Origin of the sequence: Vibrio sp. 10N.222.55.A1 (assembly GCF_041473835.1) — a bacterium.
GTDB lineage: Bacteria > Pseudomonadota > Gammaproteobacteria > Enterobacterales > Vibrionaceae > Vibrio > Vibrio crassostreae_C.
The window spans coordinates 57,672-139,217 of the sequence record NZ_JBFRSX010000008.1; the positions used below are offsets into that span (position 1 = coordinate 57,672).

78 protein-coding genes are annotated in these 81,546 nt (G+C 45.8%); 49 read left to right on the forward strand and 29 right to left on the reverse strand.

Going from position 1 to position 81,546, the window contains the following annotated elements; translation table 11 throughout:
- Positions 1–85: 85 nt before the first annotated feature.
- Both fieF and pfkA read left to right on the forward strand, forming a co-directional pair.
- Complete coding sequence (gene fieF / locus AB4493_RS01845) at positions 86–994, forward strand: CDF family cation-efflux transporter FieF (protein ID WP_029235400.1); 909 nt, start codon at positions 86–88, stop codon at positions 992–994.
- A 317-nt stretch (positions 995–1,311) separates the two neighbouring features.
- The gene (pfkA, locus tag AB4493_RS01850) at positions 1,312–2,274 is read left to right on the forward strand and encodes a 6-phosphofructokinase (RefSeq protein ID WP_017061160.1); all 963 of its coding nucleotides are present in this window, start codon (positions 1,312–1,314) and stop codon (positions 2,272–2,274) included.
- Positions 2,275–2,644: 370 nt separating this feature from the next.
- Here the strand turns inward: pfkA and AB4493_RS01855 are convergent, their stop codons facing one another.
- Both AB4493_RS01855 and tpiA read right to left on the reverse strand, forming a co-directional pair.
- Positions 2,645–2,998, reverse strand: a complete 354-nt coding sequence (locus AB4493_RS01855; protein WP_017061159.1) for an endonuclease domain-containing protein — start codon at positions 2,996–2,998, stop codon at positions 2,645–2,647.
- A gap of 142 nt (positions 2,999–3,140) precedes the next feature.
- Positions 3,141–3,911 (reverse strand): triose-phosphate isomerase, encoded by a 771-nt coding sequence (gene tpiA, locus AB4493_RS01860; protein WP_017061158.1) that lies wholly within the window; start codon positions 3,909–3,911, stop codon positions 3,141–3,143.
- Between the two features lie 249 nt (positions 3,912–4,160).
- On the opposite strand from tpiA, the gene AB4493_RS01865 reads away from it, so the two are divergent.
- Positions 4,161–4,508, forward strand: a complete 348-nt coding sequence (locus AB4493_RS01865) for a 5-carboxymethyl-2-hydroxymuconate Delta-isomerase (protein ID WP_017061157.1) — start codon at positions 4,161–4,163, stop codon at positions 4,506–4,508.
- A 45-nt stretch (positions 4,509–4,553) separates the two neighbouring features.
- Positions 4,554–4,982: a DUF805 domain-containing protein gene (locus tag AB4493_RS01870; protein ID WP_372154430.1), complete on the forward strand. Its 429-nt coding sequence runs from the start codon at positions 4,554–4,556 to the stop codon at positions 4,980–4,982.
- A 61-nt stretch (positions 4,983–5,043) separates the two neighbouring features.
- Here the strand turns inward: AB4493_RS01870 and AB4493_RS01875 are convergent, their stop codons facing one another.
- From AB4493_RS01875 to glpX, 3 genes are all read right to left on the reverse strand, one after another.
- The gene (locus AB4493_RS01875; protein ID WP_017061155.1) at positions 5,044–5,391 is read right to left on the reverse strand and encodes a DUF3135 domain-containing protein; all 348 of its coding nucleotides are present in this window, start codon (positions 5,389–5,391) and stop codon (positions 5,044–5,046) included.
- 122 nt (positions 5,392–5,513) lie between these two features.
- Positions 5,514–6,134, reverse strand: a complete 621-nt coding sequence (locus tag AB4493_RS01880) for a metalloregulator ArsR/SmtB family transcription factor (RefSeq protein WP_017063674.1) — start codon at positions 6,132–6,134, stop codon at positions 5,514–5,516.
- Positions 6,135–6,332: 198 nt separating this feature from the next.
- Positions 6,333–7,340: a class II fructose-bisphosphatase gene (gene glpX / locus AB4493_RS01885; RefSeq protein ID WP_372154431.1), complete on the reverse strand. Its 1,008-nt coding sequence runs from the start codon at positions 7,338–7,340 to the stop codon at positions 6,333–6,335.
- Between the two features lie 324 nt (positions 7,341–7,664).
- On the opposite strand from glpX, the gene zapB reads away from it, so the two are divergent.
- On the forward strand, positions 7,665–7,907 hold the full coding sequence (gene zapB, locus AB4493_RS01890) for a cell division protein ZapB (protein ID WP_008219652.1): 243 nt from the start codon (positions 7,665–7,667) through the stop codon (positions 7,905–7,907).
- A gap of 97 nt (positions 7,908–8,004) precedes the next feature.
- Here the strand turns inward: zapB and rraA are convergent, their stop codons facing one another.
- From rraA to hslV, 4 genes are all read right to left on the reverse strand, one after another.
- Positions 8,005–8,523 carry a ribonuclease E activity regulator RraA gene (rraA, locus tag AB4493_RS01895; protein WP_017061152.1) on the reverse strand — a complete coding sequence of 173 codons (519 nt, stop codon included), beginning with the start codon at positions 8,521–8,523 and terminating at the stop codon, positions 8,005–8,007.
- A 73-nt stretch (positions 8,524–8,596) separates the two neighbouring features.
- Entirely contained in the window at positions 8,597–9,514 is a 918-nt protein-coding gene (locus tag AB4493_RS01900) for a 1,4-dihydroxy-2-naphthoate polyprenyltransferase (RefSeq protein WP_017061151.1), read from the reverse strand.
- Between the two features lie 155 nt (positions 9,515–9,669).
- Complete coding sequence (gene hslU / locus AB4493_RS01905) at positions 9,670–11,010, reverse strand: HslU--HslV peptidase ATPase subunit (protein ID WP_017061150.1); 1,341 nt, start codon at positions 11,008–11,010, stop codon at positions 9,670–9,672.
- 58 nt (positions 11,011–11,068) lie between these two features.
- The gene (hslV, locus tag AB4493_RS01910; protein ID WP_004729692.1) at positions 11,069–11,617 is read right to left on the reverse strand and encodes an ATP-dependent protease subunit HslV; all 549 of its coding nucleotides are present in this window, start codon (positions 11,615–11,617) and stop codon (positions 11,069–11,071) included.
- A gap of 298 nt (positions 11,618–11,915) precedes the next feature.
- On the opposite strand from hslV, the gene AB4493_RS01915 reads away from it, so the two are divergent.
- Complete coding sequence (locus tag AB4493_RS01915) at positions 11,916–12,176, forward strand: hypothetical protein (protein ID WP_017061149.1); 261 nt, start codon at positions 11,916–11,918, stop codon at positions 12,174–12,176.
- Between the two features lie 108 nt (positions 12,177–12,284).
- Here the strand turns inward: AB4493_RS01915 and AB4493_RS01920 are convergent, their stop codons facing one another.
- The 3 genes from AB4493_RS01920 to priA form a co-directional block, all read right to left on the reverse strand.
- A complete protein-coding gene (locus AB4493_RS01920; protein ID WP_017061148.1) occupies positions 12,285–12,824 on the reverse strand; it encodes an SPOR domain-containing protein in 540 nt (179 codons plus the stop codon).
- Between the two features lie 122 nt (positions 12,825–12,946).
- Positions 12,947–13,951, reverse strand: a complete 1,005-nt coding sequence (cytR, locus tag AB4493_RS01925) for a DNA-binding transcriptional regulator CytR (RefSeq protein ID WP_017061147.1) — start codon at positions 13,949–13,951, stop codon at positions 12,947–12,949.
- Between the two features lie 240 nt (positions 13,952–14,191).
- A complete protein-coding gene (priA, locus tag AB4493_RS01930; protein WP_372154432.1) occupies positions 14,192–16,393 on the reverse strand; it encodes a primosomal protein N' in 2,202 nt (733 codons plus the stop codon).
- A gap of 331 nt (positions 16,394–16,724) precedes the next feature.
- On the opposite strand from priA, the gene rpmE reads away from it, so the two are divergent.
- A complete protein-coding gene (gene rpmE / locus AB4493_RS01935; RefSeq protein ID WP_004737142.1) occupies positions 16,725–16,943 on the forward strand; it encodes a 50S ribosomal protein L31 in 219 nt (72 codons plus the stop codon).
- A gap of 333 nt (positions 16,944–17,276) precedes the next feature.
- A complete protein-coding gene (locus AB4493_RS01940; RefSeq protein ID WP_017061144.1) occupies positions 17,277–18,566 on the forward strand; it encodes a malic enzyme-like NAD(P)-binding protein in 1,290 nt (429 codons plus the stop codon).
- A gap of 166 nt (positions 18,567–18,732) precedes the next feature.
- Here the strand turns inward: AB4493_RS01940 and metJ are convergent, their stop codons facing one another.
- The gene (metJ, locus tag AB4493_RS01945) at positions 18,733–19,053 is read right to left on the reverse strand and encodes a met regulon transcriptional regulator MetJ (RefSeq protein WP_004415993.1); all 321 of its coding nucleotides are present in this window, start codon (positions 19,051–19,053) and stop codon (positions 18,733–18,735) included.
- Positions 19,054–19,261: 208 nt separating this feature from the next.
- Here metJ and AB4493_RS01950 point away from each other — a divergent pair, with 208 nt between their 5' ends.
- From AB4493_RS01950 to metF, 3 genes are all read left to right on the forward strand, one after another.
- Positions 19,262–20,443 carry an O-succinylhomoserine (thiol)-lyase gene (locus AB4493_RS01950; RefSeq protein WP_017063681.1) on the forward strand — a complete coding sequence of 394 codons (1,182 nt, stop codon included), beginning with the start codon at positions 19,262–19,264 and terminating at the stop codon, positions 20,441–20,443.
- A gap of 2 nt (positions 20,444–20,445) precedes the next feature.
- Entirely contained in the window at positions 20,446–22,857 is a 2,412-nt protein-coding gene (locus AB4493_RS01955) for a bifunctional aspartate kinase/homoserine dehydrogenase II (protein WP_017063682.1), read from the forward strand.
- A gap of 276 nt (positions 22,858–23,133) precedes the next feature.
- A complete protein-coding gene (gene metF, locus AB4493_RS01960; protein ID WP_004729683.1) occupies positions 23,134–24,033 on the forward strand; it encodes a methylenetetrahydrofolate reductase in 900 nt (299 codons plus the stop codon).
- Between the two features lie 124 nt (positions 24,034–24,157).
- On the opposite strand, the gene AB4493_RS01965 is transcribed toward metF, so the two are convergent.
- From AB4493_RS01965 to argE, 3 genes are all read right to left on the reverse strand, one after another.
- The gene (locus tag AB4493_RS01965; RefSeq protein WP_017061141.1) at positions 24,158–24,697 is read right to left on the reverse strand and encodes a PadR family transcriptional regulator; all 540 of its coding nucleotides are present in this window, start codon (positions 24,695–24,697) and stop codon (positions 24,158–24,160) included.
- Between the two features lie 348 nt (positions 24,698–25,045).
- Positions 25,046–27,682: a phosphoenolpyruvate carboxylase gene (ppc, locus tag AB4493_RS01970; protein WP_372154433.1), complete on the reverse strand. Its 2,637-nt coding sequence runs from the start codon at positions 27,680–27,682 to the stop codon at positions 25,046–25,048.
- 252 nt (positions 27,683–27,934) lie between these two features.
- Positions 27,935–29,071, reverse strand: a complete 1,137-nt coding sequence (gene argE, locus AB4493_RS01975; RefSeq protein ID WP_372154434.1) for an acetylornithine deacetylase — start codon at positions 29,069–29,071, stop codon at positions 27,935–27,937.
- Between the two features lie 153 nt (positions 29,072–29,224).
- On the opposite strand from argE, the gene argC reads away from it, so the two are divergent.
- From argC to argH, 4 genes are all read left to right on the forward strand, one after another.
- Positions 29,225–30,229: an N-acetyl-gamma-glutamyl-phosphate reductase gene (argC, locus tag AB4493_RS01980; protein ID WP_017061139.1), complete on the forward strand. Its 1,005-nt coding sequence runs from the start codon at positions 29,225–29,227 to the stop codon at positions 30,227–30,229.
- A gap of 12 nt (positions 30,230–30,241) precedes the next feature.
- On the forward strand, positions 30,242–31,030 hold the full coding sequence (gene argB, locus AB4493_RS01985) for an acetylglutamate kinase (protein ID WP_017061138.1): 789 nt from the start codon (positions 30,242–30,244) through the stop codon (positions 31,028–31,030).
- A gap of 113 nt (positions 31,031–31,143) precedes the next feature.
- Entirely contained in the window at positions 31,144–32,355 is a 1,212-nt protein-coding gene (locus AB4493_RS01990; protein WP_017061137.1) for an argininosuccinate synthase, read from the forward strand.
- Between the two features lie 347 nt (positions 32,356–32,702).
- A complete protein-coding gene (argH, locus tag AB4493_RS01995; RefSeq protein ID WP_017061136.1) occupies positions 32,703–34,577 on the forward strand; it encodes an argininosuccinate lyase in 1,875 nt (624 codons plus the stop codon).
- 243 nt (positions 34,578–34,820) lie between these two features.
- Here the strand turns inward: argH and AB4493_RS02000 are convergent, their stop codons facing one another.
- Complete coding sequence (locus tag AB4493_RS02000) at positions 34,821–35,069, reverse strand: DUF3624 domain-containing protein (protein ID WP_050642919.1); 249 nt, start codon at positions 35,067–35,069, stop codon at positions 34,821–34,823.
- A gap of 87 nt (positions 35,070–35,156) precedes the next feature.
- On the opposite strand from AB4493_RS02000, the gene AB4493_RS02005 reads away from it, so the two are divergent.
- The gene (locus AB4493_RS02005) at positions 35,157–35,504 is read left to right on the forward strand and encodes a RidA family protein (RefSeq protein WP_004729674.1); all 348 of its coding nucleotides are present in this window, start codon (positions 35,157–35,159) and stop codon (positions 35,502–35,504) included.
- A 323-nt stretch (positions 35,505–35,827) separates the two neighbouring features.
- On the opposite strand, the gene AB4493_RS02010 is transcribed toward AB4493_RS02005, so the two are convergent.
- From AB4493_RS02010 to AB4493_RS02020, 3 genes are all read right to left on the reverse strand, one after another.
- Positions 35,828–37,294: a dihydrolipoyl dehydrogenase gene (locus tag AB4493_RS02010; RefSeq protein ID WP_372154435.1), complete on the reverse strand. Its 1,467-nt coding sequence runs from the start codon at positions 37,292–37,294 to the stop codon at positions 35,828–35,830.
- Between the two features lie 274 nt (positions 37,295–37,568).
- Positions 37,569–38,297 (reverse strand): glutathione peroxidase, encoded by a 729-nt coding sequence (locus tag AB4493_RS02015; RefSeq protein WP_017061133.1) that lies wholly within the window; start codon positions 38,295–38,297, stop codon positions 37,569–37,571.
- Between the two features lie 44 nt (positions 38,298–38,341).
- The gene (locus AB4493_RS02020) at positions 38,342–38,521 is read right to left on the reverse strand and encodes a hypothetical protein (protein WP_017068839.1); all 180 of its coding nucleotides are present in this window, start codon (positions 38,519–38,521) and stop codon (positions 38,342–38,344) included.
- Here AB4493_RS02020 and oxyR point away from each other — a divergent pair.
- Positions 38,520–39,413 (forward strand): DNA-binding transcriptional regulator OxyR, encoded by an 894-nt coding sequence (gene oxyR, locus AB4493_RS02025; RefSeq protein WP_017061132.1) that lies wholly within the window; start codon positions 38,520–38,522, stop codon positions 39,411–39,413. The genes AB4493_RS02020 and oxyR overlap by 2 nt on opposite strands.
- 111 nt (positions 39,414–39,524) lie before the next feature.
- Here oxyR and AB4493_RS02030 read toward each other — a convergent pair whose 3' ends face one another.
- Positions 39,525–42,086, reverse strand: a complete 2,562-nt coding sequence (locus tag AB4493_RS02030; RefSeq protein WP_372154436.1) for a penicillin-binding protein 1A — start codon at positions 42,084–42,086, stop codon at positions 39,525–39,527.
- 151 nt (positions 42,087–42,237) lie between these two features.
- Here AB4493_RS02030 and pilM point away from each other — a divergent pair, with 151 nt between their 5' ends.
- The 18 genes from pilM to AB4493_RS02120 all read left to right on the forward strand — a co-directional run bounded on the left by pilM (position 42,238) and on the right by AB4493_RS02120 (position 62,944).
- Positions 42,238–43,263 (forward strand): type IV pilus assembly protein PilM, encoded by a 1,026-nt coding sequence (gene pilM / locus AB4493_RS02035; RefSeq protein WP_017061130.1) that lies wholly within the window; start codon positions 42,238–42,240, stop codon positions 43,261–43,263.
- The gene (locus tag AB4493_RS02040; protein WP_372154437.1) at positions 43,247–43,846 is read left to right on the forward strand and encodes a PilN domain-containing protein; all 600 of its coding nucleotides are present in this window, start codon (positions 43,247–43,249) and stop codon (positions 43,844–43,846) included. Before pilM ends, AB4493_RS02040 begins: the two co-directional genes overlap by 17 nt.
- Entirely contained in the window at positions 43,839–44,468 is a 630-nt protein-coding gene (locus tag AB4493_RS02045; RefSeq protein ID WP_372154438.1) for a type 4a pilus biogenesis protein PilO, read from the forward strand. Before AB4493_RS02040 ends, AB4493_RS02045 begins: the two co-directional genes overlap by 8 nt.
- On the forward strand, positions 44,455–44,973 hold the full coding sequence (locus AB4493_RS02050; RefSeq protein ID WP_371724729.1) for a pilus assembly protein PilP: 519 nt from the start codon (positions 44,455–44,457) through the stop codon (positions 44,971–44,973). The genes AB4493_RS02045 and AB4493_RS02050 overlap by 14 nt, the downstream gene beginning before the upstream one ends.
- Before the next feature lie 35 nt (positions 44,974–45,008).
- The gene (locus AB4493_RS02055; RefSeq protein WP_137001068.1) at positions 45,009–46,727 is read left to right on the forward strand and encodes a type IV pilus secretin PilQ; all 1,719 of its coding nucleotides are present in this window, start codon (positions 45,009–45,011) and stop codon (positions 46,725–46,727) included.
- A gap of 176 nt (positions 46,728–46,903) precedes the next feature.
- The gene (aroK, locus tag AB4493_RS02060; RefSeq protein ID WP_017061125.1) at positions 46,904–47,422 is read left to right on the forward strand and encodes a shikimate kinase AroK; all 519 of its coding nucleotides are present in this window, start codon (positions 46,904–46,906) and stop codon (positions 47,420–47,422) included.
- Positions 47,423–47,447: 25 nt separating this feature from the next.
- On the forward strand, positions 47,448–48,536 hold the full coding sequence (gene aroB / locus AB4493_RS02065) for a 3-dehydroquinate synthase (protein WP_017061124.1): 1,089 nt from the start codon (positions 47,448–47,450) through the stop codon (positions 48,534–48,536).
- Between the two features lie 79 nt (positions 48,537–48,615).
- Complete coding sequence (locus tag AB4493_RS02070; protein WP_017068836.1) at positions 48,616–50,133, forward strand: AAA family ATPase; 1,518 nt, start codon at positions 48,616–48,618, stop codon at positions 50,131–50,133.
- Positions 50,134–50,202: 69 nt separating this feature from the next.
- Positions 50,203–51,051 carry a Dam family site-specific DNA-(adenine-N6)-methyltransferase gene (locus tag AB4493_RS02075; protein ID WP_017061122.1) on the forward strand — a complete coding sequence of 283 codons (849 nt, stop codon included), beginning with the start codon at positions 50,203–50,205 and terminating at the stop codon, positions 51,049–51,051.
- A gap of 200 nt (positions 51,052–51,251) precedes the next feature.
- Positions 51,252–51,926 carry a ribulose-phosphate 3-epimerase gene (rpe, locus tag AB4493_RS02080; RefSeq protein WP_010435263.1) on the forward strand — a complete coding sequence of 225 codons (675 nt, stop codon included), beginning with the start codon at positions 51,252–51,254 and terminating at the stop codon, positions 51,924–51,926.
- A 102-nt stretch (positions 51,927–52,028) separates the two neighbouring features.
- Positions 52,029–52,715, forward strand: coding sequence for a phosphoglycolate phosphatase (locus AB4493_RS02085; protein WP_017061120.1), 687 nt, complete (start codon positions 52,029–52,031; stop codon positions 52,713–52,715).
- A gap of 150 nt (positions 52,716–52,865) precedes the next feature.
- Positions 52,866–53,882: a tryptophan--tRNA ligase gene (gene trpS, locus AB4493_RS02090; RefSeq protein ID WP_016796005.1), complete on the forward strand. Its 1,017-nt coding sequence runs from the start codon at positions 52,866–52,868 to the stop codon at positions 53,880–53,882.
- 385 nt (positions 53,883–54,267) lie between these two features.
- Positions 54,268–56,862 (forward strand): ExeM/NucH family extracellular endonuclease, encoded by a 2,595-nt coding sequence (locus AB4493_RS02095; RefSeq protein ID WP_017061118.1) that lies wholly within the window; start codon positions 54,268–54,270, stop codon positions 56,860–56,862.
- A 200-nt stretch (positions 56,863–57,062) separates the two neighbouring features.
- Entirely contained in the window at positions 57,063–57,641 is a 579-nt protein-coding gene (locus AB4493_RS02100) for an aminodeoxychorismate/anthranilate synthase component II (protein ID WP_009848915.1), read from the forward strand.
- A gap of 464 nt (positions 57,642–58,105) precedes the next feature.
- Positions 58,106–59,317 carry an aspartate aminotransferase family protein gene (locus tag AB4493_RS02105; RefSeq protein WP_008222315.1) on the forward strand — a complete coding sequence of 404 codons (1,212 nt, stop codon included), beginning with the start codon at positions 58,106–58,108 and terminating at the stop codon, positions 59,315–59,317.
- Between the two features lie 107 nt (positions 59,318–59,424).
- Positions 59,425–60,444: an arginine N-succinyltransferase gene (gene astA, locus AB4493_RS02110; protein ID WP_017061116.1), complete on the forward strand. Its 1,020-nt coding sequence runs from the start codon at positions 59,425–59,427 to the stop codon at positions 60,442–60,444.
- A gap of 39 nt (positions 60,445–60,483) precedes the next feature.
- Entirely contained in the window at positions 60,484–61,941 is a 1,458-nt protein-coding gene (gene astD, locus AB4493_RS02115; RefSeq protein ID WP_017071310.1) for a succinylglutamate-semialdehyde dehydrogenase, read from the forward strand.
- Between the two features lie 211 nt (positions 61,942–62,152).
- On the forward strand, positions 62,153–62,944 hold the full coding sequence (locus tag AB4493_RS02120) for a DUF1338 domain-containing protein (RefSeq protein WP_010435216.1): 792 nt from the start codon (positions 62,153–62,155) through the stop codon (positions 62,942–62,944).
- 177 nt (positions 62,945–63,121) lie between these two features.
- Here AB4493_RS02120 and crp read toward each other — a convergent pair whose 3' ends face one another.
- The 6 genes from crp to AB4493_RS02150 all read right to left on the reverse strand — a co-directional run bounded on the left by crp (position 63,122) and on the right by AB4493_RS02150 (position 68,842).
- Positions 63,122–63,754: a cAMP-activated global transcriptional regulator CRP gene (crp, locus tag AB4493_RS02125; RefSeq protein WP_004729651.1), complete on the reverse strand. Its 633-nt coding sequence runs from the start codon at positions 63,752–63,754 to the stop codon at positions 63,122–63,124.
- Between the two features lie 239 nt (positions 63,755–63,993).
- A complete protein-coding gene (locus AB4493_RS02130; protein ID WP_010435210.1) occupies positions 63,994–64,863 on the reverse strand; it encodes a phosphoribulokinase in 870 nt (289 codons plus the stop codon).
- Positions 64,864–64,940: 77 nt separating this feature from the next.
- The gene (locus AB4493_RS02135) at positions 64,941–65,153 is read right to left on the reverse strand and encodes a YheU family protein (protein WP_004729649.1); all 213 of its coding nucleotides are present in this window, start codon (positions 65,151–65,153) and stop codon (positions 64,941–64,943) included.
- Positions 65,154–65,252: 99 nt separating this feature from the next.
- Positions 65,253–66,245 carry a hydrolase gene (locus tag AB4493_RS02140; protein WP_372154439.1) on the reverse strand — a complete coding sequence of 331 codons (993 nt, stop codon included), beginning with the start codon at positions 66,243–66,245 and terminating at the stop codon, positions 65,253–65,255.
- Between the two features lie 207 nt (positions 66,246–66,452).
- Entirely contained in the window at positions 66,453–66,923 is a 471-nt protein-coding gene (locus AB4493_RS02145) for a TIGR02444 family protein (RefSeq protein ID WP_017066206.1), read from the reverse strand.
- Positions 66,920–68,842: an ABC transporter ATP-binding protein gene (locus AB4493_RS02150; protein ID WP_017061112.1), complete on the reverse strand. Its 1,923-nt coding sequence runs from the start codon at positions 68,840–68,842 to the stop codon at positions 66,920–66,922. The genes AB4493_RS02145 and AB4493_RS02150 overlap by 4 nt, the downstream gene beginning before the upstream one ends.
- A 174-nt stretch (positions 68,843–69,016) precedes the next feature.
- On the opposite strand from AB4493_RS02150, the gene kefG reads away from it, so the two are divergent.
- From kefG to AB4493_RS02175, 5 genes are all read left to right on the forward strand, one after another.
- On the forward strand, positions 69,017–69,601 hold the full coding sequence (kefG, locus tag AB4493_RS02155) for a glutathione-regulated potassium-efflux system ancillary protein KefG (protein ID WP_050711690.1): 585 nt from the start codon (positions 69,017–69,019) through the stop codon (positions 69,599–69,601).
- Positions 69,588–71,384 carry a glutathione-regulated potassium-efflux system protein KefB gene (gene kefB, locus AB4493_RS02160; protein WP_372154440.1) on the forward strand — a complete coding sequence of 599 codons (1,797 nt, stop codon included), beginning with the start codon at positions 69,588–69,590 and terminating at the stop codon, positions 71,382–71,384. The genes kefG and kefB overlap by 14 nt, the downstream gene beginning before the upstream one ends.
- A 156-nt stretch (positions 71,385–71,540) precedes the next feature.
- A complete protein-coding gene (locus tag AB4493_RS02165; RefSeq protein WP_029235422.1) occupies positions 71,541–71,741 on the forward strand; it encodes a YheV family putative zinc ribbon protein in 201 nt (66 codons plus the stop codon).
- 94 nt (positions 71,742–71,835) lie between these two features.
- Positions 71,836–72,426, forward strand: coding sequence for a peptidylprolyl isomerase (gene slyD / locus AB4493_RS02170; protein WP_017061108.1), 591 nt, complete (start codon positions 71,836–71,838; stop codon positions 72,424–72,426).
- 217 nt (positions 72,427–72,643) lie between these two features.
- The gene (locus tag AB4493_RS02175) at positions 72,644–73,609 is read left to right on the forward strand and encodes an isoaspartyl peptidase/L-asparaginase family protein (protein WP_017061107.1); all 966 of its coding nucleotides are present in this window, start codon (positions 72,644–72,646) and stop codon (positions 73,607–73,609) included.
- Positions 73,610–73,789: 180 nt separating this feature from the next.
- On the opposite strand, the gene AB4493_RS02180 is transcribed toward AB4493_RS02175, so the two are convergent.
- Entirely contained in the window at positions 73,790–74,017 is a 228-nt protein-coding gene (locus AB4493_RS02180; protein ID WP_009848930.1) for a SlyX family protein, read from the reverse strand.
- Positions 74,018–74,022: 5 nt separating this feature from the next.
- Positions 74,023–75,000, reverse strand: a complete 978-nt coding sequence (locus AB4493_RS02185) for a WD40 repeat domain-containing protein (protein ID WP_017063707.1) — start codon at positions 74,998–75,000, stop codon at positions 74,023–74,025.
- A 131-nt stretch (positions 75,001–75,131) separates the two neighbouring features.
- On the opposite strand from AB4493_RS02185, the gene fkpA reads away from it, so the two are divergent.
- The 9 genes from fkpA to AB4493_RS02230 form a co-directional block, all read left to right on the forward strand.
- On the forward strand, positions 75,132–75,908 hold the full coding sequence (gene fkpA / locus AB4493_RS02190) for an FKBP-type peptidyl-prolyl cis-trans isomerase (RefSeq protein WP_372154441.1): 777 nt from the start codon (positions 75,132–75,134) through the stop codon (positions 75,906–75,908).
- Between the two features lie 205 nt (positions 75,909–76,113).
- Entirely contained in the window at positions 76,114–76,839 is a 726-nt protein-coding gene (locus AB4493_RS02195; protein ID WP_004729851.1) for a transcriptional regulator, read from the forward strand.
- Complete coding sequence (gene tusD, locus AB4493_RS02200; protein ID WP_017063709.1) at positions 76,833–77,222, forward strand: sulfurtransferase complex subunit TusD; 390 nt, start codon at positions 76,833–76,835, stop codon at positions 77,220–77,222. The genes AB4493_RS02195 and tusD overlap by 7 nt, the downstream gene beginning before the upstream one ends.
- Complete coding sequence (tusC, locus tag AB4493_RS02205) at positions 77,219–77,575, forward strand: sulfurtransferase complex subunit TusC (RefSeq protein WP_017063710.1); 357 nt, start codon at positions 77,219–77,221, stop codon at positions 77,573–77,575. The genes tusD and tusC overlap by 4 nt, the downstream gene beginning before the upstream one ends.
- A gap of 8 nt (positions 77,576–77,583) precedes the next feature.
- On the forward strand, positions 77,584–77,859 hold the full coding sequence (gene tusB, locus AB4493_RS02210) for a sulfurtransferase complex subunit TusB (protein WP_017063711.1): 276 nt from the start codon (positions 77,584–77,586) through the stop codon (positions 77,857–77,859).
- Between the two features lie 182 nt (positions 77,860–78,041).
- Entirely contained in the window at positions 78,042–78,416 is a 375-nt protein-coding gene (gene rpsL, locus AB4493_RS02215) for a 30S ribosomal protein S12 (protein WP_004737194.1), read from the forward strand.
- Positions 78,417–78,523: 107 nt separating this feature from the next.
- Positions 78,524–78,994, forward strand: coding sequence for a 30S ribosomal protein S7 (gene rpsG, locus AB4493_RS02220; RefSeq protein ID WP_010435163.1), 471 nt, complete (start codon positions 78,524–78,526; stop codon positions 78,992–78,994).
- A gap of 166 nt (positions 78,995–79,160) precedes the next feature.
- Positions 79,161–81,257: an elongation factor G gene (gene fusA, locus AB4493_RS02225; protein WP_017061101.1), complete on the forward strand. Its 2,097-nt coding sequence runs from the start codon at positions 79,161–79,163 to the stop codon at positions 81,255–81,257.
- A gap of 147 nt (positions 81,258–81,404) precedes the next feature.
- Positions 81,405–81,546 (forward strand): GTP-binding protein (locus tag AB4493_RS02230; RefSeq protein WP_242456805.1); only part of this gene is annotated, 142 nt, incomplete at its 3' end.

An 81,546-nucleotide genomic window follows, 5' to 3' on the forward strand; every position in this document is an offset into this window, starting at 1 on the left:
ATGAATGTTTTACATCATGGCTGTCATATTCAATTGGTGGTTTGCAGGTTATACTTTGTGCTATCAGTCACTTTATAGCCAAGTTATGAAACAAGAATACGCACGTTTAGTTACGCTCGCCGCTTGGGCAGCCACAACCATCGCCACTATTTTATTGATAGTGAAAGTCGCAGCTTGGTGGGTGACAGGTTCCGTGAGTCTGTTGGCTTCCGTCGTGGATTCAATGCTGGATATCGCGGCCTCTGTCGTTAACCTTATCGTGGTTCGTTACTCTCTGCAGCCTGCCGACAAAGAGCACACCTTTGGTCATGGTAAGGCTGAATCTCTAGCTGCATTAGCGCAGGCAATGTTTATTTCAGGCTCTGCATGTTTCCTTATTCTCAATGGTATTGAGCGCTTCTTCCGACCTCATGAACTGAATTCTCCAGAGATTGGTATCTATGTCAGCTTATTTGCGATGGTGATGACCTTCGGTTTGGTTCGATTCCAAAAGCATGTGGTCAACAAAACAGGCAGCCAAGCTATTGCGGCCGACTCTCTGCACTATCAATCAGACCTTTATATGAACGCTGCGATCATGCTGGCACTGGCATTGAGCTGGTTTGGGATTGGTCAGGCGGACTCAGTATTCGCGGTCGGTATCGGTATCTACATTCTGTACAGCGCTTATCAAATGGCGATGGAAGCGGTTCAGTCTCTGCTTGATCATAAGCTGCCAGATGATGAGCTGAAACAGATTAAAGAGACATCATTGAGCGTGGAAGGCGTGTTGGGTGTGCATCAATTACGAACGCGTCGCTCGGGGCCAATACGCTTCATCCAACTGCATCTAGAATTGGAAGATAATATCCCACTTATTGAAGCGCATCGCATTTCTGACGAAGTAGAGGCTAAGCTTATCTCCGTGTTCCCTGATGCTGATGTATTAATTCACCAAGACCCGTATTCGGTCGTATTTGGACCAGAGAAGCAGCAGAAATTCCACTCGTGGTAATGCGTGCTAAAAATCAGCGGGCAAATGGTAAGTGAGTGGCTTTTGAACTAAAGTGAGTAAAAATTATTAACTGTTAGGTGATTCAAAAACCACCTTAGTAACAATTAATGTTGATTCTGATGTGAATCAACAAAGTTATTGAGTAAAACTGTAATACTCTTACAGAAGTAGAAATGTTACATAATTTTACGCGATTTGAGTGCTATTCCTGTTGAGGAAATGTAACATAACGCACAAATATAGATTTAAAATCTTGTTGATATACAATCAGCAAGAACAAGAATTGAATAATAGATTCCCAAAAATCGAGGGTGAGCATGATTAAGAAGATCGGTGTTTTGACCAGTGGTGGTGACGCTCCAGGTATGAACGCAGCAGTTCGCGGCGTTGTTCGTACTGCGTTATCAGTTGGCATTGAAGTTTACGGTATTTACGATGGCTACCAAGGCCTTGTTGAAGACCGTATCGAAAAGCTTGACCGTTCAAGCGTATCTGACGTGATCAACCGTGGTGGTACTTTCTTAGGTTCTGCACGTTTCCCTGAATTTAAAGACGTTGCTGTTCGTGAGAAAGGCATTGAGAACCTTAAGAAGCACGGTATCGAAGCACTTGTTGTTATCGGTGGTGACGGTTCTTACATGGGTGCTAAGAAGCTGACTGAAATGGGTTACCCATGTATCGGTCTTCCAGGCACAATCGATAACGATATCGCGGGTACTGACTACACAATCGGTTACCTAACAGCGCTTAACACTGTTATTGATTCAATTGACCGTCTACGTGACACGTCTTCTTCTCACCAACGTATTTCTATTGTTGAAATCATGGGCCGTCACTGTGGTGATCTTACGCTTATGTCAGCAATCGCGGGTGGTTGTGAGTACATCATTACTCCAGAGACTGGCCTAGATAAAGAACAGCTTATCAGCAACATCCAAGATGGCATTGCGAAAGGTAAGAAGCACGCAATCATCGCTCTAACTGAGCTAATGATGGATGCTAACGAACTGGCTAAAGAGATTGAATCTTCAACAGGTCGTGAAACTCGTGCAACGGTTCTTGGTCACATCCAACGTGGTGGTCGTCCTACTGCATTTGACCGTGTATTGGCTTCTCGCATGGGTAACTACGCTGTTCACCTTCTTCAAGAAGGTCACGGTGGTCGTTGTGTGGGTATCGAGAAAGAAGAACTTGTTCACCACGACATCATCGATTGTATCGAGAACATGCAGAACCCAGACCGTTCTGAGCTGTTCCGCGTTGCAGAAGAGTTGTTCTAAGCCACGCTTAGCGTTCGCTTAAAGAATTTAAAAACCGCTGATTATTCAGCGGTTTTTTTGTGCCTGCCGTTCTTTAGATTCATTGTAAAATCCCCTCCTAGCCTCCCCTTATGTCAGGTTTCTAGATCCCTTTAGCTTTCATTGGAAAGGGGAGGAACCGTTCCGTAGTTGTTGGAGCATATACCGACTACAACAAATTTTAGCGATTAACGTAAGCTTTCCTATTAGCGATTTATTGAACATTTTATGGTTTCAGTAAGCCTAGGAACCTAAGTGAACAAAGAAAGTTCTCCCCCTTTACCTTAGATCGGCAGGGTAATCGAAAATGTTGAAATAAGGGGGAGTTAGAGGGGGATGTGTACACAGAAGTTTATTTGGGGATTGAATTCATGATTTTCACCAAAACTTCTTCAAGATTCTGATTAACTTCATTATTGGTAAAGCGAAGCACCTTGATTCCAATCTTGTTTAAGTCTCGTGTACGCTGATGATCGTAAGCCTGTGCTTGTTCTGAAAAGTGGCTATTACCATCTATCTCAATGGCCAGTTTTAGTTCACAGCTGAAGAAATCCACGACGTACTTTCCGATGCTATGTTGTCTGCGAAACTTAATACCAAGCTGCTTGTTCCGTATATAAAACCATAGCTTGCGTTCTGGTTGAGGCATGTTGTTTCGGAGCTGTTTTCGAAATGTGTTTAGATGAGCTTGTGTATAAATCTTCATAACGCAGTCTAATAAACCGGAATGTTATTAAGTTACAAAGAGCTCAGTGCAAAAAAGAGGTTGGGAGTGGCGGTTTTCGAGCGAGATCAAAAAAGGCCAACCTAAGTTGACCTTTCATTTAATTTAAACGGTGAAGTTTAAATTAAGCTTTTGCTTCAGCTGCTGCTTTAGCGATAGCTGCGAAGCTTTTCGCGTCTAGAGCTGCGCCGCCAACTAGAGCACCGTCGATGTCTGGTTGTGCGAAGTAAGCTGCTGCGTTTTCTGGCTTAACAGAACCGCCGTATTGGATAACAACTTTCTTAGCAACTTCTTCAGATTTCTCTGCGATGTGTGCACGGATTTGAGCGTGGATGCGCTGTGCATCTTCAGCTGTAGCTGCTTTACCAGTACCGATAGCCCAGATTGGTTCGTAAGCGATGATAGCGCCTTCAAGAGCTTCAACACCTTGAGTGTTGATAACAGCGTCAAGTTGACGAGCACATACTGCAACAGTTTCGCCTGCTTCGTTTTGTGCTTCAGATTCACCGATACAAAGAACTGGAGTTAGGCCGTTCTCTTTTAGGAATGCGAATTTCTTAGCTACGAACTCATCTGATTCGTTGTGGTATTCACGACGCTCAGAGTGACCGATGATGATGTGAGATGCGCCGAACTCTTTAAGCATTGCTGGAGACATGTCGCCAGTGAATGCACCGCTGTTGTTTAGGTCAGAGTTTTGAGCACCTAGGATGATCGCGCTGCCCGCTTCAGTAAGCGTACGCTCAGCAAGATCAACGAAAAGTGCTGGTGGAGCAACTGCTACGTCTACGCCTGTTACGCCTTCAAGTTCAGCGTTAAGACCGTTTAGTAGATCAACAACCATTTCTTTGCTGCCGTTTAGTTTCCAGTTACCCATAACTACAGGATGACGCATAGGAATATCTCCAAAGTATTTAAATAAATCGAATGTAAAAAAGTAAACTTTATTACGAAATAATATAACAGATTAATATCAACAGATCATGACTGTGGTCATGACTTTCTTGGATCTTACTCAATGGTCAGAGTAGATTTTGAGCATATATCAGTGATCCGGCAGACAGAATAATAGCTAACTTCTCGGATTTTTCATCGTTAGTTGTTATTAAGGGACAAACGATTGCGTTAACAACAGGAAGTAACAATGCCGAATCTAGTTCTAGAGTACTCCAATTCAGTGGATGAGCGAGTAAATATCCAAGGCTTACTGGAAGATCTCCACCAAGTCGCTCTCACATGTGGCTTGTTTGATGTGCCATCAGTGAAATCTCGTTCACTGCGTTGCCATAATTGGTTGGTCGGTGATGAGGAAGATAGTGTAGACTTTATTCATATCAGCTTTGAGTTACTTTCGGGACGAACGGAAGAGCAAAAGCGAGAATTGTCACGATCGTTAATGCAGATCCTGCAAGAACAAGCAAGTCATGTAAGAAGCTTAACGGTGAATATTCGTGATATGGATAAAAGTTGCTTTCAAAAAGTAATAAACTAACCATTGCTGCTGACTTTTAGCGGCGTATAAATTTGAGTATTTAAGATGTCGATGAAAGAATTACTGCTCTCTTTCAAGGGGAGAATTGGTCGTAAGACTTACTGGATTTGGAATGTTTTCTACTACATAGCGATTACCGGTTTTGCTTCAGGTATCTCTGTGTTGTTCCCTGCTTACTCTTATATCCTGCTACCAATCATCCTATTGATGCTTGTGATCCCAGACCTTGCGGTAACCGCTAAGCGCTGGCACGACCGCAATAAGTCTAATTACTGGCTACTATTGAATGTGCCATTAGTATTGGGTCGTTTAGCTTCGCCAATGGTTGCAACGACGACAGAGCCGGTATCGGCAATTCATATGGCGGCAACCGTCGCGGCATTAGTGTGTGGTTTCTGGATTCTGATTGAGTGTGGTTTGTTGAAAGGTACAGAAGGCCGTAATGACTACGGCGAAGACCCATGTAAATATTGAACAGCGAACCAATAAGAAGGGGGCATTACGCTCCCTTTTTCTTTTTAGTGCTTTGCTAATTTCAGTACATTTTAGGTTCGGTATTCGGCTTAAAAGGCACGACATTTTCAGGCAGAGATTCTTCAAAGCCGCAGCGCCCTTCGAGTGCATCTTGGAACTTACAGACCTGACAGCGCAGCTCTTGCATGAGTACGACATTGGCGTGGTGTGGGTTTTTACAACGGCTAACCACTAAGTCGATGTGACTTTGCTGCGCACGAAGTCGGTCTTGCATCACGTCTGAAGCCGAACAAATCATCTGTTCGCACATCTCGTGTTTGAATTGATTGAATGCTTTCGGGTCGCTTTTCGCGAGTTGGACAAGTTCATCAAAGGGTGGCAGTTTTTGAGCGGGTTGTGGATGCGCCATCATTCCTTCCTTAGCATTAAGCGTGTTTCATATGCTCTAAGCTTAAGAAAGAAATCTGTACAAATTTTAATCTATTTGTATTTTCTCAATATTGAGACGGTATTAGCCGATTACCTTTGCAATCAAAGGGCGGGTGTTAAGGTGTAAGTGCAGCGTCGTTCGCCAGCAATGATGTGCTCTGTACGGCTCACGTGACACTCATCTTTTAGTAACTCAGTAAACACGTTGAGCTCAGATTGGCACAGGCTAGGGCAGCGAGTTGCAGCCTTACAGATAGGGCAGTGGTTCTCAATCAAGATGTAGTGATCATCATGCTCTTGAAGCTCAGCCATGTAGCCTTCGTCTTCACGAAGCTGGGTGAGTTTTTTAAGCTTGCTGATGAGTGAATCACAGCCAGACAGCGCAGTTTGATACTGCTTAAGAGTGTGTTGTTCACGCTCGGCAGCAACCTTAGCCAGCCCTTCTTTACCAAATAGATTCTCGACAGCATCAATCACTTGAATGGTGAGTTCACCATGTCGGTCTGAAAATTGGTTATGACCTTGTTGAGTCAGGGACCAGTGGCGAGTCGGGCGACCCACTTTCACTTTCACATCATGAAACGCAAGAATACCGTCATCTTCCAGGCTTTGCAGATGTTGCCTTGCCCCCATTGTCGTCATGCCAAATTCTTCTGACAGTTGTTTCGCGGTTACCGCGCCTTGACGCTTAATGGTCTGTAAGATTCTGTCGCTTGTTTTCATACTATCCCTACCTAATGAACCTTACTATTATGAGGCAAGGTGTTTATAAAGCAAACCATTTACTATATTGATGATAATTTACTCTATAGATAGCGTTTTACTCTATTGGCTGCCATGGTCAGATTCTGGTGCGCTAATAAAACAAAAGGCTGATACTAGGTATCAGCCTTGGAATATTCTGTTTCACCGAATTTAGGCTTACAGGATATGACCTACTACTTCTGGATCTTTACGCTCTAGGTAGTGGATAGATTTGATGCGGCGAATTGTACGGCAGCGGCCACGGATCAGCAGGGTTTCTGTGGTTGCGATATTACCTTGACGAGAAATACCTTCTAGCAAGTCACCCTTAGTGATGCCTGTTGCTGAGAATACAACGTTGTCGCTGCGTGCCATGTCTTCCATCTTCAACACGATATCCGCCGTTACGCCCATTTCTGCGCAGCGCTCAAGTTCAAGTTCACCGTGCTTGCGGTTCTCTTCTGTGTCGCCTTTCACTTCGTGGCGAGGTAGAAGACGACCGTGCATGTCGCCGTCGAGTGCGCGAATTACCGCCGCCGAGACCACACCTTCAGGTGCGCCGCCGATGCAGTACATGACGTCTACTTCACTGTCTGGCATACAGGTTAAGATAGAAGCCGCAACATCACCGTCTGGCACAGCAAATACACGAACGCCCATTGCTTGCATGTCGGCGATGACTTGATCATGACGAGGCTTAGCAAGCGTGGTTACGACTAGAGTATCAAGTGTTTTACCTAGTGCTTTAGCGATGTTTTCTAGGTTTTCTGTTAGTGGCAGTTCTAGGTCAATCACGCCTTTAGCGCCAGGGCCAACAACCAACTTTTCCATGTACATATCAGGCGCTTTAAGGAAGCTGCCTTTTTCGCCCGCAGCCAATACAGCCAATGCATTTGATTGGCCCATTGCTGTCATGCGTGTCCCTTCAATTGGGTCAACTGCGATGTCGACAGCGTCGCCGCCCACACCTACGTTTTCGCCGATGTATAGCATAGGTGCATCATCGATTTCACCTTCGCCGATAACAATCTCACCGCTAATTTCGGTTTTGTTTAATAGGCTACGCATTACTTCTACAGCAGCGCCATCTGCAGCGTTTTTATCGCCACGGCCAAGCCACTTGTAACCAGCTAGTGCTGCACCTTCTGTGACACGAGAGAATGACATTGCTAAATCGCGTTTCATGCGGACTCCAAAATTTTCAAAGGGGGAATAGAAATTTCGCGGCGAATTTTACCATATCCCAAAGGAAACGTTTGCCTTTTTGTTTTTTGGAGATTGCTCTCGATCAATTCGCAGTGGAAAACAGTTATTATTCATCAAAATAATCGGTTTGCCGTTGTGGCGGTAATCGTTCACGTCAATATTCGGTAAAAAGTGCTGTTTTTTTCATCGAATGGCGCAAAATATCGAATATATTGAGTGTTTATCCTTGCTCTGCTGAGTAGAATGGGGAAATAAGTGGAGTGAACCTTCACCATCAAACGGATAACTTAAAGGTAGGCCAGAATGTCTTTTGAAGTACTAGAGCAGCTAGAAGCAAAAATTCAAACAGCAGTAGATACAATTGCACTTCTTCAAATGGAAGTGGAAGAGCTTAAAGAAGAGAAACAAGCACTAGCAACAGAAGCTGGTGAGCTTAAAGCAAGCCGTCACGAGCTAGAGCAAAAAACTCAGCAAATGCAGGAAGAGCATTCAGCATGGCAAGATCGCATCCGTAACCTTCTTGGTAAAATGGATGAAGTAGAGTAATCGACTCTTCAGATTTAAAAAAACGCCCGCTACTCAGTAGCGGGCGTTTTTGTTTGTGTTCTTATGATTTGTTTTATTATTTGAAGCTGAGTGAGAGTTACTCGACGTCTTCTTCCTCGACATCCAAATCGAGTTCTACATCTAGAGGTTCGGCAGAAAGAATGATGCCAGTGTTGTCTGCGTAGAGGTAATCTTCAGGTAAGAAGGTCACGCTGCCAAAGTTCACTGGAACGTCTAATTCACCGACACCTTCTTGGCTCGCACCAACAGGGATAGAAGCCAAGGCTTGGATACCTAGGTTCATGTCTTCAAGCTCATCGACTTCACGAACGCACCCGTAAACCACAATCCCTTCCCACTCATTGTCTTCGGCAAGTAGGGCTATCTCAGCATCGATCAGCGCTTTACGTAGTGAGCCGCCCCCATCGATTAACAACACACGCCCCAGACCGTCTTGCTCTAGTACAGAGCGAATCAAAGCGTTGTCTTCAAAACACTTTAATGTCGTGATCTGTCCTGCGAAGGATGCACGTCCACCGAAGTTGCTGAACATTGGCTCCACGACATCAACTTGATCCAAATATATGTCGCACAGTGCTGAAGTGTTGTATTCCATTAGTATACCTTTTGAACAATGAGCTTACTTTGAGTATATCGGCGCTTGATCCCTTTGCAATGATTAGTCTCATTTAACTCAATAGAGTTTGAGCTACGACAACCCCTGCAAACAATAGGTTAGTGACCAGTGAGCATTTCACAATCACGGGCATCATTGGTGCAATTTGCGCTGGCTTTTCGGTTTCCCAAACGGCTTTGCCATGCTTGTAAACAATAATAATGCTCAGCAAAAACGGCAGGCTGATCCAGACCGGCTTTTCTTGAATAAGCAGGTAGATAGCGAAAGACGCAAGGGCGAGGCCAAGCAGAGCAAAATGATAGTGTTTGGCTTTGCGTTGTCCTAGGCGAACCGCCATGGTGCGCTTACCACATTCGCTGTCGTTTTCGATATCACGCATGTTGTTGATATTGAGTACCGCAACCGCCATCAAGCCACAGCCCAATGCCGGAAGGAATAGGCTTGGTTCAACATGGCCAGTGTGCAAGAAGTAAGTCCCTGAAACACCTAATAAACCGAAGAAGATAAATACCGATAAGTCGCCAAGGCCAATATAGCCATAAGGCTTATTACCGACGGTATAAGCGATGGCAGCAACAATGGCTAATATGCCTAACGCAATGAAAGATAAGATACTTTCAATCGAGGTTAAGGCATGAAAAATAAGAATCAGCCCAGCGACCATAGTAAACACGATGTTGAGGATGATCGCTTGCTTCATGGTTTTCGCTGTTACCGCGCCAGATTGCATGGCACGTGTTGGCCCCAGACGATTTTCGTTGTCTGTGCCTTTTACGGCGTCGCCATAGTCATTGGCTAGGTTCGATAAAATCTGTAATAGGGTGGCGGTTAAAAATGCCAGTAGGGCTATCGATAAAGAAAACTGACCACCGGCGAACGCTAAACTACTTCCTGTAAGAATAGAGACAAGTGCGAGAGGCAGAGTTTTTGGTCGTGCGGCATCAAGCCAGATCAGTAGAGATTGTTTCATCGTAGGTCTAATTCTTTGTAAGTCTTCGTTTCATACTGTGATTTGAGTATACGCCCATTTTTCGGGTAATAAAAAGCCCACTCGAAAGTGGGCCTTGAATTCGCTTATTAGCTGCTATTTCTTTGAGATAGAGCAATAAGTTAGAGTTTGGTGTGCTACAGGATGAAGCGGCTTAGGTCTTCGTCTTCAACGAATTCGCCAAGTTTCGATGTTACGTAAGCTTCATCAATCACTAGCTTGCTGCCAGCTTTGTCTGTTGCTTCGAATGAAATCTCATCCATTAGACGCTCCATCACTGTGTGTAGACGACGCGCACCGATGTTCTCAGTGGTTTCGTTTACGCGCCATGCTGCGTCCGCAATCTGGTTGATGCCATCTTCAGTGAACTCAATGTTGACATCTTCTGTTTTCATTAGGGCAATGTATTGCTCTGTTAGAGATGCTTTTGGCTCAGTTAGGATGCGTTTGAAGTCATGTGCTGATAGTGCTTCAAGTTCTACGCGGATTGGTAGACGACCTTGTAGCTCAGGGATCAGGTCAGATGGCTTAGCCACTTGGAATGCGCCTGATGTGATAAACAAGATGTGGTCAGTTTTAACCATACCGTGCTTGGTTGATACTGTGCTGCCTTCGATAAGAGGCAGTAGGTCACGCTGAACACCTTCGCGAGATACATCTGGGCCTGAACTGTCGCCACGCTTACAGATTTTGTCGATCTCATCGATGAATACGATGCCGTTGTTTTCAGCGTTGAAGATCGCGTTCTCTTTCAGCTCTTCTTGGTTCACAAGCTTCGCAGCTTCTTCTTCCGTCAGTGCTTTGAATGCGTCTTTGATTTTCATCTTACGCTTTTTCTTGGTGTCGCCCGCTAGGTTTTGGAACATGCCTTGCAGCTGGTTTGTCATCTCTTCCATGCCTGGAGGTGACATGATTTCAACGCCCATTTGCGGTGCGGCTACATCAACTTCAATCTCTTTGTCATCTAGCTTACCTTCACGCAGTTTCTTGCGGAAAATCTGACGAGTGTTTGAAGAGGTTGTGTCTTCAGTTGATTGCTCGTTCTGACCCCAAGCATCACGCGCTGGTGGTAGAAGGGCATCAAGAATGCGTTCTTCAGCTTGTTCTTCAGCGCGGTATTGTACTTTTTCCATCGCTTGTTGGTGCGTCATCTTGATCGCAACGTCCGTTAGATCACGGATGATGGTTTCAACTTCTTTACCAACGTAACCCACTTCGGTGAACTTAGTCGCTTCTACCTTGATGAAAGGCGCGTTTGCTAATTTCGCTAGGCGGCGAGCGATTTCAGTTTTACCTACACCCGTTGGGCCAATCATCAGGATGTTTTTTGGTGATACTTCAACACGTAGGCTTTCTTCAAGCTGCATACGGCGCCAGCGGTTACGAAGAGCGATAGCCACTGAGCGCTTAGCGTTGTCTTGGCCGATAATGTGGCGATTGAGTTCGTGAACAATTTCGCGAGGAGTCATCTCAGACATGGTTTTTCCTTAATTCTTTAATCACTGTTGAATACAACGTTATTGATGGAAGCGGTCGTTACTCTGGCTTTGGCAGCTCAACGGTGCTTTCTAGTTCTTCAATAGTGTGGTGATGGTTGGTGAAGACACAGATGTCGCCTGCAATGTTCAGCGACTTCTCTGCGATTTCACGCGCATCTAAATCAGTATTTTCTAATAGTGCAGTAGCGGCTGCTTGAGCGAAGTTTCCGCCCGAACCGATCGCAATCAGGTCGTTCTCAGGTTGAACTACGTCACCGTTACCTGTGATGATCAGTGAAGCGGTCTCATCCGCTACTGCTAACAGTGCTTCTAACTTACGTAGAGCACGGTCGCTTCGCCAATCCTTCGCTAGCTCAACTGCCGCTTTGGTGAGATGGCCTTGGTGCATTTGCAGCTTGCTTTCAAATTTTTCGAATAGCGTGAAAGCATCAGCCGTACCGCCAGCAAAACCGGCCAGTACTTTGTTGTTGTATAGGCGACGTACTTTACGGGCGTTGCCCTTCATTACTGTATTGCCCAGAGATACTTGTCCATCACCCGCGATGACGACTTTATTATTACGACGTACAGATACAATGGTAGTCACGAGTCGACCTCTTTTGATTATTATTTATGGTTACTACTTATATGTGGCTCCACTATCATGAATTCAAGTGCCACTTTTAATAGTATGTCATATCAAAAAAACTAAATGTTACCAGTTATTTCAAATATCCATTACCTGTTGAGCCTATGTGTGGCAAGGGTTGGTGGGTTAATAGTTTGTGATAAATATAAAAAAAGATAAAACAAATTTCTAACGTGAAATGGTTAACACTTTTTGTTTGATTTATAAGGAATGATGTTCACTAATCAGTGGTATTCACTGCATAAGGAGTAGTGTGATGAATAGTGACAATATCAGTTTTTTTAATAGAGATATGGATCTGGATGAGCTGTCTATACTGCATCATCTGATGTATCAGGAGGCGGGCGAGTGTTCAACAGAACATCTAAAAAACTCGGTTAACGTTTTTCTTAAACGTCCATTTCCTAACGTTTTAGCGCACTTGGATTTTTTTGGTTACATCGAGATAAATAAGGAGCAGGTCTACCTGACTGACTTTGGGCTTGAGTACTACGAACAAGTACCTCAGTTTCGTTAAAACGCACTCTTTTGATTAACATACTGGTATTGCTTGTGCGATGAACTATTGAACGCTTTCAAACAGCAATAGGGGGAATCCTCTTCCCCCTATTATATATTGAGTTGATTAAGACCCGTCTTTCCAAATAGCGCAAGGTTCAATTTTCGCTCGTTGCAGCTTATGGCGATCGCGTTCTGCGTCACGCTTCAACTTGTATGGCCCTAAAACCACACGGTACCAGCTACTGCCATCTTTCTTGCGGATCTCACTTGAGATACCTTGGAAGGCAATATCCAACTTACGTGCTTCTGCCTGCGACGAGGTTTTGTAAGCGCCACACTGCATGATGTAAGGGATCTTAGAGATCTGTTGCTCTTTGGCTTTTACTTCAATCTCGCGGCTTGGCAGCGTTTCAACGTAGTCCCACTTCTCTTCAGGAGGCGGCGGAATCACTTTCGCTGGTTTTGGCTTAGGTTTTGGTTTGGTTGCCACAGGCGTTGGTGCAGGCGGCTCAGGATCATTACTCAATAGGTAAAGTCCGTAACCAAAACCACCGGCAAGGAGGATCGCCAAAAGACCACTGCGCCAAGGTTTACGGCGAGGGGCTTGTTTTTTGGTCGGTTTTTTCGTGCCACGACCGCGCTTTACATAATCTCTATTAGCCACAAGACAATTCAATAGTTGCTGATTCTGCCCTCATGGTAATCCAGATTGCGCGAGGATAATAGTGCAGAAATGGAAGCGGCACATCAAAATGTGCCGCAGATTTATAAGGGTATTTCTAAGGGTTATATTCGAGGTGGCGCTGTACTGCCTCGAACCACTAATTTAGCTTCAAGCAGACGCGAACCTGCTTGCACATCGTTGCCTTTTAATAGATCAAGCATCATCAACATCGCTTGGCGTCCAATCTCATAACGAGGCTGAGAAATGGTGGTTAGCGGTGGATCGCAGTATTGAGCGAATTGGATGTCATCGAAGCCGACAATCGATAGGTCTTGAGGAACGCGCAAGCCCAGCTTCTTCGTTTCTTGAATCGCACCAATCGCCATCGCATCGTTGTGACAGAAGATAGCTGTAGGTTGTTCAGGAAGTGCCAGTAATTGACGAACCGCTTGAGCGCCCGCTTCAAAGGTGAAGTCACCGACCGTGCTATAGGCTGGATTCATTGAGACTCCGGCGCGACGCAGCGCTTGCTGGTAGCCTTGTTGGCGGAACTTACACAGTGTTGCCGATACTGGTCCTGAAATTTGAGCAATACGCTTATGACCTAACTGAGCTAGGTAGTTCACCGCTTCAAAGGCAGAGGTCAGGTTATCGATGTGTACCGTAGGCAGTTCAAGCTCAGGGGCAAACTCACACGCCATTACCATCGGCGGTAAATTCTTTTGTTCAGGTTTGCTGACATCAAACGGATGGTCAGTACCCAGCAGCAACATGCCGTCGGCTTGTTTGGTGAAAACTAAGTTAACAAACGAAGACTCGCGCTTCTTTTGCTGGCCGCTATCACCCAGTAGAACAAGGTAATCATTTTCTACTGCGGCATCTTCGATACCACGAATGATCTCGGCGAAATAAGGGTCACAGATATCAGGAACAATAGTGATGATGGTTTTTGATTCGTTGCGACGTAAGTTTCTAGCTAATGTATTGGGTGAGTATCCAGCTTCAAGTACTGCTGTTTCCACTCGTTTGCGAGTCGAAACTGAGACTTTCTCAGGGTTCATCAATGCACGTGATACCGTGGCTGTTGAGACGCCTGCTAGCTGGGCAACATCCTTCATTGTCGCCATAAATTAAACCCTCTTTTAAGTTCCTTTGCCGCCTAAGCATCTAAGGCGTGAATAATAAATGTAATCGAATAGATATTATGAAAGTGTTGCTAACACTTTTTTTATTGCAATATTTTATTCGTTTAATCCGTGTAAAGTTACGGCTAGATTAACAAAAATCACATGACTAGTGTGAAGTTGCTCACGAGAAATATGAAATATTTGTGAACAAACTTATCATTAGTTTTAACCCAAGTGGGTTTAACTCAAATCTTGCGGCTCAATATCGAGTGACCAGCGAACTTTTTTCGCAGCGGGTAACATATTGATGGCCGGCTTGGCACTCATTAATAGCTTCTGCATTAACGAGCGGGTCTGAGTTTGTAAGATTAACTGCCAGCGCGATTTGCCCGCTCGCTTAGCCAGCGGAGCCGGAGTTGGTCCTAACACCATGCAATATTGATCAAACAGCGGGTGCGATTCCAATGTGTGACGAACCTGACGCAAGAACTCTTCCACCAAGCGTGTGTCATTGGTTTCTGCTCTAAACAGTGTCATAAAGGTATAAGGCGGTAACATTGCCTGCTTACGTTCTGCCAGCGCCGTCTGAGCAAAATGGTTGTAGTCTTTGTGTAGCAAGGCTTGCAGCAACCCATGTTCTGGGTGGTGAGTCTGTAAGATCACCTCACCGGGTTTGCTTGCTCGTCCTGCTCGTCCCGCGACTTGGATGAATAGCTGGGCAAGACGTTCAGACGCTCGGAAGTCACTGCTATATAAAGAGCCATCCACATCTAATAACGCCACAAGTGTCACGTCAGGGAAATGGTGACCCTTAGCGAGCATCTGCGTGCCGATAAGAATTTGGAATTCACCCTTACGAATCGACTCGAGTGCGCTTTCTAAGCTGCCTTTACGGCGGGTGCTGTCGCGGTCAATACGAATGGTTTTGTATTCAGGGAATAGTTGACCAAGTTGAGCTTCTAACTGCTCGGTCCCTACACCCACTGTCACTAAGTTTGCAGATCCACAGCCTTGGCAATTGTGCACGATATGCTGCTGAGAACCACAGTGGTGGCAGCGCATCTCATTGCTGTATTGGTGATAGGTGTAGTAAGCATCGCAACGTTTACACTCGGCTGTCCAACCACAATCGTGACACATCAATGCGGGAGAAAAACCTCGGCGATTGAGGAATAGCATCACTTGGTTGCCAGCTTTGAGGTGTCTTTGCATCTCTGCAATTAACGACGCAGACAAACCACTTTCTAGATATTCACCTTTAACGTCCAACACCTTATTGGTGGTCGGCAGTGCGACACCCGCACGTGAAGTCAGGGTGAGATAACTGTATTTGCCGATCTGAGCGTTGTGCAGCGTCTCAAAGGCCGGAGTCGCCGAGCCTAACACAACTGGAATCTGCGCTTTGTGCGCACGCATGATCGCCACATCACGAGCGTGGTAGCGCAGGCTATCTTGCTGTTTATAAGACGCGTCGTGTTCTTCATCGACAATGATAATACCTAGGTCAGCAAACGGCGTGAACAGAGCCGAACGGGTACCAATCACGATGCCCGCTATTTTATCGCGCGCCGATAACCAAGCATTCAGTCGCTCAGAATCGTTTAAACCTGAGTGGATAACCTCAACAGGTACATTAAAGCGTCGCTTAAAGCGGTTAATCGTTTGAGGGGTGAGGCCAATCTCGGGCACGAGCACTAACGCTTGTTTACCTTGGTCGAGAATCGGCTTAATCATATTAAGGTAAACCTCGGTCTTACCTGAGCCAGTAACGCCCTCTAACAGGAAGCAACCAAAGTCGGTTTGGCTATTTACGGTCGCAATCGCGATGGCTTGTTCGGCATTGAGCTTAGGCTTGTCTTGGTCGTTTTCAAGATCAACTGGCCACGGCTGACGCGTTGGCTTTTTCTCTACCGATTCAATCCAGCCTTTCTCTTCTAGCGTTTTGAGTACGGCGCTGCCAACTTCTTCATCAATGAACTCTTGATGAGGAACCGGGCCGTGTTCAAGCATGTGCATCACTTTGGCTTGCTTGACCGCGCGACCAAAACCTTGCATCAGTTGGTCTTTGCCTGATGGCGTTAACTGCCACTCAACCAGCGTCGCGAAGTCGGCGGCTTTGCCTTTTCTTAGAGCGCTCGGAAGGGCGTTAACAAAGGTTTCGCCAAGAGGGTACTGATAAAACTGACTGCACCACATTAATAGTGAATAGACAGATTCCGGCCAAACAGGCTGATTATCTAACAAGGCTTTAATCGGTTTGAGCTTGTCTAGCTCGAATTCAGATTCGTTAACCAGAGCCGTGACAATGCCGGTTAAGGTTTGTCGTCCAAAAGGCACAGAGACTCGTCCACCAATAATCGGAAATAGGTGGTTTGGAATCTTGTAATCGAACTGCTTGTCGAGTGGAACCGGCAGTGCCACACGGGCAATCATTGGACGCATAAAGGGACGGCTTTATCTGAGTTGACGAGAGCGAACAGTCTAAAGGATAAGGCGGTTAAATTCGAGAAGCAGTTTGGATGAAGGTGGCGAGTTAGCGTATACCGACAACGACAGCCCGAAATCTCAGGCCGATAAAGGAAATAAAGAGAGAATTGGTGAAAAATGTATCAAATCGGTTGATCCTGCTTTATAGATTCATTACTATACTGCGCCTTAAAGGTATGGCTTCATCACTCTTTTGTGTCGATGCGGTGTCTTTATTTCTTTTTTAAACTACGTGTGGTGTGCGGCTTAGAATCGTATAGCGACACGGCCTACTTGAGGTTATCCCATGAAAGCTGGAATCCACCCAGAATACAAAGCAGTTACTGCAACTTGTTCTTGCGGCAACACATTTGAGTTCAACTCAACGCTAGCAAAAGAATCAATCCACCTAGACGTATGTGACAAATGTCACCCGTTCTACACTGGTAAGCAACGTATCGTAGATACTGGCGGCCGTGTTGATCGCTTCAACAAGCGTTTCGGTGCTCTTTCTAGCAAGAAGTAATTCTCGCTATTTAGACATGAAAAAGGACACTTCGGTGTCCTTTTTTGTTGCCTGCAATTTGAGAAAGCACTGACTTTCATTCAAGCTTCAATCCCGTCTAACGATAAGTTGCCTACCTTTTTATTGCAGGGTAATTCCTTGCGTATCTCTCTGCACCAAAATTCAGCACGAAAGTTCAACAAGCGATAGTAATTTCAACTGCTCACTGGTCTTATTAGTAGTGAAATCTCGTTTTTTAATGAGACAGAGGCTTCAACCACCTAGGAACTTTGAAGTACATCCATTAACATGAACAAGATCCCCCAAATAATAATATCCTAGGAACCTACACCTATGTCTGAAGACAGCAGCCAAGCTCAATCCTCTCAAGAATTATCACCTCAAGAACAATTCCGTCAGCAAGCTCTTGATTACCATGAGTTCCCAATTCCAGGCAAAATTGCCGTAGAACTGACGAAGCCTGCAAACTCTGCAGAAGACCTAGCACTTGCATACAGCCCAGGCGTGGCTGAGCCTGTTCGCGAGATCGCACAGAACGTTGATAACGTTTATAAGTACACAGGTAAAGGCAACATGGTTGCAGTTATCTCTAACGGTACAGCGATTCTTGGCCTAGGTAACCTTGGCCCTATTGCTTCTAAACCTGTTATGGAAGGCAAAGCGCTCCTGTTTAAGCGTTTTGCTGGTTTAGATTCTATCGATATTGAAGTAAAACACCGCACAATCGATGAGTTCGTTGATACAGTTGCGAATATCGCAGATACATTCGGCGGTATTAACCTGGAAGACATCAAAGCACCAGACTGTTTTGAGATTGAACGTCGCCTGATTGAACGTTGTGATGTTCCGGTATTCCACGATGACCAACACGGTACTGCGATTGTAACGGCAGCGGGTATGCTGAATGCGATCGAGCTTCAAGGTAAGAAACTTGAAGAGTGTAAGATCGTTTGTTTAGGTGCTGGCGCAGCGGCGGTTGCTTGTATGGAACTACTGATTAAGTGTGGCGCTCAGCGTGAAAAAATCTACATGCTTGACCGTAAAGGTGTGATCCATACTCGTCGTGATGACCTAAACGAATACAAAGAGCTGTTCGCAAATAACACTGATAAGCGTACGCTTGAAGATGTTATCGAAGGCGCTGACCTGTTCTTGGGTGTATCGGGGCCGAATCTACTGCCTGCTGAAGCACTAACGCTGATGGCTGATAAGCCTGTTGTGTTTGCATGTTCAAACCCAGATCCAGAGATCAAGCCTGAGCTTGCACACGAAGTTCGTTCTGACCTAATCATGGGTACAGGCCGCAGTGATTACCCTAACCAAGTAAACAACGTACTTTGTTTCCCATTCATTTTCCGTGGTGCACTAGACGTGCGTGCGAGCGAAATTAATGACGAAATGAAGCTAGCGGCGGTTAAAGCGATTCGTGAACTGGCGAAAGAAGAAGTTCCAGCTGAAGTACTAGCAGCTGCGGGCGAGACTGCACTGGAGTTCGGTAAGGGTTACATCATTCCTAAGCCAATGGACCCACGTCTACTTCCTCGCGTAGCACGAGCAGTTGCGGAAGCGGCTGTTGAATCTGGCGTAGCTCGTATCGAGATGCCTGCTAACTATATGGCTTAATAGCTGTTGCTCTATTGAGCCAAAAAGAATAATAAAAAACCGACTCATCTGGAGTCGGTTTTTTTATGTCTATCATTCACAGCGCAATCATAAAAAGCTATGCGCGATGTGATAAATAAGGTTCAGCTAGAGCGAATCAATAATGAAGGCAGTGACTGAGTTGTTTTTATTCTTCGTCAAACGCTTCGAACTCGATACCCATCTCTGTCATCAGCTTTTTCACTTCAGCAGGAATATCGTCTGGGCGGTCTTTACGAAGGTCTTCATCCGTTGGTAGTGGTTGGCCTGTGTACGCATGTAGAAAGGCTTCGCACAGTAGCTCACTGTTTGTTGCATGGCGTAGGTTATTAATCTGGCGGCGAGTACGCTCGTCAGTAAGAACCTTTAACACTTTTAGAGGGATAGAAACTGTAATTTTCTTTACTTGTTCGCTTTTCTTTCCATGCTCAGCATATGGGCTTATGTATTCACCATTCCAGTCGGCCATTGCGTACCTTCATCACTTTAGTTGTTAGAATAAATTAATAGTGGTGATTTTAGCGGGATTTACTGCCATAAGCAAAGACATATAGACGTCTAGAAGTGTTGACGTCTCACGTTTATGAAAGTAAAGTGAATAACATATATCTAACACAGCCGTAAAATGCCGACAAGCCGCTGTGATTCTCAGACGCAAAACTTGTAAGGAAGCACCTATGAGCAGCCGGAAGCCAGCAACAATCGCAGTACGTACTGGTATCGAGTCAGACACGCAACACCATGCCGTTGTCCCACCCATTTATCTTTCGACTAACTATGGGTTTCCCGCTTTTGGTGAAGTGCCAAAGTACGATTACACCCGTTCTGGTAACCCAAACCGCGGTTTATTAGAGACGGCACTGTTTGAGCTTGAATCAGGCAAAGGCGCGGTTGTGACTAACTGTGGTACTTCGGCGCTTAACTTATGGGTTTCGGCTTTCTTAGGCGGCGATGATCTTATTATTGCACCGCACGATTGCTACGGCGGTACTTACCGTCTGTTTAACACTCGCTCGCTAAAAGGTGACTTCAAAGTTCTGTTCGTTGATCAATCGGATCAAGCAGCGCTGGATGCGGCGCTCGCGCTTAAGCCAAAGTTGATCTTAATTGAAACCCCATCGAATCCACTGGTTCGCGTGGTTGATATTGCAGAAACTTGCCGTAAAGCGAAAGAGGTTGGTGCTCTGGTTGCTGTCGACAACACGTTTTTGACACCTGTGTTCCAAAAGCCTTTAGAGCTGGGTGCTGATTTTGTTATCCACTCAACCACTAAGTACATCAATGGACACTCAGATGTTATTGGTGGCGTTGTGGTCACTAAGACAGAAGAACACGCTGAAGAGTTAGCATGGTGGGGCAACTGTATTGGTGCGACCGGCACACCATTTGATAGCTACATGACTTTACGTGGTATTCGTACGCTAGGTGCGCGTATGCGAGTTCACGAAGAAAGCTCACGTGAAATTCTAGCGTCTCTGCAGCAACAAGATCTTGTTGGCACTATTTACCACCCAAGCCTTCCTGAACATCCGGGTCATGATATCGCGAAGAAACAGCAATCGGGCTTTGGTTCCATGCTCAGTTTTGAGTTTGCGGGCTCATTCGAGGCGCTTAAATACTTTGTTGATAAGTTAGAGCTGTTTTCTTTGGCAGAATCATTGGGCGGTGTTGAAAGCCTGATTTGTCACCCTGCGTCGATGACTCACCGCGCGATGGGTGAAGAAGCCTTAGCAGAAGCGGGTGTTTCTCAGCAACTACTGCGTCTATCTGTTGGCCTTGAAGATGCAGAAGACCTAATCGATGACCTCAAGCAAGCGTTTGAAAGAACACAGCGCTTTATCGCTGAAGGGGAGGGTTAATAATGGCAACCTTTCGCCAGCTACATAAATTTGGTGGCAGCAGTTTAGCGAATCCTGAATGTTACCAACGCGTGGTCAACATTCTTAGAGAATACTCATCAGCATCTGATTTGGTGGTGGTATCGGCAGCAGGCAAAACAACCAACCGTTTGATTGAATTTGTTGAAGCGCTCGACAAAGATGGTCGTATTGCCCATGAATGCCTACAAGCACTTCGTCAGTTCCAACTCGATCTGATTGAAGCACTGCTTGAGGGTGAATCAGCCGCACAACTTACTTCAACCATTCAACAAGAATTTACCGCTTTGGGTGAGCTAACGGCTCCCTTGAGCGAAGCACAAAAAGCAAAAGTGCTTGGACACGGTGAGGTTTGGTCTTCACGTCTACTCGCGGCTTTGTTGTGCCAGCATGATTTACAAGCCGTTGCTCAAGATGCGCGTGCTTTTTTACGTGCAGAAGTGGGCGCTCAGCCTGAAGTCGACCGCGCACGTTCTTACCCTCTGATCAAAGAAGCCTTGGCGCAGCATGCACATTGCCGCGTGGTGATTACGGGCTTTATGGCTCAGAACTGCGAGGGTGAAACGGTATTGCTTGGCCGTAACGGTTCGGATTACTCAGCAACCGTGATTGGTGCTTTGGCTGAAGTTGAACGCGTGACGATTTGGAGTGATGTGGCAGGCGTTTACAGCGCTGACCCTCGTCTGGTTTCAGATGCGTGTCTATTGCCTCTACTTCGCCTTGATGAAGCCAGCGAATTGGCTCGTCTTGCCGCTCCAGTGCTTCACAGCCGAACGCTACAGCCTGTGGCTCAAAGTGCGATGGATCTCAGCTTACGCTGCAGCTATCAGCCGGAGGCGGGCTCTACACAGATCGAGCGTGTACTGGCATCGGGTCGTGGCGCAAAAATCATTACCTCTTTGGATGAAGTGCTTATCGTGCAACTGACCTTTGGTCACGGCCATGATTTCGACCGTCTAGAGAGTGAAGTGCTTGAAGGGCTTAAGCGTGCTCAACTTGAGCCGCTTGCTTATGAGCTTGAACCGGATCAACACTGTTTGCGTCTTGCCTACACAGAAGAGATCGCTGGTGGTGCATTAGAATATCTCCAAGACCATGCGATTGAAGCTGAGATTAAGCTAAAAGAAGGTTTCTCTCTGATTGCTGCAGTGGGTGCGGGTGTGACTAAGAACCCTAATCATTGCTACGGTTTCTACCAGCAGCTTAAGAGCTCGCCGGTTGAGTTCATCTCAGAAGCGAACTCAGGCTTAAGCTTGGTGGCTGTGATTCGTAAGAGTGAAACATCAAGTCTAGTGAAAGGCATTCATTCTCAACTGTTCCAAGCGCAGAAGCGTGTTGCGATTGCCTTGTGTGGTAAGGGCAATATTGGTTCAAGCTGGTTAAGCCTGTTTGCTGAGCAAAAAGCGGAACTTGAAAAGCGCCGTGGAATGAACTTTGAATTGGTTGCCGTGGTTGATAGCCAAACCTATTGGTTCGACGATCAAGGCATTGATGCGACTTCGGTAGGTAAGCGCTTTGACGACGAAGCTATTGCTAACAATGGTAACGACTGGTTAGAGCGTTTGGGCTCTATTCAAGGTTATGACGAAGCAGTGGTTCTGGATGTGACTGCGAGCCCAGTGCTTGCAGCAAAGTATCTGCAAATCGCACAACAAGGTATTCACCTAATCTCGGCGAACAAGGTGGCAGGTTCTGCATCGAGCGAGTATTACCATCAAGTACAAGATGCTTTCGCTAAGATCAGCCGTCATTGGTTGTACAACGCGACAGTGGGTGCTGGATTGCCGATTAACCACACGGTACGTGACCTACGTGAAAGTGGCGATGACATCATTGCGTTGTCTGGCATTTTCTCGGGCACGTTGTCTTGGTTGTTCCAACAGTTTGATGGCACCGTGCCGTTCAGCGAGTTGGTTGACTTAGCATGGCAACAAGGCCTTACGGAACCTGACCCTCGTGCTGACCTAGATGGCTCAGACGTGATGCGTAAGCTGGTGATTCTGGCGCGTGAATCTGGTTTGGATATCGAACCTGAAAACGTAAAAGTGGAATCGCTCGTACCTGCAGAGCTGCAAGATCTATCTGTGGATGACTTCTTCGACAAAGCTTCTGTACTGAGCGAAGAGCTGGCTGAGCGTTTAGAGAAAGCGCACTCTCAACAGAAAGTTCTGCGTTACGTAGCGCGTTTGGAGAAGAACGGTAAGGCAACCGTAGGCGTTGAAGCACTGTCTAAAGAACATGCTCTGGCGAACTTGTTGCCTTGCGACAACATCTTTGCGATTGAGAGCAAATGGTACAAAGATAATCCATTGGTTATTCGTGGCCCAGGTGCCGGTCGTGAAGTAACGGCAGGTGCAATTCAATCTGATTTAAACAGAATGTCTAGCCTGTTCTGATACTCAGATCGGTTGGTTTAGTGTCTAAATGGCATACTATTCACTAAGATAAATAAGGCTGAAAGCACGATGTGTTTTTCAGCCTTTTTTCTACATTATTTCTGCTTTGCGACCCATCTAACGACTTGAGTTTTACTCACGATCTACTTGAGAAAAATTCATAATGGATCTGTTGACATTAAATCGTATTCAATACATTCTACAGACATATAGACGTCTAAACGTCGTTTAAGGATTTGAGTTTTTAGTGGTTGCTTTTGCCACAGGGAGAGTAAAATGGGATACACACACGCTAGTCATATCGACGCTTTAAATCAGAATATCGCTGAGCTTTCTGACAACATCAATGTGTCATTTGAGTTTTTTCCACCGAGCAGTGAGAAGATGGAAGAGACCCTGTGGAACTCTGTTCACCGCCTTAAAACACTTCAACCAAAATTTGTATCGGTAACTTACGGTGCAAACTCGGGTGAACGTGACCGTACCCACTCAATCATTAAAGAAATTAAAAACCAAACCGGCCTAGTGGCTGCACCGCACCTAACGTGTATTGATGCAAGCCGTGAAGAGCTGATTCAAATTGCCGACGATTACTGGGCAAATGGTATCGAGAGTATTGTTGCGCTACGTGGTGATATTCCAGCAGGCGGCGGCGCGCCAGAGATGTACGCATCTGACCTAGTCGAGCTACTTAAATCTCGCCACGATTTTGATATCTCAGTAGCGGCATTCCCTGAGGTTCACCCTGAAGCAAAAAGCGCTCAATCTGATCTTATTAACCTAAAGCGTAAAGTGGATGCGGGTGCCAACCGTGCCATCACTCAGTTCTTCTTTGATGTAGAGAGCTACCTACGCTTTCGTGACCGCTGTGTAGCGGCTGGCGTTGATGTTGAGATTGTACCGGGCATTCTGCCGGTTTCTAACTTCAAGCAAGCATCTCGCTTTGCTGCGATGAACAACGTAAAAGTACCGGGCTGGATGGCGAAGCAGTTTGAAGGTTTGGATGATGATCCAACGACTCGTCAGCTTGTTGGTGCTAGCCAAGCAATTGATATGGTTCGTACACTGAGCCGTGAAGGTGTGAAAGATTTCCACTTCTACACGCTAAACCGTGCAGAAATGACTTATGCACTTTGCCATACGCTAGGTGTTCGTCCGCAAGTCGCTGCGCTGTAAGAAAAGTCTAAGAAGTAAAGCCTAAGCACTTGTAAAAAGCCTCTGGCAGTAACATTTCAAATCCTATAGATACAAAAAAGGCTTGGACTCATAGAGTTCAAGCCTTTTGCTTTTCTAGCTTAACTTAAGCTAGAGCGCCAAGTTCAAGCAGTACTTCTTCAGCCCATACAATCCATGCTTCACGGATAAGTAGGTTACGACGAAGTGTTAGACGCTCAAGGCGTGCTTGCTTGTCTAGTGTCGATGGCGTTGCGTAGTAAGCTGCTTCGATTTCACGGTAGTGAGAAACCAGTTTGCGAGACTCTTCTACTAGCTCAGCAAGTTGTACACGGTAAGCGTCAGAAGGTTGTACAGCACAAGCCATTAGCTTAGCTGAGAACTCGTCACGAACGGTTGGGTGTGCAGTTGGTTGTTCAAACCATTCACCTAGCGCGCCACGGCCAGCATCAGTGATAGAGTAAACTTTACGATCAGGTTTGCCTTCTTGAGGCTCAAGCACGCAAGTTACCTGGTCGTTCTGAGCCATTTTATTTAGCTCGCGGTAAACTTGTTGATGGCTAGCTTTCCAGAAGTAACCAATGCTTGCGGAGAATTCTTTTGTGATATCGTAACCAGTAGCATCGCGTGTACTTAAAACGGTTAGAATTACGTGTGGTAATGACATGTCTGAAATCCAAATGGTAAACAGTAAACAAATACTTAAACAACAAGTGTGCTTCTAATGGCACGTTATATTGGTTATGTCTAAGTAGCACCAACTCATCGGTTGGTTATGTCACCTTACAAAGCCGTTTATCACCTAGGTTGACCAGTTTATTGGTCAAGATGCTGCAGATTATTTTTTGGAGTGTTTCCGCAGCGGAGCAGTAGTATATCTAAATAATAAGCATAAAGTAGAATACATGGACAAAATAACCCAAAAAACTGACAAAAAACTCAGTATTGCTTGTTTTGTGAAATAAAAAGGTCGCACTAGGCGACCTTTTGTCTGTTGAATGGTAGGAATCACTAATTAACCAGTGTTTCGCATGCCTGCTGCAATGCCTGCAATCGTCACCATTAGCGCTTCTTCAAGCTCTGCTGGTGGTGTTTCACACTTACGAGTACGGTAAAGCAGTTCAGCTTGAAGCATGTTTAGTGGCTCAACGTAGATGTTACGTAGGCGGATTGACTCAAATCCCCAAGGGTCGCTCTGCATTAGGTTCTCGTTGTTCTCAACATTTAGCACGGCTTTGATGTCTTTTTGCAGCTGTTCACGCAGTAACTCACCTAATGGTAATAGCTCTTCGTCAACAAGGCGTTGGTCGTAGTACTTAGCGATTTCCATGTTGCACTTCGAGTACACCATTTCCAACATACCGAGACGGGTAGAGAAGAACGGCCACTCGCGACACATCTCTTCGAGCAGGGCTTGATGGCCTTGATCTACAGAGTACTGAATCGCTTCACCAGCGCCTAACCATGCAGGCAGTACCAAACGGTTTTGGCTCCAAGAGAAGATCCATGGAATCGCACGTAGGCTTTCTACGCCGCCGTTCGGGTTACGTTTCGCAGGGCGAGAGCCAAGAGGCAGTTTACCTAGCTCCAGTTCAGGTGTCGCTTGACGGAAGTAAGGTACGAATTTCTCTTCGCCACGAACCACGTTGCGGTAAGCCTCACAAGATACTTGAGATAGCACTTCCATTAGGTCGCGCCACTCTTGTTTTGGCTCAGGTGGCGGCAGAAGGTTCGCCTCTAGAATCGCGCTTGCGTAAAGGTTGAAGCTGTTTACAGCAACGTCTGGTAAGCCAAGTTTAAAGCGGATCATTTCGCCTTGCTCTGTTACACGTAAACCGCCTTTCAAGCTCTTAGGTGGCTGAGAAAGAAGAGCAGCGTGCGCCGGAGCACCACCACGACCAACCGTACCGCCACGACCGTGGAATAGAGTCAGTTCAATGCCTTCTTCATCACAAACCTTAACCAGTTTGTCCATTGCATCATATTGAGCCCAACCTGCAGACATTACGCCCGCATCTTTCGCTGAGTCAGAGTATCCGATCATCACCATTTGGTGGTTCTGGATAAAGCCACGGTACAAGTCGATGCTCATTAGCTGTTTCATTACTGCTTCTGAGTTGTTCAAGTCGTCTAGCGTTTCGAACAGCGGACATACGTCCATGCGGTATGGGCAGCCACATTCTTGCAGTAGTAAGTGAACAGCCAGTACATCTGATGCAGTACGAGCCATAGAAATTACGTAAGCACCGAAGGCTTCACGAGGTTGAGCAGCAATAACCTTGCAGGTGTCTAAAACCTCTTTAACCTGTTCAGATGGCTCCCAATCACGAGGAAGTAGTGGGCGCTTAGAGCTTAATTCATTGGTTAAGAAAGCAATCTTGTCTTGCTCGCTCCACTGGTCGTAGTCGCCAATGCCTAGGTAGCGAGTCAGTTCAGACAGCACATCTGAGTGACGTGTACTTTCTTGACGAACATCGAGACGCACTAGGTGTACACCGAATGCTTTTAGGCGGCGCAAGGTATCAAGTAGAGAACCGTCTGCGATTACGCCCATGCCACATTCGTGCAGCGATTGGTAACACGCGTAAAGCGGTGTCCAAAGTTGGTCGATGTTCTGTAGTGTTTCTTTCTTCGGTACTTCAGCATCATGCAGTTTTGCATCCAGCACTTCTAACGTGTTGTTCAGCAGAGTACGTAGGCTCTTTAGGATTGCTCGGTAAGCTTCATGCTCATCACCCGCTAGTTCACGAACGGCATCATTACACTTAGTCATCGATAGTTCGGTAATCAGCTCGTTTACGTCACCTAGGTAAAGGTCAGCGGCTTTCCAGCGAGATAGGCGCAGTACTTCTTTGGTGATGGTGTGCGTTACGAATGGGTTACCATCGCGATCACCGCCCATCCAAGATGAGAAGTGTACCGGGCGCGCATCAATTGGTAGACCTTCACCAAGGTAGCCTTTTAGTCGGCCGTCCATTTCACGTAGGAAATCTGGTACAGCTTCCCAAAGTGAGTTTTCAACAACCGCAAAGCCCCATTTCGCTTCATCAAGTGGCGTAGGGCGTTGCTGACGAATCACATCTGAGTGCCAACCTTGAGCGATAAGTTGCTCTAGGCGACGTTCTGTTTTCACGCGCTCTTTGTGTGATAGGTCGCTTAATTCTAATTTAGACAGACACTCGTTGATCTTAACCAATTTGTTGATCATGGTGCGACGAGTGATTTCTGTTGGGTGTGCAGTCAGAACGAGTTCAATGTTCAGGTCGCGAACGGCTTGAGCCGCATCTAGCTTGCTGATGTCATTCTGGTTTAATTTGGAAAATAGAGATTGCAGCACGTCTGGTTCGCAAACATGCTCCTCACAGTGGCGAGAGATGGTGTGGTACTGCTCTGCCATGTTGGTGAGGTTGAGAAATTGGTTAAATGCACGAGCAACAGGAGTGAGTTGTTCGTTCGGCAGGTTTTTGATTTCTTCAACTAGGCTGTCACGGTCAGCTTTGTTGCCTGCGCGGGCGGATTTGGAAAGTTTACGGATAGTCTCCACTTTCTCTAAGATAACGTCACCATGTGCATCTTGGATTGTGTTACCTAGCAAGCGTCCCAGCATGCTTACGTTACTCTTGAGAGCGGCGTATTTCTCGTTCATTGTCATCCTGCCTCGTAAAAAAATTACATCCATTGTTCCTTGTTAAGTACACAATCTAGCGAAAAGTGCTGTATCTAGTCAAATAAAGCATTCTAAGTTTGCAATTATTAGTTTTCGAAATGCGGGAGAAGTAAATTTCCCAATAGTTCGGAATTAAAGTGAAATTTAATTACAAGATCAGGCTGTGTCTGGGATAACAGAATAAAAGCCACCTTTTCGGGTAGCTTTTATACGAAAATATTGGAAGAAAAGTAATAACTAGAAACAATATTTGCGGATCGACTTACTCAGAACATCAATCGTTGGATCGATAAAATCGAAGCTTAGGAACTCATCTGGTTGGTGAGCTTGGTCGATTGAGCCTGGACCCAGCACTAAGGTTGGGCAAAGTTCTTGAAGGAAAGGTGCTTCTGTACAGTAGTTCACGGTTTGTGATTCAGTTTCGCAAACTGATTCCATGCCACCGATAAATGGATGGTCATGTTGGCACTCGTAACCCGGGATAGGTTCGTGCAGTGGCGTAATCTCAATTCTGCCCGGCCATTTTGCTTCTACTTCTTTGAGTGCGCTGCGCAGCATGTTATCCAAACCATCTAAGCTGATACCCGGTAAAGGACGTACATCGTAGTGCAGCTCACAGCAACCACAGATACGGTTCGCGCTGTCGCCACCGTGAATATGGCCAAGGTTTAGAGTGGGGCTTGGAATTGCGAAACCCGGGTGGTGATACTCTTTGACTAGCTTGTCACGCAGTTGCATTAAAGCGAACAACACTTCATGCATGATCTCGATGGCGTTGACACCTAATGCAGGATCAGAAGAGTGACCTGATTTACCCGTTACTCGCACAGCGTTAGCAACATGGCCTTTATGGCCACGAATCGGCACAAGGCTGGTTGGCTCACCAATAATGCAGTAATCCGGTTTAAACGGTGCATTTTCAGTGAAATGACGCGCACCCAGCATGGTGGTCTCTTCGTCACAGGTTGCCAATACATATAGCGGCTTGGTCTGTTTGCTCCAATCCATCTTCTTTGCCGCTTCATAAACGAAAGCGAAAAAGCCTTTCATATCGGCTGTGCCTAATCCATAGAAGCGATTGTTGTGTTCTGTTAGTGCGTGAGGGTCGAAGTTCCAACGTCCTTCATCAAATGGCACTGTGTCGCTGTGTCCTGCGAGTAGCAAGCCACCTTCGCCCGATCCCATCTTAGCGACCATATTATGCTTGCCGGGTTCGACTTCCATGACTTCAACGCTAAAGCCTACGTCTTTAAACCATTGAGCCATTTTTTCGATCACTTTCTCGTTGCCATGATCCCAGCTTGGATCGGTCGAGCTAATAGAGTCTGTGGAAATTAGGCCTTTGTAGACCTCAAGAAAACTCGGTAATTGCATAATAACTTCACTTCTACTATTGACAGGAAAACCATAAGTCGGTAAAACACATATTAAATCATATTTAATGCATAAGAAATCAAATAAAGCTAAAAATTAAGTATGAATAGTCAAATTTGAAATGTAACTTACCTCAGAAATGGATGTGTTGAGATGTTGAAAACCACGATCATTGGCGCAAGCGGCTACACAGGAGCAGAACTGGCTCTAATGATAAACAGACACCCTGAGCTCACGCTATCAGGTTTATATGTCTCAGCCAATAGTGTAGACGCAGGTAAACCTATAGCGGCACTGCACGGTAAGTTAGCTGGTTTGATTGATATGCCAGTACAACCTTTAACAAATCCGGAAGAAGTGGCTAAACAGTCTGATGTGATTTTCTTAGCAACGGCACACGAGGTTAGTCACGACCTAGCGCCAATCTTTCTAGAGAACGATTGCCAAGTCTTCGACCTATCGGGAGCATTCAGAGTTAAAGGCGAAAACTTCTATCAAGAGTTTTACGGTTTTGAACATCAACACGAACAATGGCTAGACAAAGCGGCTTACGGTTTAGCGGAATGGAACGAACAAGAAATTAAAGAAGCTCAGCTTGTCGCTGTCGCGGGTTGTTACCCAACCGCATCACAACTGGCGATTAAGCCTTTGGTTGAAGCCAAGTTACTGGATGAAAACCAATGGCCAGTGATTAACGCAACCAGCGGTGTGACTGGTGCAGGCCGCAAGGCGACGATGGTCAACAGCTTCTGCGAAGTGAGCTTGCAAGCTTATGGTGTATTCAATCACCGTCATCAACCTGAAATGGCTGCACATTTAGGATGTGATGTGATTTTTACCCCGCACCTCGGCAACTTTAAGCGTGGCATTTTGGCAACCATTACCATGAAATTGGCTGAAGGCGTGACAGAACAACAGATACAAGATGCCTTCGAGCAAGCTTACCAAGGTAAACCTGCAGTGAGACTTCTCGAAGAGACACTGCCAAGAATTCAAGATGTAGAGCAGACGCCTTTCTGCGACTTAGGTTGGAAGGTTCAAGGTCATCACATCATCGTTGTTTCAGCGATTGATAACTTATTAAAGGGTGCATCTAGCCAAGCGATGCAGTGTTTGAATTTACGTTATGGTTTTGCGCCATTAACTGCGTTAGTGTAAGGAAATCTAGATATGAGCCTTAATAATCAACCATTAATCATCAAGTTAGGTGGCGCTGCGCTATCTTGTGGTGAAACACTTAGCAAGTTATTTGGTGCTATCTCTGCTTACCAACAACAGGCACAACGACCAATCGTGATTGTTCACGGCGGCGGTTACCTTGTTGATGATTTGATGAATAAGTTGAACCTCGAAACCGTTAAGAAAGAAGGGCTACGTGTTACTCCTTATGATCAGATCCCAGTGATCGCTGGTGCATTAGCGGGCACGGCGAATAAATTACTTCAAGGTCAGGCGATTAAAGACGGTATCAATGCCGTTGGTTTAAGCCTAGCAGACGGTGGTTTATGCAAAGTGAGCGAACTGAACCCTGAACTGGGGGCGGTAGGAAAAGCGGAGCCGGGCGACTCAACCGTTCTGCAAGCGATTCTTAATGCGGGCGCACTGCCTATCATTAGCTCGATTGGTCTGACTGAGCAAGGCCAACTGATGAACGTCAATGCCGACCAAGCTGCGGTTGCCGTTGCAGGCGCGCTTGATGCTGAACTGGTACTGCTTTCTGATGTAAGTGGTGTGTTGGATGGCAAAGGTCACCTCATTCCAAGCCTTAATCAACAACAAGCTGATGACCTTATTACAGGCAAAGTGATTACCGACGGCATGATCGTTAAGGTTCAAGCCGCACTAGAAGCCGCTAACGACCTTGGACGACCAATCGAAGTTGCCACTTGGCGATACCCAGAAAAGCTAACACAACTGTTTTCAGGTAAAAGCATAGGAACACAGTTTTTACCTCAGTAGGTCTCACAACGAGTCACTACTTAAAGAATTTAGACAAATTAAATAAACATATAATTATGAAGTCATTTCCAACGCTGACCGCCATGTGCAGTATGGAAACTAGGAGAAAGAAAATGAGCAAAGTTAACGTAAAGAAAGTTGTAGTAGCCTACTCTGGCGGTCTAGACACATCAGTAATCATTCCATGGTTGAAAGAGAACTATGACTGTGAAGTGGTTGCGTTTGTTGCGGATGTTGGTCAAGGCGACGAAGAGTTGATTGGTATCGAAGAGAAAGCAAAAGCTTCTGGTGCATCTGAGTGTTACATCGCAGACCTTAAAGAAGAGATGGTTGCTGACTACATCTACCCAACGCTGAAAACGGGCGCTTACTACGAAGGTAAATACCTACTAGGTACGTCGATGGCGCGTCCAATCATCGCGAAAGCACAGGTTGAAGTCGCACGTAAAGTAGGTGCAGACGCACTGTGTCACGGCTGTACTGGTAAAGGCAATGACCAAGTTCGTTTTGAAGGCGCATTTGCTGCACTAGCACCTGATCTACACGTAATTGCACCATGGCGTGAATGGGATCTAGTGAGTCGTGAAGAGTGTCTAGATTACCTGGCTGAGCGTAACATCCCTTGTACGGCTTCTCTTACTAAGATTTACTCGCGTGATGCAAACGCATGGCACATCTCAACAGAAGGCGGCGTTCTAGAAAACACATGGAATGCACCTAACGAAGATTGCTGGGCTTGGACTGTAGACCCTGAGCAAGCGCCAAACGAATCTGAAACAGTGACGCTTAAAGTTGAAAAAGGCGAAGTGGTTGCGGTTGATGGCGAAACAATGACGCCATACAACGCACTGGTTTACCTAAACGAGAAAGGTGCTAAGCACGGTGTTGGTCGTATCGATATCGTAGAGAACCGTCTTGTTGGCATGAAGTCTCGTGGTTGTTACGAAACTCCGGGTGGCACAATCATGATGGAAGCACTGCGTGCAGTAGAGCAACTGGTTCTTGATAAAGCGGCATTCGAATTCCGTGAAGAGCTCGGTGTTAAGGCTTCTCACCTTGTATACGATGGTCGTTGGTTCACTCCACTATGTAAGTCAATCCTTGCCGCGACAGAAGAGCTAGCACAAGACGTGAATGGTGAAGTGGTTATCAAGCTTTACAAAGGCCATGCAACGGTGACTCAGAAGCGTTCTGACAACAGCCTGTACTCAGAAGAGTTTGCAACCTTTGGTGAAGATGAAGTTTACGACCAAAGCCATGCTGAAGGCTTCATCCGCCTTTACTCGCTATCAAGCCGTATCCGTGCTTTGAATAGCCAAAAGTAATCCTAACAATGAGTTAGTGATCTAGCCTTTGATGAAAGATTGAAGGTTAGTAAACAGACATTATTATGCAAAGCCCATTCACTATTGATTAGTGAGTGGGCTTTTTACTTTCTATTTGCCTAATAAATCAGCTTCGGTTTTTCCTATCGGATGGCATATAATTCGCGCTCCACGCTAAAAATAATCAATGGATTGAACTGTTGGTGAATAAATATGTGAAAATAATGAATTAATACTTTATTTTCATTTTGAATTGCCGTAAGTTTAAACCATCAGAAAAATACTGAATCTTAATCAGAATTATCATTTGCAAAAACAGTGAGCACTGTGCAATTAGGAGATACACAATGGCATTATGGGGCGGTAGATTTACCCAAGCAGCAGACACCCGGTTCAAAGATTTTAACGATTCTCTTCGTTTTGATTACCGATTGGCTGAGCAAGACATTGTGGGCTCAATTGCCTGGTCTAAAGCTCTACTGTCGGTCAACGTATTAACAGAAGAAGAGCAACAGAAGCTTGAGTTAGCGCTGAATGAGCTAAAACTTGAGGTGATGGAAGATCCTGAACAGATTCTACGTTCTGATGCAGAAGATATTCACAGCTGGGTTGAGCAGCAACTTATCGGCAAAGTCGGTGACTTGGGCAAAAAACTTCACACTGGCCGTTCTCGTAACGACCAAGTGGCGACAGACCTGAAACTATGGTGTCGTCAGCAAGGTAACCAACTGCTACTGGCATTGGATCGCCTACAAAGCCAAATGGTGAACGTTGCTTCTCAGCATCAAGAAACCGTGCTTCCTGGCTACACTCACTTACAACGTGCTCAGCCGGTAACTTTTGCTCACTGGTGCTTGGCTTACGTTGAAATGCTTGAGCGTGATTATTCACGTTTGAATGATGCGATTAAGCGTCTAGACACATGTCCGCTGGGTTCTGGTGCCCTTGCTGGAACAGCTTACCCGATGGACCGTGAAGAGTTAGCTCACAACTTAGGTTTCCGTCGTGCAACGCGCAACTCTCTAGATTCAGTTTCTGACCGCGACCATGTGATGGAGCTAATGTCGATTGCTTCTATCTCTATGCTTCACCTTTCGCGTCTTGCAGAAGATATGATTTTCTACAACTCAGGTGAATCAAACTTCATCGAGTTAGCGGATACCGTGACGTCAGGTTCATCTCTGATGCCACAAAAGAAAAACCCAGATGCGCTAGAGCTTATCCGTGGCAAAACTGGCCGTGTTTACGGTTCATTAGCGGCAATGATGATGACAGTAAAAGCTCTGCCTTTGGCGTACAACAAAGACATGCAAGAAGATAAAGAAGGTCTGTTCGACGCTTTAGATACTTGGAATGATTGTATGGAAATGGCAGCACTCTGTTTTGACGGCATTAAAGTGAACGGCGAACGTACACTTGAAGCCGCGAAACAAGGCTACGCGAACTCAACTGAATTGGCTGATTACCTAGTAGCGAAAGGGATTCCTTTCCGTGAAGCTCACCATATTGTTGGTGTGACGGTAGTGGCGGCGATTGCTAAAGGCTGTGCATTAGAAGAATTAACCATCGCAGAGATGAAAGAGTTCTCTGAGGTGATTGAGGAAGATGTGTATGACATCCTGACCATTGAATCGTGTCTTGAAAAACGTAGCGCGCTAGGCGGTGTATCTCCACAGCAAGTGGCTTACGCGGTTGACCAAGCTGAGAAACGTTTATCACAGCGTGATACGTCCATCGTCAAGGTTCGTCCTGCTCGTCTGACCGATATTGAAGCGTTGGAAGGTATGGTCGCTTACTGGGCGAACATGGGTGAAAACCTACCTCGTTCTCGTAATGAACTGGTGCGTGATATTGGCTCGTTTGCGGTCGCAGAGCATCATGGTGAGGTGACAGGTTGTGCATCACTCTATGTGTATGACTCTGGCCTAGCGGAAATCCGTTCACTGGGTGTCGAAGCTGGCTGGCAAGGTCAAGGGCAGGGTACCGCAATTGTGCAGCACTTGGTTGAGAAAGCGCGACAAATGGCCATCAAGAAGGTGTTTGTGCTGACTCGTACTCCAGAGTTCTTTATGAAGCATGATTTCTTACCAACATCGAAATCTCTGCTGCCTGAGAAGGTACTGAAAGATTGTGACCAGTGTCCTCGTCAACATGCGTGTGATGAAGTGGCATTGGAAGTGAACTTGGTAGAGCAGATAATTGCTAAGGTTAATGTTGCATAAGGCATTGATTTTATAGCTCCTAAAAAAAAGATCAAAAATCTGATCTTTTTTGGGAACAAACTAAGAAAAGCCCGGTCTATTAAAGTACCACTGCTTTTTCTTAGAATTTTCTAAGAAAGCCCTAGAATCGATTGGTTCTGGGGCTTTTTTCTATCTGCTGTTCGGGAAATGATGATGGCTTGCTAGGTCGGGTCATTTAATTGGGCACCTAGCCTTTATCGCTTATCGAGCAACGTCTCTCTGTTAACGCTTTTTGTTCCTTAAAGGCAGCACCACAAACTTCATTATCCAATGCAACGACAGCAAGCCACTGAACGCGAAAGCGGCCATCATCAACGCGATGGCATTGATGGTTTTTGGGTCTTCTCTGAAAAACAGCCACCATACTCCCCAACTCAAAATCGACAACACCATCAGCTGATTCATGCAACGCTGGCAGCGACCGAGTTTGTTACGGATTTTTTCACTTTTATTGCAATGAATGCATGTCATCTTGGGTTTGATTCGCGTTATGCTTGTTGCCCTGATAATAACACGTCACAAGATATTGGATCACGGTGACACAGAGAGAGAAAGTCGATGATTGAGCGCCAAGAAACCAAGCAACGTATGAGCCGTATTGTTAAACACAACGGTACTATCTACCTATGTGGCCAAGTTTGTGCTGATGCAACTAAAGACATCACTGAACAAACTCAAACCATGTTAGATAAAGTAGAAGCGCTACTTGAGCAAGCAGGCAGCGACAAAGAGCACATGCTGTCAGCAACGATTTACTTGAAAGACATGAAAGACTTCCAAGAAATGAATGCAGTGTGGGATGCATGGGTACCAGAAGGTCACGCTCCAGCTCGCGCATGTGTGACTGGCGACATGGCTCGCGAAGCGCTACTTGTTGAGATCTCTGTGATTGCTGCTGAGAAGTAATTGCTTAAAGCTTTTAGTGACGCAATGGCTTCAAGAGATTCCAGATACCTCGTCCCTCGGTTCTGGAATGACGAGTTTAGTTTTGGTTTAGCTGATGCGTCACTTTGATTTGCTTCAGTTTAGACGCGTTTTGAAAAGCACCGTTATTCTGGTTAGCTTCGCCTAGACGTGTATGAAAATTGCTGTCATTCCCGAGAGCGACGAAGGAGCGTAATCGGGAATCTATAGTTTACTCGTTGCCAAAAACAAAAAGGAAAGCCAATGGCTTTCCTTTTTAGTATCTAACGTTTGTTAACTGCTAATTGACTGGCGCTAGTCTGAGATTAACAGCCCGGGCCACAATCTAGGCAGTGTTTCACCATCTCTGGGCCTAGGTGCAGTTTCGCATTCAGGTCACGTAGGGCAGTTCGTACACCCTCTTCGATTACTGGGTGGTAGAACGGCATGTCTAGCATCTCAGAAACCGTCATCTTGTTCTGGTGTGCCCATGCTAACAAGTGAGCCAAGTGTTCTGCGTTTGGTCCCATCATCTCAGCACCAAGGAAGCGGCCTGTACCTTGCTCGCCGTATACGTGCAGAATACCTTTGTTGCGCAGCATCACTCGAGAACGACCTTGGTTTTCGAAAGACACTTCACCCGTTGCGAAACAGCCACATGTGCCCAAGCGTGTGGTGATCTCTTTGTAGGTTTCACCAACCATCGCGATTTGCGGGTCAGAGAATACTGCCGAGATTTTAGAGCGGCGTAGGCCTGCACGAATCTCTGGGAAGCGACCTGCATTGTCACCCGCAATACGAGCTTGGTCTGCTGCTTCATGCAGTAGAGGCAGTTGGTTACTCGCATCACCAGCGATAAATATTGATGGTAGTGATGTTTGTAGCGTGTAGTGGTCTGCGATTGGCACACCACGTTCATCAAGCTCTAGAGAGGTATTCTCTAAGCCAAGCTTGTCAGTGTTAGGGCGACGACCTGTTGCTGCTAGTACGTATTCAACGACGTTAGTTTCTAATTCACCTTGTTTATTGATGAACTGGATTTCGACACGTGGCTCACCCGATTCAGTGGTAATGCGCTTCATGCTTTCGATTTTCACGTCGGCATCGAGATAGAACTCTTCATTGAAAGCTTTATCTGCATAAGTCATGATCTCTGGATCAGTTACTGGGCCAACTTGACCACCCAAACCGAACAGTTTGGTCTTCACACCTAAGCGGTGCAGTGACTGACCAAGCTCAAGACCAATAACACCAGGGCCAAATACCGCAACCGATTCTGGTAAATCATCCCAGCTGAACACGTCGTCGTTAATGATCAGGCGATCGCCAAGCTCATTCCAAACGGCAGGGTATGCAGGGCGAGAACCGGTCGCGATAACAATACGCTTAGCGGTGACAACCGTGTGGTCATCAATTTGTAGCGTGTTATCGTCTAAGAATTTTGCGTAACCAGAGATCTTGTCTTGCTCTGGGATTTCATCAACGCCTTCTAAAACAAAACCAACAAAACGGTCACGCTCAAACTTCACTCGCTCCATCACTTCACGACCGTTAATCACGATATCGCCTTGTGGGTGAACGCCAAAAGCCGGAGCTTTCTCGATTTGGTGTACGCTTTCTGCAGCTGCAATAAGCAGTTTAGATGGCATACAACCAACGCGAGCACAGGTTGTACCGTAAGGGCCACCTTCAATCATCACGACACTGTCAGTGTGTGCTTTTGCAGCGCGGTAAGAACCTAAACCTGCCGTACCGCCCCCGATAACTGCTACATCTACATTGACTTGTTTCATAATAATTTTCTCGCAATGGCTAAATTTGGTTTGAACGAACCCCTCCAACTCTGATGATTTTTTGAGAGTCAGGATTGCGGGTCAGTTTTGTGATTCTGTTTTATTAGGTTTAGCTTGTGACTCTGCTTTTATTGCTAACTATAGGTTAGTAAAAGACAGGCGAGTCACCAGCTATATTCTTTTTCCCAAAACTCAGATAAGAGTGTTTGGAATAGCTAACCCACAAGAGGGTGGGTTAGCTGATACTTCTAAGCCTATATCGGCGATGAAGCGATTAGCCTAGGAAAGTTTCTAGTTCTTCACTACCACCGATGTGTTTGCCACCGATGAATACTTGAGGAACGGTAGTGCGACCAGAGATTGCACGTAGGCTTACTGTTGTTGCATCTTTACCTAGAACCACTTCTTCGTAGTTCAGACCTTTGTCGATTAGGTTCTGTTTTGCTTTCATACAGAAAGGACAGCCTGGCTTAGTGAATACTGTGATTGACTCTTGCTCTTTGTGCTCAGGAGCAAGGTAGTTCAGCATAGTGTCTGCATCAGAAACCTTGAACGGGTCGCCTGGTACGTCTTCTTCGATGAACATTTTTTCTACCACGCCGTTTTTAACCAGCATGCTGTAGCGCCATGAACGTTTGCCGAAGCCGATGTCGTTTTTCTCAACTAGCATACCCATGCCGTCTGTGAAATCACCGTTACCATCAGGGATGAATGTGATGTTTTCCGCTTCTTGGTCTGCTTTCCATGCGTTCATTACGAACGTGTCGTTTACAGAAACACAAAGGATGTCATCAACGCCGTTTTCTTTGAACACTGAATGTAGTTCGTTGTAACGAGGTAGGTGGCTTGAAGAACATGTTGGCGTAAACGCGCCTGGTAGGCTGAATACGATAACTGTCTTGTCTTTGAAAAGCTCTTCTGTCGTTACGTTAACCCATGCATCGCCTTGGCGAGTTGGGAATGTTACTTGAGGGATTGATTGACCTTCTTTAGATGCAAACATATTGATTTCCTTAAATAGTATTTTTAATTTTGTTCTATTAGAGCTTAACGTTTTTCGTTGCTCTGTTTCGTTTTGTTGAGCCCATTATTAGATAAATTCTTTGATAGCTCTAATCGTTTGATGTTATGGTTTTGATAGGTAAATTCTATCAAGAGCATTTTTCTTTTAAATGTTTCTATGAAACCCCTTGTTCTTATTAAAACCTGAGGTAAGAGACTGATCATGAATATTCGTGACTTTGAATACTTGGTGGCGCTCGCAGAGCATAAACACTTCCGAAAAGCGGCAGAAGCGTGCTTTGTCAGTCAGCCGACACTAAGCGGTCAAATACGCAAACTCGAAGATGAAATTGGACTTCAGTTAACCGAGCGTAGTCCAAGGAAGGTAATATTTACAGAATCAGGGTTACAACTTGTTGAACAAGCCAAGCGTATTCTCAATGAAGTGAAAACTTTTAAAGATATGGCGAGTGGACACGGTGAAGCGATGACGGGGCCAATGCACATTGGTTTTATTCCAACCGTGGGTCCTTACATCTTGCCTAAGATTGTTCCTCATCTTAAAGAGAGCTTCCCAGATCTTGAGCTTTACCTGCATGAAGCTCAGACCCATCAGTTAGTGAGCCAACTTGAAGATGGCAAGCTTGATTGCTTAGTACTGGCTGCGGTTGATGAAACGGCGGTGTTCAAAGAGATCGATGTGTATGACGAGCCGTTAAGTGTTGCCGTTCCATGTGACCACGAGTGGGCTCAGCAAGACACTGTCGATATGCTGCAGCTAAATGGACAAACCGTACTTGCGCTAGGTGACGGTCACTGTTTGAGAGACCAAGCCTTGGGCTTCTGTTTTGCTGCGGGCGCCAAAGATGATGAGCGCTTTAAGGCAACCAGCTTAGAAACGCTGCGTAACATGGTCGCGGCGGGGGCGGGGATTACCTTGCTTCCTCAGCTATCGGTGCCGAAAGAGAAGCAGAAAGACGGTGTGTGTTACGTACCTGCTGTGAATCCAACACCTTCACGTCGCATTGTTGTTGCCTACCGTCCGGGCTCTCCATTGAAGGGACGTTTCGAGCAATTGGCTGAGACGATTCGAACTCAACTGGAGAAGACGGCTTAGCGCTTGAATTTAGAGCCTAGTCTGGTCAGATATAGATATAAAAAAAGGGTTGATATGAATGCATATCAACCCTTTTTGTTGGTTCATGTTACTAGGTTCTACAAACCTTAGTTAGAACAGTTCTTCTACTGCTTCACCTGATGAGGTTGAGTAGATGTCATCATTGAAACGTTCAGTGATGTACTCGGTTGGCTCTGTGCCTTTCTCGAAGTACTCGAACATTGATGAGCTATCGAACTTGTTGGTCAGTAAGCCAGTTTCACGGTCGATACGAACACGGACGATGTTCTCAGGAATCTCTTTACGCTCAGCAGGAACACCCGCTAACGCCGTACCCATGAAATCAACCCATGCAGGTTCTGCTGTTTTCGCGCCAGCTTCTGCACCCGTAATTTGGTTCTTACCAAGATTTGAGTTCGCTTTGGTTCTGCCTAGGTTGCGGTTGTGGTTATCAAAACCAACCCATACCGTTGCAACCATGCCAGGGCCGTAACCGCTGTACCAAGTATCTTTCGAATCGTTGGTGGTACCCGTTTTTCCGCCAATGTCACGACGCTTCAACGGCTGTGCACGCCAACCTGTACCGTTCCAACCCGTACCTGCGCTCCAATCACCGCCACCCCAGATGTTGCTGTACATCATTTCACGAACAAGGAATGCGTTCTGTTCAGAGATAACTTGAGGTGCGTATTGTACTTTGGCATCCACATCTTGCTCTGCAAACTCATCAGCCATTGGGTCTGAGGTCATTTGCTGTTGGCAATCGTCTTTACAAACCACTTTTGGTGTCGCTTCAAATTCAGTCTCACCAAATGGTGTCTCAATGCGGCTGATGTAGAAAGGTTCAACGTAGTAGCCGCCATTAGCGAATACTGAGTAACCTTGAGCTACTTTCATTGGCGTTAAGCTACCCGCACCCAGAGCAATGGTTTCAGAGCGCGGAACTTCATCAATATCAAAGCCAAATCGAGTTAGGTAGTTACGAGTATCATCTAGACCTACTTCGCGCAGTACACGTACCGCCATTACGTTTTTAGACTGAGCTAAGCCAATACGTAAACGAGTTGGACCCACGTAAGTCGGTGGCGAGTTCTTTGGTCGCCATGCGGTACCTTGGCTCTTATCCCATTGGTTAATCGGTGCATCGTTGATCAGTGAGGCTAGCGTTAAGCCTTTCTCAATCGCTGCTGAGTAGATAAAGGGTTTGATACCAGAACCCACCTGACGAATAGATTGCGTTGCACGGTTGAACTTGTTGTGGACAAAGTTAAAGCCACCGACCATCGACAATACCGCGCCGTTGTTCGGGTTCATTGCAACAAATGCTGTGTTCGCATTCGGTACTTGGCTTAGTCGCCATACAATCGGTGTTTCTGATTCTGCAGTCGCTGACTCTTCTGTCGGCTCTTCAGAGACTTCATCGCCGGTAACGGCTTCATGGCGAACCCAGATTTGTTCACCAACCGCCAGAATTTCTTTCGCTTGAGAAGGCGCTGGTCCTTGGCGGTTATCCGTTAGGAATTTACGCGCCCAGTTCATGCCTTGCCATTCGATAGTGCCTTCACCTTGGGTCTTAACCCAAATTTGAGCACTTTTCGAATCAACCGCGGTAACAACAGCAGGGACTAGGTCACCATAGGTTGGTTGAGACTTAAGGTGTTTAACGATTTGTTCTTGATCCCACGCTGATTGCGCAGTCTGCCACAATACTTTTTCAGCACCACGGTAGCCGTGACGCTCATCGTAGCCAAGTAGGTTCTTAATTGCGGCTTGGTTCGCTGCTTTTTGCAGTTTCGAATCAACGGTCGTGTAGACCTTCATGCCTGATGTATAAGCTTCTTCACCATAGCGTTCCACCATCCAAGCACGTGCAACTTCAGCAACATATGGCGCGCTCAGTTCGATCTCTGCACCGTGGTATTTCGAGATAAGCTCTTCGCTACGAGCGTCATCGAACTCTGCTTGAGTGATGTATTTCTCGTCTAACATACGACGCAATACAACGTTACGACGGTTAGTCGCGCGCTCAACAGAGTAAATAGGGTTCATTGTCGAAGGTGCTTTTGGCATACCCGCAAGGGTCGCAATTTCACTCAGCGTGAGATCAGGAAGATCTTTACCGAAGTAAACACGTGCTGCCGCGCCAAAACCATACGAACGGTGACCAAGGAAGATCTTGTTGACGTAAAGCTCCATGATCTCTTCTTTACTAAGAAGTTGCTCAATGTGGATCGCAATGAAGATCTCTTTGATCTTACGCATAATCTTTTTCTCATTAGATAAGAAGAAGTTACGCGCAAGCTGCTGAGTAATGGTACTAGCACCTTGTTTGGCTGAACCCGACATTGCAACCACGAGTGCTGCACGTGTGATACCGATTGGGTCAATACCTGGGTGTTCATAGAAACGGCTATCTTCGGTGGCAATCAGAGCCTCAACTAAGTGGCGAGGAATCTCGTCATAAGTGACTGGATTACGACGCTTTTCACCAAATTGAGAGATCAGCTTACCGTCTTGACTGAAGACTTGCATCGGCGTTTGGAGTTCTACGTCGCGCAAAGTGGCAACATCAGGCAACTCTGGTTTTACGTAAAAATAAAACCCGAAAATTGTACTGACTCCAAGAATCATGCAAATCAATGTAAATATGAATAATCGCTTTATGAACTTCACCGGATAATCCCTGATTAGTTAAGGCTGATAAGCAGCAAACCCTTGTACTCTAGGCTAAAAACTTAGCTTTCGTTTATTAACGCTTATTTAACTAATAATCACAACCCCTAGATAATCAACGAAATGCTTGGCACTTCAGGAGCTAGGTCACATGGGTTCATCATTAATTACAGGTATAGATATAAATCATCACAGCATCAAAGCCGTGGTACTAAAACCCGTGGGGGAGTTGTATGCCCTAGTGGGATACAAAGAGCTGCCGATTTCGGACGACATTTTTACAGCTAACCATACTTTGGAGTATCAGAAAACTGTTAAGAAACTTAAAGAACTTAGGAAAGGACTGCCTTTTGGCTGTCGCAACGTCGCCATTTCGGTACCTGATAACACGGTGATCAGCAAAGTACTGCAAATAGAGAGTGAGTTAGAAGACAGAGAAAAAGAGTTTTCTATCTATCAAACCTTCGCCCATCAATCTCCCTTTCCTATCGAGGAGCTGAGTTTAGATTTTGTAAAGCTGGAAGACAAACGATTTGGTAAAGGTTCGACAAGCAGTTATCAGGTATATGCCACTCGTAAAGAAGTTGTGGATAGCCGAGCGGATGCATTAACCAAGGCTGGCTTCAAACCTGTGGTGGTGGATACACAGGCGCATGGGCTACTTAATATCTGGCAATTGGCCTCGCGCCTGTATCCCGATAAGAAAAACTGGTTGCTAGTGGATGTTGGAATCGACCAAACCTCGCTAGGGGTTATCCCGCAGAATTCGGCGCCTTTCTATAAAGACATCGCCTTTGGCACTCAAGATCTTCGCAGCTCAGATGACCCGAGTGATATCGAGAGCGTGTTCGGTACTATGGAAGAGACACATCAATTCATTGTTAACCTGATTGAGAAGCTCAAGCGTCAATTGCAGCTCTATTCATCGGGAAATGCGCAGCAACCTATCTCAGGGATTTGGTTGATGGGCGAGGGCGCCAGCATCCCTATGGTAACCGAAGAGCTAGAACGCCATTTTCAGTTGAGCTGCGAGTCATTGAATCCTTTGTCTTTATTTGAGAATAAGGTCGCCAAGAGACGCCGACTGCCGATTGACTGGCAACACTTTGGTATCGCGGCGGGTATGGCGATGAGTGGGCTCAAGTGGCAGGGAGAGAAGCATGTTGCATCAAATTAACCTGCTGCCGTGGCGTGATGAGATTCGTGCTCAGCACAAGAAGCGTTTTATCCATCTGGTCATTCTTGGCGTCATCATTGCGCTTATAGGGCAATGGGCGGTTGGTCACTATTTTCACGATCAACAAGCCAAGCAGCAAGCTCGCCTCAATTACCTCAATCAGTACATTGCTGAGCTCGACCGACAAATTCAGTCGTTAAAAGTCGCAGAGCAAGAACACAATGCCATTCTGACTCGACTTGATGTGGTTGAGTCGCTGCAGCTTGGCCGTAATAAGACCACCGACTTCATGAACTTGATGCCGGAGCTGATTCCAGAGGGTGTCTATGTCGACAAGATAAAGATGAATGGTCAGGAGATTGAAATGTCGGGCATCAGCGACAGCACTGCTCGTCTCGCCACCATGTTGGACAACCTCGAACGTTCAGATTCTTTGAAAGGGGTCGAGATGCACTCTATCGTTCATAACCGCAAGCGCTTCAATAAAGAGTTTCAGACCTTCAAGGTCTCTTTTGTGTTTAGCCCTGTGTCTTTAGAAAACACAACCGCGAGCAGAAAAGATAAGGGGGCGCATCATGGCTAACCTTCAAAATAGGATTAGTAGGCAAAACAAGATGAGCTTGCAAGATCTCGATGTTGATGAGATCACCGAATGGCCATTGTTGCCTCAGCTTCTCGTGATTCTGGTGTTGATGGTGTTAATCCAAGGTGTTGGCACTTGGCTGTATCTGCTGCCGCTCGACGAGGAACTGAAACAGATGAAGCAACAGGAGCAGACCTTAAAAACGACCTTGAGGATAAAGGCGAATAAGGTTGCAGCCTTGCCTAAGTTGCAGAGCCAGTTGGATGAGCTAACTAGTCGCTACGATTATCTATTAGAGCAGCTGCCCGTTCAAAAGGAGTTAGCGAGCATGTTGGCCTCAGTGAATGAGCTCGGCTTAGATAACGCGCTGACCTTCACGCGAATTGATTGGGGGCAAAAGCAGAATAAAGAGTTTCTCTATCGATTGCCTCTCAATATTGAGCTGACAGGTGACTATCACGAGATTGGTGACTTCTCTGCTGCCATCGCCAAGTTGCCGCGCATTATTAGCTTTGATGATGTGAATTGGCAGCGAGTCAGTCAAGAAAGTAGCACGCTGCACTTTAGGGTTCGAGCTTATACCTACCAGTTTAAATCGGAGGTTAATGATGAAACCCAATAGCGCGTTTTACTCAATCGTATTGATGCTTGCGTTGTCAGGCTGCAAAGCTAATCAAGACTCACTGCAAGATTTTGTGGCGCAGGTTGAAGCCAAGGCGAGAAAAGACGTCGAGCAACTTGTCCCAGCAACTGAATTCACGGCGGCGACTTATCAGCGCCGTGCCTTTCGTCCTCCCTTTGAACTGCCTAAAGAAGCCATTGTGCAAAACCAGCCTTTGGTGAAGAAAGACTGTTGGCAACCCAGCGCCCGTTCTCGTAATGGCAAGTTAGAGAGGTACCCGCTGAGTAAGCTTCGTTTAAGAGGCGTGATGGGCAGTGGCTCAAGCGTGTTTGGCTTAGTGCAAACACCCAAAGGCAACGTGGTAAACGTCAAGAAAGGCCAGTTTATCGGCTTAAACAATGGCCGAGTTACTAAGGTGACGAGCCAATACGTTCAGATTAATGAAACTCTTCCAGATGGCTTAGGTTGTTGGCATAAGCGCAACGTTAGGCTGGCTCTGAAGTAAACCAATGTCACATGATGTGGATATGAGATGTAAATATGATTAAAGGAATAAGTGGATTAGTGAGCAAGGCTCTACAAGGTTTTGCTGTGTCTGTGATGTTGGTTGTTAGCGTGCTCAGCCATGCCGAGAGCTTACCGAACAAATTGGAGAATATTGATTTTAGGGTCAATAAGGATAAAGACGCCGTCATCATTATTGAGCTGGCGACCAGCACAGCAGTGGTGGATGTTCAACGAGCTCAGGAAGGGTTAAGTATCGAGCTAATCAATACTCAAGTTGATGATGACAAGCTCTACCTGCTGGATGTGAAGGATTTCGCTACCTTGGTTGAAGGCATTGAAGTCTATAAAGAGACACCAAGCACTCGGCTTCTAGCGACGATTAGCAATGACTATCAGTATGAATACAACCTAAAGGGGCGCTTTATTGAGGTGGTGATCAGCAAACCGGTGCTCGATGAAGCGACCAAAGAAAAAAGCGTTCTAGAGAAAGAGGGCAAGCTGATATCGATTAACTTCCAGGATATCCCGGTACGAAATGTCATGCAACTGATTGCCGATTACAACGACTTCAATCTCGTGGTGTCTGATTCGGTAGCCGGAAACCTGACGTTACGCTTAGATGGCGTACCTTGGCAGCAAGTTCTCGACATTATCTTGCAAGTTAAAGGCTTGGATAAGCGTGTTGATGGCAATGTTATCTTGGTCGCGCCGAAAGCGGAGCTCGACCTTCGAGAGCAACAAGCGTTAGAGAAATCGCGCTTAGAAGAGGAGTTAGGGGAGCTTAAATCGGAAATCATCAAGATTAACTTTGCTAAAGCCACCGACATCGCTGACATGATTGGAGGTGAAGGTGCGGTCAGCATGTTGTCCGATCGTGGTTCGATTACCATTGATGAGCGCACCAACTCACTGCTCATTCGTGAATTGGAAGAAAACATTGCCGTGATCCGAGGCATCATTGAATCGTTAGACATTCCCGTGAAGCAGGTACAGATAGAGGCACGTATTGTCACGGTTACTGAGGGTAATCTTGATGAGCTTGGCGTGCGCTGGGGCGTTTCCTCAACCAACGGAAGCTTCACCGTTGGTGGCTCAATCGAAGGTAACCACCCATCAGCGATTACGCCGTATGACGACGATAGCGGCAGCAGCGTGATTGATGACTATCTCAACGTTAATTTAGGGGCAACATCGCCGAACGCCTCGAGTATTGCGTTTCAGGTGGCCAAACTGGGTTCAGATACCTTACTCGATCTTGAACTGTCGGCACTGCAACAAGAGTCAAAAGCTGAAATCATTTCTAGTCCACGCTTAATCACCACCAATAAAAAGCCGGCTTATATTGAGCAAGGTACTGAAATTCCTTACTTAGAGTCATCTTCAAGTGGCGCTACGTCGGTTGCATTTAAGAAAGCCGTGTTGAGTCTTAAGGTGACACCGCAGATCACGCCCGATAATCGTTTGGTATTGGATTTGAGCGTGACTCAAGATAGGCCAGGGCAAGTGGTAAAAACTGGAACCGGTGAAGCGGTCGCCATTGATACGCAAAGAATAGGTACGCAAGTGCTTGTTAATAATGGTGAAACTGTCGTGCTTGGCGGGATATTTCAGCACAGCGTGAGCAGTACAGTGGATAAAGTTCCTCTGTTGGGGGACCTGCCAGTTTTGGGCGCATTGTTCCGTCGCAGCTATGAAAATGTGGGTAAAAGTGAACTACTTATTTTTGTCACACCCAAAGTTGTGATTCAGTAATGAACAATTAGATTAAAAATAAAGTTGCATTAGTGGCACCTAACCTTGATAATTTCGGGTCTTATCACGAATTATCTGTGAGGAATCGGTGCCACGGGCCTTTTAATTTCAGTACTTGTACTGACCTACCTTGTGGCGATGTCATTGAATTAACGTTGTAAATTACTGCTAAAAACATGGCTGAGAAACGCAATATTTTTCTTGTTGGCCCAATGGGCGCCGGCAAAAGTACAATTGGTAGACACCTAGCTTCCCAACTTCATATGGAGTTTCTAGACTCTGACACTGTGATCGAAGAGCGCACTGGCGCAGACATCGCATGGGTTTTTGATGTTGAGGGCGAAGAAGGTTTCCGTAAGCGCGAAGAATCTGTAATCAATGATCTGACAGAAGAACAAGGTATTGTTCTTGCGACAGGTGGTGGTTCAGTGTTGAGCAAAGAAAACCGTAACCGTCTATCTGCACGAGGCATTGTTGTATACCTAGAGACAACAATTGAAAAGCAACTTGCTCGCACTAACCGCGACAAGAAACGCCCTCTACTTCAAACAGACAACCCGCGTGATGTGCTAGAAGATCTAGCTGTATCTCGCAACGCACTATACGAAGAAGTGGCGGACTACACAGTTCGTACTGACGACCAAAGTGCAAAAGTGGTAGCCAACCAGATCGTAAAAATGCTAGAAGAACGTTAAGTTCATTTTTTCGGAGAGCAAACCCATGGAACGGATTACGGTCAATCTAGCTGAGCGTAGCTACCCTATCTCTATTGGCGCCGGGTTATTTGAAGACCCGGCGTACCTTTCTTTTTTATCAGGTAAGCAGAAAGTTGTTGTTATCAGTAATGTGACAGTAGCGCCTCTTTATGCTGATAAAATTTTATCGCTATTGGATCAAGTCGGCTGTCAGACATCTCTTCTCGAGCTGCCAGACGGTGAACAGTACAAAACCCTTGAAACGTTCAATTCAGTGATGAGCTACATGCTTGAAGGAAATTACAGCCGCGATGTGGTGGTGATTGCTTTAGGAGGTGGTGTTATCGGTGACTTGGTCGGTTTTGCTGCCTCTTGTTACCAGCGCGGTATTGATTTCATTCAAATCCCGACGACCCTTCTTTCTCAAGTGGACTCTTCTGTTGGTGGTAAAACCGCAGTAAACCATCCTCTTGGTAAGAATATGATCGGCGCTTTTTACCAACCGAAATCTGTGATCATCGATACCAACTGTTTATCAACGCTTCCAGAGCGTGAGTTTGCAGCGGGCATTGCTGAGGTGATCAAATACGGCATCATTTACGATGAAGCCTTCTTTGATTGGTTGGAGCAGAATCTAGAGAAACTTTATCAACTTGATGAAGAAGCACTGATTACCGCGATTGCTCGTTGTTGTGCAATTAAGGCTGAAGTGGTGGCTCTAGATGAAAAAGAGTCAGGAATCAGAGCGTTATTGAACCTAGGTCATACATTTGGTCATGCGATTGAAGCAGAACTAGGCTATGGTAATTGGCTACATGGTGAAGCTGTGTCGTCAGGCACTGTAATGGCAGCTAAAACAGCTCAATTACAGGGACTGATCTCTCAGCAGCAACTTGAGCGAATTATTTCTATACTCAAGAATGCGAAACTACCAATCCATACGCCAGAAAGCATGTCTTTTGAAGACTTTATGAAGCACATGATGCGCGATAAAAAAGTGCTGTCTGGTCAGTTGCGTTTGGTATTACCAACAAGTATTGGTACTGCTGAAGTGGTTGCTGATGTGCCTCAAGACATCATTAAACAAGCGATCGATTTCTGCCGTACTCTTTAAATTTGGTTGTGAGGTTGCCTAGCTAAACTCTAGGCAACTGAAGCGTTTTACTGATCGATCTTATCAGTAGGGATCCCCAATGAGTTTGGCTCATGAATTAAGAGTATTAGAGTTAGAATCTCAAGTTGAGCTGCTAGAGCGCTTACAGCTTTTGACTAACTTTGGTTCAAACCTTGTGACGGTGGCGGGCAAAGCTGGCTCTGGCCGATCTTGGTTGGCTCAGCGTTATCTTGAAGCATGGTCGACAGAAAAAAATCAGTGTTTACTGCTTTGTCATCCAAGCCAAGACGATCAACAACGCCGTGCGCTCATTCTTAGCCAAATTGTTTCTGATCCCCTGTTTAATCAACATGATTCTTTATCGGATAGCCTAACAAGGTTACTGGATGGAGAACCGTGTAATGTGGTTATCGTCGTTGATGATGCCCAACGACTTTCTGAGCTATTGGTATCCGAATTATGGATGTTGGTACTGGAAGCTCAATCAAACCCTCAATGGACGATCAATATCGTTCTCTTCTCGGAACCTGGCCACTTAGATACGTTATTAACGCGTTTGAGCTACGGTCAACAACACAAACCTATCGATCTTGAGATCGATGACCTTTCGCAACCAGAAGCTGAACATTTCTTTGAATCACTGGTGATTCGATATGTTGATGATGAGTCTGAAACTTGCGTGCGACGTGCGTTTAATAAAGCGCAACCTCTGCCCGGTGAGTTAATGGCTTTAGGAGAATTGAAAGTGGAAAAAAGGATTATTATTCGCTCAATTATTGGCTCGCCCATCAATATCGCGATTGTGGTGGCCTTGCTGTTGATTTTAATTGGTGGTGGTTATTGGTGGATGTTCAGTCAACCAACCCCTGACGATAAAGCGCAATCTCTTATCGCTCCGATTGAACAGACAGCTATCCCAACTTTTGAAGTGGAAAGTGGTACCGAGCAAGCTGGAATCGACGGAATGGACGATTCTGAAGCCGAAGCTGACATGAGTTATCAAGGTGCTGATGACGACAGCTCATCTTTGCCACCGACTGTCGTTGAAGATACCGCGAGTGTTGGAGAAGTCGAACAAGATCAGCAGCGTGTCGTAATCACCTCTGATGTGGTTGATGCCTTGCTTGATGATAAACCTGAAAGTGCCGATACCAGTGCGATTGATGCTGCTGTTGAAGAAAACACAGGTGCCGCGGTGAGTTCGCAATCAGATGCAGACAAAGTGGAGTCACAGCCTTCAGCCGATGAAGCAACAGACCTAACACAGTCCACGCCACCGACTAAGAAAATTACATTCTCATTTTCTCGCGAAGAGTTACAAGCTATCTCTCCGCGAGCTTATACTTTGCAGTTGAGTGCGATGACCTCATTGGACGACGTACAGTCTTTCATTGAAGAGTATGACCTTGAGAACAAGGTTCGTATTTACCCAACACTTCGCAACGACACCAAGTGGTTTATTATCACTTATCAAGATTACCCAACGATTCAAGTGGCGAGAGACGCGGTAAGTGCGTTATCAAAACCCCTTCAACAGTTGGAACCTTGGGCAAAATCGATGAATCAAGTACATCGAGAGATAGAACGTGCGAAATAACCCTGAGCTTAGCCTCAAAATATGTTACATTCCGCAGCCTTATTTTTGAGTTGATAGATAGAGCAGTAAATGAAAAAGCAGCGTGCCTTTCTAAAATGGGCTGGTGGTAAATATGGCCTAGTTGAAGACATCCAACGTCACCTGCCACCTGCTCGTAAATTGGTAGAACCGTTTGTCGGTGCCGGCTCAGTATTTCTGAATACTGACTTTGAACAGTACCTGCTTGCAGATATCAATCCCGATCTTATCAACCTGTACAACCTGCTTAAAACCGATCCTGAAACTTATATCACGGAAGCGAAGCGCTGGTTCTGTCCTGAGAACAACCGTAAAGAAGCCTTCTTAGATATTCGCGCTGAGTTCAATGGTACAGATAACGTCATGTATCGTTCATTGGCTTTCTTGTATATGAACCGATTTGGCTTCAATGGCCTATGTCGTTACAACAAGAAGGGCGGTTTTAACGTTCCATTTGGTTCTTATAAAAAACCTTACTTCCCAGAAGCTGAGCTGGAATTTTTTGCCGAGAAAGCGAAAAAAGCCACCTTCGTCTGTGAGGGATACCATGAAACCTTTAGCCGCGCGCGCAAAGGCTGTGTGGTTTACTGCGATCCTCCATACGCACCACTGTCGAACACGGCAAACTTTACCTCTTACGCAGGTAATGGCTTTAGCTTAGATGACCAAGCTGCACTGGCGGATGTTGCTGAAAAAGCAGCGATGGAACGAGGCATCCCTGTCTTGATCTCAAACCATGACACCACCTTAACGCGCCGTTTATACCATGGTGCAGAACTGAACGTGGTCAAGGTTAAGCGCACCATTAGCCGTAATGGCGCAGGGCGCAATAAAGTCGATGAGTTACTGGCACTTTTTCATAAAGAGAAAAACCAGCAACACGCTTCAGAAGAATTGTAGCGGCCAACATAACCCTCGAACTCATTAAATTGAGTGACCAACGGGTACTTTCATAAACTAATCTTTCGAACTGCTAGGATCTGCTTAGTTGCTTAGGTAGAATTGCACACCAAATAGTCTTGGAATTGAGTCTTGTATTTGTATATGAGATGTCACAAGGCGGTGATATTCGCAATTTACTCACTCTTAAGAGGTTTGGTATGAAAGATTTTCTAATCGCTCCATCGATTTTGTCTGCAGATTTTGCTCGTCTTGGTGAAGACGTAGAAAAAGTACTCGCAGCTGGTGCTGATGTTGTGCACTTCGATGTGATGGACAACCACTACGTACCTAACCTGACTTTTGGCGCGCCTATCTGTAAAGCGCTGCGCGACTACGGTATTACGGCTCCTATCGATGTTCACCTTATGGTTAAGCCAGTAGACAGCATCGTGCCTGAGTTTGCTAAAGCCGGCGCATCAATGATTACCTTCCACGTTGAAGCTTCAGAGCACATCGATCGCACTCTACAGCTAATCAAAGAGCACGGCTGTAAAGCGGGTGTGGTTCTTAACCCTGCAACGCCGCTTTCTTGCTTAGATTACATCCTAGACAAAGTAGACATGATTCTACTGATGTCTGTGAACCCAGGCTTCGGCGGTCAATCTTTCATTCCGCACACGCTAGATAAACTACGTGCTGTTCGTAAGCTGATTGATGAGTCAGGCCGTGACATTCGCCTTGAGATTGATGGCGGCGTGAAGGTTGATAACATCCGTGAAATCGCAGAAGCGGGCGCAGATATGTTCGTTGCGGGTTCAGCTATCTTCAATCAACCAGATTACAAAGAAGTGATTGATGAGATGCGTGCAGAGCTTGCAAAAGTAAACGCATAATCGTAAAACTACAGATAGATTGAATATTAAGGGGCTAATTTGCCCCTTTTTTACGTCTTATAGCTCAACTCATAAGACGAACATAATAAATAGGAAAGTAAGATGTCATTAAGCTCAATAAAACTGATCGCCTTTGATTTGGATGGAACCTTGTTAGACAGCGTGCCTGATTTGGCCGTTGCTGCTGACCAAGCTTGTCAGGAGTTGGGTTTCCCTTCAGTGAGCGAAGAACAAGTTCGCGACTACGTAGGTAATGGTGCTGATGTTCTTATCGGACGTTCACTCAGCCGTAACTTGACGGTTGACCCAAGCCTAGAGCCAGAGCTACTGAAAAAAGCACGCATCCTGTTTGATGATTTCTATGAGCAGGGCGGTCACAAGCTAAGTCACCTTTACCCATCGGTTAAAGAGACGCTGGCTGAGCTGGATAAAGCCGGCTTCACTATGGCGCTGGTTACCAACAAGCCATCGAAGTTTGTACCAGACGTACTGGCGCAACACGGTATTGATAAGTACTTTGTTGATGTGTTGGGTGGCGACTCTTTCCCAGAGAAAAAACCGAACCCAGTCGCTCTGAACTGGTTGCTAGAAAAGCACAATGTAAAAGCGGAAGAGATGTTGATGGTTGGCGATTCAAGCAACGACATTAAAGCGGCTAAGAATGCAGGTTGTCACTCGTTTGGTCTGACTTACGGTTATAACCACGGCGAGCCGATTTCAGCATCAAACCCTGACTATGTCGCGGATAACGTCGCGCAATTACTAGATGTCGTTCTAGTTTCAGCATAAAGCGGACAAAAGTTAGCTAACCTACTAGCAAAATACTTATCAATGAGTACACTGGATGAGCCGTACAGAAGAGCTGTGCGGCTTTTCTATATTTAAGTTAAGAAGCTAAGCGTTCAATAAACTTAGCGAATAAGCAAAGGAATTAAAACCATGAGCAAGCCCATCGTATTGAGTGGTGTTCAACCATCTGGTGAACTAAGTATCGGTAACTACTTGGGTGCTCTACGTCAATGGCAACAGATGCAAGATGATTACGATTGCCAATACTGTGTTGTAGACCTTCACGCAATTACGGTTCGCCAAGATCCGAAAGCACTGCATGAAGCGACTCTAGACGCACTAGCAATCTGTCTTGCTGTCGGTGTTGATCCAAAGAAGAGCACGCTATTTGTTCAGTCACACGTACCAGAGCATGCTCAACTTGGTTGGCTTCTTAACTGTTACACACAAATGGGTGAACTGAGCCGTATGACTCAGTTTAAAGATAAGTCTGCACGTCACTCAAACGACGTAAACGTAGGCCTATACGACTACCCAGTGTTGATGGCTGCAGACATCCTGCTTTACGGTGCTCACCAAGTACCTGTAGGTAGCGACCAGAAACAACACCTAGAGCTAGCGCGTGATATCGCAACTCGCTTCAATAACATCTACGGTCCTGAAACGCCAATCTTCCAAGTACCAGAACCTTACATTCCAACAGTGAATGCACGTGTAATGAGCCTGCAAGACGCGACGAAGAAGATGTCTAAGTCGGACGACAACCGTAAGAACGTGATTACTCTGCTAGAAGAGCCTAAGTCGATCATCAAGAAGATCAACAAAGCGCAAACCGATGCAGAAACACCACCACGCATTGCTCACGATTGGGAAAACAAAGCGGGTATCTCTAACCTAATGGGTCTGTACTCTGCAGCGACGGGTAAAACGTTCGAAGAGATCGAAGCGCAGTACCAAGGCGTTGAAATGTACGGTCCGTTCAAGAAAGACGTAGGCGCAGCATTGGTTGAGATGCTTGAGCCGATTCAAGCTGAATATCACCGTATCCGTGCTGACCGTGCCTACATGGACGCAGTAATGAAAGCCGGTGCTGAAAAAGCCTCTGAACGTGCTGCAGTGACACTGAAAAAAGCATACGAAGCAGTAGGTTTTGTTACTCGCCCATAGGGTGAACTAACACAACTCGCTTGAGAATTTGAGCCCAAAGTAGCTGTTGTTTACTTTGGGCTTTTTCATGCCCATTCCATTTGCCTTCCTCGAAACCCCCTTGTTTGAATTGATAATTTACCCAGTATTTAGCTAGCATATCCATCGCTGTAATGCTGTGCAGATGATCTTATTTGGTACCCTCAAGCTTTATAAAATCACACTCGTTTCTATATATGTTGGAAATATATAACGTGCCAAACAATTGATGATTCCAAAGTGATAAGTTCCTCATTTTCTTGCCAACTGACTTATTCCTTTCATAAATAAACCTGATAGTTACCACAAAATACATGACTGCCCATAGATGGCAGTGACTATAACTCGATGAACTCAGGTGAAACGGATGGCTCTTTTACACAAACCTTCATTGCTAGCAGTGGCAATTGGTAGCTTGTTAACTACAAGCGCACACGCTGATTTGTTTATTTCACAATATGTGGAAGGCGGCAGCTATAACAAAGCGGTTGAGATTGCCAATAGTGGCGATAGCAGCATTAGTTTAGATGGTTACTCATTGGCGAAATCTGCCAATGGCAACGGATCATGGGGTGCCACTTTACCTTTAGATGGACACGTTTTAGCACCCGGTGAAGTACTCGTGGTCGCACATTCTAGTGCGAGTGATGAGATTAAAGCTCAAGCTGACATCATTAATGCCTCTATCGCCAATCATAATGGTGACGACCCGCTGGCTATCTTGAATTCAGACGGCTCGGTACATGATGTTGTTGGTTTGATGGGCGATGTGGACTGGGGCAAAGATGTTACTTTGGTTCGTGCGACACAAACACCTTCTGCGACGTTTGATGCTTCACAATGGGTATCGCTACCAAAAGACAGCATTGAAGGCCTAGGTTCACTAGACAGCGTTGAACTGCCAGAAGCGTTCACTTGTACACAAGATGGCTCTGACCCAGTATTCACCACCATTCAAGAAATCCAAGGTGAGGGCGCTACATCGCCATTCATCGATGGCTACCCGTACATCACCGACGATGAATATTTCGTAAAAGGTGTGGTAAGTGCGGTAACAACAGGCCTAACTAAAGGCTTCTACCTGCAAGCACTTGAGGATGATTTCAACTCAAGCACTTCTGAGGGTCTATTTATTCATACCAACCAGTCGAGCTCAGAGCTAGTAGCCGGTGATGTAGTGTGTGTGAAAGGCAAGGTTCAAGAATACTACAGCCACACTCAGCTGAAAGTAGAAAACAACCAATGGCTAAAACAGGGCGAGCAGCAGGCACCTGAAGCTACGGCGATTGAAGTGCTAGACAGTGACGAGAATTTCGCTGCAACGCTTGAACGCTACGAAGGCATGTTGGTGAAAACAACCGAAGCGCTTGATATGCGTGTGACGCGTACCTTTGGTTATGACTACGCAGGTCGTCGTAACAACATGGTACTGGCGCATGAGCGTATTAACATGCAGCCGAACCAGCTTTTCGCCGCGGGATCTGACGAAGCGAAGCAGCAAACTGAAGACAACGCAGACCGCCGTCTTTTCGTTGAAACCGATCAAAAAGCGGCTGATGGACAAGTCCCTTTCTACCCAGATTTTGGCCGCACTGATATCGACCAAGATGGTTCAACAGAAGATTACATCCGCATTGATGACACCATTGTTGGCCTAGAAGGCGTGCTGACTTACAGCTACGGTGAGTACCGTTTAATTGCGACTAACCAGATCTCGGCTGAAAACTATGTGCGTAACGATCCGCGTACCGACAAACCAGACATGGATGAAGGCGACCTACGTATTGCGACCTTCAACGTATTGAACTACTTCAACTCTCCATTTGGTGGCGACGCGAATCAGCACGGCAATAACCGTGGCGCGAACACCATCACTGAGTTTGAGATGCAGCAAGAGAAGATTGTGAACGCGATTCTTCGCTTAGATGCAGACATCATTGGCTTGATGGAAATTGAGAACAATGGCTTTGGTGAAGGCTCTGCCATTCAGCAACTTGTAAACCAACTGAATGATCGCATTGAGCGTAAGAAAGACCGTTATACCTTTGTGGCTGTCGACTCGAACGAAGACGGCGTAACCGACGAGATGGACTCTATTGGTACTGACGTTATCACAACGGGTGTTATCTACCGTAAGAAGGTGGTTAAGCTTAAAGACAGCCGTGTTATCGCGATGCCAAGCCAACAAGCACCAGAGGTGTTAGACGATTCAGGCAAGGTGATTGAAGACGGTAAGAACTACCAACGTGACTCATTGGCGCCAACCTTTAAAGTTAAAGGCACCAAAGAGAAACTCACCGTAGCGATCAACCACTTTAAATCGAAAGGCTCTAAGTGTTGGGAAGATGCTGCTCCGATTGAGCAGGGCGGCCAAGGCGGCGTTGATGCCGATAAGCAAGGTTCATGTGAGAACTTCCGTGTTGCTGCGGCGGTTGCATTAGGTGAAGCGCTCGATGGCATCAAAGGTCACAAAGTGATCCTGGGTGATATGAACTCGTACGGCATGGAAGATCCAATGCTGGTGCTAACCGATTACTCGGAAGAGAAATACGGCAAGCAGATCAAAGCAGCTCGTAATACCTACATTGATGGTGTTGAGCAGTTTGGTGATAGCGGTGCGGTGATTACGAAGAACTACGGTTATATCAATGCTGTGGCTCAAAAGCACCCAGACAGCTGGAGCTACTCATACAATGATGAAGTTGGCGCTCTAGACCACCTGCTGATCAGCGAAAGCCTGAAAGATAGGGTTGTCGATGCTACCGATTGGCACATCAATGGTGGTGAGTCGACGTTGTTTGACTACAACGAAGAGTACAAAGGTGACCTACCTAAGTACCAAGATCACTTCCGTTCATCGGATCATGATCCTGCGGTTCTTGAGTTAAGAGTCGGCGGTTCATTCGGCTTCGGTGCTCTTATGTCACTATTTGGCTTAGCAATGTGGCGTCGTCGTAAGTAGCTCAATCACAAATAGATTGGCTTGCCATACAAGTAAGCCAATTCAGATAACTTAACGCTATCTGTAAACAATTAAGGTCAACTTAGGTTGGCCTTAATTATTGGCGAAATGCAGTTTCCACTTGCCTTTCGCTATGGGTATTGCACAATACCGCCCCTATATCTCCCAATCCTTTAGTATTTAGCAAACGATTTCGACCCATGTTACTTATCATCGATAACTACGACTCTTTTACCTATAACTTGTATCAGTATTTCTGTGAGTTAGGGGTAACTGTAAAAGTTGTTCGCAACGATGAGATTGATATTGCGGGCATCGAAGCGCTAAATCCTAGCCATCTTGTTATCTCGCCGGGCCCATGTACGCCCGATGATGCGGGAATTTCGCTGCAGGTGATTGAACACTTCGTTGGTAAGCTGCCGATCTTAGGTGTGTGTCTTGGTCATCAAGCCATTGCTCAAGTCTTTGGTGGTGAAGTGGTGAGAGCCAGACAAGTGATGCACGGTAAAACCTCGCCTATTCGTCATAACGGGAAGAGTGTTTTTCAAGGTCTCAATAACCCTCTGACTGTGACTCGTTACCACTCTTTAGTGGTGAAAAACGGCACATTACCAGACTGTTTTGAGCTGACGTCTTGGACGGAATTTGAAGATGGTAGTATGGATGAGATCATGGGTTATCAACACAAAACCTTGCCGATTGATGCCGTCCAATTTCACCCTGAATCGATTAAAACAGAGCAAGGACACCAGCTTCTCGCTAACTTCCTAGCACGCTGAGTGTTTAAATTTGGCTTTTCATTCGTTCAAATAAGCCAGTTAAACGTATTACCTCGTTCGTTAAGCGTTTTAATTCGGGCGCGCCGCGTCTTCATCCCTCTGACGCCGATCACTTTTTATAACATTTCTCCCTCTTCAGGCTAAGTTTTTAGTCTATGCAATATTATTCGCCTTATTTCCTCTCGAACCCCTTATACCGCTGTACCAGTAAGGCTTTGCTGTTGATGGATAGACGTTTAGTTAAAAAAAGCTTCATAAAACAGATTGTTTGATGCATAAATAGTCATAGGTAGTGACGTTTAGCTGGTTGTTAGGGATGGCTAAAGAATAATCTACTATTGAAAAGGTTAATTAAATGTAAATATAATGCTGCAGCGGGATTATGGCGGGACAAAATATCTTTATCTCACTTATGAACCATTACGCTTATTTGCGAAGCTTGCGGTATCGAGAAGGAATGTACGATGACAGTGGAAAATAATGTAGAACGTAGTCTTTTTAATGAGGTGATGGTGCCTTGTTATAACCCAATGGAAATGATCCCGGTAAAAGGGGAAGGCGCACGCGTTTGGGACCAACAAGGCCGAGAGTATATCGACTTTGCTGGCGGTATCGCTGTGAGCTGCTTGGGTCACTGTCACCCAGCAATGGTGAATGCCGTTACTGAGCAAGCAAACAAGATTTGGCATCTGAGTAACGTGATGACCAACGAACCTGCACTGCGTCTAGCGAAGAAGCTAACCGACGTATGTTTTGCAGAAAAAGTATTCTTTGCGAACTCTGGTGCAGAAGCGAACGAAGCAGCACTTAAGCTAGCTCGTCGTTGGGCTGCGGATGTTCACGGTCCTGAGAAATCTGAAATCATTGCATTCAAACAAGGTTTCCACGGTCGTACTTTCTTTACTGTAACCGTTGGTGGTCAAGAAGCTTACTCAGATGGCTTCGGTCCAAAACCTGGCGATGTAACTCACCTACCTTACAACGATATTGCCGCTCTAGAAGCGCATATCTCTGATCGCACTTGTGCCATCATGATGGAACCTCTGCAAGGCGAGGGCGGTATCATCTCTCCAACGGCTGAGTTCGTGAATACGGTTCGTGAACTGTGTGACAAGCACAATGCATTGTTGATTTTTGATGAAGTACAAACAGGTAATGGTCGTACTGGTAACTTCTATGCTTACCAAGGTCTGGGCGTGACGCCAGACATTCTAAGCACAGCGAAGTCTCTAGGTGGCGGTTTCCCTATCGGCGCAATGCTGACGACGTCTGAACTGGCTACACACCTTAAGGTTGGTACGCACGGTTCTACATACGGTGGTAACCCACTGGCGTGTGCGGTAGCTGAAGCAGTGGTTGACGTAGTTAGCCAACCTGAGACTCTAGAAGGCGTAAAAGAGCGTGAAGCGCTATTCCGTGATGGTCTAACTAAGATTAACGACAAATACCAAATTTTCAGTGAGATTCGTGGTAAAGGCCTATTGTTAGGTGCTGCACTGAATGACGAATGGCAAGGGCGTGCGCGTGACGTATTAGTAGCAGCAGGCGAGCAAGGCCTAATGGTACTGGTTGCGGGTGCAAACGTGGTTCGTTTTACTCCATCACTGGTTATCACTAAACAAGAAATTGAAGAAGGTTTATCAAAACTAGACAAAGCAATCGCTACGCTAGTTTAGCCTGAGCGGCGTCATAGGAATGATCGCCAATAGAGCGATCCCATGACGTTCTGCTAAAGGCCCAAGCTTCTGGTTTTGGGCCTATTTTGCATCTGGAGGGAATATTGATGCTAGTTGTTCGCCCAATAAAACTGTCTGATTACGATGCGCTGCACACCTGTGCAGTTGAATCAGGTCATGGATTCACATCTCTTCCGGTTAACGAAGAATTGTTAACTAACCGAATTACCCATTCTGAATACAGCTTTGCGAAAGCAGACGTGACCGAACCCGGTGATGAAGGCTATCTAATGGTGGGTTTCGACGCTGAAACTGGCGAAGTTGCTGGTACAACGGGTATCGAAGCTTCCATTGGCTGGGATGTGCCTTTTTACTCGTACCACATCAGTAAAGTGGTTCACTCTTCACAGCGCCTTAAAGTGAATAACGTGGTTAAGCTGTTGACGTTTGGTAATAACTACACAGGCTGCAGCGAAATTTGTACGCTGTTCTTACGTCCTGATTACCGCAAAGGCTTAAACGGTCGACTGATGTCTAAGTGTCGTTTCCTACTGATGGCTGAGCACCCAGAGCGTTTCTCAAAAACGATCTTTGCTGAGATGCGTGGTGTATCAGATGCGGAAGGCAATTCTCCTTTCTGGCAATGGCTGCAAGAACATTTCTTCTCGATTGACTTCACGCTTGCCGATTACCTAACCGGTATTGGTAAGAAAGGCTTCATTGCTGACCTAATGCCTAAGCTACCTATCTACGTGAACCTACTGAGCAAAGAAGCTCAAGCGGTGATCGGAGAGGTACATGACAATACGCGCCCTGCACTTAAGTTGCTGGAACGTGAAGGTTTCACCAACCGTGGTTATGTCGACATCTTTGATGCAGGCCCAACGGTTGAGTGTGATCTAAGAAACATCGAATCTGTGCGTCACTCAATTCGAGCACAGGTTCAAATTGCAGAGCACTCTAGCTCTAAAGACTTCCTAATTGGTAATACCTCGTTTGAGAACTTCCGCGCAGTAGCCGCGAAAGGTGCGTATGACCAAGCAAGCGACACAGTGATTTTATCATCTGAAGTAGCAAGCGCTCTTGAAGTAAAAGAAGGCGAATTCGTTCGCATGTTGGCTCAATAAGAGCGGCGATTATCTGTCGAAGATTTTAAGGATAGAAGTATGACTCAGTGGATAGCAGGACAGTGGGTGGCAGGTCAAGGTGACGCCATGACATCAGTAAGCCCATACAACAATGAAGTAGTGTGGCAGGGTGATAGCGCGACACCAGCACAGGTTGAATCTGCAGTAGCAGCAGCTCGTGAAGCCTTCTTGGTTTGGAAAAAACTGAGCTTTGCAGAGCGTGAAGCGATCGTGTTGAACTTTGCTGAGAAAGTTAAAGAGAACAGCGAAGAAATCGCGCAAATCATCGCGAAAGAGACGGGTAAACCGATTTGGGAAACTCGCACTGAAGCGGGCGCAATGGCGGGCAAGATTGCTATTTCAATTCGTGCTTACCATGAGCGTACCGGTGAAGCTTCTCGTGAAGCGGCAGGCAACCAGATTGTACTGCGTCACCGTCCATTAGGCGTGATGGCAGTATTTGGTCCTTATAACTTCCCTGGTCACCTACCTAACGGTCATATTGTTCCTGCACTGCTATCGGGTAATACCGTGGTATTTAAGCCTTCAGAGCAGACACCTTGGACGGGTGAGTTTGCGATGAAATTATGGCAAGAAGCGGGTCTTCCTGCTGGCGTAATCAACTTAGTACAAGGCGCTAAAGAGACAGGTATCGCACTGGCCGATGCTAAAGGTCTTGATGGCGTGCTGTTCACAGGTAGCGCTAATACTGGGCATATCCTTCACCGTCAATTCGCGGGCCAACCGGGCAAGATGCTGGCACTAGAGATGGGTGGCAATAACCCTATGGTGATCAGTGACCAATATGGTGACGCAGACGCAACGGTATACACCATTATCCAATCGGCGTTCATCAGTGCGGGTCAACGTTGTACATGTGCTCGTCGTTTGTACGTGCCTGTTGGCGAGAAGGGGGATCTGCTACTCGATAAGCTGGTCGCAGCGACGCAAAAGATTCGTGTTGATCAGCCATTCGCTGAACCAGCACCCTTCATGGGTCCTCAGATCTCTGAAGCTGCGGCTAAGTTCATTCTGGACGCGCAAGCGAATCTACAATCGTTAGGCGGCGTCAGCCTAGTAGAAGCAAAAGCGGGTCAAGCGGCGTTTGTTTCTCCGGGTATTATCGACGCAACCAACATTGCTGAGCTGCCGGATGAAGAGTACTTCGGTCCACTGCTACAAGTGGTTCGTTACCAATCGCTAAAGCAAGCGGTTGAGCTAGCTAACGACACACGCTTTGGTTTATCTGCTGGCTTAGTATCAACAGATGATTCTGAATGGGAATACTTTGTTGACCATATCCGTGCGGGCATTGTTAACCGTAACCGCCAGCTAACAGGCGCAAGTGGCGATGCTCCATTTGGTGGTCCAGGTGCTTCGGGCAACTTACGCCCAAGTGCTTACTACGCGGCTGACTACTGTGCTTACCCTATGGCTTCAATGGAAGGTGGCGAAACTCAACTTCCGGCAACGTTTAGCCCAGGTATTGAGCTTTAATTTAGGCTAATGAGTCTTAGGCTTATGCGTTAAGTTTGAAATAGGAAGCGGTGCTATCGCTTCCTTTTTCCATCACGCCCAACACCTAGATTGGGCGGTAGATAATAATAGAAAAGTATGTCACAGGCTGATGGCTGCTGACTCTGTGTCTCAGCCTCTCCCTTTCTAATCCAAATTACTAGCTTGCTAGAACCTCTGACAAGGAGTCACCATGACGCCCGATCTACTCTTTAAATCACTTTGGGACGATTACATTCACAGGCTTTGTCCATCGGCTGAGAAAGTACATCACTTGCTGAAAGAAGACGAAGCTCTGATTAATGATCACATTGCACTGCGTACTTTCAATGTTGCTCCGCTAGGTATTGAAACATTGGCTAAGCCTTTCCTTGAGCTAGGTTATAAAGCGTGTGGCGATTACTTGTTTGAGAGTAAGAAGCTAGTCGCGAAGCATTACGAGCACCCAGATCCAAATCAACCTAAAGTGTTCATTAGTGAGTTGAAGGTCGAAGAGTGTTCAAGTGATTTACAACAGATCGTTGCTAAATTGGTTGAGCAAGTCGACGTAAGCAAGCTTCAAGGCCATGAATTCTTGTTTGGTGGTCGTCTATGGGACTTGAGCTTCGCAGATTTCCAAGTGCTTGCAAAAGAGAGTGAATACGCGTCTTGGCTCGCAGCTCATGGTTACGGTGCCAACCACTTTACAGTGAGCGTTAATCAACTCGATGCTTTTGATGAAGTGCAGGCAGTGAATGATTATTTGAGCGAATCAGGCTTCACGATCAATGCATCTGGTGGCCAGGTTAAAGGCTCTCCAGAGGTCTTATTAGAGCAATCATCAACAATGGCAGATAAAGTCCCAGTTTCATTTGTTGAGGGCAATGAGATGATTCCTGGAGGCTTCTATGAGTTCGCTAAGCGTTATGCGATGGCTAATGGTGAGCTTTATACCGGTTTTGTGGCAGCATCGGCTGACAAGATCTTCGAAAGCACTAACGGTTAAAGAAAGATACGAGTACGGACTTTACCCTAAAGATGCAGATAGGCTTCGCTTCGAGAGTGTTTGCGCTTCGAAGCTGTAGGTGTTTCATTCGTATTTTCTTTGTAGATCTTTAGAAAACAAAAAAGCCACCAAATTTGCATTTGGTGGCTTTCAAATTTTAGGCTCAGTTAATCGAGATTAACGAGTGCCATATACCACGATAGTTTTACCGTGTGCAGAAATTAGGTTCTGCTCTTCTAGCATCTTCAAGATACGACCAACGGTCTCACGAGAACAACCAACGATCTGGCCAATCTCTTGGCGAGTGATCTTGATTTGCATGCCGTCAGGGTGAGTCATTGCATCTGGTTGTTTTGCTAGGTTTAGTAGCGTTTGTGCGATACGACCAGTTACGTCAAGGAACGCTAAGTCACCAACTTTTTGGCTAGTTACTTGTAGACGGTTTGCCATTTGCGCTGATAGACGCATTAGGATGTCTGGGTTCACTTGGATAAGTTGACGGAATTTCTTGAAAGAAATTTCAGCTACTTCACAAGGAGATTTTGCACGAACCCAAGCTGTACGCTCTTGGTCTTCTTCGAATAAGCCTAGCTCACCGATGAAGTCGCCTTGGTTTAGGTAAGAAAGAATCATTTCCTTACCTTCTTCGTCTTTGATAAGAACTGCCACAGAACCTTTAACAATGTAGTACAAGGTTTCTGCCTTTTCACCAGCATGAATCAAAGTACTTTTTGATGGGTACTTATGAATATGACAGTGTGAAAGGAACCACTCTAATGTTGGATCGGTTTGAGGTTTACCTAGAACCATAATATCTCACTTCCTCTGCAGGGTATGCTTGCCGCTTTCCGTATTTTAGCTAAGCCTGGATTGACTTGTAGGATAAGAGCACTCGTTGAGCGCTGCAAGCTATCTTGTGTTTCGTTTAAGAATAGTATCCTTTTTCAGGTACTATTTCTTGATTTTAATCGTGACCAAGCTACGATTTTTTACGCAAAATTGTGCACATGATCACGGTATGAAAAGTAATCAACCAGAATGGTGCTCTGTTAACCAATTTTTCCGGTTTCGATGAGTTGTTGTAGGATCGGCCTTACAATGAGCTCCATAGCAAAACTCATCTTCCCTCCTGGTACCACAAGCGTGTTGTGGCGAGACATAAATGAGCCATCAATCATAGCTAAAAGGTAAGGGAAATCGACGTTTTTGATGCCGCGCAAACGTATAACAACGAAGCTTTCGTCTAAACTTGGGATCCCTTTAGCGTTGAGAGGGTTTGATGTGTCTACCGTTGGAACACGCTGAAAGTTGATGTGAGTACGCGAAAACTGAGGAGTAATGTAGTTAAGGTAATCATCCATCGAGCGAACAATCGAGTCCATTACTGCTTCACGAGAATGACCACGATCGCGTGTGTCGCGAACGAATTTCTGGATCCATTCTAAGTTGACGATAGGTACCATGCCGATCAGCAAGTCGACGTGTTGAGAAACATTGATATCGCCATCAACCACACCGCCGTGCAGGCCTTCGTAAAACATCACATCTGAATTTTCTGGGATCTCTTGCCATGGCGTAAAGGTGCCTGGCATTTGATTGTAAGGAACGGCTTCATCGAACGTGTGCAGGTAGCTACGTACCTTGCCTGTACCTTCGTTACCGTATTTACGGAAGAACTCTTCTAATGCGCCAAAATCGTTGGCTTGTGGACCAAAGTAGCTGATGTGCTTACCTTGCTCGCGAGCCTTACGGATCTCGACATCCATCTCTGGTCGAGTGAAGCGATGGAAACTATCCCCTTCAACCCAAGCGGCCTTCACGTCCATCATATTGAACATTTTTCGGAAGGCTTCTGAGGTAGTGGTGGTGCCGGCTCCTGATGAACCCGTCACCGCAATAATTGGATGTTTAGCGGACATGACAACCCTTGTCTTTTGAGTAACTTACTTGTTAGCAATCGTTTACCACTATAACACGGCTCCTTTATGAGCGCAGCCTAGAAGCGTTTTGTGACTTGAATATCAACGGTTTCATGCAGCTCAGAAAATACGATGCTGACTTCCTTTGAGGCTAATTGATGTTTCACTTGATCAATCTTGTTTTGCAGTGAAACCTCTACGTCGCCGTAGTCTGTGCCTTCACGCAGCACGAATTCTTTAATGAGGTTTTCCAGTGTTTCTGGTGCAATGTCTTGCCATGGGATGATCATAAATACTTCTCTCTTTTATGTTCATAAATAGGTTTATTGATGTGTTGATTACTGTGTCTAGTGACGTCTACTACTCAGTCCTTAAAAAAGGCTCGCTCATTATGCCGAATCTTGAATACTTTCATAGTAGGCGGGTAATGCTTCTTCTAACCAAAACCTTGGTTTGAGCGTGCTACCGGTAATGAACCCCACATGGCCGCCTTTTTGAAACAGGCGATAGTCGATGTTGTCAGGCAACACGAACTTTGGAATTACGTCGTCTGTCATAAACGGATCGTCTTTGGCATGGATGATCTGAGTCGGTAGTTTAATCTTATTAAGTTTAGGAAGCGCTGAGCACTGAGCATAGTAGTCCTGAGCATTCTTGAACCCGTGCAGAGGCGCAGTAATCCGTTCATCAAACTCATACAGCTTGTCTATCTTCTTAATGGTTTCGGCGGTGATACCGAGCTTTTCTTGCAACAGCTTAATCTTTTTCAAGGCATTCGATTTGAGAGAGTTGAGCAGGTACTTTTTATAGAGCTTAGAGAAACCTCGCTCAATACGACTAGAGCAACAAGCCAGATCAAAAGGTGCAGAGACAATCGTCGCCGCCGACAGCAATGGGTCGTCCGCGTATTCAGCCAAATAGTTCGCCAGCATGTTACCGCCCAAAGAGATACCAACCGCTACCTTAGGGTTATTGGGAAACTGGGCGTGTAGGTGTCTTAGGAAAAAGCGCGCATCTTCGACCTCACCTGAATGGTAAGCACGAGCTAGGCGATTGGGTTTTCCGCTGCAGCCTCTGAAGTGCATCATTACCGATAACCAACCATCTTTAGCAAATGCATTCATCAATCCGTTGGCGTAAGGGCTCTCAAAGCTACCTTCTAAACCATGGAATAGAACGAATATCGGCTTGTTACTTCGATCATCATTGCTTGGGTTGTCACAGTCTGGTGATTCGCTCCAAGCAAGATCAAGAAAGTCACCATCGGGAGTTTCTAAGGTTTGCCAGTGAGGATGAAACAGCGCCTGTTTTCTAATAAACCGTGGCACTAAGGTTTGTAAGTGCGGATTAGAGAGACCAGCGGCTGCGGTAAATATTGTCATAAAAACGATCCATGCTTCTTTGATGGGCTTTGATAACGTGTTGAGCTTGCAGTGAAACGCCCACGTTTTTATTTGAGCTTGGTTGATTCTCGGCATAAGCGCAAGGCTTTCACTTATACGAGACACAAAAACAGGCTATGGGTAACCGTTTGAATAATATCAAGGTTAAGCTTGGATCTTGATTGAATAAAAGGGAAAGAGAACGAGCTAGGGCTGTGGTGCTGGTTCAGAAAAAGCGTCGCAGAGGTTTTCAGCCCCTAATAAACGACAGTACTGAAAAGTGAGCGGTGATTGCTGGTTAGCGTACAGTTGTAGGGAGTTTATACAGTCGACCAGATCGGACTGTTGTTGCTTTTCAAGCTGTAACTCAAACTTTAGCGCTTCACGGTATAGAGAGTCGACAACGTGTGCTTTGAGATGTTTACGTAGCTCTCGATAGCTATGAAGCAGGGTTTCAGAGCGGCTTAAACACTGTTGAACTTTATGCCACTCTTCTTCAGCAAAAGACAATTGCTGCTCATCAAGCCATTTGAGAAGCAGCAGTAGATTGACGTTGCCGTGGAACTGGTTTTGCAAAGCTAAGCACGCATCCTTTACACCGCGCACACTGTAATACTGAAGGCTAAATTGCCATAGTCGTTCCAGTGTTAGTGATATTGGGGCGTGCTCTGGGCTCATAAGCTATCCATATCCTGTTCCATCTGCTCAAGCTCTTCTTGAGTGGACATCCAATCCATTTCAACTTCTTCTAGCTGTGACTTACTGCTCGCTTGGAGAGCGAGTACTTTATTCAGTTTAGCCTTATTTTCAGCTTCATACAGTGATGTGTCGGATAATTCTTGCTCAGCTTCTTCAAGAGCCTGCGTTAATTTATCCATCTGCTTTTCAAATTGAGTGAGCTTTTTACGAAGTGGTGCCGTCAGTTTACGGAACTCGGCTTCTTTACGTTTCTGCTCTTTTTTCGCTGCTGCACTGTTGGCGCCGTCTTTGGCTGGTGCCAATGCTTGTGCCTCTTTGCGCTCAACTTTCTGTTGCTCGGTTAGCCACTTGTAGTAATCGCTTAGGTCACCATCAAACGGTGCGACTTGGCGGTCGTGTACAAGGTATAAATCATCGGTAGTTGCACGCAGTAGGTAACGGTCGTGCGATACGATAACCATTGCGCCTTCAAACGTCTGCAGGGCAAAAGTCAGCGCTTGACGCATGTCGAGATCCAAGTGGTTGGTTGGTTCATCGAGTAGCAACAGGTTCGGTTTTTGCCATACCAGTAGCGCCAGAACTAAACGCGCTTTTTCACCACCAGAGAAGGGTGCTACTTTATCAAGTGCTTTTTCACCTTGGAAACCGAAGCTACCTAGGTAATCACGCAATTGTTGCTCGGTGTGTTTAGGGGCAATCTGCATCATGTGCTGCAGCGGTGTTTCTTCTGGGTGCAACGTTTCTAACTGGTGCTGTGCAAAGTAACCAATCTTAACGCCTTGCGAATAACTCAGTTCACCGCCTTGCTGTTTAAGTTCGCCAGAAAGCAGTTTAATCAGTGTTGATTTACCAGCACCATTTCGACCAAGTAGACCAATACGGCTACCCGGTACTAGGTTCAGGCGAATTTTCTCTAGAATCAGATTGTCATCATAGCCCGCTGATACTTCATCCATCATCATGATTGGATTTGGTAGCGCGTCTGGTTCTCTAAACTCAAAGCTGAATGGATTATCAAACTGAGCAGGCAGCACTTGTTCCATTTTCTCTAGCGCTTTAATACGGCTTTGCGCTTGGCGAGCCTTTGAAGCTTTGTAACGGAAACGGTCAATGTAGCTCTGCATGTGAGACATCTGTTTCTGCTGCTTTTGGTACATCGCTTGTTGCAGAATCAGTTTTTGCGCTCGTTGGGTTTCGAACGATGAGTAGTTACCCGTGTACTCATTGAGCTGTTGGTTTTCAACGTGCACGATGCGGTTGACGATAGGGTCTAAGAAGTCTCTATCGTGCGAGATAAGCACTAGCGTGCCAGGGTAGCTTTGTAACCAACGCTCTAGCCACATTACTGCGTCTAAATCCAAGTGGTTGGTAGGCTCATCGAGTAGCAGTAGGTCACTGCGACACAGTAGGGCTTGCGCTAGGTTCAAACGCATACGCCAACCACCTGAGAATTGAGTCAGGTTCCATGTCATTTGTTCTTGGCTAAAGCCTAGGCCATCCAGTAACTCGGCAGCACGTGCCTTTATGCTGTAACCACCAATGGTTTCAATCTTGCCGTGGATCTCTGCTACCAATGTGCCATTGTCGGCTTGTTCAGCTTTCTCTAGTTGATCTTCAAGGCCGCGGTATTCACGGTCACCATCAATCACGTATTCAATTGCTGTTCTTTCTAATGCAGGGGTTTCTTGAGCAACCCAAGCCATTTCCCAATGGGCAGGTTTGCTGAATGAGCCCGCATCAATAGACAGTTCGTCCTTAATTAAGGCGAATAGCGTAGATTTACCACAGCCGTTTTTACCAACCAAACCGATCTTGTCGCCAGGGTGAAAAGTCGCAGATGCTTGGTCGAGGAGTGGCTTACCGCCGCGTAGCAATTGAATATCAGAGAAAGTAATCATAATTGAAATAGCATAGAAATTAGAGGTGAACAGACGCCTGCATAGTAGGCTGAAACCAGATAAAAGTCGATCACAATGCAATTTGCGTTATGATGCCAATAACATATTAATAACTTTTGCTTAAATTCTTGTGGCCTTGCCACCGTTTAGCCCTCAAAGGAATGTTTCAAAGGAATGAGTAATACTCCCTCGACAGACAAAGTCGTGCCAAAGGTGTTGATCATCTACGCGCACCCAGAGCCGCAAACCTCTATTGCTAACCAGATGATGGTTAAGAAGGTAGAGTCGCTCGGTCATGTCAAAGTTCATGATCTCTACGCCATCTACCCTGACTTCTTTATTGATGTGCCTTATGAGCATGAATTGCTCCTTCAGTACGATGTGATCGTGTTTCAGCATCCTCTGTTCATGTATTCCTGTCCTTCATTGTTAAAAGAGTGGTTTGATCGCGTGTTAGGCAAGGGTTTTGCGTTTGGTGAGCAGAGCGCACTTAAAGGCAAACACTGGCGCAGTGTGATTACTACCGGTGGTAAAGAAGAGGCGTTTGGTGCCGCAGGCTATAATAAATATCCATTACAAGAGATCTTGCAACCATTCGAGCTTACCGCTGCTTTGTGTCAGATGAATTGGATATCCCCTTTGGTTTTACACTGGGCACGAAATGTCTCCGATATGACGCGTTACCAACACGCCGAAGCGTATCGAAATTGGTTGCGAGACCCGCTACAAGATATAGGAGCAGATGATGGCTCTGACTAATGATTTTCTACAAAGTAGCGTGATATTTTTAGCGGCTGCTGTGGTTGCGGTTCCTATCGCACAGCGTGCCGGTTTGGGTTCAGTACTTGGTTACTTATTAGCGGGCGTGGCAATTGGCCCATGGGGGCTTGGCTTAATCAGTGATGTCGAAGCGATTCTACACTTCTCCGAATTCGGGGTGGTACTGCTGCTCTTCTTGATTGGTCTCGAACTTAATCCGAAAAAACTGTGGCAGATGCGAGCGCCGATTCTAGGACTCGGTGGCGCACAAGTGCTGATCACCACTCTGATTATTACCGCCATCGCCTGTCTATTTGGATTAACTTGGCAAACCAGCCTGGTAATAGGTATGGGTTTAGCGTTGTCTTCGACAGCCATTGCTTTACGCGTTATTGAAGAGCGAGAACTTGGTGGTAAAGAAGCCGGGCAGTCAGGCTTTGCAGTACTGCTTTTCCAAGATATAGCTGTTATCCCTATGTTGGCGATGCTGCCTTTGCTCGTTGGCAATACGGGCGGCAGTTGGGCTGACATGCTGTGGATGCTAGGCGGTGTGATTGGTCTGCTGGTCGGTGGTCACTTCTTGTTGAGGCCACTGTTCCGATACGTAGTGATGAGCGGTGTCCGTGAGCTTTTCACGGTTGCAGCGTTGTTATTGGTGATTGGTATTGCCGTCATCATGCAGCAGATTGGCTTATCGATGGCATTAGGTACTTTCTTGGCGGGCGTCCTTCTGGCTGAAAGTGAATATCGACACGAGCTTGAAATTGCGATTGACCCATTCAAAGGGTTACTGCTCGGCCTGTTCTTTATCTCGGTTGGCATGGCGGTAAATCTAGGTTTATTGGCAGAAAGCCCATTCGCAATACTAATAGCTGTAATGGCCCTCGTGGTGTTGAAAGGTTTAGTGCTGTACGCGCTAGCTCGTATCTTTGGAACACAGGCAAAAGCGCGTAGCCGAATGGCGATGATTCTTAGCCAAGGTGGTGAGTTTGCTTTCGTTATTTTTACCGCGGCGAGTGCGCAGGGCATCTTAAGTGGCGAACAGGTGTCGTTCTTACTGGTAGTAGTGAGCCTGTCTATGGTGACCACGCCACTAATGCTTAAGCTGCAAGATAAGTTCTTTGCTCGTCAACTGAACCAAATCAGCGAAAGTGCGATGTCTTCGGATGTGGTTGATCGCAGCCCTCGAGTGATCATTGCTGGCTTTGGTCGCTTCGGTCAGATCATCGGTCGCTTGATGTACGCTAATAAGATTCGTATCACTGTCCTTGAAAGTGATGCCAGCCAAATCCATATCCTTAGAAAGTTTGGCTACAAAGTCTTTTACGGAGACTCGACTCACCTAGAGCTATTACGCGCAGCCGGTGCTGATAAAGCAGAGGCGATTGTGTTGTGTACTGACTCCCCTGATGAAATCATGAAAACCGTCGATTTATGTAAGCAGCACTTCCCACGCTTAAAGATCTTGGCGCGTGCACGAAGCCGTGTTGAAGCGTATCAACTACTTAACCACGGTGTGAGTAACTATTCGCGTGAAACCTTCCTTGGAGCATTGGATTTAGGTCGTCAAACATTGACTGAACTTGGCATGCATCCATATAAAGCGAAGCGAGCAGAAGCACACTTTAGAAAGTTGGATAATGGTATGCTGAAAGAGTTGCTGCCTCAGCATAACGAAGATGCCGAGTTAGCCCAAAGAGCGAAAGAGGCTCGTAAAGAACTTGAAGAGATCTTTGGACACGAGATGGAAAACGATCACCAATCTCGAAACTATTGGCAGTAGCTTGAAGTGATAACTCATGCTTGAGCTTAGAAATAGAGCTTGGGCATAGAAATAACAGACTATAGAACTAACCTAATAATAAACGCGGTCTCTGCTTAACTTATCAATAAAGTGAGTGGGAAGAACCGCGAATCCAGAGCAGTAAAGGATATGAACGTGAAACAGAAAAAACGCTTTATCGCAGGGGCAAGCTGCCCAAGTTGCAACACTCAAGACACACTCCGTTGGTGGATTGAAAATAATATCGAGCTGGTGGAATGTGTCGATTGTGACTTCACAGAACAGCGTAAACCGAAAACTGTAGAGAAATCTGAACACGCGAATCAAGAAATGATCGGTATTTTTAAGCCAGAATGATTGAGTTTCGTTAATTGATCCCCATAATATCCCGGTACAGAATTTTTCCTAAGCTCAACTGTTCGAGCTTAGTCCAAACCTCCTTGGAGCTCTCATGAAAATTGAAAAGAACGTAGTAGTTAGTGTTGCATATCAAGTGAAACTTGAAGATGGCGTAGTAGTTGACCAATCAACTGCAGAAGCTCCACTAGATTACCTTCACGGTCACAACAACCTAATTACAGGTCTTGAAAAAGAGCTTGAAGGCAAAGTAGCTGGCGACAAGTTCTCTGCAACTGTTACTCCAGAAGATGCATACGGCGAACACAACGACGCACTAGTTCAACGTGTTCCTGCTGACGTATTCCAAGGTGTTGAGCAAATCGAAGTTGGCATGCGTTTCCTAGCGGATACTGACCAAGGTCCAATCCCAGTTGAAGTTACTGAAGTAGATGGCGACGAAGTTGTTGTTGATGGTAACCACATGCTAGCTGGCCAAACTCTAACGTTTGACGTTGAAGTTGTAGCGGTTCGTGAAGCGACTGAAGAAGAAGTTCAACACGGTCACGTACACCAAGAAGGCGGCTGTGGCGGTCACGACCACGATCATGACCACGAAGGCGGTTGCTGTGGTGGCGAAGGCCATGACCACGGTGAAGAGAAAAAAGACGGCTGCTGCGGCGGCGGTAGCTGTGGTTCTCACTAATACCGAATTAACGGTTTAGTTTAAGAATCTTGAAAGCCTCCCTTGTGGAGGCTTTTTGCGTTTAGGAGTCTCGCTTTTTGACCTCGCTTTTCTCTACCAAACTAAGTGTCCGCAAATCTAAGCATTCGTAAAAGTTTGGTTTTCGTTATCAGACATCGAACCATGGATGTGGTATTGATAGCACAACATTATAAGACGACGTCAGTGGAGAGTTTGTATGTCACAGCCTTTTTCAATTGCCATTCATGGTGGTGCAGGAACCATCTTGCGCGAGCAAATGAGCTATGAATTAAAAGCGGGTATTACCGAGGCTTTGGAAAAATCGGTTTTGGCTGGTTATCAAATATTGCAATCGGGTGGTGATGCTCTGGATGCGGTAGTGGCATCGGTTAAGGTGATGGAAGACAGCCCGCACTTTAATGCCGGTAGGGGCTCTGTTTTGACGCATGATGAATTTGTTGAGATGGACGCTTCTGTGATGCATGGCCGCGAAATGGATGCAGGTGCTATTGCAGGCGTTCGCCATATCAAAAACCCAATTGAGCTTGCACGTGATGTGATGCGGAAAAGCGACCATGTGTTGCTGATTGGTGAAGGTGCCGAGAAGTTTGCGTTTGAGCATGACTACACCTTTACCGAGCAAGACTACTTCTTTACTGAGCGCCGCTATGACCAACTTCAGTCGATGAAAGAGAAAGGCATCTTTGCTCTGTCTGAAGCGAAATATGATGAACAGCAAGCTGAGAAATACCCTGACGATAAAAAGTACGGCACGGTTGGTGCGGTCGCATTAGACCAAGCGGGTAACTTAGCGGCAGCAACCAGTACCGGTGGCGTGACCAATAAGAAATACGGTCGTGTGGGTGACTCTCCGATCATTGGTGCAGGAACCATCGCTGAAAATGGCAATGTTGCCGTCTCAACAACCGGGATGGGTGAGTTCTTCCTACGTAAAATGGTCGCCAGTGATGTCGCAGCACGAATGCGTTATCTGAAAGAAGATGTGCACACCGCTTGTGAAACGATCATTCAAGGTGAATTGAAAACCATGGGTGGAGAAGGTGGCTTGATCGCTATCGATGGCCAAGGCGATATACATTTTGGTATGAACAGCTCAGGAATGTATCGTGCAAGCGTTGATACTCAAGGTCGTGTTGAAGTGAAGATTTATGCCGACGACTAAGTTGGTATCGGCTTAATTGGCTTTAGCTTATTCACTGAGATGAAATAAACAAAAGGGCGACAGATAAGTATCTGTCGCCCTTTTAGTTTTCTATGTCCCGTCCTGAAATGTGTTTACACATTGAGGACGAGAAACTAACGATATGCGTCGTTAGATTTAATTGGTTATTTTGAACCGCACTTAATAGTGTGGAGGTGGCGTCTCTTCTGATGCGTCAGCTAGATTAGAGCCATCCATATTTTTTACTTTGCCAACCACGAACTTCATCTGATCTTGCATTCTCGTGATTAACATTTGTTGTTGGCTAAGCGCTTCATTGAGTTCTTCAATGGTCTGTTCTTGGAAAGCTAGCTGACACTCTAGGTCATTTACGCGGCTTTCTAGTTGTTCAACTCGCTTTTCTGTCATCGTTCTTAATCCACATTCCAAGCTTGGGCAATGCCCGCAGAGGTGCCCGATATCACACGGTTCTTATCATCAAAGGCTGCATCATACACTACCGCACGAGGAGGGCGAGCATCTTTTAGTGGCTCAGCATCGTGGCGAGAAATTCGTTTGCCATCCTGAGTATTCCACACACTCACTTGGCTGGATGGCGTGCCCGTCACCAACATGCTGCCGTCATCAGAAAAACGAGCACTCGAAAAAATCAACTGTCGAGACCAGCTTTGCAATTGCGCTTGAGGTTCGCCCGTTTCAAGATCCCAAATCATCGCTTGATTGCCGCCATCAGAGGTAAAAGCCAGTTCACCATCGCGTTGTAGCGCGACTCGTACTACTCTTTGTTCATGCTCAAAGGTGCGCAACACCAAGCCCGACTCGGTATCCCAAAGGTAAGCTTTGTAGTCGTTGCCGCCTGATAATGCGTAGCGGCCATTAGAAGAGAGGGAGACTGAATTCACTTTTTCTCGGTGAGCAAGGAACTCCAGACGGCGTCCGGTGACTAAGTCCACATAGATGGCTTTTCCATTAGAAAGGCCAAGCAGTACTTTTTCACCATTGCTAGAGATATCGACATCGCGAATCAAGCCGTCGGAGATAGACCAGAGCCCTTGTGCTTGAGTCCAAGATAAGTCCCAAACGGCGAAGTTCATCTGGCTAGCGGTAATGGCAAAACGGCCATTGTCCGAGATACGGATACGCGATACTTGGTTTTCTAACTGGTCTTGTGGACCAAGCTGAGCCAACTCTTGGTCTTCGGCGAGGTCCCAAAGGAGCAGTTGCTTTTGCTGAGAGTAGAGCAGGGCGAAGCGTCCATCTCTGCTGAGTGCAAAGCTGGTGGCACCATTGGGCTCAATTTCCCAACGCTGCTCATCATCTTGGAAGAAAAAGCAACCATTTAACAAGGTGATGACAATTGTACATAGCAATGAGTGGAAAAATATTCGCATCACATCTAATAATCCGGTTTGTGTCGAAAGACATATGACTAGTATATTGTTATAACTAACGTATTCACACCAATCTAATCATTAGATTTGTGCACAATAACCAATGGCTTGGCCATTAATTGGAGAATTCAATGAAATCAGTTTTAAAAGTATCACTGCTTGCCGCAACGGTTATGCTAGCAGTTGGTTGTCAGAAAGAAGAACCAAAGGCAGAAGCTCCACAGGTTGAAGAAGTTAAAGTTGAAGCAGTAAACTTTAAAACAGAAGACGACAAAGCGGCATACGCAATCGGCGTATCTTTCGCTAACTACCTAAGCACAAGCATTGATAAGCCAAGCGAGCTAGGTATTAACCTAGACAAAGATATGGTTCTTCAAGGTATCGAAGACGTATTCGCAGAGAAAACTGCACTGAACGAAGAAGAAACTCGCGCAGCTCTTGAAGCTCTAGACAAGCGTGTTGCTGAAACTATGCAAGCACAAGCGGCAGAGAAATCAGCTGAAACTAAGAAAGCAGGTGATGACTTCCGCGCTGAGTTCGCAAAGATTGAAGGCGTAGAGCAAACTGAATCTGGCCTACTTTACCAAGTAATGACAGCTGGCGAAGGCGCTTCTCCAAAAGACACTGATACTGTTCAAGTTCACTACAAAGGTACGCTAACAGACGGTACTCAGTTCGACAGCTCTTACGACCGTGGTGAACCAGCAACATTCCCACTTAACCGCGTAATCCCAGGCTGGACTGAAGGCGTACAACTGATGCAAGTTGGTTCTAAGTACAAGTTCGTTATCCCGCCAGAGCTAGCATACGGTGAGCAAGACACACCGACTATCCCTGCTAACTCAACGCTAGTATTCGAAGTAGAACTACTAAACATCGATAACGCTGAAGCAGCTCCTGCACAGTAATATCGGTTAAAAGCCTCGTACTAAAATACGTTGATTGAATAAAAAGCCTAACTTTGAGTTAGGCTTTTTTTATGATTTGAAGATGAGTATTTGATTTTTAAACTTGTTCTAAATCACTAGTTGCAATGTTAGCTAGGTGTGCAATTAAAATTTTCTGATAAACTTACATAAATTTGTTGATTTTTCACACGAAGGTAAGGAATAAGTGACTACTACAGAAACAGTCAATGCAGATGTGTTACTTGAAATGGAATCAGTCCACGTTATGCCATTCAGTGAACACGATAAAATCATTCTAAGATCTTATGAGGCCGTTGTTGACGGTATTGCGAGCCTTATTGGTCCGTTTTGTGAAATCGTTTTGCACTCTTTAGAAGACCTCAATACTTCTGCGATTAAAATTGCCAACGGCGAAAATACAGGTCGTCAGGTTGGCTCGCCGATCACCGATCTTGCATTGAAGATGCTAAAAGATATTGAAGGTTCTAAGCGTAACTTCTCACGTTCATACTTCACTCGCGCTAAAGGCGGAGTGTTGATGAAGTCGATCACGGTTGCTATCCGCAACGGTGAAGACCGAGTGATTGGCCTACTGTGTATTAACGTGAATCTAGACGCGCCATTCTCACAAGTGCTGCAATCGTTCATGCCTACACAAGACGCAGACGAAGCCGCATCATCGGTTAACTTCGCTAGTGACGTTGAAGAACTTGTCGACCAAACGGTTGAACGCACCATTGAAGAAATTAACGCTGACAAATCGGTATCGAACAATACTAAGAACCGTCAGATCGTGATGGAGCTGTACGACAAAGGTATTTTCGATATTAAAGACGCGATCAACCGCGTTGCTGAGCGACTGAACATCTCTAAGCACACCGTGTACCTATACATCCGCCAACGTAAAACAGAGGATGAAGAGGGTTGCTAAGCTATACACTCCTAGTGAATGGGCCAGTCTATGGCTCACAGTCAGCAAGAAGTGCCTACCAGTTTGCCGTGGCTCTGATTAAACAGGGCCACAAACTTCACAGTGTGTTCTTCTATCAAGATGGCGTCAGTAACGGCTCAGACCTTACCGTACCGGCTAACGATGAATTTGATTTAGCTTCTGCTTGGCAAAAGCTGGCTGATGAACACGATGTTAGCCTTGAAACCTGTGTGGCAGCTGCGCTAAGACGCGGAGTGATTAGCTCTGAAGAAGCAGAGCAACATCAACTAAGTGCCTCTAACCTAGCCACTGGATTTACTCAAGCCGGATTAGGGAGCTTATCGGAAGCGCTACTAACGCAAGATAGGGTTGTGCAGTTTTGAGAAAGTTAGCCTTTATATTTAACAGTTTCCCTCATACGACCGCTGCGGGTAGAGAAGGGTTAGACGCCCTGCTTGCTGCGTCCGCATATAGTGAAGACATTGCCGTGTTCTTTGTTGGCGATGGCGTGACACAGCTTCTCAAAGCGCAGCAGCCCGACGAAACACTATCGCGTGACTACATCTCTGCATTCAAACTTATGGACCTGTACGACATCGAACAGGTGTATGTGTGTCAGCGTAGTCTGAGTCAGTTTGGTCTTTCAGCAGACAACCTGCTGATCGATGTGACCACCGTTGAAGCCGACGAGTTAACGCAGAAGTTAGCTCAGTGCCAACAGATACTGACTTTCTAGGGGACGCTATGCTTCATATTGTAAAATCAGTCGACAAACTTAAACTCGCATTGACCTATTCTCAGCCACAAGATCAGTATCTTTTGGTGGAAGATGCGGTGTATGTTTGCCTTCCCAATCATGAGTTATTCACTCAAATCTGCGCAGTAGAGCAGGTGTCGGTGTTAAAACCAGATCTCGATAGCCGAGGTTTACAACTACTTGTCTCAAGTACCATTGATCAAGTTGACTTCGATGGCTTCGTTAAACTGACGGTTTTGAACGACAAATCAGTCACTTGGTAGCTGTGTTTTATCAGTTTGGTTAAAAGTAGACCATCCTGAGCTCTAGACGGCTAAAAAAGATCTGTATATTTCTTGACACACCTCCCACTGCTGAATAGAATTTTGCGTCCCTAATTACGACTTGTGATTAGGGATAGATTTTTCACAAAGCTTACTTTCAAGTAAATTTCAGGAGCTAGTTAATGGCAACTATTAACCAGTTGGTTCGCAAACCTCGTGTAAAGCAAGTTGTTAAAAGCAACGTGCCTGCACTAGAAGCGTGCCCACAAAAACGTGGTGTATGTACTCGTGTTTACACTACTACACCTAAAAAACCTAACTCGGCACTACGTAAAGTATGTCGTGTACGTCTAACTAACGGTTTCGAAGTAACTTCGTACATCGGCGGTGAAGGCCACAACCTACAAGAGCACAGTGTTGTACTAATCCGTGGCGGTCGTGTAAAAGACCTTCCGGGTGTTCGTTACCACACTGTTCGCGGCGCACTTGACTGTGCTGGCGTTAACGACCGTAAACAAGGTCGTTCTAAGTACGGTGTGAAACGTCCTAAGTCTTAATTGATTCTCTTTTTTAAAAAGAAATCGTTAAGTAAGGCCAAACACTATTTTATTTATTATTCTGAAAAGTTTTGGAAAAAACCTGAAGAAGACAACGGAGAATATCCATGCCACGTCGTCGCGTAATAGGTCAGCGTAAGATCCTTCCAGATCCTAAGTTCAAATCTGAATTGCTGGCAAAATTCGTTAACATCCTTATGGTTGACGGAAAGAAATCTACTGCAGAAAAAATCGTTTACACTGCACTAGATTCAATGGCTGAGAAGTCTGGTAAAGACCACTTAGCTGTATTTGAAGAAGCTCTTGAAAATGTTCGCCCAGCGGTAGAAGTTAAATCTCGCCGTGTAGGTGGTTCAACTTACCAAGTACCTGTAGAAGTTCGTCCGGTTCGCCGTAACGCTCTTGCTATGCGTTGGGTAGTTGAAGCTGCGCGTAAGCGTGGTGAAAAATCTATGGCTCAACGCCTAGCTGCTGAAATGCTAGACGCGTCTGAGAACAAAGGTACTGCGGTTAAGAAACGTGAAGACGTTCACCGCATGGCTGACGCAAACAAAGCGTTCGCACATTACCGTTGGTAATACCTTTTTAGTGCTGCAAGGTTCCTTGCAGCACTTCTTTAGTTCCTATGCTTATGCTAGGAACTATTGCTATTTCTAGGGCAAGCAATTTTTAGCGAAGCATCGCTTTTAACGCCTAATCTAGACATAGCAATAGTCCCTAAGTCTCTAATAAGAGGATTCAACCGTGGCTCGTAAAACTCCTATAGAGCAATACCGTAATATCGGTATCGTTGCTCACGTAGATGCAGGTAAAACAACCACAAGTGAACGTATTCTGTTCTATACCGGTCTTTCTCACAAAATCGGCGAAGTTCACGATGGTGCAGCAACCATGGACTGGATGGAGCAAGAGCAAGAGCGCGGTATTACGATCACTTCAGCAGCAACCACTACGTTTTGGCGTGGTATGGAAGCTCAGTTCTCGGACCACCGTATTAACATCATCGACACTCCTGGACACGTTGACTTCACAATCGAAGTAGAACGTTCTCTGCGTGTGCTTGATGGTGCAGTTGTTGTGTTCTGTGGCTCATCTGGTGTTGAACCTCAGTCAGAGACAGTATGGCGTCAAGCTGATAAGTACCAAGTTCCACGTATGGTTTTCGTTAATAAAATGGACCGTACCGGCGCTGACTTCTTGCGCGTAGTTGAACAGATCAAGGACCGCTTAGGCGCAACTCCTGTTCCAATTCAACTGAACATTGGTGCTGAAGAAAACTTCCAAGGCGTTGTCGATCTTATCAAGATGAAGGCAATTAACTGGAATGAAGCTGACCAAGGCATGACTTTCACGTACGAAGATATTCCTGCAGACATGCAAGAAATGGCTGAAGAATATCGTACAGAACTTGTTGAAGCTGCTGCAGAAGCAAATGAAGAGCTGATGGATAAGTACCTTGAAGAAGGTGAACTAACAGAAGCTGAAATCAAACAAGGTCTTCGTACTCGTACCCTTAATAATGAAATCGTACTTGCTACTTGTGGTAGTGCATTCAAAAACAAAGGTGTACAAGCTGTTCTAGATGCAGTTGTTGATTTCCTTCCTTCTCCAGTCGATGTACCTGCAATTAAAGGTATCGATGAAGATGAGAACGAAGCAGAGCGTCACGCAGACGACAAAGAACCGTTCTCAGCGCTAGCATTTAAGATTGCAACAGACCCATTCGTTGGTACTTTAACTTTCATCCGTGTTTACTCTGGTGTTGTTGAAAGCGGTAAAACAGCTTATAACTCTGTGAAGAAACAACGTGAACGCTTAGGTCGCATTGTTCAAATGCACTCAAACAAGCGTGAAGAAGTAAAAGAAGTACGAGCAGGTGACATCGCAGCCATCATTGGCCTGAAAGATGTGACTACTGGTGAAACCCTTTGTGACCAGAACCATAAGATTGTTCTTGAGCGCATGGAGTTCCCAGATCCAGTTATTCAGATCGTTGTAGAGCCAAGCTCTCAAGCTGATCAAGACAAAATGACTATCGCTCTAGGTAAACTAGCAGCGGAAGACCCATCGTTCCGCGTTGATATGGATGCGGAAACTGGCCAGACTCTGATTTCTGGTATGGGTGAACTACACTTAGATATCATCGTTGACCGTATGAAGCGCGAATTTAGCGTGAACTGCAACGTTGGTAACCCGCAAGTGGCTTACCGTGAGACTATTCGTGGTACAGCGAAAGCGGAAGGTAAATTTATCCGTGAACATGGTGGTAAAGGTCAGTACGGTCACGTATGGCTGAAACTAGAACCATCAGAAGCTGGCGAAGGCTTTGTCTTTGTGGATGAAATTGCCAATGGTATCGTACCGAAAGAGTTTATCGCTTCAGTTGCTAAAGGCGTTGAAGAGCAGATGAACAATGGTGTGCTTGCTGGCTATCCAGTTTTGGATATCAAAGCTACACTATATGATGGTTCTTACCATGAAACAGATTCAAGTGAGATGGCGTTTACAATCGCTGCCTCTATGGCTTTCAGAACGGGTGCACTTGAAGCGCAACCGGTTCTGCTTGAGCCTATGATGAAAGTTGAAGTAACTACTCCAGAAGACTGGATGGGTGACGTTGTTGGCGATATTAACCGTCGTCGCGGCATCATCGAAGGTATGGACGAGGGGACAGCTGGCCTGAAGATAATTCGTGCACAAGTTCCGTTGTCTGTCATGTTCGGTTACGCAACTGATTTACGTTCTGCGACACAAGGTCGTGCTTCTTACTCTATGGAGTTTAGTGAGTACGCTGAAGTGCCTAACAATGTTGCAAAAGCAATCATTGCAGAGCGTGGTTAAACAAAAGGAAGGCATTTTTTTTCATTTTTTGAAAGAACAATGCGTCCAAATATTGCGCTAACGAGAGTTGGCGCATAAAATAGCAATTTCTGGCGCGTCTCGCTCAATAATGAACGTGGCGAATCATAACTAGGAAGGAACACGATTGTGTCTAAAGAAAAATTTGAACGTACGAAACCGCACGTAAACGTTGGTACTATCGGCCACGTTGACCACGGTAAAACAACTCTAACTGCTGCTATCTGTACTACTCTTGCAAAAGTATACGGCGGTGTTGCTAAAGATTTCG

Coding starts and splice junctions, on each gene's coding strand:
- fieF (WP_029235400.1), top strand. CDS start 86: ATGAAACAAGAATACGCACGTTTAGTTACGCTCGCCGCTTGGGCAGCC.
- pfkA (WP_017061160.1), top strand. CDS start 1,312: ATGATTAAGAAGATCGGTGTTTTGACCAGTGGTGGTGACGCTCCAGGT.
- AB4493_RS01855 (WP_017061159.1), bottom strand. CDS start 2,998: ATGAAGATTTATACACAAGCTCATCTAAACACATTTCGAAAACAGCTC.
- tpiA (WP_017061158.1), bottom strand. CDS start 3,911: ATGCGTCATCCTGTAGTTATGGGTAACTGGAAACTAAACGGCAGCAAA.
- AB4493_RS01865 (WP_017061157.1), top strand. CDS start 4,161: ATGCCGAATCTAGTTCTAGAGTACTCCAATTCAGTGGATGAGCGAGTA.
- AB4493_RS01870 (WP_372154430.1), top strand. CDS start 4,554: ATGTCGATGAAAGAATTACTGCTCTCTTTCAAGGGGAGAATTGGTCGT.
- AB4493_RS01875 (WP_017061155.1), bottom strand. CDS start 5,391: ATGGCGCATCCACAACCCGCTCAAAAACTGCCACCCTTTGATGAACTT.
- AB4493_RS01880 (WP_017063674.1), bottom strand. CDS start 6,134: ATGAAAACAAGCGACAGAATCTTACAGACCATTAAGCGTCAAGGCGCG.
- glpX (WP_372154431.1), bottom strand. CDS start 7,340: ATGAAACGCGATTTAGCAATGTCATTCTCTCGTGTCACAGAAGGTGCA.
- zapB (WP_008219652.1), top strand. CDS start 7,665: ATGTCTTTTGAAGTACTAGAGCAGCTAGAAGCAAAAATTCAAACAGCA.
- rraA (WP_017061152.1), bottom strand. CDS start 8,523: ATGGAATACAACACTTCAGCACTGTGCGACATATATTTGGATCAAGTT.
- AB4493_RS01900 (WP_017061151.1), bottom strand. CDS start 9,514: ATGAAACAATCTCTACTGATCTGGCTTGATGCCGCACGACCAAAAACT.
- hslU (WP_017061150.1), bottom strand. CDS start 11,010: ATGTCTGAGATGACTCCTCGCGAAATTGTTCACGAACTCAATCGCCAC.
- AB4493_RS01915 (WP_017061149.1), top strand. CDS start 11,916: ATGAATAGTGACAATATCAGTTTTTTTAATAGAGATATGGATCTGGAT.
- cytR (WP_017061147.1), bottom strand. CDS start 13,951: ATGGCGACAATGAAGGATGTTGCCCAGCTAGCAGGCGTCTCAACAGCC.
- priA (WP_372154432.1), bottom strand. CDS start 16,393: ATGCGTCCAATGATTGCCCGTGTGGCACTGCCGGTTCCACTCGACAAG.
- rpmE (WP_004737142.1), top strand. CDS start 16,725: ATGAAAGCTGGAATCCACCCAGAATACAAAGCAGTTACTGCAACTTGT.
- AB4493_RS01940 (WP_017061144.1), top strand. CDS start 17,277: ATGTCTGAAGACAGCAGCCAAGCTCAATCCTCTCAAGAATTATCACCT.
- metJ (WP_004415993.1), bottom strand. CDS start 19,053: ATGGCCGACTGGAATGGTGAATACATAAGCCCATATGCTGAGCATGGA.
- AB4493_RS01950 (WP_017063681.1), top strand. CDS start 19,262: ATGAGCAGCCGGAAGCCAGCAACAATCGCAGTACGTACTGGTATCGAG.
- AB4493_RS01955 (WP_017063682.1), top strand. CDS start 20,446: ATGGCAACCTTTCGCCAGCTACATAAATTTGGTGGCAGCAGTTTAGCG.
- metF (WP_004729683.1), top strand. CDS start 23,134: ATGGGATACACACACGCTAGTCATATCGACGCTTTAAATCAGAATATC.
- AB4493_RS01965 (WP_017061141.1), bottom strand. CDS start 24,697: ATGTCATTACCACACGTAATTCTAACCGTTTTAAGTACACGCGATGCT.
- ppc (WP_372154433.1), bottom strand. CDS start 27,682: ATGACAATGAACGAGAAATACGCCGCTCTCAAGAGTAACGTAAGCATG.
- argE (WP_372154434.1), bottom strand. CDS start 29,071: ATGCAATTACCGAGTTTTCTTGAGGTCTACAAAGGCCTAATTTCCACA.
- argC (WP_017061139.1), top strand. CDS start 29,225: ATGTTGAAAACCACGATCATTGGCGCAAGCGGCTACACAGGAGCAGAA.
- argB (WP_017061138.1), top strand. CDS start 30,242: ATGAGCCTTAATAATCAACCATTAATCATCAAGTTAGGTGGCGCTGCG.
- AB4493_RS01990 (WP_017061137.1), top strand. CDS start 31,144: ATGAGCAAAGTTAACGTAAAGAAAGTTGTAGTAGCCTACTCTGGCGGT.
- argH (WP_017061136.1), top strand. CDS start 32,703: ATGGCATTATGGGGCGGTAGATTTACCCAAGCAGCAGACACCCGGTTC.
- AB4493_RS02000 (WP_050642919.1), bottom strand. CDS start 35,069: ATGACATGCATTCATTGCAATAAAAGTGAAAAAATCCGTAACAAACTC.
- AB4493_RS02005 (WP_004729674.1), top strand. CDS start 35,157: ATGATTGAGCGCCAAGAAACCAAGCAACGTATGAGCCGTATTGTTAAA.
- AB4493_RS02010 (WP_372154435.1), bottom strand. CDS start 37,294: ATGAAACAAGTCAATGTAGATGTAGCAGTTATCGGGGGCGGTACGGCA.
- AB4493_RS02015 (WP_017061133.1), bottom strand. CDS start 38,297: ATGTTTGCATCTAAAGAAGGTCAATCAATCCCTCAAGTAACATTCCCA.
- oxyR (WP_017061132.1), top strand. CDS start 38,520: ATGAATATTCGTGACTTTGAATACTTGGTGGCGCTCGCAGAGCATAAA.
- AB4493_RS02020 (WP_017068839.1), bottom strand. CDS start 38,521: ATGATCAGTCTCTTACCTCAGGTTTTAATAAGAACAAGGGGTTTCATA.
- pilM (WP_017061130.1), top strand. CDS start 42,238: ATGGGTTCATCATTAATTACAGGTATAGATATAAATCATCACAGCATC.
- AB4493_RS02040 (WP_372154437.1), top strand. CDS start 43,247: ATGTTGCATCAAATTAACCTGCTGCCGTGGCGTGATGAGATTCGTGCT.
- AB4493_RS02045 (WP_372154438.1), top strand. CDS start 43,839: ATGGCTAACCTTCAAAATAGGATTAGTAGGCAAAACAAGATGAGCTTG.
- AB4493_RS02050 (WP_371724729.1), top strand. CDS start 44,455: ATGAAACCCAATAGCGCGTTTTACTCAATCGTATTGATGCTTGCGTTG.
- AB4493_RS02055 (WP_137001068.1), top strand. CDS start 45,009: ATGATTAAAGGAATAAGTGGATTAGTGAGCAAGGCTCTACAAGGTTTT.
- aroK (WP_017061125.1), top strand. CDS start 46,904: ATGGCTGAGAAACGCAATATTTTTCTTGTTGGCCCAATGGGCGCCGGC.
- aroB (WP_017061124.1), top strand. CDS start 47,448: ATGGAACGGATTACGGTCAATCTAGCTGAGCGTAGCTACCCTATCTCT.
- AB4493_RS02070 (WP_017068836.1), top strand. CDS start 48,616: ATGAGTTTGGCTCATGAATTAAGAGTATTAGAGTTAGAATCTCAAGTT.
- AB4493_RS02075 (WP_017061122.1), top strand. CDS start 50,203: ATGAAAAAGCAGCGTGCCTTTCTAAAATGGGCTGGTGGTAAATATGGC.
- rpe (WP_010435263.1), top strand. CDS start 51,252: ATGAAAGATTTTCTAATCGCTCCATCGATTTTGTCTGCAGATTTTGCT.
- AB4493_RS02085 (WP_017061120.1), top strand. CDS start 52,029: ATGTCATTAAGCTCAATAAAACTGATCGCCTTTGATTTGGATGGAACC.
- trpS (WP_016796005.1), top strand. CDS start 52,866: ATGAGCAAGCCCATCGTATTGAGTGGTGTTCAACCATCTGGTGAACTA.
- AB4493_RS02095 (WP_017061118.1), top strand. CDS start 54,268: ATGGCTCTTTTACACAAACCTTCATTGCTAGCAGTGGCAATTGGTAGC.
- AB4493_RS02100 (WP_009848915.1), top strand. CDS start 57,063: ATGTTACTTATCATCGATAACTACGACTCTTTTACCTATAACTTGTAT.
- AB4493_RS02105 (WP_008222315.1), top strand. CDS start 58,106: ATGACAGTGGAAAATAATGTAGAACGTAGTCTTTTTAATGAGGTGATG.
- astA (WP_017061116.1), top strand. CDS start 59,425: ATGCTAGTTGTTCGCCCAATAAAACTGTCTGATTACGATGCGCTGCAC.
- astD (WP_017071310.1), top strand. CDS start 60,484: ATGACTCAGTGGATAGCAGGACAGTGGGTGGCAGGTCAAGGTGACGCC.
- AB4493_RS02120 (WP_010435216.1), top strand. CDS start 62,153: ATGACGCCCGATCTACTCTTTAAATCACTTTGGGACGATTACATTCAC.
- crp (WP_004729651.1), bottom strand. CDS start 63,754: ATGGTTCTAGGTAAACCTCAAACCGATCCAACATTAGAGTGGTTCCTT.
- AB4493_RS02130 (WP_010435210.1), bottom strand. CDS start 64,863: ATGTCCGCTAAACATCCAATTATTGCGGTGACGGGTTCATCAGGAGCC.
- AB4493_RS02135 (WP_004729649.1), bottom strand. CDS start 65,153: ATGATCATCCCATGGCAAGACATTGCACCAGAAACACTGGAAAACCTC.
- AB4493_RS02140 (WP_372154439.1), bottom strand. CDS start 66,245: ATGACAATATTTACCGCAGCCGCTGGTCTCTCTAATCCGCACTTACAA.
- AB4493_RS02145 (WP_017066206.1), bottom strand. CDS start 66,923: ATGAGCCCAGAGCACGCCCCAATATCACTAACACTGGAACGACTATGG.
- AB4493_RS02150 (WP_017061112.1), bottom strand. CDS start 68,842: ATGATTACTTTCTCTGATATTCAATTGCTACGCGGCGGTAAGCCACTC.
- kefG (WP_050711690.1), top strand. CDS start 69,017: ATGAGTAATACTCCCTCGACAGACAAAGTCGTGCCAAAGGTGTTGATC.
- kefB (WP_372154440.1), top strand. CDS start 69,588: ATGGCTCTGACTAATGATTTTCTACAAAGTAGCGTGATATTTTTAGCG.
- slyD (WP_017061108.1), top strand. CDS start 71,836: ATGAAAATTGAAAAGAACGTAGTAGTTAGTGTTGCATATCAAGTGAAA.
- AB4493_RS02175 (WP_017061107.1), top strand. CDS start 72,644: ATGTCACAGCCTTTTTCAATTGCCATTCATGGTGGTGCAGGAACCATC.
- AB4493_RS02180 (WP_009848930.1), bottom strand. CDS start 74,017: ATGACAGAAAAGCGAGTTGAACAACTAGAAAGCCGCGTAAATGACCTA.
- AB4493_RS02185 (WP_017063707.1), bottom strand. CDS start 75,000: ATGCGAATATTTTTCCACTCATTGCTATGTACAATTGTCATCACCTTG.
- fkpA (WP_372154441.1), top strand. CDS start 75,132: ATGAAATCAGTTTTAAAAGTATCACTGCTTGCCGCAACGGTTATGCTA.
- tusB (WP_017063711.1), top strand. CDS start 77,584: ATGCTTCATATTGTAAAATCAGTCGACAAACTTAAACTCGCATTGACC.
- rpsL (WP_004737194.1), top strand. CDS start 78,042: ATGGCAACTATTAACCAGTTGGTTCGCAAACCTCGTGTAAAGCAAGTT.
- rpsG (WP_010435163.1), top strand. CDS start 78,524: ATGCCACGTCGTCGCGTAATAGGTCAGCGTAAGATCCTTCCAGATCCT.